The organism is Bifidobacterium longum subsp. infantis ATCC 15697 = JCM 1222 = DSM 20088, assembly GCF_000269965.1.
Taxonomy (GTDB): domain Bacteria; phylum Actinomycetota; class Actinomycetes; order Actinomycetales; family Bifidobacteriaceae; genus Bifidobacterium; species Bifidobacterium infantis.
Window position 1 is genome coordinate 1,709,635 of sequence record NC_017219.1, and the last position, 113,203, is coordinate 1,822,837.

The window sequence follows — 113,203 nt, forward strand, 5'->3', positions numbered from 1 at the left end:
CATGACCTGTTGAAGAGCATGGTCGAGTCCGGTGCCAGCGCGGATGAGGTGAAGGCGAAGCAGGCGGAATTGGCGAAGCAGTTCCTCGCCACCGCACACGACATGGGTGTTCCCGCCGATGCCGCGACACGGTTGCAGGAGATCTATGGTCTGACCCCCGAGGAGGTCACCACCCTGTTCAAAGCCGAAACGGAGCAGACCAAGACCGCTCTCACCCAATATCTGAGCAATCTGCGAGCCATCTTCCCCGGGGACGGTAACACGGCGGTGTTCCAGACCATTCTCGAAGGCATCAACAGTGGTGCCATCACGAGCATGGATCAGGTCAGCTCGAAGATGGACGAGCTACGCAAGAACGTCAGCACCGACGGTTCCGGCAAGTACACGATTGTCCTTGACGCCGATGGCACTCAGGCGATCGTCGCCACCAATATCGTCAAGAAGCATGCCGAACTGTTCAAGGCCGGTTCTGATGGTAATGGTTACACGACCAAGCTGAACGCCGACGATCTGACGAAAGCCACGTTGGATTACGTCGAAGGCAATCTCAACGCCTACGACCAGTTGGCTCCGTCCGCCGACCTGAACGCGAAGGACAATTCAGGCCCGGCAAAGGCCAGCGCCGATGCGAACGCCAGCAACTGGGATGCCCAGCATCCCACCGCGTCGTTCGACGGTGACGCGGCAGGAGCCGCAAACGCCAAGAGGTCGGCCTCAAATCAGGGCTGGCAATGGAACGGCAGCAGCTACAACGCCCAGTTCGGCGCTAGTACGGCAAGCGTATCTAGCTCCTTCTGGAGCGCCATGCAATCCGGTTGGGAATGGGCGAAGCAGAAGTTCTTTGCCGTGTTCGGCATCAAACGCCAGAACGCCGAGGGCGGCGAGGTAGCTGGTTCGAATGTCACCAAGACGGGCCGTGTGGTCGGTCAGGGCAACAATACGAGCGATTCGGTTCCGTTGAACGCCTACACGGACGTGAGCACCGGCGAATACGTGGTGCGCAAGGCCGCTGTGCAAAGCATGGAATCCCTGTACGGCAGGGGAATCATGGCCGCTATCAACGCGACCGGCAGCATTCCAAGCAAGTACATCGCGGATGCGCGGCGCACCAGCCAGATCACCATGCCCTCCGGTGGGCTGAACGGTGGTTCCAAGTCCGGAGGCTGGTCGATGCCCATCGAAACCAGTTCGGGCGACACGTACAACCAGACGTTCATCTATCCGAGCGTCACACCAATCGAGGTTCAGAAGAACAACAAGCTCGACCAGTACGCGAGTCTCGGTCTCTTGCAGTAGGAGGAAACGATGCTCTCCACCATGTCCTACAAGCTCAACGGGGTCGCATTGGATACGGAGAACTGTCTGGTCATCGTGGGCTCCACGCTCATGCCGGGCATCAGCACCCGTAGAACGGTCGCCACGGTGCCCGGCGTGAGCGGAACCTTGAACCTCGGTGTTCCGCCCGTGTTCGAGGAGCGTGAGATCACGTTGAAGGTGGACGCATTCACTCCGAAAGTGTATGAGGAGTCTTCCCGGATAATGCGATTATGCTCCATGCCGAATCTCACTCTCACTCGGGTGAAGGACGGTGTGGAGCAGTCCACGCGGGTGGAGCTCACCTCGTTGACCGCCGATGACGACAGTTCCCATCCGAACAATCTGGTGTCGTTCACCGCGAAGTTCGCCATGCCCGACGTGTGGTGGCATGAACCGGAGTATTGGGATCGTCCGTTGTCGTTGAACAAGGACGGTCTCGTGTTCCCCCGACCTGTCACCATCAACAAATTCTGGACGAGATGGTCGGGAGAAGCGAACAACAGTACCTCACTGTTGGCGGATTTCATCACCATGTGGCGCGGCGAGGTCAACAATTCCGAGAGCCTACTGTTCGAGGATGGTATCCCCGGCGACGGTTTCTGGGGCGACGCCCCGTTGACGGACATCGTGTTCCGTTTTCCCAGCACCGTCACCTCCGTCTCCCTGACCGACCCCACGTCGAACACCGGCATCAGTTGGACGGGTGCTGCGGACAGTGCGAAACCCCTCTATATCAGGCCCGACATCATGCGCGCATGGCGTTCCGACTATGCGAACTCCTGGACTCCGACCGGCACGGATGTTTCCACCGGTTTGGATTATCCGGCGGGAGGAATCCTGCAGGTATGGCCAGACGTTTCCGAACTTTACAGATTGAAGGTCACCGCCACGGGCGCGACGGGCGATGCGCTCATGCATGTGCGACGCGCATGGTGGTGACGGGAAGGCACTTATGAAGAACCTCTCCATCCGTTTGAAAGCGTACAAGCCGAACGGTGACACTCTGGGCCTGCTCCCCCAGCCGTCCTCGTTTTCCGCGAGTTTCCTGCACGATGACACGGGCGCGCTCCGATTGGAGTATTCCCGTAAGGCGTTGAATGGGTCGATTCTTGAACGCAAGCTCGAAACCGGTCTGGAAATCGCGGTCGAAGTGTCCGATGGCGGCAAATGGCTGGAACCGTTGAACGGTCGTTTCGTGCTCATCTCCCGCAGTCGTGACGCCTTGGACTCTTCGGATACGGTGACGTTCACCTGCCCCTCCTATGCATGGTTGTTGAACAAGGCGCTCATGCTCGACCTCGCTCATCTGGAGGGTGACGGGGACGATAAGGGCAAGCGTGTGTTCAAGAAGGCCTCTGCCGGTCTGGTCATGCGCACGTTCCTTGATGAGAACAAGACCCGTGGCGGTATCCCCGTCACCTGCGGTTTCGACACGGGCAGGGATTCGGCGGGCGCTGCGTGGAAGAGCGTCATGACGCTTGCCTACACGCCGGGCATCAGCAGTCTCACCGCGTTGGCGAATCTCGCCGGCAACAAGATTTGCGACTGGGCTTTCGACAAGCGGACATTGAAAATCTGGAACATGGACTCCACGGCATTATGCCGTGATCTGAGCCGCATCTCCGTCCAATTGGCGCATGACGTGCTCGAAGCCCCGGAAGAGGAAAGCATCGAGGCATTGGCCTCGCATATTCTCGTGCAGGGAGATAACAACAAGGCTTTCACGAGGGATAATCCCGCAGCGCCTTCCCCTTGGGGCAAGTGGGAGACGTATCTATCCCAGCAGGGAATCAGCGATGATGATACCGCCGCCCTCTATATGCAATCCACTCTGGATACTGCGGCACGTGTTCGAGGCCAGTATACGAGGGCCCTGCGTGTCAACGATGCTCCGAGTCTTCCTCTCATCGATTACCGTCCGGGTGACTGGATCACCGCGCCAACCGTCATGCATGGGGAGAAGGTGCGTGTCCAGCAGGTCACGTTGAGCTTGGAATCCAATCAGTTCAAAGCTTCGGTCGTGTTGAACGACAAGGTTTACGATGCGACCGTACGTCAGGCGAAACGAGTACAGGGCATCACCGGTGGCGCCATCAACGGCGGCACCGGTGGTGGCCTGCCCGCTCCGGAAAAAGACCATCGGACGCCGAAGGCCGTGACTGGTCTTGTGGTGCAGACGGACGCCTATATCTCCAGTCGTGGTACCGCGTTGGGTTTGGCTACCTTGCAGTGGGCTGCGGTCTCGCAGGCGACGGATAATACGGCCATCGATATCAGCTCGTATCGGGTCGAATACCGGAAGAATCTTGCGGGTGCGCCGTGGGTTTCCGGTGGCGTGACGGACGCGCAGCGGCTCACGTTGGGCATCGGCGGTCTGGAATGCGGGCAACGCTATGAGTTCCGCGTGCGCGCCGTGCCCACGTATTCCGACCGGTTGGGTGACTGGTCGAACGTGGTCGTGGCTTTGGTGGCGTCGGACGTGACGCCGCCGAGCATCCCGTCCAAGCCGATACTCACCTCGAAATTGGGTGTGGTGGACGTGCAGTGGGACGGCAGGAACAATGCCGGCGGCGGCATGGAGCTGGACTTCGACCACGTGGAGGTCGGCATTTCCGATTCGAACGGGAATTGGAAATACCGGGACAGCGTGGCGCGTGACGGCTACTGCCATGTGACCGGGCTTGAACTGAACAGCACATGGTGGTTCGCGCTCAGGAGCGTCGATCATTCCGGCAACAAGTCGGCGTGGAGCGCGGGTGCCAGCGTCAAGGTCGCCCCGGTGCTCACGCAGGAGGATCTGAACAAGAGCGCCGAACAGATTCTGGCGGCGGCGAAGAACGACGCGGCCCAGCAGGTCGCCGTGGTCGACAAAAAACTCACCGAGACCGGCGCGCGGATCGAGGCGAACAAGGAGGCGCAGGACAAGGCCGACGCGGCGATAAGGGCCGACGTGTCGAAGAACGCGCAGGCCATCACCGACAACAAGAACGCGCAGGCCTCAGTGGACAAGGCGCAGGACGCCGCCACCAAGAAGGTGTCGGACGACCTCGCGGCGGCGAACAAGACGATCAACGCGAACAAGGCCGCCACCGACAAGGCGCTGGCCGAGGCCGAGAAGAAGGCCCAGGACGCCTACGACAACGCGGTCAACGCGCAGAAGACCGCCGACGGCATGCACTCCATCTTCAAGGGGCCCGACGACCCGCGCAACGACAAGTCGAACACGGTGAGGGCCGGCGACTTCTGGTTCGTAACCCAGAAATACTGGACCCGTTGGCTCGGCGAGGCGAACAACAGCACCTCACTGCTGGCGGACTTCTACACGTATTGGGAGGGCGCGGCGAACGACAGTGCGAGCGTGCTCGTGCCGTTGAGCTCGCGCGTCACCGCCGTGAGACAGTTCGACGGCACGCAGTGGAACGAGTTCAACCTCGTCGCCAGCAACATCATCGCCACCGGCTCGATCACCGCGCAGCTTGTGGACGCGGAGTTCTTCCACGGCCGCACCATCGTCGGCGGCACGTACCGCACCGAGGGCGGCAACGTGACCATCACCGACTCGGGCATCATATTCAGCTACCGCAACCGGCACCTGCTGAGCTTCGCCAGCGATTCGAGCGGCAAATGGCAGCTGACCATGGACGCGCCGATCGTGTCGGACGCGAGCATGAGCGCGCCGACCATCACGGGCGGCACGATCACCAGCGCCGTCTACAGGACCGCGAACGGCAGGCTGACCATCAACGACGCGGGAATCGTTCTGAAGAACGCCTCCGGCACCAGCACGCTGGCGGCGGACTCGGCCACCGGCAGCGTGACCCTCGTCGGCACCGTGAAGGCCAGCCAGGTCACCGGTTCGACGATCACGACCACGAACGGGCGCATGCTGTGGAACGATGCCGGCCTCGTGCTGAAGGACGCCAACGGGAGCATAACCCTGTACGCGAGTTCGATGGACGGCAGCGTGACCATGAAGGGCTCGCTGACCAGCGGCAGCACGCTCTCCGGCGTGACCGTCACCGGCTCGATCATACAGACCACGGGCGCCGCGAACAGGGGCGTCAAGCTCACCAGCGGCGGACTCGTCGGCTACGATTCCTCGGGCAACGCGAAATTCGCGCTGGACACCAACGGCAACCTGAAGATGGACGGCGGCATACTCGCCAACGGCACCCTGACCGCGCCCACCGTCAACGCGGGAGTCATGACCAGCACCGTCATCAACGCGCCGGTCGTCCAGTCCAGCACTGCGGATAACACGGGTTGGAAGCTGCGGGGCAACGCGCTGGACATGTGGGACTCGAAGCGGAACCACACCGTGCATCTGGACGGCGAGGGCGCGAGCAACCTGCTGACCGGCACGTTCCAGACCGGCCTCACCGGCTGTCGAGTCGTAATATCACCGACGTTCCGACAGTCGACGATCAACAGCGATGAAAAGACCGAAGGCTCAGGCATCGAATTCAGGCACGGGCGCGACGGTCACGACGCCTACATCGCGTCGGAATCCCGGACCAACTATAAGGGCGAGGTCTCCGCCATCGTAATCAACGGAGGCCGGTTGAACGACACCGATCCGGGGTCGTTCATGCGTGTGGGCGAATACAAGGCTACGGACAACGCCACCAAAACCGGCGAAGTCTTCCTAGCCGCTTACCGTGATTATTCCAAAGGCAGCAAGAGCGGTAAAGCGCAACTGTTATTGCAGGCCGACCCGACGTCCAAATACCATACATCAGCCGAACTCTCAGCGAGGGACCCGAACGGCAGTGTCGGCGTGGAGGCGGACATCAACTCCGGGTATCTGTACCTCGGCGGGTTCCTCGGCCTGTTTGGCGCGGGGCGCGGAACGTTCAGGACGGCCTATTTTCGTAACGGGATAATGAGCGGCGAAGGGTGGCTGACGCAGACGTACACGTATGCCTCCCCGGCCAAATACGGCTTATACCATGCGCATGTCTCCGCCGACGCAATGGGGTCGGTCATGGTCGGTTCGAACAATGATTCGGCGAGCGGCTGCGGCCTGTGGGCGCGTGGCGTCGGCAACGGCGTCAACATCCCATACGGCACTCAGCTACTCGCCATCCTGGCCGAACAGTAGGAGGTGCCAATGGAAACGGAAATCAACGGCGACGTGTTGACCGTGACCGGTGACGACGGGACGGGTCATCTCATCCCGTTGGACGCGATCGCCTCGTGGGGCGAGCTCCTCGGCTGCGACACGGACATGGAAGCGGTCGCGGCGATCATACGGGTCCGGACGAACAGGTCAGACCCGGGCGTCATCGACCCGGCCACCGGACGCAACGCTTGGACCAGCGCCTACGAGCAGTTGGAGCATGACGCGCTCGTCGACCTGAATCAGGTGCGCGCCGCATCACTGCACCGCGCGTTCACGCCCACCGGGGCGCTGGCCGCCGACGGGCGTGCGGAGACCCGCCGGCTGTTGGGCTTGGATGCCACGACCATAGTGGACTCGTACGAGGCGGACGCGGCTCTCGCCGCCGCGCGGGCGTTGGACGAACCGAACGCCGGCGAGCCGGTGGAGCCGTCGATACGGTTGCCCGCCGGCGTGGACGCCACGAGCCTCGCCACCCTGCTCGCCGAACACGCGACGGAAATCGACCGGGCGCGAACCAGATTTCTGAACGACGTCACACCAACCATCACCGATAGGAGATAACCAATGACAGACACAACCGAAAGCCTCGTGCAGGCGGACATCAACGACGTGCTCGACAACATGAGCGCCCGTAACGCCACCCTGACCCGCGAACTCGCCATCAGCCAAGCACAGGCAACCGCACTGCAACGCAGGGTCAAGGAGCTCGAGGCCAAGCAGGCCGAAAACAAGTAATCAGCCAAACCATTTTCCCGAAAGCCACCCCACGGGGTGGCTTTTCTCATACCCGAAAACAGAAAGGGGCCGGAATGACGTATCTGCGCAACCTCACGTATCCGCGAATGATGCTCGGCAACCCCACCAACAGCACGGTCTCCATGATCGCCGGCAACCAGAAGGGCGTCACCATAACCGCCCAGGAAGGCCGACAGGACTGCTTCACCCAAATGTGGTTCAACACGCCACGGGACACGAGCCTCGTGTTCCAGACGGACATCTGGAACGTGGTCGGAGACCAGTCCACCGTGCGCAACGGCTACGTCCTCATCGCCGAGATAGACCCCTGGAATTCACTGTGCTCCGCCGCGTCTGCAGGCAGAACATCCCTCAAGTTCACGCCGACCAGAGACTTCATTATCCGGCTCGCCTGCCCCGATTCGGGCAGCGCCAACTTCACACAGCCCCTGCTCATGACGGAAGCCGACTGGAACCAGATGCGCGCACTCGGCGAAGGCTACTTCGACGGCGACCTCATGCCATTAACCAATGGGGGGTGTTCCTATGTTTTTGTCAACTCCTTGGGGAGTTGACGTGTCGGGATTCCGGTTGGCTGTCGTGGGCGCGCTTCGCCCTGCCGGTGGCGTCCGGCGTCCTTTCCCGTGTGGCCCGGTTCAGGCTACGAGGGCTGGTTCCTGGTAGAGGGTTCCGTTTTTGAGCATGCTGTAGATCACGTCGCAGCGCCGACGCGCGAGGCAGATGATGGCGGCGTTGTGGTGTTTGCCCTGTTCGCGTTTGCGCTTGTAATAGGCCACGGAGGGCGGGTGTTTGGTGGATGCGACGAACGCGGTCTGCCACAGCGCGTTCTTGAGGCGTTTGTTGCCCCGCCTGGAGGGCCGTTCGCCTTTGATGCTGGTGCCGGATTGGCCGGTGACGGGCGATATGCCCGCGTAGGCGGCCAGATGGGCGGACGATTTGAAGTTGGCGATGTCGCCGCCGATGCCGAGCAGGATGTTGCTTGCGGTCCTGACGCCTATCCCGGGCATCGACGCCGGGACCGTGAGAAGAGGGTGGTCCTCCAGGAGCTTCTCGACCTGGCGGCCGACCTCGCGCCGCCGGTCCCTGATCGTCTTGATGTCGCGGGCGATGGAGGGGATGATGGTCTCGGCCATGAGGGTGCCGGGCACGGTGACGGTCTGCTCGCCGATCGCCTTGAACATGTCGTCGATGATGCGGCCGGCGCGAAGCCCGTTGGACTTGGCCCAGTCCTTCACGTCCTCGATCCCGGCCCGTTTCACGCCCATGGGCCCGCCGTATCGTTCGAGCAGCGCGAGCGTCGCGTCGCGCGTGATTCTCTCGCCCTTGAGCGCGCGTTCGAACGCGGGGTGGGTCTGCAGCAGCAGGCTCCGCAGGCGGTTGACGTGGCGGGTGGATTCGTGGGCGAGGTCCTCGTCGTGGCCGGCGAGCAGCTTCAGGGCGGCGAGGGTCTCGTCATCCGGGCCCGCGTCCCTGAGCGTCTCGGGCAGCTTGAGCGCGGCCCACGCGATCACATGCGCGTCCCTGCGGTCGGTCTTCGCGTCCCCGGGCAGCAGCTGCGCGGTCCTGCGCATGGCCGTGCCGGGAAGGTAGGCAACCGCGATCCCCATGTTCCGCGCCACCGTCAGGGGCAGGGAGCCGATGGTGTTGGGCTGGTCCACGACCAGCAGCACACGGCCATGCTTGGAGAGCTTGCCCAGCATCGTGCGGATGGCCTTCTCGTCCTGTTTCAACGGCTTGTCGTACAGGGTGTTCCCGTCATGGTCGAGGGCGTGCGCGTGGTGCGCGCTCTTGCCCACGTCCAGGCCGACCCACACGTCGATGTCGTCCGGGGTCATCATCGTTCCTCCCGTCATGAAGGTTTTCCGGTCGCCGCGGGCTCGGAGGAGTCCGGACGCCCGCGCCGCACCCACATTACGACGAGACCTGCGCCATGCGCCCCTGAAGCGTCCGTGTAGCCGGCCTGGTTCCTATCAGCGGTCATCGGGCGTCCCCGTTCCCGGCGACAACACCCCCCGGATCATCGACGACAGGGCAGGAAAGTCATACCGGAACCGGCGACCCGGCCCCGACCATCGGGGCCTACCAAACATGGTAATGGGGTGTAACAATCCTCATCCCGTTCATGCCGCCCACCCTGATCATTGGGGGTTGGCCGCATGACGCTGATAACCAACCATTACCCCAACCCGTTGTTCAACTCGCGTGGGGCATTGCCCTCCCCGAGTGGCGGTTCCGGCACCATAACCTGCATCGACGCGCAGCGGCAACTGCGACTGCAGTCGACCGACGCTGGAGGCGTGCAGGCGGCACAGGCGTTGACCGGACTGCCGGCATCGACGCGCATGGTGTTCCAGTTCTCCTACTGGACGTCCGACAAGTCGCTGCGCAACGGATGCCTGTGCATCATCGGCCGCAACGCCTCCGGCTGGACGGAGCTGGCCCGTGGCGGCAACCCGCAGTCCAATGGCGTCCACGACACGGTGACGATCGAGTTCACCACCCCGCAGGATGCCAATGGAACCCAGATCGTGTTCGACAGTCCCCTGAAAACGGGCGCGGTGACGGTGTTCGACCGGCCCACGCTCATGACCAAAACCGACTGGGACTGGTGGCAGAGGAACAATCACGGCAGGCTGCTCTCCGGCGATCTCATGCCACTCAGCTGACCGCTCCCCGATTGGCGGTGGCGGCATGACCTACATCACCAACCTGTACACCGACCCCTCATGCCGCAGGAACTTAAGCACGTGGTCCAACGGCAGTGGCGTGAATGTCGAGCACATCGACGGGCACTTCCGCTACACGAATACTGGCAACAATAGCTGGTCGATAATCGACTGGTATAGCTGGCGTGAATTGATGAGACTGGGCCGTGTCGTGGTCATCGCCTACACGGCCACCAGCGGGCTGAGCGTGGCAGTGGAGAGCGGCATGACACTCGTCTCCGGCACGACCCCATCGGGTGCCGCATGGACGGCGGCGAAGATCAACAGGGACGGCAACCGCAGCATCTACTGCCGTGGCAGTGGCAGTTTGACGTTGGAGGCCATGGCCGTGTACGAGGGCGACGATTGGCCGACCGTCCAACAACTCCTCCCCCGGTTCCCGTGGTTCGACGGAGGCTCGATGCCCCTCCGGAACAATTAGCGAAAGGAAAGAAGGTCATGACCTAGATGACCGAGACGATACCCGTATGGGCAACGATCCTGGTCTCCGTGATCACCACGTGCGGCGGCACGGTCGCCGGATGGATACTGCGCCGCATCGACCAGGCGGGCAAACCGGACCCGGCCCTGTCGCAGAGACTCGATCAGGTGGACGCGAGCCTGACCCAGCTCGACCAGCGTCTCGACCCACTGCAGGATGGGGTGAAAACCATGCTCCTGTGCAAATTGGAGCAGATGCAGCGTGAGATGGTCGACGCTGGCGGTATCGCCGACAACGACCTCAAAACCCGCGCCGAAGGCGTCTACGCCACCTACCACGCGCTTGGTGGCAACGGGCACGGCACCCAAGTCAATCAGGACATACAGGACGCGCCGATAGCCCCGAGAAAACCACAGGCTTAGCCCCCGCCGACCCCGACGGGGGCTATTTCATGCCCACCCCACACATAGGAAGGAAAACGAATGGGCAGATTCAAAAACAGAAGCAAGCCGCTGCAGGCCCTCATCGCGGCACTGTTCGCCGTGCTGCTCGCGTGCACGCCGGCGATCGCGATGGCCGACATGGTCGGCATCGACGTGTCCGGCTGGCAGGGCTCGAACGTGACCTGCACCGCCAGCTACGACTTCGCCGTAGTCAAGGTGTCCCAGGGCGTAGGCTTCGAGAACTCCAGTTGGCGCACGCAGGCCAAGTGCGTGACAGACCGGGGCAAGAGCCTCGGCCTGTACCACTACGCCGGCGGCAACAACGCCGAGGCCGAGGCCGACTACTTCGTCGGCCGGGCGCGCGACTACATCGGCAGGGCCGTGCTCGTGCTCGACTGGGAGTCCTATCAGAACGCCCAGTGGGGCAATTCCGACTGGGTTCGCCGGTTCGTCCAGCGCGTGCACACGCTCACCGGCGTATGGCCGATGGTGTACGTGCAGGCCAGCGCGCTGGGCCAGATACCCGGCGACGTGCGCGCCAACTGCGGCCTGTGGGTCGCCCAGTACGCCAGCAACGCGCCCACCGGCTACCAGAGCCGACCGTGGAACTACGCGGTCTACGGCGAGGCCATGCGCCAGTACACCTCCAACGGCTGGATCAGCGGCTACAACGGGCCGCTCGACCTCAACTACTTCAGAGGCGACGCAAGCCAGTGGCAGGCCTACGCCAACCCCGCCGACGCAGCCAAGCCCGCAACCCCGCCGCAGACCGAGAAGCCGCCGACCCAGACCATCGACCTACAGGCACTCGCGACCGCCACCATCCGTGGCGACTACGGCAACGGCCAGCAGCGGCGCGACGCGCTCGGCGCGAACTACGACAAGGTCATGGCGATCGTCAACCAGCGCCTCGCCGGCACCGCGACCGTAGCGCCGCAGCAGGCCGCGCAGGCCAACACGACCCGCGTGGCCGTCCGCTCCGGCGACACCATGAGCGGCATCGCCTCGCGCACCGGCCTGTGGCCGCTGTCCAAGTGGAGCGTGCCCAGCGGCAACCTCAACCTGATCTACCCCGGTCAGGTCGTCACCTACAACGGCGGCGGCAGCGTCGCCACCGGCAGCAACGCCCCACCGTCCCGTACCGTGACCGTCCGCGCTGGCGACACGCTCGGCGGCATCGCGGCACGCCTCGGCATCGGCTACACGCAGCTCACCGGCTATCGCAGCGGCAACCCCAACGTGATCTACCCCGGCGAAGTGCTGCGCTACTGATAACCCGACCTACCTAGGAACCCTGCACCCGACACCGGGCGAGGTTCCTAGGTTCCAAATCACAGAATCGAGGACAATATGACCGACGAAAACACCGAACTGAAGACCGCCGGCACGGAGCCGACCGTGCCCGATTGGCTGCTGCCGAACCGAGCCTATGACGTGCTCAAATGGCTCGCGCTGATCGTGCTGCCGGCCATCGGCGTGCTCGTGCAGACCCTCGGCCCCGTATGGGGCTGGACGTGGGCCGATCAGGCCGCGACGACCATCAACGCCGTCGCCCTGGCCATCGGCGTCGTCATCGGCGCAAGCACCCTCAAGGCCAAGGCATCCAAAACCGAATAACCATAAAAACACCGCCCCTCCATCCGGCATAACGCTGGACGGAGGGGCGGTTTTCACGTTTTGGGAGTAGCTTTCCGAGGCTCATTTTTTGCCCACATTTTGCCCACATTTTTCGTAAAAACAGGTTAAAAACCGTTAAAACCGGTTAAAACGAAAAAAACCGCTCAGCCCTACTCCCGCAAGGCAAAGCGGCCATTTTCCAACCCACTCTCAGCTCAGCGCGTCCTTCAACAAACAGAAGAAGCACCATCCGCGCCAGCCGGGACATCCGAATCACAACCCGCACCCATCCAACAGCAACCATCAACCAACACCACTCGCCCAGCGCCAGACACTCCCGTCACCCCTCAGCCCACACCTCGACCGTCTCCCTCAGCCCCATCATGGGACGTGCCAAGCACCGACTCACCCTCAACTTTTCCTGACACTTTATGAGGGGAAGATGACGTTGATGTCATCTGAAACTTACATGGACATCTAAAAATAGGGCGTTTTTTGACGTTTTTCATTGATTGATGTAAGTTTTGGCGTGCCAAAACTTACATCAATCAAAATCCACGGCTTTTCTGATGACGGATAATGGCACTGGAGCTGTGTCTTCGATAAGGTCAATATCGAGCGTTTGATCGCCGCAGGATTCGGAGTCGCATACAACCCGGTACGCATGGCCGGCAAGTAGTCGCAGCGAATAAATACCACCGCCCCTCCCCCAGCAGTAACGCTGGACGGAGGGGCGGTTTTCGCGTATTTACGCTTTCATGGGCGGAAGATTGAAATACAATCGGGCGATTCGCTCAGCTTCGCGGTTCTCCCTCTCATTACCAAGCAACAGAAGCCAGATGGCATTCTTCCCCGCTAGAGGAATCGGAGCCTTTAGCTGCTTTATACAGCCCTGCTCTTGTAAAAACTTTGCACCACGGCTCAGTCGGTTTCGCGCTGTCCGCGTGCGGGCCATTGTTGTTTCTGCGGCAGTGTCTAAATCATGTTCCTTGGAGGCGATGACCATGCCCATACCCTCTATCATCTTGTCCCAACCCTCCCAATAACACCAGTAGGCACGGTCTTGATATACGACGGCGTCCACATCCTCTTTGTCGATTACCTTCGAGGCCATGTAGGTCATCATCGACAAAGCCAGTAGGTCTAGCGTCTGCTTGCCGTTTTCATCAGTCTTGGAGAATTTGCCTTGGCTTGCGAGAGCATATACGCGATCTACATTGCGGTAGCCCATCTGTTCCGTCATCTTTCCTCCACGCCCTCGACTAAACTTGGGAGTGGAACTCTTGCTAGGGTTTCGTTTTTCAACCCTGTGGAGTCTTCACCTCCATAGGGTTTTTTATTCACACTCACATGATAACAGATAGTCACACCATAATGGGAATAGTGAGTCACAGTCAACGCTGATTATTGCTCACACCGACATGTGAACATACATAAATAGATACAAAAAGGCTTACATGAATATTTATACAAAAACCGATTTTTGATTTTTCGAGCGAATCACCGTCGATTCCGCCACGCCGAAACCGTTCCGCAGCCCAACCCGAAGATTTGTTGGAGAATGTTGGAGAATGACATTCCTAGACGCCGGAAATCTTACCCGAGATACGATGAGACCCCTTGCAAACATTGTCGTTCGTAAGGGGTCTCAATGCCTAATCAGCGGGCTTTTCAGCACACCTTCCACATCCAGTTGTGCGGGTCTTCCACCTCGCCGAGCTGGATGCCGAGCAACTCGTTGCGCAGGGCGACGGTCAGCTCGCCGGAGCCACCGTCGGCGACGGTGACATCGAACTTCTCGGACTTGAAGCGACCGATCGGGGTAATGATGGCGGCGGTACCGCAAGCGAACACCTCAGTGACCTCGCCGGACTTAATGTCCTCGAGCAGCTGGTCGAGGGCGATCATGGTCTCGACCACGTCGTGGCCCTTGTCCTGAAGCAGCTGAATCAGGGAGCGACGGGTCACGCCCGGCAAAATGTTGCCGGTCAGGGACGGGGTCTCCACGTGGCCATCCTTGTGCACGGCCATCATGTTCATGCCGCCAAGCTCTTCAAGGTAGGTCTTGGTGGCGGCGTCCACAAAGCAGACCTGCTCGCAGCCGTTCTCGATACCCTTATACTCACCGAGCAGGGAGGCAGCGTAGTTGCCACCGCACTTGGCGAAACCAGTGCCGCCGGGGCCGGTGCGGAACCACTTGTCTTCAACCCAGATGCTCACCGGCTTGACGCCGCCCGGGAAGTACGGGCCGGACGGAGAGGCGATCACGCAGTAGTCGACTTCCTGCGGAGCGCGCACGCCGAGGAACGGCTCGGAGGCGAACATGAACGGACGCATGTACAGTGTGTACTCACGGCGTGACGGCACCCAGTTGGCGTCGCGCTTGACCAGCGCGGCCACGGAGCCGAGGAAGTCGTCAACCGGCAGCTCGGGCAGGTATAGACGCTTGGCGGAATTCTGGAAACGCTCGGCGTTCGCATCCGGGCGGAACAGCCAGGTGGAGCCGTCAGCGTGACGATAAGCCTTCAGACCCTCGAAACACTCCTGTGCATAGTGCAGCACAGAGGCACCCGGGTCCATCTTGAGCGGCGCGTACGGCTCGACGCGGCGGTCGGACCAGCCTTCGCCTTTGGTCCAAGTCATGTGAGTCATGTTGTCAGAGAACACCTGGCCGAAAGCCGGCTTGTCGATGAGGGACTGACGCTTCTCATCGGATGCGGGGTTGTCGTTCGGCAGTACGGTGAACGGTTCGGTGAGCTGGTCGAGCGCTGCCGGATCGTGGTGCGTATTTTCAGTCATTACTAGCTACTTCTTCTTGACTTTGGCAGCCCGAAAGCCACCATATGGGGTGTGTGCTGTGCGCTTGTGGCGCGAGCTCTGTTGCATACTTTTGCACACCCATGTGTTACTCGTGTGGCAGAGTTCACATGGTGAAAAAACGAAGAAGCCCGCACCGTTCTCAACGGCTGCGGGCTTCCACGTTTCAGTTATGTTCTGAATTGTTCGCTATCGAAGCGACCGACTCACTTGGCGTCGGCAGCCGGAGCAGCGGCGGCGTCAGCCGGGGCGGCAGCAGCTTCCGGAGCGGTGGTGGACTCGGTGGCATCCTCCGGCACCTCGACGGTGACGACGGACTCTTCCGGATCCTCGATGTCCAGCTCGACGCCCTCAGGCAGGACGACATCCTTGGCGAACACCTTGGTGCCGTCGGTCAGGCCTTCGACGCTGACCACGATCTTCTCGGGCAGGTTGGTGACGTCGGCGCGGACCTTGAGCTCCTGAATGTCGACGAACGCCACGGCAGCACCCTTCGGGGTGCCTTCCACAAACACCGGCACCTCGACGTCGATCTTCTCGCCGGCCTTGACCTCGAGGAAGTCGATGTGCTCGATGATGCGCTTGACCGGGTTCTTCTGCACGTCCTTGACGACGGCCATCTTGGTGTTGCCGTCGAAGGCGATGGTGAACAGGGCGTTGGTGTGACGCAGGGCCAGGGTGGTCTCGCGCATCGGCAAGGTAACGAAGGCGGGCTCTTCGCCGCCGGCGTAGATGGTGGCCGGAATCTTGTTGGCAACGCGCAGACGACGAGCAACGCCCTTGCCGAACTCGGAACGGGCCTCGCCCTCAAGCTTAATGGTGGTAGCCATAATGGATACTCCTTGTAGTTTCGTTTCGTACTGTCTCGCTCAGACGCCACGACGCGCCGAAAGACACCCTACAAAGAGTGAAATACGCCGAGTCGATAACGGAAGCTGTGTCATGTGTCAGCACGCACACTTCCCTCGCCAAAGCAACAATTGTCAATTATACGCCAACTCCGGACTTTGCGTGGTGATGTTTCGATGACGCTGCATCCCGGCCGTCCCAGCCACGTCAACGCACGGTTTCCGCGAAATAATCCCTAGCTTTGTGAAGAACGTACGCTTACCCGTTCTCATCATACGGTTTTCACGAAATCGTCCGCCATTTCGTGAAAACCGTACGCTCAGCGACACTCAGTGTACGGTCTTTCACGAAGTTGGGGATGATTTCGAAAAATAACGTACGATGGTGAGTACCGTATCGGGAGGTTGATATGACTCGTTCGGACGACGTCATCAATGAGGATGACCATGACGTCATCGCCGCACACACTCGCGTTGTCAGGGGTATGGCTGCGGCACTTGCCGCGATAGCCGCCACCGGAGCCGGCGTCACAGCCGCGGCCGCCAACGTCATGTTCACGTTCGCGCTGGACACCAAGGCCAAACGTTCGATGTTCAACATGCCGCACGAGGAGACGCCGAAAGGCATCGAATTCGACATGTCCGAGCAGCTTGAGGCCACCCGGTGGTTCGAGGAGGCCAAGCAATCGGTCACGCTGCGCAGCCATGATGGATTGAAACTCCACGGCTGGCTGTTGGACCCGGATTGTTCCGACCCACAGCCGCATCTATACGCGATCTGCTGCCATGGCTATACCGGAGAGCCCGCGGAAATGGCCAAATGGGCGCATCGCTATGCGCAACTCGGTTTTACGGTCCTGCTACCCGCGCAGCGCGCCCATGAGTTGAGCGAAGGGCGTTACGTGGGTATGGGATTGCTGGAAAGCGACGATCTGTTGGGCTGGGTTTCGCTGATCACCGCAGCTGATCCGGATGCACGCATTCTGTTGCATGGCAATTCGATGGGCGCCGCCACGGTGATGATGGCGGCCGGCGATGCGCGACTCCCCCGCAACGTCGTCGCCGCGATTTCCGATTGCGGATACAGTTCCGTGGTCTCACAGTTTACGGATAATGCCGAGGCGATGTTCCATTTGCCGCACTCGTTGGCCGTGCTGCTGGTCAAAGTGGCCAGTCATGTGTCTAGACGCAAAGCTGGATACCGGTTTGAGGACGCCTCCTGTGTGAAGGCATTACGGCACGCGACTATTCCGATGATGTTCATTCATGGCGGAGCGGATACTTTTGTCAATCCGAAGTATCTGGACATCAATTACAACGCCTGCGCCAGCATCGACCGCGAGAAGCTGCTGATTCCCGGCGCCGACCACACGATGAGCGCCAGCACCGATCCGGACCGCTATTGGCGTCGCGTTAACAGCTTTGTTAAGCGGGTGTTTGGACTGTAGTAGATATAGAGCTTGGCTCCCCTCACAGAGGGGAGCCAAGAATGGTTACGCGAGCAGTTCCTTGACGGCGGCGATGACGGCCTGCAGGCTCTTCTTTGCATCGCCGAACAGCATCTGGGTGTTGTTCTCGAAGTAGAGCTCGTTCTGGATGCCGGCATAGCCCATACCACGGCCACGCTTCATGACCACGACGTTCTGGGACTTGTCGACGTCGAGAATCGGCATGCCGGAGACCGGGGTGCCGGGGCGACGAGCGGCCGGGTTGGTCACGTCGTTGGCGCCGACGACCAGAGCCACGTTGGCCTGTGGGAACTGCGGGTTGATCTCATCGAGATCCACGAGTTCCTCGTAGGGTACGTTGGCCTCGGCCAGCAGCACGTTCATGTGACCAGGCATACGGCCTGCGACCGGGTGAATGGCGTAGGAGACTTCCACGCCGTGGCCCTTGAGCAGTTCGCCGAGGTCAGCGAGCTCGCGCTGGGCCTGAGCCTGAGCCAGACCGAAGCCGGGCACGAAGATGACCTTCTGCGCGTAGACGAGCTGAACGGCCAGATCGTCCGGCGTGGTCTCCTTCATGGTGCCTTCCAGACCGTCGCCAGCAGCGGCGGCGTCAGCACCACCGCCGAAGCCACCGGCCAAGACGGAGAGCAGCGGACGGTTCATGGCCTGAGCCATGAGGATGGACAGGGTCACACCTGCGGAACCGACGAGTGCGCCGGCCACGATCAGGGCAACGTTGTCAATCGCCAGACCGGACATAGCCACAGCCGTACCGGTGCAGGCGTTGAGCACAGAGATGACGACGGGCATATCGGCGCCGCCGATTGGAATCACGAAGACCAAGCCGTAGCACAGGGCGAACACGGTGGTCAGAATCGACCACAGCAGACGCTGTTCGGGCTGGACGCACAGCATGACCAGCGAGGCGACAGACAGCACGGCGAACAGAATGTTCCATACGCCCTTGCCCGGCAGGTTCAGCTTCTTGACCCACTTGATGCCCTGTAGCTTGCCGGCAGCGATGAGCGAGCCGGTGAAGGTCACAGAACCGATGAGAATACCGAGACCAGCGGTGATGAGCACCACGATGTCCGGGGTGCCTTCCTTGGTCAGGATGTCGTTCAGGGCCACGAGTGCGGCGGCGCCACCACCCACGGTATTGAACACGGAGACCAGCTGCGGCATATCGGTCATCTTCACCTTCTTGGCGGAGACGACACCGGCCACGGCACCGATCAGGATGCCGACGACCAGCACCACCACGGCGACAATGTTCACGAAGCCCTTGGCGAAGAGCACGATGAACGCCATGAGCACGGCCACGACCATGCCGAACGCAGAGATCTGGTTACCTTTGCGGGCGGTCTTCGGCGAATTCATGAAATGCAGACCGACCACAAACAGGACGGCAGAGAACAGGTAGGCGAACCAAGCGACGATGTCGATGGCGCCAACGGTTGCGGAGGTCATTACTTCGACTCCCCCTTCTTCTCGTTCTTGCTGGACTTGAACATCTCAAGCATGCGGTCGGTGACCACGTAGCCACCAACGACGTTCATGGTGCCCAGCACAGCGGCCAAGAAGATGAACACGTAGGCCAGCGGGCTATTGGCTTCGGCTGCCACGATCACAACGCCGACGATGACGATGCCGTGGATGGAGTTCGCGCCGGACATAAGCGGCGTGTGCAGGGTGGCGGGCACCTTGCCGATGACCTCGATGCCGATGAGCAGCGCGAGGACGAACAGGGTAATGGAAACGACGAGAGTAGGCACGGTATTCCTTCTTCCTTACTTCTCGGACTTCTCGGCATCGGCAGCAGCTGCCGGGGCGGCGGCGCGGCCGGCAACCACCAGCGCGTCGTCAAGTTCTTCGGCGAGATCCTGGCCGAGCTTGCCGTCACGCACGAAGTGCACGAGGATGTCGGCCACATTGCGCGAAAGCAGATTGGACGCAGTGGTGGCGACGCCGGAGGCCAGATAAGGGGCACCGATCAGCTTGACGCCGCCCTCGGTGACCTGCTCGCCGACGGCGGAGCCCTCGACGTTGCCGCCGAGGTCGGATGCTGCGCAGTCCACGATCACGGCACCACGCTTGAGACCCTTGACACCGGCTGCGGTGAGCAGCACCGGAGGCTTGCGGCCCGGGACCTTGGCGGTGGTGATGATGATGTCAAAGCCGGCGGCCTTCTCGTCGACGGCAGCCTGCTGCTGAGCCTGCTCCTCGGCGGTCAGCGCACGGGCGTAACCGCCCTCACCCTGGCCCTTGGAGAAGTCAAGTCCCAGATCAAGGAACTTCGCGCCGAGGGACTCGACCTCGCCCTGGGAGGCGGGACGCACGTCGTACGCGGTGACGACCGCGCCTAGACGCTTCAGCGTACCAATGGCCTGCAGGCCGGCGATGCCGGCACCGAGCACCAGCGCCTTAGCCGGGCGAATCGTGCCGGCGGCGGTGGTCATCATCGGCAGGAAGGAACCGTAAGCATCGGCGGCGGTGATGGCTGCCTTGTAGCCCATCACGGAGTTCTGAGAGGTCATCTCATCCATGGACTGGGCGCTGGAAAGCTTACGGGGCAGCTTTTCGATGGCGATGCCCACCAGACCGGCCTTCTCGAGCGCGGCCATGTAATCGGCATCGGTGAAGGAACCGAGCATGCCAATGACCCACTGGCCGGCCCTGAGCTTGGCCACGGTCTCGGCGGACGGTCGGTCCACAAAACCGAGCGCGTCGGCTTCGGCGAGCACCTCGTCACGGCTGGTCACCTTCGCACCGGCCTTTTCGTAATCCTCATCGGTGTAGTCGGCAGCAATGCCGGCACCTGCTTCAATCAGTGAAGAGACACCGCTCCTCTTCAGCCGGGTGACGATATCCGGCGTCAGCGCGACGCGGGATTCCGTTTCGGACGTTTCGTTCAAAACGCCGAACACCACGGTGGCTTCTGGGTTTTGCGCCATGAGAGCCCTTTCTTGTTCTACTTCAAAATGGACATGGTTATCCGCATAGAAAGTGTAGTCGGAAGGTAAAGGCCATGACTTGAGATTCCGCCAATCGAAACAGAAACGAACCCGAAATTAGTGAGAAATACGAATGTGTCCATGCGCATTGCGGATGAATTGCTCGGAAGTCGTCCAACAATCACCCGGCATCGATTAGCAACCAACCGCTCAGTAATTATCGACAATCACCGTTTCGTAGCTCACGGTTACTCAACAATATCGGGACCTGTGCAATATTTTGCCACGCACTCCCCTAACCCGCCAGAATCCTACGGTTGCGTAAGGTGACGAGTTCGGTTTGGGCGATTACAATTTGAACTTTGAGAAGCGTTCGCCTCATGGCTGGACGACACTGAAAGGTTTACAGGAGCAAGACTTGTCGGTTATCAATTCCTTCACGCAGCACACGATCGATCTCACCCGCAAGGCGCTCAGGTTGGGATCCGACTTCGTCCACCCGGTCCACGATGACACCCCGGACGAGCCCGATTACCTGTCCAACGCCGACGTGCCGGTCGAGACCAACATCGCTTTGCCTCACAGCGACGATTGGGACGACGGCCACCTGACCGTCACCGACATCGACCCCGCCACCGGCCTGCTCACCACCTCCACCGAAGGCAATCCGCCGCTGGACGAAGGTACGTCCATCTACGACCTGTATGCGGACCGCGCCGAACGTATGGGCGATGAGCCGCTGTACACCTACAAGTCCGGCAACGATTGGGTGACCGTCACCGCCAACGAGTTCCTGGCTGACGTGCGTGCCGTGGCCAAGGGCCTGATTCATTACGGCCTGAAGAAGGGCGATGCCGTGGCATTCATGTGCCGAACTTCCTACGACTGGGACCTGACCGACGCGGCGATCATGGCGTGCGGCGGCGTGCTCGCCACCATCTACGACACCGATTCCGCCGAGCAGATTCGCAATATCGTCAACAACTCCGATGCCCGACTGCTGATCGTGCAGGACACGGACATGCGTAAGAAGGCGGATGGGTCCGTCGAAGAGTGCCCGTCCCTGGAGCACATCATCACCATCGAGACCGGTGGCTTGGACGAAATCAAGGCCTACGGCACCACGGTCTCGGACGAGGAGCTGGACGAGCGCATCGATTCGGTCAAGAAGACCGACCTGTGCTCCATCGTGTACACCTCCGGTTCCACGGCCGCGCCGAAAGGCGTGGAGATGACCCACGAGCACTACTGCCAAACCGCGCTGAATCTGCCGGCCTACATGCCCGATCTGCTGCACGACAAGAGGAACACCATCCTGCTGTTCCTGCCGCAGGCCCATTCCTTCGCCCGCGCCATCAACTACATCGTCGTCTCCTCGAACGTCCGCATCTACATCGCCACCGGCATCAAGACGCTGATCAGCGATCTGCAGGTGGCCAAGCCCACTCTCATGATCGTGGTGCCGCGCGTGCTGGAGAAGGTGTACAACGCCGCGTCCCAGAAGGCCGGCCACGGCCCCAAGGGCGTGGTGTTCGCCTCCGCCGTGGTGGCTGCGCAGAACTATATGAAGGAAGTCTCCGCCAATGGCAAGGCAGGTGCACTGACCCGCACTCGCCGCGCTGCCTTCGATCCGATTGTCTACTCTTCGCTGCGCGAAGTGCTCGGCGGTCGTGCCAAGTGGATTGTGGCCGGCGGTGCCCCGCTTGACCCGGAACTGCTGGCTTTCTTCCGTGGCGCGGGTGTGCCTGTATACGAGGGCTATGGTCTGACCGAAACCACCGCGCCGTGCGCGTTCAACCCGCTGGGTACGCCGTTCCACGCTGGTTCCGTGGGCATCGCATTCCCCGGATTCTCCCTGCGCATCGCCGAGGACGGCGAAATTCAGGTCAAGGGTCGTGCCGTGTTCCCGCGCTATCACAAGAACGACGAGGCCACTGAGCTGTCGTTCACCGAAGATGGCTGGTATGCCACCGGCGATCTGGGCCGCATCGACAACGACGGGTTCCTGTACATCACCGGGCGCAAGAAGGATCTGATCATCACCGCCGGCGGCAAGAACGTCTCCCCCGGCCCGATCGAGGAGGTCATCCAGCGTTGCGAGATCGTCTCCCAGGCGTTGGTGCTGGGCGACAAACGCCCGTTCATCTCCGCCCTGGTGACGTTGGACGAGAAGTCGTTGCGCCCGTGGCTCGCCGCCAAGGGGCTTGACGAGAACATGTCCCTCGAGGACGCGGCAAGGAACGCCGCCGTGCGCGCCGAAGTGCAGCAGTGGGTCGATCGGGCCAACGAGGGCGTCTCCCGCGCCGAATCCGTACGCAAGTTCATCATCCTGCCCGAGGAGTTCACCCAGGAGAACGGTCTGATGACCGCTTCCATGAAGGTGATTCGCCCCAAGGTCATCAAGCGCTACTCCACCCTCCTCAACACCCAGATGTACACCAAGCGGAAGTAAACCGTATAGCAAAAGCTCCCTCTGACGAGGGAGCTTTTTCGTCTATACGCCCTAGAAGCCTAGGCGCTCCAGCTGCTTGGGGTCGGACTGCCAGCCTTTGGCTACCTTGACGTGGAGGTCGAGCTTGGCTTTTTGGCCGACAATGCGGTTGACCGGGGTGCGCAGCTTCTTCTTGACGTAGGTGAGGTTCGAGGCGCCCTTGCCGATGATGATCGGCTTCTGGGAGTCACGCTCCACGTAAATGGACACGTTGACCTGCGCCTTGCCGTCATAGCCCTGACCGGTCTCGTTGTCTTCCGGATAGTCGATGGAATCGACCACCACGGCCAGCGAATGCGGCAGCTCGTCGTCCAGGGTCTCAAGGAACGCACCGCGCACGAGTTCGGCGATGGTGTCTTCCGGACGCTCCTCGCTGATCTGATCGTCCGGGTACATCTGCGGGCCCTCGGGCGTGTGCTCAATGAGCACGTTCTTCACTTCAGCCAGATTGTCGTGCTTCAGGGCGCTCACCGGCACGATGTCCGAGAAATCGGCGAAATCGTTGATTTCGATGAGCTTGTTGATGAGTTGCTGACGGCCAAGCTCGTCGATCTTGGTGACGATGGCAATCAGCGGGATGCGCCACTTGAACGTACCGTCCTCACGCTTGGTGGCGAAGTCGGTACGCAGTCGGGAAAGAATACGCTTGTCGCCGGGGCCGATTTCCTGGTCGGCGGGCAGCAGGAAGGCCACCACGTCCACATCGGCCAAGGATTCGTCGACCACGTCGTTCAGACGCTGGCCAAGCAACGTACGCGGGCGGTGGATACCGGGCGTGTCCACGAGCACGAGCTGCGCGTGGTCGGCGGTCAGGATGCCGCGAATCGCCTTACGGGTGGTTTCCGGGCGAGAGGATGCGATGGCGATCTGCTTGCCGATCAACGTGTTGATCAACGTGGATTTGCCGACGTTCGGGCGGCCCACCACGGCCACGAATCCGGAGCGATACGGCACGTCCTGCTTGGTCACATTCTCCGTTTCACCGGTCGCGTCGACTTCGGCAACGCCGGCAACATCGGAAGCATCGGTGACGTCAATGTCATCGACGTCGTTCGTGCTGTTGTTCTGGTCGGTCATATCACTCCTTGCTGGCGGTATCATCGCCTTCGACGGGCTCGCCGTCAGTTTCCTCATGGGTCCTGCTATTTTCCTCGCCGCCCTCGACGTGCGCCGGTTCGACGACGATGGTGGACACCTTCTTGCGGCGTCCGGCGGAGTCCACGGCGGTCAGTCGCAGACCGCGTGTCACGGCCGAAGCACCGACAATCGGCACGCGGCCCAGAATCTTGGTCAGCAGGCCGTACACGGTATCGACATCGTCCTCATCAATGTCGATCTCGAAGATCTCCTCCAGATCGGCAATCGGCGTACGGGCGGGCATCTTCCACTTGTTGTCGCCGATTTTCTCCGGCTCGGTACGCTGGGTGCGGTCGTGCTCGTCTTCCAGCTCGCCGACGATCTGTTCGATGGCATCCTCGATAGTCACCATGCCGGCGATGCCGCCATACTCATCGACCACCACGGCCACATGTTGGCGGGAACGCTGCATCTCATGGAACAGGTCGTCCACCGGCTTGGATTCGGGAACAAGCAGCGGCTGCCGGACGATGGATTCGACCGTGCGCTCCATGGCCGCCGGGTTGAAGGCGGTGGCGCGCACGGCGTCCTTCAAATAGGCCACGCCGATCAGGTCATCCACATCCTCACCGATCACCGGCACGCGGGAGAAACCGGAGCGGGAGAACAGTTTCAGCGCGGAAGACAGTGTGGAGTCGCGCTCCATGCAGATCATATCGGTGCGCGGCACCATGATCTCGCGAGTCAACGTATCAGACAGGGTGAGCACGTTGCGCAACATTTCGGAGACTTCCGGATCGAAGTCGTTGGACTCCACCAGTCGGTCGATGGCGGCCTTGCCCTGCTCGAGCTGAATCTTCTCAAGCTCCTCGTCATCGGACAGATCGGAGTCCTTGGAGCGGCGGCCCGGCCCCTTGGAACCGGACTTGTCGCCACCGATGCGTGCGAACGGCGTGAGCTTGGTGGCCAACGACACGATGCGCGAGTTGGAAATCATGATGTCGACCGGCTTGGTCATGCCGGCGGTGCGCGGGCGGACCAGTACGGAGACCACGGCTACGATAATCGCGAACAGGAATCCAGCGAGCAGTTCAACCCACAGTTCCGCACCCCACAGGGATGCGATGGAAGACACCAGTACGCCGTCGAGCACATTGCAGGCGATGCGGAAGAACGCACAGCTGCCGGCGGTGGCGTAACGGTCGGCGATGAGCCGTTGCACGCGATGAATCTTGTCGATCTTCTTCATCTTGAGGAACTGGCTTGCTTCGGAGTCGGTCTGCACCTCGAGGATGAGATTGTTGAGGCTGGCTCGCGTTACGCGGGCCACGGCACCTTCAGCGGCGGCCATGGTCAGCGAAAGCCAGACGAACAGGGCCGCCACAAGTACGAGAATGACGGTGACGGCGATCAGCGTGGTACTGGAATACTCCATAATGATTTTTCGGTGTCCTTGAATGTCCTTGAACGGTAGAGAATAATCCGAATTTGGTGTGATTGATTTGGAAGTTTATTTGGAATCGAGGTCGCGGCCAGCACCGTGCGCGGCGTCGTACAGGGCCAGCGCGTCGGGTGTGCCGGCGGGCAGCGTGGCCTGCACGTTGGCATCGTGGCGCAGGGCGAAGAAGGTGAGCAGCAGCTGTCGCTGCAGGCCGAACATCTGGCGCTCCTGCTCGGGGGTCACGTGGTCGTAGCCGAGCAGGTGCAGGATGCCGTGGATGGTGAGCAATAGCATCTCCTGCATGGTGCTGTGCCCGGCTGCGGCAGCCTGTTGGGCAGCGACCCACGGGCAGATGACGATGTCGCCGAGCACTCCTTCCATCACGGTTTTGCCGTCGCCTGGGCGCAGCTCGTCCATCGGGAAGCTCATCACGTCGGTCGGACCTTCGAGGTTCATCCAACGCATGTGCAATTCGGCGATGGGATTGGGATCCACGAACATGATGGTCAGGTCGGACTGGGTGCTCACGCGCATCTGGTCGAGTACCCAAATACCCAAATCGGAGAAGACCTTGGGGTCGATGACCCACTGGGTTTCATTGGTGACGTCAACGCTCATCGTCTGTCTCACTTTGGTTGGTTGAATCCGCTTGCTGGCGGGCATCGAAGTCGGTATGGTTGCGGCGGCCCTTGCGTTCGATGTCGCGGTGGTCGCCGGCGATGGCGGAGTGACGGTCGTAGGCGGCCACGATCTGGCCGACCAGCTGGTGACGTACCACGTCCTCGGTTTTGAGATGCACGAATGCGATGTCGTTGATGCCGCCCAGGATGCGTTCGATGGTGGCCAGTCCCGAGCGCGGCACGGTAAGGTCCACCTGCGAGATATCGCCGGTGATGACCATCGTGGTGTTGAAGCCCAGACGGGTCAGGAACATCTTCATCTGCTGTTCGGTGGTGTTCTGAGCCTCGTCGAGGATCACGAACGCGTCGTTCAGCGTACGACCGCGCATGTAAGCGAGCGGCGCCACTTCGATGGAGCCGTCGTCCATGTACCGCTTGAGCTGGTCGGCGCCGAGCATGTCGCCAAGCGCGTCGTACAGCGGGCGCAGATACGGGTCAACCTTGTCGTTCAGCGTGCCGGGCAGAAAGCCGAGGCTTTCGCCGGCCTCCACGGCCGGGCGCGTAAGGATGATGCGGCGAATCTGCTTGTCCTGGAAGGCACGCACAGCCTTGGCCACGGCCAGATACGTCTTGCCGGTGCCTGCGGGACCAATGCCGAAGGTGATGGTGTGCGATTCGATGGCGTTCACGTAGGCCACTTGTCCGGCGGTTTTCGCACGGACCGGCACGCCGGCGGCAAAGGTGATGACGCCGGGAACCGTGGGCTTGCGGTACGTCGGGTCGTGGGAGCCGGCAGAACGTGCATGGGCGCGTTCGTTTGAGGTCGATTGCGCCAGTTTGTCATGCACCGGGCCGTGACCTGGATGTTCGAGGCGCACGTGGTTCTTGAGCACGTTCTGGTCGAGCATGCGACGCACGGTGTCGGCGTCCATAGGCGCGGTGTAGGCGGCTTGGATGATGGTGTTGACCAAATCCTCGGCCTGTGCGGCCTGGGCTTCGGTCTGCTTGGAGCGGGAGACGATCGCCACGCGGTTGCCGCGCACGATAATCGTCAGGTCCGGAAAGGCGCGCTCCACCTCGCGAATGACCTCGTCAACCGGGCCGAGCACGGCGACGGGGTCAAGTTGGGGCGGGATGGTGATGGTACGTGTAGTCGTTGCCACGAAGCGGATATTCCCCTACTACTCGTCGAGCTTTTCGCCGGTCATCACGTGCGCGTGCACGTGGAAGACGGTCTGGCCGGCGTCGAGACCGGTGTTGAACACCAGTCGGTAGGCGCCGTGAAATTCCTTGTCGGCGATGTTCTGCGCGATGGAGACGATGTGGGCCAGCTCGGTCGGGTCGTCGGCGGCAAGTTCGGCGACGTTGGCGTAGTGCTTCTTGGGCACCACGAGCACGTGGACCTTGGCCTTGGGGTTGATGTCGTTGAATGCGTAGGTCGTCTCGTCCTCGTAGACCTTGCTGCTGGGAATCTGCCCTGCGATGATCTTGCAGAACAGGCAATCGTCGGATTCGCTCATCATGCTCCTTGGTTTGATGTTGCTACGCACCAGCTTAGCGCGTGGGCGTTACTCGTAACGTCCCAACACCCGAGACAACAGCGACAACGCTACAGGACCGGCCGTCGCGGCTCTCAGAATATTGTGCCCCAGTACGCAGCTCACCGCTCCGGCCTTGACGAAATCAGCTACCTCCTGCTCACTGATGCCGCCCTCAGGCCCGACCACCACACTGACAGTCCGCGGCCGACCGTCCTGGAGCGTGCGTTCCACCAACTGCGCAACCTTCTCCTCCACGCCGGACCACGTATCGGTAGCATCCTGATGCAGCACAATCACCACATCGCCATGCACGCAGGCCCTGCGGCAGATGGCCACGACCTCTTTGCTGGACGCGCACGCCTCCAATTGCGGCTTAAAGGCGCGCCGCGACTGCTCGGTGGCGGCATCCAGTACCGAATTCCACTTCTTGTCTGTACGGCCGACCTTCCACTTGGCAATGGATCGGTCCGCCTGCCATGGCACCACTTGGTCGACGCCGATCTGCGTAGCCATATCGATGGCCTGCTCATCATGGCCGGTTTTCGCCAATGCCTGAATCAGCGCCAAACGGGTGAGCTGCTCGGGTTCGCGCCCCACTTCCACGACTTCAGCCAGTCCGGCTTCAGGATCGGCCATCACTGCCTGGATTCTCAAGCCGTTGCCGTCGGAAAGTTGCAGGCTGTCCCCTGCCTTGAGTCGCATGGCCTGCACGGCATGGCGCTTGATGTGAGCAGGCAGGGTTAGCTTCCAGCCGGCGTGGAGTTCGTCGCTGTTCACCGGGACGTCGTCGACCTGCGGGTCGAAAAGAAAAAGGGCATCAGTCATGACTTCAAGGCTACACGCGACACGCCGGGCACACGCGCGAATTGCATCCCTGTAATTTCATGCTAAGCTATTTACTCGTTGTCCAAACGACACCTGCCCGGGTGGCGGAATGGTAGACGCGCTAGCTTGAGGTGCTAGTGCCTATTTTATACGGGCGTACGGGTTCAAGTCCCGTCTCGGGCACAGATAAACCCCTTGCATTGCAAGGGGTTTTTCGTTATCTGCACACACGAAAGGCCACCAATGCAGTTCATCACGCTGGACACCGTTGACGACCCGCGCGTCGAAGCGTATGTGAGCCTCACCGAAATGCAGTTGCGCAATCGCTTGGAACCAGCCAAGGGCGTGTTCATCGCCGAGTCCCCCAAAGTCATCGACCGCGCGCTGGCCGCTGACCGCGAACCGCTGTCACTGCTGGTCGAGGAACCTTGGCTGGAGGGCATGAAAGACACCTTCGACTTCATCGACGGGCGCTGGGGCGCGGATATTCCCGTCTACGTGGCCTCACCTGAGCAGCTCAAGCGTCTGACCGGCTACCGTTTGCATCGCGGCGCCCTATGCGCGATGCGACGCTGGCTGCTGCCCTCCGTAGCCGAGGTCTGCAGGAGCGCCCGCCGCGTGGCAGTAATGGAAAACATCGTGGACCACACCAATGTGGGCGCACTGATGCGTTCGGCGGCCGCGCTCGATGTGGATGCCGTGCTGGTCACGCCCTCCTGCGGTGATCCGCTGTACCGACGAGCCGCTCGTGTGTCGATGGGCACCGTATTCCAGATTCCGTGGACCCGTATCACCGGGTTCAACGACGACGGTACCGAAAACAAGCATTACTGGCCGTTCCAGGGCATCGACGAGTTGAAGTCGCTGGGCTTCACCACTGTGGCCATGGCATTGGAGGATCGTTCGATTTCGTTGGACGAACTGACACGCCGTCTGCACGCGCCTGACGAAGATCCGACGCATATCGACAAGCTCGCGCTGATCTTCGGCACCGAGGGCGACGGCCTGTCCCACCATACGATTGCCCGCGCCGATTTGACCGTGAAGATTCCGATGAGCCACGGCGTGGATAGTCTGAACGTGGCGGCATCCAGCGCAGTGGCGTTCTACGCGACACGCTAAGGAATCGCACGCGCCCCTAAAAGGCCGAATCCTTAACAAATCTACGAAACTGTTCATCGCAAGTTCACGGCACGCGGGTGGCAAAAGCCTTGCATGTTCGATTTTTTCTGCAATTATTAACTATGTAAACCGAATGCAAGGAAGCATCCGGCCCAGTAGTGCGGTGTCGAAAGACGCTCAGTAACAGAGAGGACAGTTACGATGGCCAAGAATCCCAAGATTCTGTCGATTGTGCTTGCAGGTGGTGAGGGGACCCGCCTGATGCCGTTAACCCGCGATCGCGCGAAGCCCGCCGTTCCCTTCGGTGGTGTGTATCGTCTGATCGATTTCCCGTTGAGCAATCTGGTGAACTCCGGGTACCGTCAGGTCGTGGTGCTCACCCAGTACAAGTCTCACTCGCTTGACCGCCACATCTCCCAGGTCTGGCGTTTCTCCCCGCTGCTTGGTTCGTACGTCTCCCCTGTGCCCGCGCAGCAGCGTCTCGGCAAGCATTGGTATCTCGGCTCCGCCGACGCCATCTACCAGACCATCAACATCATCGAGGATGTCCAGCCGGACATCGTGGTGATTGTGGGTGCCGACCACGTCTACCGCATGGACTTCGAACAGATGGTTCAGCAGCACATCGAGTCCGGTGCTGAGTTCACCGTGGCCGGTATCCGCCAGCCCATCGAGGAATCGAACCAGTTCGGTGTGATTGAGGTCGATCACGATCACCCGAACATGATCAAGAACTTCCAAGAGAAGCCGGCCAACACCACCGGTCTGCCGGACAATCCGAACCAGATTCTGGCTTCCATGGGTAACTACGTTGCCAACACCAAGGCCCTGTTTGAGGCTCTGTCTCTCGATGAGAAGGCTGCCGACACCAAGCACGACATGGGCGGCGACATCGCCCCGTACTTCGCTTCTCGCAACGAGGCCGGCGTCTACGACTTCAACTCGAACGAGATTCCAGGCTCCACGGCCACTGATCACGCTTACTGGCGCGACGTCGGTACGATTAAGCAGTTCTACGATGCACACATGGATCTGATCGCCTATGTGCCCGAGTTCAACCTATACAACCAGGATTGGCCGATTTACACGATGTCCGGCAACCTGCCGCCAGCCAAGTTCGTGCACGCGGGCCGCGACCGTCTGGGCCACGCCACCGATTCAATCGTCTCCCCCGGTGTGATCGTCTCCGGCGGTGAAGTGCACCACTCCGTGCTCTCCCCCAATGTGCGTATCCACTCGTGGGCACAGATTGTCGATTCCGTGCTGTTCGACGGTGTGATCATCAACCGCCGTGCCCGCGTGTACAAGGCAATTCTTGACAAGAATGTGGTGCTCACCGAAAACTCCACTGTCGGCATCGATACCGAGCACGATCTGGCCCGCGGCTTCACTGTCACGCCAGACGGCATCACGGTTGTCCCGAAGAACACCATCGTCGATGACTGATTGACCAGTCCAGACATGGAAAAGCCCCGTATCATGCGGGGCTTTTCTCGTATAGAGCTCCCTCATCAGAGGGAGCTTACTAAGCGCTATCAGTACTTTGGCATGTTGTCGAAGTTGAAGCCTAGGGCGGCGAGCTGGTCGCGGCCTTCGGGTGTGATGCGCTCCATGGTCCAGCGCGGGTCCCACGTCCAGTCGATGCGGAACTCCTCGACCAGACCGGCCAGTGTGGAGGCGCATTCGTCCTCGATAAGGTCGGTCAGCGGGCAGGCCGGCGTGGTCAGCGTCATCGTAATAATGGCGCGGCCTAGCTCATCGATCTCAATGCCGTAGACCAGACCCAAATCGATCACGTCGATGCCAAGCTCCGGATCAATCACCTGATGCAGTGCCTCGCGCACGTCTTCGGCAGTGGCGCGGCCGATATCGTCAATCGCCTTGATCGGAATCTCGCTGCCATCGGACTGTTCGTCATCCCGGCAACCGCATTTGCCATGGTGACCGCCACACGCACAGGTGTCATCGCCGGACGCAGCAGAGTGCTCGATCGGGCGTCCGTTCGGGAAGCCCTTGGCCAAGGCCGGGTTGGCCATCACGCGGCGAGCGGCCTCCTCGTCCTGCAGGACGCCGTTGACGGCATCGAAAACGGATGGCTGTGGTTCGGGAACCAAATTATCGTTGGACATATTTCCTCAGTTCTTTGCAGCGAGGGCTTTGGCGATGGAGTCCTTCAGCCCTTCCCAGCCTAGCAGAGCGCATTTGATGCGCATAGGGTATTTCGACACGCCTTGGAATACCACGGCGTCGCCGAGCTTTTCTTCCAGGTTCTCGTCGTCCAGACCGGCACCGCGCGATTCCATCAGCTTGTGGAATGTCTGTTCCAGATCCATGGCCTCGTCCACGGTTTTGCCGCCCACCAGATCGACCATCACCGACAGGCTGGCCTGCGAAATGGAGCAGCCGTGGCCGTCCCACACCAATCGCTTGATGGTGTGCGGTTCGTCATCGGAGACTTCGACATGGATGGTCGCCTCGTCGCCGCAGGTCGGGTTGAACTGGTGCGATTCACCGGGCGTGCAGTATTCGTGGCTGGCTTGCACGGTGACATTGGCCGCCGCGTCCGCGGACTGTTCGACCGCCGCGTTGGGCGCAAAGGATTCCTTGCCATGCGGATGTTTTGACGCCTCGAGGATGACCTCTTGGTACATCTGTTCGAGGTCATCCCCGCTCATACCGAATTCGTTCATGGTGATCTGTTTTACTCCACTCCAAAGAACTTACGGATACCCTTGGCCGCTTCGACCAATGCTTGGGCATCTTCGACCGAATTGTAGACACCGGAGGAGGCACGGTTGGATGCGTATAGGCCGAAGTGGCGGTGTACCGGCTGGGCGCAGTGGTGCCCCACGCGAATCGCGATGCCCTGGGCGTCGATGAACTGGCCCACATCGTGCGGGTGCACGCCGGCCACGTCGAACGCCACGGTGCCGATGCGGTCCACGTTTTCGCGCGGTCCGAGGATACGAATGCCATCGATGTCGCCGAGCTTCAGCAGTTCGGCGGCGATGGTCTTCTCATGGGCTTCGATGTTCTCAAGACCGATATTCATCATCCATTCGGCGGCGACGCCTGCGGCCACCACTTGGGCGACCGGCTGGGTGCCGGCCTCGAAACGGGCCGGAGGGGCCATGTATTGGGCCTCGTGGTCCATGTAGGCGAGCTCGACCATGGAGCCGCCGAAGTTGGCCGGCGGCAGGGCTTCGAGCAGTTCGCGCTTACCGTACAGGAAACCGACGCCGGTAGGACCGTACATCTTGTGCGCGCTCCAGGCAGCGAAGTCCACATCAAGCGCATGGAAATCGACTTTGAGGTGCGGTACGGACTGGCAAGCGTCCAAGATGAAGATCGAACCTACTTCATGCGCACGCTTGATGATAGGGGCGATGTTGGTGATGGCACCCGTGGTGTTGCCCACGTGGGTGACAGCCACGACCTTGGTACGCTCGGTGATGACTTCGTCGAGGTTGTCCGTACGCACACGGCCGTCCTCGGTCAGGTCGATCCACTTGAAGGTGGCACCGGTACGGTAGGCCAGCTCCTGGAACGGCAGCAGCACCGAATGATGTTCCGCGCGCGAGACGACGATCTCATCGCCCGGCTTCAGGGCAAAACGCTTGGCGGCTTCTCCCCCACGGCCCAGCGACGCATTGCCGAACGCGGTGGCGAGCAGGTTCAGTCCGGCCGTGGCACCACCGGTGACGACGATCTCTTCTTCGCCTTCCGCTGCATTCGCGCCGACCAGCTTGGCGACCTTGGCACGGGCCTCTTCGAAAGCCATGGTACTACGGGCCGCCAGCTCGTGGGCACCGCGGTGCACGCCGGCGTTGATCGTACGGTAGAAGTTCGCCTCGGCGTCGATCACCGCATTCGGCTTCTGCGAGGTGGCCGCAGAATCCAGGTACACGAGCGGGTGCCCGTGAATCTCCTGATTCAGAATCGGGAACTCGCCCCGAATCTCCTTAAAATCAACCATTATGTTCCCCTACTTACGTAACAATTGTACGAAACGAGTGGGAGTCGGACATGGCCTGTTCGCGACCGTAAAGACTTGGCCTGAGCGGCCCGGAACGTGTCGAGAATAGGGCATGTCAGACTCCCACGGTCACGGTCTCAGGCCAGCGCGGACTCGGAATCAGCACCCTCGGGCAGGTACTGGTCGTAGCCGTTCTCTTCGAGTTCGTCGGCCAGCTCAGGGCCGCCGGTCTTGACGAAGTGGCCGTCGGCGAACACGTGCACGATGTCCGGCTTGATGTACTTCAAGATACGGGTGTAGTGCGTGACCATGAGGATGCCGAACTGGTTGGCTTCCTTGGCACGGTTCACGCCTTCGGACACGATGCGCAGGGCGTCCACGTCCAAGCCGGAGTCGGTTTCGTCAAGGATGGCAAACTTCGGCTTCAGCAGTTCGAGCTGCAGCACTTCGGCGCGCTTCTTTTCACCGCCGGAGAAGCCTTCGTTCACGGAACGGGAGGCGAACTTCGGGTCCATCTTGAGGCGCTTCATGGCTGCGGACAGGTCTTTGGCCCACTGGCGAATACCGGGAGCCTCGCCGTCGATTTCGGTCTTGGCGGTGCGCAAGAAGTTGGTCATGGACACGCCCGGTACTTCGACCGGGTATTGCATGGCCAGGAACAGGCCGGCCTTGGCGCGCTCGTCCGGAGTCATCTTGAGGATGTCCTTGCCGTCGAGGAGGGCCTCGCCGGAGTCGACCACGTACTTGGGGTGGCCGGCCAACGTGTAGGCGAGAGTGGACTTGCCGGAACCGTTGGGGCCCATGATGGCGTGGGTTTCGCCGGAGTGGACGGTCAGGGTGGCACCCTTCAGGATCGGCTTGATGCCTTCCTTGGTTTCGACGTGGACGTGCAGGTCCTTGATTTCGAGTGTTGACATTGTTGTGCTCCTAAAAATGCTGTTCTTACTTGTCTTCGAGGACCTGTGCCATGGCGTCGTTTTCGCCACGGGCCAGTCGGCGGTCAATCACGGTCATCAGATGTTCGGAGATGGCAGGAATGCCGATCTCCTCGACGAGTTCGCCGAAGAAGCCACGCACCACGAGCTTGCGGGCGTCGGTTTCGGGGATGCCGCGGGATTCGAGGTAGAACAGTTCCTCGTCGTCGAAGCGGCCCACCGAAGAGGCGTGACCGGCACCGATGATGTTGCCGTTTTCGATTTCGAGGTTCGGCTCGGAATCGGCGATGGCACCCGGGGTCAGGACCAGGTTGCGGTTGAGCTCGTAGGAGTCGGTGCCGGGGGCGGTGGGCTGGATGAGCGCGTTGCCCACCCAAGTGGAGTGCGCGCCCTTGCCGTCAAGCGCGCCCTTGTAGACCACGCGGGACTTGCAGTCGGGGTGGTTGTGTACCACCATCGTGCGGTGTTCGATGTGCTCGCCGGGGTCCACGAAGTAGATGCCGAGCATGTTGAGGTCGCCTTGTTCGCCGCCGAAGTCCTGATCCATGCGGATGCGGACGATGTCGCCGCCCAAGGTCACGACGGAGTGGCGCAGGGATGCGCCTTCGCCGACGTGGATGCGGTGGTTGGCCACATGCTTGGCGGTTTTGGCCCATTCCTGAACGAACGTGGTGGAGACGTGCGAGTCCTTGCCGGTGGTGATTTCCACGCCTTCGGCCAGTCGTGCGTCACCGTTGTGTTCCACGACGACGTCCGCATGAGCCTTGTCGGCGGCGGCGATCACCAGATGGAAAGCGTCGAGGTCCTCCCCCGCGCCGTGCACCTTGACGAGCACGGGCTGGGCGATCTCACCGGACAGTTCCAGAATGGTTGCGGTGTGGCCGGATTCCCATTCGACTGCGGAGACGCGGTCGTTGGGCTTGGACACAGTGCCGGACAGGCCCTCACCGAGCTTGATCTGGCTGAGCTTCACGCCTTCGGCCAACGGCGAGCCGTCAATCATGGAGACTTCGATCTGCGTTTCGCCGGAAGGCTTGAACACGGTGAAGAACTCGTTGATGCGCTCGATAGGCGTGTAGCGCCATTCGTCCTGCTTGCGGCTGGGCTCCGGGTAGTCGCCTGCGTTGAACGAACGCACGGCATGGTCCACGGAGGACGGCATGGCGGCCGGAATCGCGTACGGGTCGTTGGGGTCGGCGACCGGAATCTTGATTTCCTTGACGGGTGTTGTGTTGTCGGTCATCGGAATCAGCCCACCGATCCTTCCATCTGAAGTTCCACAAGTCTGTTGAGTTCAAGCGCGTATTCCATCGGCAGCTCGCGGCTGATCGGTTCGACGAAGCCGCGCACGATCATGCCTCGCGCCTCTTCCTCCGTGAGTCCTCGGCTCATCAGGTAGAAGAGCTGGTCTTCGGAAATCTTGGAAACGGTGGCTTCGTGGGCCATCGAAACGTCGTCTTCGCGAACGTCGACGTGCGGGTAGGTATCGGAGCGGGAGAAGTCGTCGACCAGCAGGGCATCGCACACGGTCGAGTTGGACGAACCGTACGCGCCCTTGACGATTTTGACCAGACCGCGGTAGGCGGAGCGGCCGCCGCCGCGCGAGATGGACTTGGCGACGATGGTGGAGCTGGTGTGCGGTGCCAAGTGAATCATCTTCGCGCCCGTGTCCTGGTACTGGCCCTTGCCGGCAAAGCCGAGGGACATGGTGGATGCCTTGGCGTACGGTTCGGCGAGGATGCAGGCCGGGTACTTCATGGTGGCCTTGGAACCGATGTTGCCGTCCACCCACTCCATCGTGCCGCCCTCACGCACGTAGGCACGCTGGGTGACGAGGTTGTAGACGTTGTTCGACCAGTTCTGCACGGTGGTGTAGCGCACGCGGGCGTGCTTCTCGACGATGATCTCGACGATGGCGGCGTGCAGCGAGTCCTCGGACCAGATCGGGGCGGTGCAGCCTTCCACGTAGTGCACGTAGGAGCCTTCGTCCGCGATAATCAGCGTACGTTCGAACTGACCCATGGCCGGGGTGTTGATGCGGAAGTATGCCTGCAACGGGATGTCCACGTGCACGCCCTTCGGCACGTATACGAACGAGCCGCCGGACCATGCCGCGGTGTTGAGGGCGCCGAACTTGTTGTCCTCCGGGGGCACGACGGTGCCGAAGTACTTCTTGACGAGTTCAGGGTATTCGCGCACAGCGGTGTCCGTGTCGACGAAGATCACACCCTGCTTCTTCAGGTCCTCACGAATGGAGTTGTAGATTACCTCGGACTCGTACTGGGCAGCCACGCCGGAGACGAGGCGGTTCTTCTCCGCCTCCGGGATGCCAAGGCGATCGTAGGTGTTGCGGATATCGTCCGGCAGCTCCTCCCACGACTTCGCCTGCTTCTCGATCGGCTTGACGTAGTACTTGAAGTCGTCGGCGTTGAAGCCGGAGAGATCCACACCCCAATCGGGCATGGGCTTTTCGAGGAACGCCTTGAATCCACGCAGACGCATGTCGAGCATCCACTGCGGCTCGCCTTTGTCGGCGCTGATCGCGCGTACGACGTTCTCATCAATGCCTCGTTTTGCGGCTTCGCCGGCGGCATCAGAATCATGCCAACCATAGTTGTAGTCGCCGAACTGGCTGATGATCTCGTCATCCTTCTTGATCTTGTCCTCGTTGACGCGGGTACGATCAGCCACATACTGGCTCATCTCCACGTCAGCGGCGGCGTTTGGCGCTGTGTTTTCGGTCACCATCCTGCCTTCCTTGTATCACACTTAACCCTATGAAAACCTAGCAGAACCCAAGTGCAAACACTAGCTGCCCTGACGCATATTGGCTGTGGGCTTGATTACATGCGGGCGCCATCGGGCCATGCGGCATCACGGATGGCGCCAAACGGCGAAGGCGTGGCGGCGAAGCATCCTGAGATGCCGTGCCGTCACGCCTTCATCGTGCGCGGACCGACCGCGCGGGATCCACGGTCAGCGGGCCGCCTGATGGCCGAGCGCCGCCTTGACCAGACCGGCGAACAGCGGATGTGGCTTGGTCGGGCGGGACTTGAACTCCGGGTGAGCCTGGGTGGCCACATAGAACGGGTGCACGTCCTGCGGCAGTTCCACGAACTCGGTGAGCTCGCCATCCGGGCTCTGGCCAGAGATGCGCAGGCCGCCTTCGCGCAGACGATCCTTGTACGCCACGTTGACTTCGTAACGGTGGCGGTGACGCTCGGTGACATGCGTGGTGCCGTACAGTTCGGCGACCAGCGAGCCTTCCTCCAGCTCAGCCGGGTAGGAGCCAAGACGCATGGTGTGGCCCATGTCGCCCTTGCCGGCCACGATGTCCTTCTGCTCTTCCATGGTGGCGATCACCGGGTTGGCGCAATCGGGCTCGAACTCGGAAGAGTTCGCGTCTTCAATGCCCAGCACGTGGCGGGAGTATTCGATGACCATGGACTGCAGGCCCAGGCACAGGCCAAGGGCGGGCAGCTTGGTTTCACGGGCGAACTTCAGGGCGCCGATCTTGCCATCGATGCCGCGGATGCCAAAGCCGCCGGGGATCACGATGCCGTCGACGTTGTCGAGAGCGGCGGCCGCACCTTCGGTGGTTTCGCAACGGTCGGCCGCAACCCACTTGACGTTGACCTTGGCCCAGTTGGCAAAGCCTCCGGCCTTGATGGCCTCGGTGACAGACAGGTAGGCGTCCGGCAAATCGATGTACTTGCCGACGATGGCGATGTTGACCTCGTGCTTGGGGTGGTGGACGCGCTCAAGCAGGTCTGCCCATTCATCCCAATCGACATCGTGGAACGGCAGGCCGAGCTCACGCACCACGTAAGCATCAAGGCCCTCTTCGAACAGGATCTTCGGTACATCGTAGATGCTCGGCGCATCCACGCAGTTGACCACGCCTTCGGCATCGACGTCGCACATCAGGGAGATCTTGTCTTTGATGGACTGGTTGAGCGGGCGGTCGGAACGCAACACGAGGGCGTCCGGGGAGATGCCGAGTTGACGCAGCATCATCACGGAGTGCTGGGTGGGCTTGGTCTTGAGCTCGTGGGCGGCGGAAATGTACGGCACCAGGGAAACGTGCACGAACATGCAGTTGTCCGGGCCGAGATCGCGGCGCACTTCGCGGGCGGCCTCAAGGAAGGGCTGGGACTCGATGTCGCCGACAGTACCACCGATCTCGGTGATGATCACATCCACGTCATCGGAAGCCTGGGCGCGCATACGAGACTTGATTTCGTTGGTGATGTGAGGGATGACCTGCACGCACTGGCCGAGGTATTCGCCGGCGCGCTCCTTGCGCAGCACTTCCTGATAGATCTGACCGGTGGTGACGTTGGCCTTCTGGCTCAGGAAGACGTCGAGGAAACGCTCGTAGTGGCCGATGTCGAGATCGGTTTCAGCACCGTCTTCGGTCACGTAGACCTCACCATGCTGGAACGGGTTCATGGTGCCCGGGTCGACGTTGATGTACGGATCGAGCTTTTGCTGCAGAACATGGATGCCGCGGCTGCGCAGCAAACGACCGAGCGAAGATGCGGTCAGGCCCTTGCCGAGAGAGGAAACAACGCCGCCAGTGACGAAAATATGCTTGGTGACGTGCTCTTGAGAATTACCATGTGTTCTTCTAACCATGGAATTCCACTCTATCATCCGTGTATGACCCGGCGTGTTCATGACGTGGCCGGTGTAGTCGCGCGTAGGCGGCCCGTCTCGTCCTGCCTTGGCCAGCATATGGTCGAATACACGGCGCACTTCAGGCCCATAGGGCGCACCAGGACGAGGATTCTGGTCCGATTCGTCGGAACAGGAATCCCGGGCTCAACGTCGACTGATACCCGGGATTGGCTGGAGGGCTTGGTTCTATTCGCTCAGCAAGTGCGCCACAGCATCGAGCGCGAGCTTGTAGCCGTAGAAACCCATGCCGGTGATGGTGCCGGTGGCCACAGGGCTGATTACGGAACGCTTGCGGAACTCGTCGCGGGCGGACGGGTTGGAAATATGGACTTCCATAAGTGGCAGGTTCTCATCAATGACCATGTGCGCGGCGTCGGCGAGAGCATACGAATAGTGCGTGAAGGCGGCGGGGTTCATGACCACCGGGGTTTTCTCGTCGGCGGCTTGGTGCATCCAGCGCACCATTTCGGCTTCGTCGTCGGTCTGACGCACCTCGACTTCGAGGCCGAGGTCCTTGCCCCATTCGGCGCAGAGCTTGCGCAGGGTGTCGAGGTCTTGACGACCGTAGACGTCGGGCTGGCGGACGCCGAGACGTCCGAGGTTAGGGCCATTGACAACGATGACTTTGGTCATCGGGACTCCTTTTGTTTGTGCTTCTCTCCCTCCGCCCCTTCGGGGCACCTCCCTCATCAGAGGGAGGAAGAAGGTAGATCCGACTCCGGGGCACCTCCGTTAGAGGGGAGCCAAGTACTTTTTTCTGAGGGGATGGCGAACGGCACGGCCTGTGGCCGTTCAATTATTGCTGGATACGATGGAAGGCTTCTTCTACGGCGTCGGCGGGCGGGTTGTCGAGGTGTACGACGTGACCAATCTCGTCAAGGACCACGAAACGCAGTTCGTTGCCACGGGCTTTCTTGTCGCGATGCATCAATGCGAGCACGTCGTCGAACGAGCCGCCATGCCACGACGTCGGCAGACCCAGCGAAGCGAGCAACGAGCGGTGATAGTCAACCAGATCCTGATCGATGTAACCGATCAGATGGGCCAGCTCGGCGGCATACACCATACCGACGGCCACCGCATTGCCATGCCTCCAGCGGAAGTGCTCGAGCTTTTCGATGGCATGGCCCATCGTGTGCCCGTAGTTGAGGAATTCACGAAGACCCTTCTCCTTCAAATCGGAGGAGACGTGATAGACCTTGACCTTTACCGTGCGCTCAATGAGCTCGGCAACCACGTCTTCGAGCGGCGAGCCAAGGAATGTAGAGCCGACGAAAGCGCGCAGTTCAGCTGCGTGGTCTTCGAGGATATGAAGGATTTCGGGATCGCGGATGAAACCGGATTTGGCGACTTCGCCGAGACCCTCGATGAAGATGTCATTGGGTAGCGTAGCCAGCGTCTTGGTGTCGGCCAGCACACCGGCAGGCGTGTAGAACGAGCCGACGAGGTTCTTGCCCTGCGGGGTGTTGATGCCGGTTTTGCCACCGGTGGAGGCATCGACCATGGCCAGCAGCGAGGTCGGGCAGTTCACATAGCGCACGCCACGCATCCACGTGGCGGCCACGAAACCGGCCAAATCGGTTGCGGCACCGCCGCCAAGCCCCACCACGGCATCGGATCGGGTGAAACCTTCGTTGCCAAGGCGTTCCCAAATGCCGTTGGCCACGGTAATGGTCTTGCCGGGTTCGGCATCCGGAATCACGATGTCGGAAACCTCATAGCCGCCCTGACGCAACAGAGCGCGGGCACGATCGGAGTGTCGCTGCACCGACTGAGTGTGGATAAGCGCGATTTTGGCGGGTTTGGGTCCCAGCACATCGGCCAGATGGTTCATGGCACCTTCGCCAATGACCACATCATACGGCTCAATTGCCGCTCCGGTAACATGCACTGCTCGCTCAGATACCATATCAATCACTTTCTTCGCTGCGCCCTGAGGCGTAAGCCCCCGGGTATGGACATGAACGTTGGCGACCTCGCGGAATACTGGGTCACGCTGCTTGAACAGTTTTTTCCAACGGGAGTTGGCGTTGCCATTGAGCATGGGCCGGCCTCCCCCACGGTTCGCGCGTTCCATGGCTTCCGCCGGATCGGCATCAAGGTAGACCACACGACCGCCATGGTCGATGTAGGAGGCGAGGGCATGCTGGGTGGAGGACGTCATGGGAGCGCCACCGCCCAGCGAAAAGATACCGTCGAAATCCTCAAGCATATCGGCGATGAGATCGGCCTCGACCTCGCGGAATGCCGGCTCACCGTATTCCTCGAAGTAGGAGGGAATCTTCATGCCCACTTCACGTTCGATCTCCACATCGGCATCGGCGAACGGCAGACGCAACATATGCGCCACTTCCTTACCGACACGTGTTTTGCCGGCTCCCATCATGCCGATGATGACGGCGCGGGGGCGTGCGGTCATAATCTACGAATCCTCTCGACGATTGGTGGGTACAGTTGCTGATGGTTCCGTGGCAGTCGTCACGAAACCATACGCCCTTCGTTCAGCGCATGTGCTCCGGCCACGAGGCGAGATACGACTCAAGGTTGCGCCGTGTTTCGGCAACACTGTCTCCACCGAACTTATCCAGCGCGTACTTCGCCAAAGTCAGACGCACCATGGCCTCGGCCACCACGGATGCCGCAGGCACGGCGGTGCTGTCGGAACGCTGGTTGATGGCTTGTGCGGATTCGCCGGTCAGCACGTCGACCGTACGCAGGGCCTTGGGGATGGACGGAATCGGCTTCATGGCACCGCGTACGCGAATCACCTGGCCATTGGACATACCGCCTTCAATGCCGCCTGCGCGGTTGGACAGACGGTCGATGCGGCCGTCGGCGTTGACCACGATCTCATCGTGCGCCTGCGAACCGGGGCGGGAGGCTGCCAGGAAGCCGTCGCCGATCTCCACACCCTTGAACGCCTGAATGCCCATAATCGCGGAGGCCAGAGCCGCGTCCAGTCGGCGGTCGGACTCCACATACGTGCCGATGCCGGCAGGCACACCGTAAGCCAGCACTTCAATCACGCCGCCCAACGTATCGGCGGCCTTCTTGGCTTCATTGATGCGTTCGATGATACGGACCTCGGCCTCTTTATCCAACGTACGCACGGGAGAGGCATCCAACGCTTCCAGATCGTCAGGTGTGGGCAACGGCAAATCAGGGTTGGTCTGCACGCCACCGAGCGCCACCACGTGGGCTACGGTGCGGATGCCGAACGCCTGATCCAGGAACTGCTTGGCCACCTCGCCCAAAGCCACACGGGAGGCGGTCTCACGGGCGCTGGAGCGCTCCAGTACCGGTCGGGCGTCGTCAAAACCATACTTGCGCATGCCGGTCAGATCGGCGTGGCCCGGGCGCGGGCGGCTCAGCGGCGCATTGCGGCCTTCGCGCGGCAGGTCATGGTCGAGTGCATCGGCGCTCATGACCTCGGTCCACTTCGGCCATTCGGTGTTGGCGATTTCGATGGCCACCGGCGAGCCGAGGGTCAGGCCGTGGCGTACACCGGTCAGCAGACGGACCTTGTCTTGCTCGAACTTCATGCGGGCACCGCGACCATATCCAAGTCGACGGCGTGCCAGTGCGGAAACGATATCGTCCGTGCTAATACGCACGCCGGCCGGCAACCCTTCAATCATGGCCACCAATGCTTCTCCGTGCGACTCCCCTGCCGTCTGCCAACGCAGCATAACTTCCCTCGTTTCATGTGTGTACGTCTATGAGTACGTCTAACTAGGGGTTAATGTTAAGCTATGCCATACCTGTTCACGCTACCCGGTCTGCTATGTGGGCTTACACTGTCCATTGAGGATGTTCGTCATCGGCGGGTGCCGATCGCATGGGTGGCCGTGGGCGCGTTAATCCAGTTGGCCGCCGATTTCGCGTATGGAGTGGTGGCGAACGACCTGTTCGTGCTGTTGCAGGCACTGTTGTTCACCGTGCTATGTTGCCTGATCCAGTTCGCGTTGGCGTTGCTGGTGCCGCGGTCATTGGGATTCGGCGATGTGACCGCCTTGATACCTATGGGATTGTCTGTCGGACTGTTTGGCCTGTTGCCTGTGGTGGTCTGGTGGCTGGCGATGGGCGTTGCCGGCATCACATGGATTGCCTTGTGGACGCGATTCGACCCACAACGCACATCACCGGCACATGCGGGCAAGGTGCCGTATGTGCCGGTGATATTGGCGGGCGCGATTGTGGCGGTGGTGGTTGGGGTGTTGTCCTAGATTTCTCCTCCATCCGCTTTGCGGGAGCCCCGGGCTTAAGTCGAGCGTTACATTCCCCGCAGTGCTCCCCTCAGTCCGCTTTGCGGACAGCTCCCCTCGGCGAGGGAGCCAATGAAGAGACTAATGTCCGATCAGCTTCCCCAAGCGAAGGGAGCTAACGGGATGACTACTGGTTTTCGGCTTGCCACTTGCGTAGTTCGGCCACGTTCTGGTCATGTTCATCGGCGGTTGCGGCGAACTTGGTTTCGCCGGTGTCCAGATTGACCGTGCAGAAGTACAGCCAATTGCCGCTTTCGGGGTGCAGTGCCGCTTGAATGGCACTATCGCCGGGATTGCTGATCGGCGTAGGCGGCAGGCCGGAGATCTTGTACGTGTTGTACGGGTTGGACTCGTCCTGGGTCATCTCGGTGGTCACCTGCGCGGGCTTGACGTTATTGCCATAGGCCACGGTGGAATCCATGCCCAACGACATGCCCTGCTCCAAACGGTTCTCGATGACTCGCGTCACTTTGCCGTAGTAATCGGCTTTGTTGACCTCGGCCTCGGCGATAGAGGCGATGATCATCACCCGTTCGCGGTCACTGCCGGTCGGCACGCCCAATTCATCCAACTTGGCGATACGCTTATCGACCATGGCCTTGAGGATTTCCGAAGCGCTCTTCATGCTCTTGACGTTGTAGGTTCCCGGCTCCAGCCATCCCTCAAAGCTACCGCCCGCTTCATTGGGCAGAATATCCTTACCCTTGTTCTTGATAATCGTGTCGAATTCGCTTTGGGCAATGCCGGAAAGCTTCGCGGCGTCGGCGAACACATCGGTGGCACGTTCACCGGGACGAACCTCAAGGAAGCCCGATGCCTGGTTGGTGTCGGAGAGAACGGCGATCACATCGGATGCGGCCATATGCTTCTTCAATGTGAACGTTCCCGGATAGAGTGTCGCGCTATTGGCGTTGACCACGCTGGTGAACGCGGCAGTAGACTTGATGACTTCGGCCTTGAGCAGCTTATCGGCGATCTCCGCCGCACCTTGGCCCTCGCTCACGGTGAATTCGACCTCGCCATAGCCCGGTCCCGGATAGTCCGCGATGGCCGTCGACTGGTTGCTCCGGCTGTCGCGCCATGCGATGAGCTTGGTTACGCCGAAATAGCCGCCGCCGATAAGCAGGGCGACGATGGCGATAGCGATGATAATGCCACTGATACGCTTGCGCTTGCGATGTGCACGTCGCTTGCGCATCTCCTTGCGGGATTTCGGCGGTTCTGGCGGCTTGGCCCCGCGCATTGGTTCTGACCCCTGTTCGACCCAATGCGTGTTGTCATCAAAGAACTCGTTAAAATCATCGGTCATAACCGATACCTCACTACTCCCGGGTACGGTCGAGTGCCGTCTGCAAAATCACCACTGCCGACTGCTGGTCAACCACCGGCCTGTGCTTGTTCGAAGCTTTATGGGCCTCGAACAGTTGACGATGCGCACTGACTGTTGTTAATCTCTCATCTATCAATGACACCTGCGGAATCTGATACTCCGTAGAATCACTGTCTTCACTCTCTGCTTGCAGCCTCTTCTCCAGATTGGCCGCCCACCTGCGCGCTTTTTTGGCGCTTTTGCCTTCTGTACCGTCCATCTGCAGGGGCAATCCGACGATTACATGGTCCACATGTTCGTCTTCGATGACGTTCAGGACCTCGTCAATAGCAAAGAAATAGTCGCCGGCAACATGAATGTTGCCAGCAGGGTGTGCAAAGGTAAGCTCCGGGTCGGACAGTGCCAGTCCGACCCGGGCATTACCCAAATCAACGCCTAACCACACCACTGGCGGAATCAGGCTTTCTGCGCCTCGTGCTTGAGCGCTTCGAGGGCCTCGCCGATCTTGGAGGCATCGACACCGCCACCCTGGGCGAAGTCCGGCTTGCCGCCGCCACCACCGCCGAGGACCTTGGCTGCGCCACGTACCAGATCACCGGCCTTGATGCCGGCCTTGCGGGCGGCCTCGTTGGTGGCCACGGCGACCATCGGCTTGTCATCCTCGTTCACGCCGGCGAGGGCCACCACCACGGGGGCGTCTTCACCGAGTTGTGCGCGCACGTCGAGCACGGTCTTGCGCAGGGCGTCGACCGCGCCGAAGTGGCCCACGTTCTTGACAGCCACCTTGACCGGGGCCGCGGAGTCCTTGGTGTCAGCAACCAGCGCCGGAACCGAGGCGGCCAGCTGGGACTCGTACATGGAGGCCAAGCGACGATCGGATTCCTTGAGCTTGGCGAGCAGGGCGTTCACACGCTCGGCGAGCTCGTCCGGGCGAGCGTTGAGCTTGTCGGACAGCTGGGAGACCAGCGCGTGCTCACGAGCGTTGAAGTCATAGGCACCCTGGCCCACGACGGCGTCGACACGACGCACGCCGGAGCCGATGGAGGCTTCGGACAGGATGTTGACCATGCCGATCTTGCCAACGTGGTCCACGTGGGTACCACCACACAGCTCGCGGCTCCAGCCGTCTTCGCCGATGGAGACCACGCGTACGATGTCGCCGTACTTCTCGCCGAACAGGTGCATGGCACCGAGTGCGATGGCGTCGTCGAACTTCATTTCCTTGGTGGTCACAGCGAGGTTGTCGCGCAGCTTGTCGTTGACGCGCTCCTCGACTGCGGAGATCACGGACTTGGCCGGGGCCTTGGACCACTGGAAGTCGAAGCGCAGACGGTTCGGGGCGTCTTCGGAGCCGCGCTGGGTGGCCTGCGGGCCAAGCTCCTCACGCAGCGCCTTGTGCACCATGTGCGTGGCGGTGTGAGAGCGGGCGATGGCGCCACGGCGGGCCAGGTCGATGTTGGCGTTGACTTCGGCGCCGACGACCAGAGTGCCTTCGGTCAGACGGCACTGGTGGACGATGAGGTCCTTGATGGGCTTCTGCACATCGTCGACTTCGAGCACGGCGCCGTCGTCGGACAGGATCTCGCCCTGATCGGCAAGCTGACCGCCGGCCTCCGCGTAGAACGGGGTGCGGTCGAGAATGACCTCGACGTTGGCCGGGCCGGTCACGGCGGGCACGGAGCCCTTGCCTTCCTGCATGATGCCGATGACCTTGGCACGGGCGGACATGTCCGTGTAGCCGAGGAAGTCGATCGGCTTGGCGAGCGTCTTCTTGAAGTCGTCATAGACCGACAGGTCCACGTTGTGGCGCTTCTTGAGGGCGTCGGCGCGGGCGCGGGACTTCTGCTCGGCCATGAGTTCGCGGAACTTGGCCTCGTCGACTTTCACGCCTTGGTCGGCGGCCATTTCGAGAGTCAACTCGATCGGGAAGCCGTAGGTGTCGTGCAGAGTGAACGCATCAGAGCCGGAGACCACCGGGTCGGCGGTCTTCTTGGCCTTCTTGACGGCCACGTCGAGAATCTCGATGCCGTTCTCCAGCGTACGACGGAATGCATCTTCCTCGCCGTAGGCCGCTTCGGAGACATCGTGGAAGGTGTCGTTGAGCTCCGGGTAGCTGGCGACCATGGCCTCCTTGGAGACGGGCAGCAGCTCGGGAATCACCGGATCGGTCACGCCAAGCACGCGCATGGCCTGCACGGTGCGACGCAGCAGGCGACGCAGCACGTAGCCGCGGCCGACGTTGCTCGGACGCACGCCATCGGACATAATCATCAGCGCGGAACGCACGTGGTCGGCCACGACACGGAACTTGACATCCGCGGCCTCGTCCTCGCCGTACTTGCGGCCGGACAGGCGCTCGGCGGCCTCGATGACCGGGAAGACCTCATCGGTCTCGTAGATGTTCTGCTTGCCCTGCATCAGGTAGGCCAAGCGTTCCAGACCGGCGCCGGTATCGATGTTCTTCTGGGCAAGCTCGCCGACGATGTGCAGGTCGGTCTTGGACTTGACGTTGTCGACCTCGTAGTTCTCGAACACGAGGTCCCAGATCTCGATGAAGCGCGTCTCATCGGCCGCGGGACCGCCATCACGGCCGTATTCGGGGCCGCGGTCCACGTAGATCTCGGAGCAGGGGCCGCCAGGGCCAGGGCCACCGGTGGTCCAGAAGTTGTCTTCCATGCCGAAAATCTGCATGTGCTCGGGATCGAAGCCCTCGTTCTTCCAGATGGAACGGGCCTCTTCATCGTCGGTAAAGGTGGTGACCCACAGCTTTTCCGGGTCAAAGCCGTAACCGCCCTGGTCCTGCGGGGTGGTCAGCAGCTCCCAGGCGTAGTGGATGGCCTCTTCCTTGAAGTAGTCGCCGATGGAGAAGTTGCCAAGCATCTGGAAGAAGGTGCCATGGCGGGTGGTCTTGCCGACCTCGTCGATGTCGAGCGTGCGCACGCACTTCTGGTTCGATGTCATGCGGCGCTTCGGCGGGGTCTGCTCACCAAGAAGGTAGGGAATGAACGGCACCATGCCGGCGATGGTGAACAGCGTGGTGGGGTTCGGGGAAATCAGGGATGCCGAAGGCATGACGAGATGATCATGTTTGGCAAAGTAATCGAGGTATCGCTTTGCGATGTCCGCAGTGCGCATGAGCGGATGAACTCCTTGTTTGGGTAATGGGCGCAGTTGCGCCTGGTATTGGTGGAAAAAGACTGGATTATGAGGACTAGTTTGTTCTAGCTGGTTCAGTGACTAGATGGCAAGGCGGCATGCGCGTGTCAGTTGGCGCGCTCGATGTACTGACGGTTGAGCTCAGCCTCGCGGGCTCGACGGGTGGCATTGAACTCGTTGATCAACCCTTCGAGTGTTTTCATCGGCACATTGTCCTGATCGGGGCCAAGCAGGAACTGGCGTGCCGCATCAGGCGTATTGGCCTTGACATAGGCCTGTGCCTTGGTGACGGCAACGATTCCGATGGCCACGCCGACGCCGACCCAGAAGATGCGTTTGAACATCACTCCCCCTTCTCGGCGGTGTCGTTGACGGTGGTTTTCGCGGCGTTCTTCGCAAGGAAGGACTGCCCCGTGGTTTTCAGCGCGTAGAAGGTGGAAGCAATCTTGATGATGGGCTTACCGAGGAAGGAGCCATACAGATCGGTCAACGCACCAACGTTGTTGGCGGTGGTGGAAGCCGCGGCGGAAATCTTGTTCACGTCTTCAAGCGACTTGTTGACCTGCTTGACGGTGGTCACGCCTTCGTCCAGCGCGGGGATGGCGTGTTCACCGGACTCCCGGACCGTCTGCGATATCTGATCAAACATCTTGCCCAGCCTGATCAGCGGATAGATCATGAAACCGGCCAATACTGCGAACGCGATGGCCGCGATCAGGCCAGCGATCTCTCCGACTTCCATTGTTGCCTCCTTGAGGTCACACTTACTCGGATAAGGGTAGCACTCCTCCCCTATTTACCCGTGCAACTGACGATAAAATACGCTATTTGCCGTATGAGACGATGGTCACGGCCTGCGAAAACGGTTTGGTCGTGTCGAAGTCGAGTACGGTTACCGAGCCGTTGGCCGGTCGTTCGCTAAGGTCAAGATCGGGGCCTCCGAAACGGTGGCCGAGGCTGAGCAGCGTGTTACCGTGCGAAATCTGAAGCACATCATCGCCATCCTTGAGATTGGGGTTGCTGGCGATGAGCTGGAATGCTCCTTCGACGCGCGTCCAGTATTCTTCATCGGATTCCGCGTCATGGAAGGGGTCGGCCTCTTTCAGGAAATCACGGGAGGCGGCCAGACCAAATTTGGCTACGATGTCGTTGTAGTCCTTCGCGCCGTGAGGTCCACCCGCAGCGGTCCAAGCCAGCGACATGTCCTGACCCTCGAAGTATCCGTAGCATTGTTCGCGGAAATGCATATCGGCCGTGAGTTCTGGCCGTGCATGTCCGGCAGCCTCATTGATATCGAGAATTCGCTTCGCTGTGATTTCGGCGCGAGAAGTATCGGAACAATATGCCGCCGCAAAATCATAGCCCTTAAGTTTGTGCCCGGCCCTGTCGGCATCGGCAAGTCCGGATGCGGTGAGCGGCGCATTGCACCATCCCTGAAGACGGTTGTATTTATTGAACGTGGTTTGCCCATGACGAACCAGATGCAAATGCAGAATCAGGGTTCCCATGCTACCGCAGTCCGCTAAAACGCAGGCCCGTCGCCCCCTCCATGGCACGCGAACCGCAGGAGACCGTCGACGAAACCGACAACAGGCCCATGCGAGTGCTCGGCTAGCGCACCCCCGCCGAGGCATTCGCCGACGAACTACTAGAACCAGCCGCGAACAAGGATGTTGCACTTACAAATAGATAACAGGCCCCAGCTGACATGACTGATTTGAGGTATGATATACGTATGTCATACCACTGTTATAAGGAGTAATGATGGCTATCAAGGAGAAGACCACAATCAGTCTGGATGCGCAGACCAAGCGTGACGGCATCGCCATACTTGACGCCATGGGGTTGAACCTGAGCACGTTTGCCGAAATGTCTCTCAGACAATTGGTACGCGACGGGCGTCTGCCATTCACGCCAAGCGTCCGCCCTTCATTCGAAAAAGACAACGAGGGATATCCCCTGTTCAAAGCGAACATGGATGATCCCCGCATCGTGACGCCCCAGATACGTGATGGTGCCGTGATCCTGCCGGAGGGTTGGGACGATGATGAAGACTGATCCGCGCCAGTTCGAGATATGGTGGGTGCCGTTCGCTTTTCCCGACAAGCCAGGCAAAGCGAAGAACCGTCCCAGCGTGATCCTCCAATGGGACGACGGCACCCGCATCGCCTTGGTGACCAAGGTCACCGGCAACACCTGGCGCGACGAACCGGGCTATGTGGTGCTGCGTGACTGGCAGGACGCGGGACTGAGCAAGCCCAGCGCCGTGCGATGCTCGCAACTGCTGCGGCTGCCAAGCAATCTTTTCCTCGATGACGGCCCGACAGGAAGACTTTCGGCATATGATGCCGGCCGCGTCGCCTGGGCGATCAACGAACTCTATCCGGGCCTACTAGCCTGAGAGCAACCGATACCGTCACCATCCCTGTCGAGGTGCTTGCCGCAGCACGGGTCACCGACGTCACTCTTGTCAAGTTTGGCGTGATGGGCTGTTGTCGCGGGCGAATCGTTCCCCGCTAACCGCTAATGCAGTCCGAAACAGCCGCTGCCTCCTGCCTCCCGATAAAAATGAATTCGTCAAATTCTTTCGGGCAGCGAATGCAGATACATGTATAGAGCATCTGTACTATTTTCAAGAATGCTCATTGTCTGCGGCAACGGTTCGGCATACACAGTTTTATAATCCACCTCATCGTACTCTTTCCGAATGGGGAAAGCCAAACGTTCATCGTCAACAGAAAAGTCTGCTTGTATACCCTCTTTATTCCCTCTTGCATCTACACGAATCCATCGGTCAATGGATCTCAGATAAATGGCATTCAAGGCATGGATGCAGTATCCGCTTTCAGGCGTACTGCCTAACGTAAGCCTTTGATAGCATATTCCGGCAGGAATGCCATTTGCTCTTAATAGGGCGGCCAATAAATTAGATTTTGCCCAACAAATACCGACGCCCTCTCTTAATGCGTCTGAGGCTGTTGCCGTGACTCTTTTGTCTTGGACATCCCATGAATGCTTGATTTCATCTCTAACAAAATAGTAGGCGGCTTTTGCCAGTTCGATTTCGCCTTCAGTGGAGTCTTTTAGTTCCTTGGCTTTTCTTTGCACACTCGGTTCATTCCAATCGATATAGTGCGAAAAGGCAAGGTAGCTACTGATATCATCTTGAATATCCAACATATAACACCTCCGAGAATCCCGATTCGTCGCTCTCTTACTTTTTACCCCGTTGCGAGGTTGGTTGTTTCAGCAAGTCCGACATAGCGGCTTCTCACCAAGCTATCTCATTTTCGTGCAGACCGATCTGCCACAACAACGACGACCAGATTGGCCAGCACCATGACAACAAGCGTGGCCACCAACGCAATCAATGCCTCCGATGCCATGTTATTGAAGCTCTTCTCCATGGCCCCGCCAATGATGATTTCAAGGGCGATGAGGAACAGGGCACATGCATCAACGAGGAATATCGGAGCGTACTGCTTGTGAATCCGATTCCATGTGTCTTCGGATGACATTGTTGCCGGCGTTTTGATGCCTACCGAATTCTGCAAAGGCAACGTTCCGTTCTTTGCATCACGATAGACCCCGACCAAAAACACGCCGACGACCACGGCCACAACTACTTCGACGATAAGCATGCGTCAAGGATATTTCTCTCCCCCCCCTAGACTAGTAATGGTTTGAATCCCGCCTGCCCACCGATGGCAGGTCGATTACGCGAGGTGACCATATGGCTCCAGTGGAGCGTCATATCGAGGAAGCGCTGTATCGCAGTGCCGTGGAACTGATCGAGCGAAGGTATCCGACAGGATGGGGAGGCGCGGCGGCGATGCGACTCGCCGGCAAAGACAACGGTAAACATGACGGAAGCAACGGCTCGGAGGCACTTATCGTCACGAGCGTGGCGATTGAGACACCCAATGCCGCCGCTTCGCTATGCATCGAGGTCGGAGCGATGTGCGAGGCGATGAAGCTTGATCGCCGTGTCACCCACACCATCTGCGTCGTACGCGATGACGAACACGCCCCGTTCACCGTGTTGTCTCCATGCGGCATCTGTCAGGAACGGCTGCGCTATTGGGGCGACGACGTGATGTGCGCCGTTTCAGACAACAATCAGGGAGAGCATCCGTTGTTCGTGCCGCTGCGCGACCTGCAGCCGCACCATTGAACTCAGATGTACCCACTCGCCGAATTGGAACACTACGAGCGATAAGCCGCCCTCGATTGAAATCCCTACCTCCCTAAGCTATGCAGTAGGCTCCGCCCGCAAGTCACACTGGTACAATTTTCAGGTTTGAGACTGTAGCAAGTTGAGTCGCTTTATCAGTAAGTCTGTATTTGGAGGTATCGATGGCCCATCGTCCGCTTATCGGCGTGGTCCCGTTGTGGGACGACAAATTGAATAGCCTGTGGATGCTGCCCGGCTATTTCGACGGCATCATCGAAGCCGGCGGTATCCCGGTGATGCTGCCGCTGACCGACGACGAGACCACAATCGGACAGTTGGTCGGCCAATGCGACGGATTCCTGGTCACCGGCGGCCACGACGTGGATCCGAAACGGTATGGCGAAACGGCCGGCCCCAAGACGGTCAAACTGTGCAAGGCCCGCGACCGGATGGAGGAGCGTCTGATTCCCTCCGTCATCGCGGCGGACAAGCCATTGCTGGGCATCTGCCGCGGCATCCAGAGCCTCAACGTCGCCTTGGGTGGCACGCTGTGGCAGGATCTGCCGGACGAACATCCCAGCCCGGTCGTGCATCATGGCGACAAGCCGCCGTATGACCCGGTGGTCCACGAAGTGTCGATCGCGCCCGATTCGCCGTTGGCCCGTGCGTTGTGGCCGCTGGGAGACAACGGCCCGAGTGAGGCGGAGGCCGATGAGGTCGATTCCTTCGGCAGGCCGTATCATCCGCGCGCCTATACGCTGGGCGTCAACAGCTATCACCATCAGGCGATTCGCACGCTGGGCCAGGGACTGGAACCGATGGCCACCGCGCCGGACGGCATCGTGGAGGCGGTCTGGATGCCGGCCAAACGTTTCGTCTGGGCCGTCCAATGGCATCCTGAGTTCTCCCACCGCGCCGATAGCAACCAACGTCGCATCCTCAGCGCCTTCATCGACGCCTGCTGACGCAAGCTCCCGCCAATCTCGACGAAACGCCTTCCAGGAAGCAGAACGGCGTGATTCCGTTCATCCAGTCTCCGGGAAAACGCCCGCGCCCCGGAACGCGAGAACCCCGCGTCCCTTGCGGGAGCGGGGTCCAAGCGGTATGTCCTTGATTCTGATATTTCAGATAAGGGGGCCCGAATCAGCGGGCGTAGAATTCGACCACGTACTGGATGTTGACCTGCACCGGGATCTCTTCGACCTCCGGCTTACGGGTCACAGTGGCCTTCAGGGACGGCAGGTTCACGTCGAGGTAGCCGGGGACCGCAGGCAGCACGTCACGGTGCACGCCTTCGGCGGCGATCTGGAACGGAACCATGGTCTGGCTCTTGGCCTTCACCTGAATGGTCTGGCCGGGCTTGACGCGGTAGGACGGGCGGTCCACGATGTTGCCGTCAACGAGGATGTGACGGTGCACCACGAACTGACGGGCCTGGGCGGTGGTGCGGGCGAAGCCGGCACGCAGCACCAGGTTGTCGAGACGGGTCTCGAGGTCGGTCAGCATGGCGTTACCGGTCTGGCCGGCAGTACGGGTGGCCTTCTCGTAAGCGGCGCGAAGCTGCTTCTCGGAGATGCCGTACTGAGCGCGCAGACGCTGCTTTTCGCGCATACGCACCGCGTAATCGGACTCGGTGCGGCGGCGGTCACGGCCGTGCTCGCCAGGAGCGTACGGACGCTTTTCGAAGATGCGCTGAGCCTTGGGGGTCAGTGCGATGCCGAGGGCGCGAGACAGACGCACCTGACGGCGAGAACGCTGAACGTTCGTCATTGGATTAATCCTTCTGTCGTTATCTGAACGGAACGCTTGCCTTGCATATGCCTGGCAAGCGCTGAGCCGGGCCTCCCCAGCGCTTCGTCGTGAACGAACACGAACGGGTTGGTTTTCTTGCGATCACCTACCGCCGACCCGCTGATGGGCTATGACTCCAGACGGTATCTACCTGCTGGCAGACACCAGCAGACCATATTACACCGAGGCTATGGACAGCACTCCGGCGTCCATGCGATACACCCGGTCTGCGTATTCGAGTGCATCGGGATCATGGGTGACCATGAGAATCGCCGTGCCGTTGTTGGCTTGGTCTCTGAGCAGACGCATTACGATGTCGGTGCTCTCCTGGTCAAGGTCGCCGGTCGGCTCGTCGGCGATGAGCAGGCTCGGCTGGTTCATCAGCGCGCGGGCGATGGAGACGCGCCGCATTTCACCGCCGGACAGCTCGCGCGGGTAGCTGTCTGCCAGATCGGCGACACCAAGCTGGGTGAGCAGCATGCGAGCTCGGGTGGCGAACAGGTCCGGACGGCTCGCAGCCGTGTTTGACGGCGTGTTTTCCCGGTCTGTGATTGGCGCAATGACATCCGGCATGAACAGGTCGGCGGCTGCTTCATCATTGGTGGCAGCGGCTTGTGCCACGGCATCGGTCGACGCAACAGCGTCCACCTGAGCAACGGCATCCGTTGCTTCTGCGTTTTGGGCGAACGGCAGCGGCTCCGGAAACATCGTTGCGGGCAGAATCACGTTGTCGAGCACGGTCAGGTTGCCGAGCAGGGTCTGGCTTTGGGTCACGAATCCGATGGTGCGATTCCTCAGCACGGACAGTGCTTTATCGCCCAAGTCGGCCACATTGCGTCCAGCCACGCTCACGGTTCCCGAGGTCGGGCGAATCAGCCCGGCGACCATGTTGATCAGCGTGCTTTTGCCGTTGCCCGACCGGCCGACGATGGCGATGAATTCGCCGGCATCGACGGTGAGGTTCACGTGGCTGACGGCGTCGAACGGCGTGCCGCGGCGGACGAACTGGCGGGTCAGGTCCGTCAAGGTCAACAGATGGTCCGGGGAGGGCGTCTCGGTTACGTGCGGCGAATCCGACGCAGTCGGCGCGTTCGGCTGAGCTGGCGTGGTCGGCGGGAGATTGGTCGGCCCAACCGTGGTCGGCTGAAGCGGCGTAGTTGTCTCAGTCATATCACTCCCCCTCTCGCAGGGTCAGGTAGGCTTCGGGCCGGCCGAGACGCCACATGGTGGCCAGCGAACCGATGATGCCGATGCTCGTAGAGCACACAACGGTCACGGCAATGAATCCGATCACCGCAACCGGGCTGGCTTGCAGATACGGCAATTGAAGCTGTTTGCCGATCAGCGAACTGAATGGGAAAATCACCAGGCTGGCCGCGCCGACGCCGATTACGCCACCGATCAGACCGATGATGGCGGATTCCTTCAGAATGATGGCATTCAACATGCCGCGCGTGGCGCCCATGATGCGCAGGGACGCGAATTCGCGTTTGCGTTCGTTCACCGACGAGGCGAATACGGCGAGCAGCACAATCACGCCCATTACCCAGATCACCGCCACGAAAATCTTGAGGTAGGTGACAAGCGCGGTCAGCGAAGTTCTGGTGTTGGCGGTGATGCCGCCGGGGTATACGTACCCCAAATCGGCGAACCGGGAGTCAAGACGCTTGATGTTCTCAGCCACGGTCTGCGCTTCGTAACCCCGCTGCGTCTTGATCATCACGGTGGAGACGGCTTCGCCTGCATATTCGGCGGGCATGACCTGCTTGGAGACCTTGGCCGAGGCGGCGACCATATCAGGCACGGTGTTTTGGCTGATGAACACCGAATTGTCGAGGCTGGTGCCGGTGTTGGCGAGCTGGGCGACGACCGGCCACTTATGGCCGTAGAGTTCGATGGTGCCGTCGGTGGACACGTTGACGTTTGCGCCGGCAATCATCTGACCGTCTTCAAGGGGGCCTTCGAACTGGGATGCGACCCATGGTTCGATGACGAAGTCAGTGTCCGGGTCGTAACCGATGATCTGCAGCTTTTCGGCACAGCAGGCGGCGGCCAGCGACGATATATAGGTCTGTTCGGTGGCCTGTGCGATGCCGTCGGCCTGCATGACCTCGTCGGCGATGTCTTTGGTGAAATAGAAAGTGCTGGGATTGCCGCTGGTGAGCAGCGCTTCAGCCTTCTGCGCGGTGTTTTGCGGCACGACCATAAGGTCGGCGCCCAGGCGCTTCTCCATACTGGTCATGCCGGTGTTGAGGTTCATGGTCAGCATGGTGCCGCCGAAGAACGTCAGCGCGAGGATGGTGACGACGGCGAGCAGTGCGCCGGTGCGGAACGGCTTGCGTTTGAGGTTTTCAATCGGAAGGCCGCGCAATGCGATATGGGATGGCACGATGAGTCCTTATGTTGCTTATAGTGCGGTTGCAATAAGCGAGACCGGAGTCCAGCGTTCGGAATGGCTGGGCTCCGGCCGTCTGCTCGATCAGTTGCGCTTGGCGGCGCGAGAGTCGAGCCAGATGGCGATGGCCGCGAACACGATGGTGAGCACGCCGAGCACGATGAGCGTGGGCAGCATAACCATGCGGCAGTGCATCATCGCGCCCTTGCAGATGCCGATCAGGAAGGTGGGTACGGCGAGTAGTAGCAGGGCGTTGGCTGCGGCGGCGATATTGAGGCCGATGCGAATCTGCGGGGCGACGAACAAAGCCACGACGCCAAACACGAGGATGACGACGCCGATGCCGGTGGCCGCCTGCTGCGAGTAGTGGCAGGCACCCGGCATGTCATGGCCGGTGCAGGCGTGCGCAAAGGTCTGGGGCGCGATGGTGATCAGCGCGCCGAACAGAATATTGGGCACGGATGCAAACAGCTTGTTCTTCATAACTACTTTTTCCTCTCCCCTGTTCCCAGGGCTCGTAGGCGCAACCTCCGCATTATGCCCAGATAGTGATGAAGAACACAAGTCTTGTTTTTTGTGAATTTATTTGGTATATAGCTCAGCCCCTCGTCAGAGGGGCCAATCTATCTACAACTTCTCAATAGGTGCTACGCGGAGCATGAGGCGTTTGACGCCGGCGGAGCCGAAGTCCACGGTGATTACCGAATTGCGACCCTTGTCTTGCGCGTCGGTGACCTTGCCGAGACCGTACTGATCATGGCTGATCATGTCGCCCACGGCGAAGTCGGCGATATTCAGGCCATTGTCCTTGGTGAGCTTCGAGCTGGGCACGGCAGAGCCGGTCGAACCGGATTTCGGTGTGGTGCGGCGCGTGGTGACCTTGCCGCCACGGGTACCGCCATATGAACCGGACGAAGAACCGGAACGGGAACGCGGCCCGTAAGACGACCCCGAACGGGAGCGAGACCCGTAGGAGGACGAGCCGGAGCGGGAATCATATGATGATGAACGGGAACCGTACGAAGAACCTGAACGGGAACCATACGACGAGGAGCCGGAACCCGAGCCATACGACGACCCATACCGCGACCGCGACCCATAGGACGAACCCGAACCGGACGAACCACGCGAGCCGAACGTCGACGACCCGCCAAACGTGGCACCGCCGAAATCGTCATCATCCCAGCCGCCCAAATCGTCGGCGAATCCATCGGTCTCCCAGTTGGCGCGCATACGCTCCACGCCGGCTTCACGGCGTTTCCAATCAATCAGCGAATCCGGAATCTCGTCGAGGAATTGGCTGGGCATCATATCGGCGGCCTGGCCCCACTGGGAGCGGACGGCGGCGCGCGTGACATACAGTCTCTGCTTGGCACGCGTGATGCCCACATAGGCGAGTCGGCGTTCCTCCTGCAGTTCAGTGGTGTCTTCCATCGAACGCGAATGCGGGAAGGTGCCCTGTTCCATGCCGGTCAGGAACACCACCGGGTATTCGAGGCCCTTGGCGGTGTGCAAGGTCATGAGCGTCACCTTGCCGGAGTCCTCCGCCTCACCGGGCAGCTGGTCGGAGTCGGCCACGAGCGCAGTGGTCTCCAGGAATGCGGACAACGTGGCGTCAGGCGTGTTCTGTTCGAATTCGGCTGCGGTGGACTGCAGCTGGGAGAGGTTCTCCAGACGGGAGGCGTCCTGCGGATCCACGGATTTCTCAAGTTCGGCCCTTAAGCCCGACTTCTCCAATACTTCGGCCACGATCTCGCTGGGCTTGGAGTCGTGCGCGTGCGTGAACTGCGAGAGCGCGCCCATCAGATCGCGGAATGCTCGTAGCGAGGTAGCGGTGCGGGTCGGCACCTCGATCTCATCCAAGTGCATGAGTGCGTAGAAGAAGCTGGTGCCATGCTCGCGCGCGTAGGCGAGCAGCACGCCTTCGGCGCGGTCGCCAAGCCCGCGCTTGGGCACGTTGAGAATACGACGTAGATTCACATCGTCGTCCGGATTGACGAGCGCCTGCAAATAGGCCAGCGCATCCTTGATTTCGCGACGTTCGTAGAACTTGGTGCCGCCGACGAGCTGATACGGCTGATTCGTGTTGATCAGCGCCTCTTCGAGCGAGCGAGATTGGGCGTTGGCGCGGTACATGATCGCCATGTCGGAGTAGGCGATGCCCTCTTCGGCGTGCAGGCGCGCGATTTCGGTGGCTACCCACTGGGCCTCCTGCTGGGCGTTGTCCGCCGCGTAGCCGACAATCGGCTCGCCCTTGCCGAGCGCGGTCCACAGTTTCTTGGGCTTGCGGCCCTCGTTGTTGCTGATCACCGCGTTGGCCGCATCCAGAATGGTCTGCGTCGAACGATAGTTCTGTTCGAGCATGATGGTCTTGGCGTTCGGGAAGTCCTGCTCGAAGTCCTGGATGTTGCGGATGTCGGCGCCACGGAACGCGTAGATGGACTGGTCGGAATCGCCCACCACGGTGATCCAGGCGGGGCCGGACTTGCCGGCGTTCGGCGCGCCCGGGATGGCCTTCTCCCCCGTGTCCACACCGGCCAGCTCGCGCACAAGCACGTACTGGGCGTGGTTGGTGTCCTGATACTCGTCGACGAGAATGTAACGGAAGCGGTGATGGTAGTACTCGGCGACGGCCGGGTCGGTGCGCAGCAACTCGACCGTGCGGCCGATCAGATCGTCGAAGTCGACGGCGTTGGCCAGGGCCAAGCGATGCTCGTATTCGGCGTAGATCACCGCATAGATGGCTTCAAGGTCGCCCACCGTGCCGAACTGGTAGCCGCGCTGGCCAGGCGTGAAGTCGGGCGCGTGAACGGCGAGGTTTTCCTTCCAACCGGTCAGATTGTTCTTGAGGTCGGAGATATGGCCGAGGATCGAGCGTGGAGTGTAGCGCTTGATGTCGAGGTTGAATTCGGTGGCGATGATTTTGACGAGTCGCTCGGAGTCGGCGGAATCATAAATGGAGAAGCCGGACTTGAGCCCGATGGACTTGCCGTCGCGCCTCAGAATGCGCACGCAGGCGGAATGGAAGGTGGAGACCCACATGCGCTGGGCCACCGGGCCGATCAGCGAACCGAGTCGTTCGCGCATTTCGGCGGCGGCCTTGTTGGTGAAGGTGATGGCCAGAATCTGGCTCGGCCATGCGCCGAACTGGCTCAAGATCCAGGCGATGCGGCGGGTCAGCACGCGGGTTTTGCCGGAGCCGGCACCGGCGCCGATCAGCAGCGCCTGACCGCGATATTGCACGGCTTCCGCCTGCTGCGGGTTCAGATCGCCTACAAGTTCCTGCGCGCTGCGTGCAATGACTTCCGGCTCGTCGTACACTGTTGCCTCCCTTTGAATCGCGACATTCATGTTTACCACATGCACGGGTCAGCGTAGGACAACGTACACTTACGAGTATCCATATCACTCACTGACATACAGCAATGGGAGGTCTAATGCAGGAACTTGAGGAGCGAATCCAAAGCGAGGGAACGGTGAAGGAGGGTGATGTGCTCAAGGTGGACGCGTTTCTGAACCACCAGTGCGACGTGCGTCTGTTCGACCGCATGGGTTCGGCATGGGCCGCTCATTTCGCCGGCAAGCACATCACCAAGATTCTGACCATCGAGGCGTCCGGCATCGGCATTGCGTGTGTGGCGGCCCAGCATTTCGGCAATGTGCCGGTGGTGTTCGCCAAGAAGGCGCAGTCCATCAACCTTGACGGCGACCAGTACACCACCACGGTCTATTCCTTCACCAAGCAGAAGGAGTTCCCGGTGATCGTGGCCAAGAAGTATCTGAACGCCGGCGACCATGTGCTGCTTATTGACGATTTTCTGGCCAACGGCAAGGCGTTGCGCGGTCTGATTAACCTGTGCGAGGCGGCCGGTGCCACGGTCGAGGGCATTGGCATCGCCGTGGAGAAGGGCTTCCAGGGCGGCGGTGACACGCTGCGCGCTGAAGGCTACGATGTGGATTCGCTGGCCATCGTCGAGTCCATGAATCCCGAGACCGGCGAAATCACATTTAGGCACTAAGCACATTGCCTGCTCCCGCCGGCGGGAGCAACAGAGAGAAGAAGAGAATCATGTCAGAGAAGAAAACCAAGAATTCCGTATCCTTTGAGGCGCTGTCTTCGCTGGACGCGCCAGTATCCTTCTGGAAGGGCATTCCGTTCGGCCTGCAGCATGTGATGGCCATGTTCGTGGCGAACCTCGCCCCGATCTTCATCGTCGCCTCGGCCGCGAAAATGACCCCGGCCCAATCGGCCACCATCATCCAGGCCGGCCTTCTGGTTGCGGGCCTAGGCACCTGCCTGCAACTGTACGGCGCGTGGCTCATCGGCTCGCGTCTGCCGATGGTCACCGGCATCTCCTTCACCTACGTGGCGGCCGCCGTGGCGATCTGCGCGGACAAGGGCTATGGCGCAGTGGTCGGCGCGGTAATGGTCGGCGGTCTGCTGGAACTCGTGCTGGGTTTGACGGCCAAGTATTGGCGTCGGTTCGTGCCGCCCATCGTCTCCGCCATCGTGGTCACGTCGATCGGCTTCTCGCTGCTCAACGTGGGTGCCACGAGCTTCGGCGGCGGCAGCGGAGCCAAGGACTTCGGTTCCTGGCAAAACCTAACGCTCGGGCTTATATCTTTGGTCGCCTGCCTGGCGTTCCAGCTGTTGATGAAGGGCACGGCCAAGCAGCTGTCCGTGCTGTTCGGCCTGGTAGTCGGCTATGTGGCGGCCATCTGCATGGGCAAGGTCGATTTCTCCGGTTTCCAGAACCTCGCCATCGTGTCCGTGCCGCAGTTCATGCCGTTCAAGCCTGAGTTCGACTGGGGTTCGATCATCTCCATCGGCCTGCTCTACGTCGTCTCCTCGGTCGAGGTGCTGGGTGACACCGCCGCGCTGACCAAGGTGGGCCTGAACCGTACTCCCACCGAACGCGAGACCGCGGGCGCCATCGCCGGCGACGGCCTGATCTCCACCGTATCCGGCCTGTTCGGATGCCTGCCGCTGACCTCGTTCGCGCAGAACATCGGATTGGTGGCCATGACCAAGGTCGTCAACCGCAAGGTGATTCTCTCCGGCGGACTGATTCTGGTGCTGGCGAGCTTCGTGCCGGCCATCGCCGAGGTGTTCAACTCGCTGCCACAGGCGGTGCTCGGCGGCTGCACGATCATGATGTTCGGCAACATCATTCTTTCGGGCTTCCAGATGATCGCCGAAGCGGGCTTCACGCAGCGCAACATCACGCTTGCGGCGCTTTCGCTGACCATCGGCATCGGCTTCACCCAGGTGAGCGACATCTTCGCGCAGTTCCCGACACTGTTCCAACAAATCTTCGCCTCGAACTGCATCGCCGTGGCGTTCGTGGTGGCCGTGATCCTGAACGCCGTGCTGCCCAGCGAGGAGCACTTCCTCTCCGCGCCCAAGGAGGCACCGGCCGCGGACGCCGAGTGATAACAACGCGACATATCAGCTGCGCATAATCACATGATGATGCCCTATCGTCTTGCAGGATGATAGGGCATCATTGATTTTGAGAGAGACTACAAGTTGAACCATGAGTTCGAGCCGGTGGCGTGTCGATCAATCGACATCTTCCCATTCGAGGATGTCTCCGGGTTGACAGTCGAGCGCCTTGCAGATGGCGTCCAACGTGGTGAAGCGGACGGCTTTGGCACGTCCGTTCTTCAGAATGGACACGTTGGCGGGCGTGATGCCAATTTGTTCGGCGAGCTCGCCGACGCCAATCTTGCGTTTGGCCATCATGACGTCGAGATTGATGCGAATCGTCATCTCAAATCACCTGCTCGAGTTCGCTCCCGAGCCGGACAAGGAGAACAGTTTCCATACGGCCACGAACGCCGCTTCGATGCAGAGCAGGAACAGCACGCCCATAATGAGATATGGCCAGTGCATCGACGTCTGGCTCGGGCAGAGGCCAGCCAGCGCGCCGCTCATCGCCGTTCTGGAGCTGTCGCTACTCGGCCATCAGCCCCTCGAAACGGAAGTGGATGTCTCGGAACGAGCAAATCAGCCCCTTGAAACGCAAATAGACGATTGCGAATCGGCTTATCAGCCGCGTCAACCTTGCAATACAGATGTCGGCGTATCATTCCCCGGTCTGATTGCGCGGATGTCATGAAGCGTGAAGAATTGTCACGAAGTCGCGTGATGGCGCAGCCGCCGTTCAGGTGGATATGCCACGCTGTCATGATGACGGCCGAGCCGGAACACGGCAAATCCCGCATGCTGCATAGGCCAGCCGGTCACGGTCAGCCATGACACCGAAATATTGGAGGCGCAATGGGACAACAGGTGCGGTACGGCAGACGCCGCTCCCATGGCGCGGGCGCGCTGATTGCAGCCGTCATACTTGTTGTTGCGGTGCTGATCGCGGCATGGACGCTGCTGCCACGGCTATTCACGCCTCACGAGACCGCGCGCACGGCCGAGGAAGCATATTGCGCGGCGGTGTCGCCCGACGGAGCCCGCCGCACCTTGACGCCTGATCAGGCGCAGAACGCGGCGCTGATTGCGAACATCGCCGTCACGCGCGGACTGCCGGATCACGCGGCGACGGTGGCCATCGCCACGGCCATGCAGGAGTCGAGGCTGACGAATCTGGACTACGGCGACTTGGATTCGCTCGGCCTGTTCCAACAGCGGCCCAGCCAAGGCTGGGGCACGGCGGAGCAGGTGTCCGACATGACCTATGCGACAAACATCTTCTACGACCATCTGCTGCAGGTGCCGGATTGGGAGACGATTCCGGTGGAGGACGCCGCGCAGGAGGTGCAGCGCTCAGGCTACCCGGAACTATATGCCACATGGGATGCGATGGCACGCGCCTGGGCCTCGGGGCTGACCGGTGAACGGTCGGCGGACGTCACGTGCGCGTTGGAGCCAGCAATCTCCTCGGACGCGGACGGGTTGGTTGCCAACATAGGCGGTACACTGCCGAATGTCAATGTCTCGGTTGCGCCCCCAAATGGCAAAACCGGCACGAACAACGGCGCTGCGACCAATACGGCCAGCACAACGTTGACGATCACGCTGCCGGACGGCCTGTCCGCCGACAACCGCACTCGACTTTGCTGGCAGACGGCAGGCTGGCTGGTCACGCAGGCGCATCAATACGGCATTGACGCACTGCACGCGGACGGCATGGATTGGAACCGCAGAGCCGGCACATGGACCGGCACCGAAACCGCCGAGCAGACCGTCACCGTCACGCTTGCGTGATGTGACCTATACCGCCGTTGCGACCACAAATCCGACTGGCTGGAGCCTACGCCGTCGATGCTGCCTGAGGCACGACACGGATATGTTTTTTACTCGTTCGAATGAGCCCAATCCACGACGGCTTCGATGTTATTGCCATCCGGGTCCAGCACGAATGCGGAGTAATAGCCGGGATGGTACGGGCGCGGACCGGGAGCGCCGTTGTCTCGGCCGCCGGCGGCGAGCGCGGCTGCATGGAACGCCTGCACGGCTTGCTGGCTGTCAGCCAGGAACGCGATGTGTGTGACCGGCGTGACCGGCGAAGCCTCCGCCTCCGGCCCGTCAATCGGTGACACGTAGAAATCGGAGTGCAGGGTTCCATCATCCACGCCGAATCCGAGCGTGGGCTCATGATGCGCCTTGACGATATAGCCGAGCGGTGCGAGCGCCTGTTTGTAGAATGTGATGCTACGGTCGATGTCTTTCACGTGCAACGTCAGATGGTCCAGCATAGTCTTGGTCGCCCTCCCCTGGTTCTTGTATTCGATTGCTGCTTGCAGTGTAAGCCCGAACGTTTCCCCACAGGGCCGCGCATGGCTATGATGAGAGCAATCGCACGTCGAGTTCGAGACAATATTCAAAACGAATCCAAGGCAATAGGGGGAATGACGATGACCAAGGCACTGATTGTGGTGGATGTGCAGCCGACGTTCTGTGAAGGCGGCGAACTGGGAGTCGAAGGCGGCAACGCGGTCGCCGAGCGGATCGCCGATTATGTGAACGCGCATCGCAGCGAGTACGCGTATATCGCAACCACGCAGGACTGGCATATCGAGCCGGGCGCGCACTGGTCGGCGGAACCGGATTTCGTGGACACGTGGCCGAAGCATGGTGCGGCCGGCACGCCGAACGCCGAATTGCATACGGCGATCAAGGCGCTGAATATCCAGCATCATTTCAAGAAGGGCCAGTATTCGGCGGCATATTCCGGTTTTGAGGGCATCGAGGACAATACCGACCGTATCCAGACCCGCGAGGAGGTCACGGCCGAGCAATCCGCCGGCAAGACGCTGGCCAATGCGCTGAAGGCCGCCGGCGTGAGTCGCGTGGATGTGGTGGGCATCGCCGAATCGCATTGCGTCAAGGACACCGCGCTCGATGCCGGGAAGCTTGGTTTCGAGGTCACCGTGTTCGAGGGCCTGACCGTACCGGTCAGCGAGGAGCTCGGTGTCGCTGCCCGCAAACAGATGACGGCGGCCAGCATCACATTGGCCGAGTCCCGCTGATCAGGCCGGATATACCCAGAGCGAACGCACGAACACTTCCGTATATTCAAGCCCGACACTGCCGCATAGTCGCCTAGTCGATATGTGAAGAAGGCTTTTATGGTTACGATGCTGCTGACTTCGATATTCCGCAACGCCTCGTCCGCCGTGCATGAAGTCGAACCGCATCCGCAAGGCAAGCGGGTCGCGTTCATCCCGACGGCGAGCGCCGTGGAACCGTGGGGGCCAGTTCACTCGGCGTTGAGCAAACGCGCGCTGCAACGCCTCGGTTTCGAGGTGGAGCAACTGGATGTGGAAGATGTGCCGAGCGGGTCCGCCGAACGCGTCACGCGTAGCATCGCCGAGGCCGACTACATCTATGTGGGCGGCGGCAACACGTTCTTCCTCCTGCAGGAGTTGCGCCGCACCGGCGCCGACCGGGCCATCATCGAGCAGGTGCGCGCCGGCATGCCGTACATCGGCGAGTCCGCGGGCTCGGTCATCACGGCACCTGACATCGGCTATATCAAGCTCATGGACCGCACGGACAAAGCCCCCGATCTCACCGATTACGCAGGATTGGGCTTGGCTGATTTCTGCGTGGTCCCCCACCATCATGCAGCGGCCATGGGCCACGCCGCACAACGCATTCTCGACCGGTATGGCGCCGATCTCAGTCTCAAGCCCCTCACCAACCGGCAGGCCCTGCTCGTCAAGGATGGCAAAACCCGGTTGCTGCGATGATGCGGGTCGTCGGCCCGTCGCCCATTCGGCATCGCCGTGGTGTGTCCGGCCTGACATGCCTATCGAGCGGCATCAATCACACAGCAATGTGGTTGGGAACCTCGCCGAACGTCAACACCTGCGTACATCAGCACGGCAAAATCTGCCGAAAGACGCCCGGCGCACGAGATGCCAGCCGGCCCCATCCGTCACCTCAGTGCCGTACCGGGCCAGGCATGGCCTTGAGCAACGGGATGAATCCGGCGCACAGTACCAGGGCCACGACGGCGAGTATCTGCCAGTGGGCGGAGCCGAGCCAGCCGCCCCACGTGCCGACGGCACCGCCGATCGCATACGCGAACCTGGCACGGCCGCTGAATTTGGCCAGGTCACCACCGCTCAGCAGCAGTTGTCGCGATACGATCACGCCATGCGCCAGCAGGCCATAGCCGAGGTTGTTGATGAGCCATCCGACGCACACCGCGGCAAACTCGGGAACCAGTACGGCGGCAAGGGAAATCGCCGTGGCGATTGCCCCGATGGCGGACACGGCGCGCATGCCGAGTTTTGCGGAGAGCCGCATGTAGACAAACGATCCGATGATGCTGCCCACGCCGCCGAATGCGTAGACCACGGTCAGCATATCGCTGCCGTACCGGGAGCCGATGCCCAGTAACGCATAGCTTGCCCACAGCGACGGAATCAGCGCAAGCAGCAGCGATGCGACCAGCAGTCTGACCCGGGTCAAGCGGGTGACCGGAGTGCGCTGCGGCGCGTGTGACGTGTCGGCCGCCGTGGATTCGTCGGCGGAGCCGTCGCCGTCACCGCCGCCCGCACCATCGTTGCCGAATCCCGGCATGAACTCGCGGGTGCGGAATCGCGTCAGCGCGCAGGCAAATGACAGTGCCGACGAGGTGAGCAGCATGGCCATGATGGAGGCGTTGGCCAAGGCCGATCCGGCAACCTGGCCCAGCAACGTACCGGCCACGCTGGCAATCACGGCGACGTAGCCGCTGTACTTGACGAGCATGTCATCGTCGTCGCCGGCCGCATCCACCTCGAACACTTCGGAGGCCACGTCGATGACCTGCCCGGTCATCAGCAGCAGGCATGACAGGGCCAGCAGCAGCCACTTCCAATACGTCCAACCGTTGGGCACCAGCGCGACCGCCAGGCACAGTACGCCTTCCACGCCCTCCGTGGTCGCAAGCGAACGGAACGAGCCGAACCGCTGCACGATCCATGCGGATATCGGAGAAGCGAAGTCGATGACCAGATTGAACGTCTTGCGGAACGCGATCACCCATGCCGGCAGTCCGACGATCAGAATCGAAGGAATCACCGACCCCTCGAAAATCGCGTTGGACAGCATCGAAAACGTCATACCCACCAACGCCCATCGCAACGCCCTGCTCAATACCGATAATCCTCGCATACCTTAGTTCCTTGTCCTTGCCAGTGTAACGGAATTATGACTTCTCAATCGTCCCCCCGCTGTCTAAATGAAAGTGCAACACCCTTTCACTGGTTATCTGGACAATCTCCAATCTAAAGGGTGTTGCACTTTCATTTAGACAGCGCCCCCCATATCCGCATGTCACTGCTGCCATCATAATGAGCCAGTAGACGCCTTTAAGCGTTCTGACAACCATGGAATCGAAAATCGCTATGCACATCATAGAACAGCACTGCCAAGGCAAGAGGTCTGACCAGTCGCTCAATGAGAACGGGCTGATCATCACCGATGGTTTCGCGGCAGTGGTGGATGGAGCGACCAGCAAAAGCGTGCACCACCCTGCCGGCCTTGTTCTTGGCCGCGTCCAGCACCGGCGCGAGGCCGGCGGCCCATTCGCGCACCGAACGGCCGGCGAGCATGTCGTTGCCGCCCACGCACACGATCAGCACATCCGGCCGGTCGTTGATATCGCCGATCATCCGGTAGCGCACGCGCCGGGCGGTCGCGCCGAGCTTGCCGACCGTACGCCAGGCCACCGGCCGACCGGTACGCTTGCGACGCGCGCGGCAAGCAGCGGCATAATGCCTTTCGACTGGTCGTCCACGCCACATCCGGCCACCAATGAATCGCCGACCATGACGGCACGAATCGGCTTCACGCCGTTCGCGCCTTTCCAATCGGGGCCGATCGGCGCCTCGATATCCACCCCGCGACCCTTGGCATCGAACAAACCGAACCGCTTGCCCTTCGGCTCGGACGCCAACTTCCCCGGCCCTTGGCCCACATACTCTCAATCGGAGCAACGGCAGCATCAATCACACGCAAGATTCCCACGGCCCCCAACATAGTCCGCCCTCCTCGACCTCGTTAGCGGCCAGTATCAACCCATATTCAAAAACTCGATAACCATCGTCAATTCGCATAATTTGAACGTTTTAGGTGTTTTGGTCGCTTTGGACGTTTTATACTGTGATAGATAAAAAGGAGGTCACCATGGCAGAATCCGACAAACTCACCATTCCACGAACAATCCTTCCATCCATCAACATTGACGACATGACGACATTGGAGGCATTCACCGCACGATTTCTTGATGAGCAGATCTTCATCAAAGATGCCAGCGGCGTGGAGACTCCCCTACCTTCGCAGCTTTGCGACGCCGTTAGGCAGACGGCCATCCTTCTCGCCGAAGGCAAAAGTGTAATGATCAGTGCCACCGAACAAGATCTGACTACCGAACAGGCGGCGGCAATGCTCGGCATTTCGCGGCAAACACTGATAAGACTGCTTGATAAAGGACTTATTCCTTTTTCACGTCCGTCCAATCACCGTCGCATCCGGCTGGAAGACCTGCTTGAATACAAGCGAGCCTCGAAACACACCAAGGATTGCGCCCTGAGCCAAATGATCGGCGTCGGGGAAGACGCCGAATTGTACGACCTGCCCGAGCCGACCCCGCAGGAAGCCATGCATGCGGTATCGGAGGTAAGGAGAGTACGGGCCGATGCTGTCGGTGTTTCTTGATGCCAATGTCATCTATTCCATCACCTTGACCGATGTTCTGCTCACCTTGGCCGAGCATGACCTTTTTCTTCCCCTGTGGTCGCCTAACGTATTACAAGAAGCACAGGAAGCCGCCTCCCGAACACTGCCTGACGCCGCACAACAAGCCTTCCGAAAAAGACTGATAATGATGGACCAGGCATTCCCCGAATCCTCCATACATGTTGAGGAATCGGAATGGAGCCAATTCGATCTGCCTGACCCGGATGATCGTCACGTACTTGCGGCTGCGGCACAGGGAAAAGCAGACGCACTGGCCACGCGCAATATCAAGGATTTTCCCCAGAAACTGCTTGACTCTTTCTCCATTCAGGTCATCACGCCAGATGATTTGCTCTGTGTATTACTTAGACGAAATCCGGAAGCCACAGCTAGCGCCATACGTGAGCTTATCGATTCTCGACATCGGCCACCGATAAACATTCCCGACTTTGCTAAAAGACTTGAACGCTCTGGCGCAACACAGTTTGCAGCCGCTATTGCGCATATACGACAGCCTCTCGGCAATCATTCGTACTTTGACCAGTAACCCATGAATTCTGGATGAATTGGGGTGAACCGGCGGGGCTGGAGGCGAGCGGGCGGCGGATTATGGGGCACAATGGTGTCAAGGAGGCCGCCATGGTCGATGACTATACTGCCAAAATGACTGAGCTGATCGAACTCATGCGTCTGATCGGCAACGATACGCAGCAGTGCGAGGTCAAGGAATGCAAGCGCAAGATCTCCTCGACCATCACCGATACGCTGTCCGCGTTCTCCAACGGCTCCGGCGGCTGGATCATCCTTGGCCTGTCCGAAAAGAACGGGTTCACGCCGGTCGAGGGATTCGACGCGCGCGCCATGCAGGAGGCGCTGAGCCAGGCGTGCGAGAAGATGACGCCGGTGGTGCGGCCCGTGATCGTCACCTGCCCGTTCGAAGGCACGAATCTGGTGTTCGCGCGCATCGACGAGATGCTGCCGCGCGACAAGCCCTGCTTCACCACCGCGCTCGGACCGCACGGCGGCTCGTTCATCCGCACCGGCGACGGCGACCGGCGCATGACCTCCTATGAGGTCGACCGGCTCATCGAGGAGCATCTGCAGCCCACGTACGATCTGGATATCGTGCCCGGCGCCACGACCGATGACCTCGACCCGCAGCTTGTTGCCGGATTGTTGGCGCGCGTGCGCGAGCAGCATCCGCGCGTGTTCGCCGACCGGGACGGCATCGACGTGCTGCTGGATCTGCAGGTGTTGCGCCATGATGATTCCGACGAGTCGGAGGTCGGCGGAATACTGCGTCCCACCTTGGCCGGACTGCTGGCGTTGGGCCGCTATCCGCAGAAGTTCTATCCGCGGCTCGGCATTTCGATAGCCGTGTTTCCGGGGACGAGCCGGGACGATGTGTTCCGGGGCGACGAGCGATTGGTCGCCTCGAAGTCGGTGGTCGGTTCGATTCCGGTGATGATCGACGATGCGGTCGACTCGTTGATGCGTTGGATTGGCGCGAAGAAGCCCGATTATCCGCCGCTCGTGTTGCGCGAGGCGATTGCGAACGCGCTCACCCACCGTGATTATTCGCCCGATGCGCGCGGCACGCAGGTGCATATCAGCGTGTTCACCAATCGCATCGAGATCACCAATCCGGGCGGTCTGTATGGCATGGTGACACATGATGTGCTGGCGAGTCCGCATCCGGTGACGGGTGCACCGTTCGTCTCCACCCGAAACCAGTTCCTGTTCACGCTGCTGGAGTCCACGCCGTATCCGGGCGGCGGGTTTGTGAACCCAGAAGGCGGCGACGGCTACCAGCGCATCGCCGCCGCGTTGCGTGAGGCCGGCATCGAGCCGGCGACCACGCGCAACGACATCAACACGTTCACGATGACCATCACCAAGCAGCGCACGATGGCGAACAGTTCGCCGGGCGACGTGGTCAAGGCGATTATGACCGTACTGGAGCGGCATTCGGCGATGAGCGTCAAGGAGATCATGCGCGAACTGCAGTTGACGCCGCTGGCCGCCACATCCGGTATGCGCGAGCTGATGAAGGAAGGGCGGGTCGCCCGAGTCAAGTTCGCCGATGACCCGGTGCAGCGGTATCGGTTGAAAGGCTGATTTCTCACTCGGCCAGCTGCGTGGTGGCGGGCGCGGCCAGGGCGGGGCGGGAGCGGCGGAACCGGCCGGCGGCCAGACCGATACAGATGAACATCACGCCGAACAGTGCGACCAATCCCAGCGAGCCGGCCCAGCCGGCGACGCTTATGCCGGTTTCCTCCGCCGTGCCGGAGCCGAGCGCGTTGTCGATCGCGGTGCAATACCACCAGCCGGGCAGGAACTTGGCTATGGTCACCATCACGCCGGGCATCATGTCAACCGGCAACGCAACTCCCGACGTGAACATGATGAGCAGGCCGAAGATATTGGCGAATCCGTTGGCAGCCGCCTCCGAAAACCCGAATTCGCTGAGCATGAATCCACAGGCGACGGTCATCAGCGCATATACGCAGGTTGCGCAGAACGTCATCAGCACTCCTTCGGCGCTCAATGTCAACGGATCAAGTCCTGCCGCGACCATCAGACCGACAGCCAGCACCAGATAACCGACGCATACGACGAGCGCGAATCCGCTGAGCGTCAGCAACCGCTGGAGTCCCATCGACGACATGCGTTGTGGGGATGCGGTGAGACGACGGCGAACTTCCCCGGTGGTGAATGTGCCCAGAATCATTGATCCGCAGACGGTCATCGCCAAAAACAGCGGATGCAGCGCGGTTTTCATGGTGTTGCCGAATCCGCTGGCCGCCATGTCCGAAGCACTTTCCGCGTCCGCGCTTGCCGTGTCGATCACAGCGACCTTATGGTTCGCGTCCATGTCACTCGCCGATGCGGCAGCCGCTTTCGATGCCTCGAACAGATCGCCGACGCTGGGTTTCTCAATCTGACCGGCCGGCAGCCTATCAAGCATGTCCTGATTCGAGAATTCACCAAACCCGCCCATGCCATCTTCAGACGAATCACCCGCAGTGTCTCCAATGTCGATGCCGGCCATAGCTGCGAGCGCCGCACTATCGACCGTCGTATGCGAGCCAATCAGTGCCGTACGCGTGAGTGAAAGGAACCCGATGACGTTCATCCGGGCCATCGAGCCTGCGCCGGACGTATAGCTGGTGACCGTGTCCACGCTTGGTGGATTCTCGCCTGTCGCCGCGGCATCAATGAAATCGTCGGCGAAACCATCGGGGATGATGACGATCAGATCCACCCAGTTCGAGGCGACGGCTTGTTGCAGAGTTTCACTAGCATCGTCAACGTTCACCAGTTCGCTGGAATCCGACAGGTATGTGCGCATCGATGACGCGATGCCGCCCCTGTCCGAGTCTCGATCGATGACGGCGACACGCATTTTGGCCGGCTCGAATGCCGCGGCTGCGGAATCGGATGTGCCAGACAGCATCGACCAGCTGATAGACAGCATCATGATGCCCACGAACACGAGGTAAATCAACAGGTAGGCCCTGTGCGAGAACAGTACACGCAATGTGGCTTTACAGGTGTTCATAGCGTTGCCTCCTCAGCATTGCGATGCCAGCCAAGAGGAATACCGCGCTCATCGCCAGCAAAATGGCACAAGTGGTGATGAACGGCTGGTAGCTGTCGTAGTACAAAATGTCGTAAAACAGGTTCGTCACCTGTTGCGCGGGGTTGATGGTGCCGAGGATGGGCGCGTTGCGTGCTATCCAGTCACTGATCTGCATGGCGAAGCCGCCGTACAGTCCGGTGAACAGCGACAATATGCAGGCGATTCCGCTCGACAAACCGTATTTCGTGTCGTAGGAAAGCTTCGGTACCGCGCCGAGCAGGGTGCCTGCTGAGCTGGTCATGAACGAGGCGATGATGACCGCGAAAATCGCTGCCGGTTCGCGTCCGCCGAGCGAGACGTTGCAGGCGAGCCGGATATAGGCCAATGCGATGGACAGGGCGACCGACGAGCACAGCCAGCAGGAGAGGAAGCCCGCGACGAGCTGTTTGGCCCGGCTCAGCGGCGCTACGGTCCGCCGTATGCCCAGCGCGGACAGGTTCGCCTGTGCGGCGGCGACTGTGCTGATGGAGTATCCCATGGCCATCATGCAGGACATGGCCAGCAGCGCGTAATAGTATCGGGCGATCGCGTCAGGCTGGAAATGCGTGAGCGTCGTCTCATGGGTCATGTCGACGTTCTGCCCGACGCTGTTCCAGAAGTTCCGGCTGAGCGCGGCCTGTGGATTGTCGGCGATGGTCTGCCGGGTGACGGCGTCGGTGCGGTTGTACAGGTCGATGACGCCGCGCAGGGCCGCGAGGCTAATGTCCAGTCCGCTGTTTTGCGTGGAGTCTTTGGCTGTGACGGCGGTTTCCCGGCTCACGGTCATCGCCAATCGGCCGTTATTGTCGGCGGTCAGATAGCCGTTGGCAGTGCCGTCGGCGAGCCGTTGTTCGGCCTCCTTCACGGTGCCGACTGTGGTGATGGTCAGCAGCTTTTGGTCGATTCCGGCGTAGGTCGTGTCGTCTGAGGCCGATTCCGTTTCCCCGGCCAGCGCGTCTACGAAGGTGCGGGCACCGTCCGCCTGCTGCCAACGGGTGTCTTCGATGACGGCCATCGGCACCGGCTTGAGTTCATATGCTTCGGCCAGCCCGCCGAACAGTCCGTTGAACATGGTCGCCAGCACGATCGGGAACACGGTCATCCAGAACAACGCCAACCGGTTGCGCAAGTTCGCTTTCAATGCGACCAGAAATGTGGTCCACATGATGTCTCCTTACCTGCTCCCGCTGACGGGAGCTGTCGGCGAAGCCGACTGAGGGTGGTTGTTGCAAGGCCACCCCCACTCGCTTCGCGGGAGCCCCGCTAGCGGGGGCAAGATTGTTAGTCCCTTAGCGCCTTGCCGGTGAGTTCCAGGAATACGTCATTGAGGGTGGGCGGGCGACTGGTCAGGTGGCCGATGTTGGCGCCGGAGCGTTTCACCGCGTCGAGCACGTCGGTCAGGTTGTGTTCGCCGCGCCGGCATCGCACGTCGAGTTCCTTGCCGTCGTAGGTGGCTTCGATTACGCACGGCAGCGCACGGACCTCAGCCATCGCCGAATCCGCCAGATCGAGCGTTTCGATGGTGATGCGCTCGCCCGTGTCGATCATGTTCTTGAGCTCGTCGGCGGTTCCGAGCGCCAGGTGCCGGCCGTGGTCCATGATGAGGATGCGGTCGCAGATCTGCTCGACCTCCTCCATGTAGTGGCTGGTGTAGATCACCGTGGCGCCGGCCTGGTTGAGCCGCTGGATGCCTTCCAGAATCGAATTGCGGCTTTGCGGGTCGACGGCGACCGTGGGTTCGTCGAAGAAGATCAGGTCAGGCTTGTGCGCGATGCCGCAGGCGATGTTCAGGCGTCGCAGCAGACCGCCGGACAGTTTGCCGGGCCGGAACTTGCGGAAGTCCTGGAGACCGACGAATTCGATGGCCTCCTCGACCAGCGGCGCACGGTCAGTTTTCTTCGGCACGTACAGCGAGCAGAAGTAGTCGATGTTTTCGGTGACGGTCAGTTCGTTGAACACGGCCACATTCTGCGGCACGATGCCGATACGGCGCTTCAGCGCGTATGAGGTCGGCGTCATCGGCTGGCCGAATACGCGAATCGTGCCCGAATCGTAGGTGAGCAATGCGAGGATGCAGTTGATCGCAGTGGTTTTGCCGGACCCGTTCGGCCCAAGCAGGCCGAAAATCTCGCCCTGGTTCACGTCAAGGTCAAAGTAGTCGAGCGCCACCATGTCGCCGTAGCGTTTGACCAGTTGGCTGACGTGCACGGCCAGAGCCGGGTTGGTTGTCGAGTCGTGTTCGGAAGCTCTGTTGTCGGTTGCCATAGCCACTCCCTTCCTTGGTGATTCCATCATCCCAAGAAGGGGCCGGACGCCGCCACAAGCAAACGTCACGACTTGGCCGTACAGGCGTGACATTTGTCATTACGGCCCTTCGGCGTCGGTCTGCATGGCCTTGTACACCTTATCGACCGGCATCAGGCTGATCTCGTCCATCGCATAGTTGGACGCCCTGTGGCTTTGCGCAATCATCGGTATCATCCCTTTACGGTTGTGTCGACAACATCCGACGCTTGTGCCTCATCTATTCGGGAAGTGTAGACCCGTTGTCTTGGACCGTCATGCGAATAATTCCGCACGCCCGTCAAGTTCGTTGTGTTCCGCACACCGCTAGACTGGTGGTGGAAGAGCGTCGAGCCGGGGAGGTGCCATGCGCGTGTTGGCCGAGAAGGGCTTGCTGCTCGTGCTGGGCCTGGCTTTGGCCTGGCTTGTCGGGGTGCGGCTCGATGGCGTGTTCATCGCCGGCCTGCTGTTGGCCGTTTCCGTCGCCGGATTGGTGGAATGGCTGCGCCCCGCTGCACAATGGTCTTGGGTATTGTGCGCGGCGTTTCTCGCCATCGCCGTGGCGGTGCCTTCATGGTGTGCGTTCATGCCGCTCATCGCCTACGATACTGCACAGCTGCCGGCCCTTGCCTCGGCCGGAGCCCGAACTGGGGCACGGACTGCGGCAAGCGGCCGCTCCCCCAGTGTCTCGCGGACCGCGGCCTCTCGCCGTTCCCTTGCCGATGCAATACGTTCGGCCCCGCGGTTTTCGGTCGCCGCGCGCTGGATATGGGTGTTGCCGCCAATCGCGCTCTGGTTCGCCCGTGGCACCGACCGTCTCCAGACGCTGGTGATGACGATGGTCGCCCTGCTTGGATTCGTTCTGGGCCGGGCCCGCGCCTCCTCGGACGAGGCGCGGCGCGCGTTGCTGCACGCGCAGGACAGGGCGCGCGAATCCTCGCGGGCCACTCGTTCGCGCATCGCTGACATCGATGAGGAACGCGCCCAGTCGATTCGCATGGCGACCCTCGGCGAGCGCACGCGTATCGCCCGGGAGATCCACGACAATGTGGGCCATCTGCTGACCCGCGCGATCATGCAGGCGCAGGCCGGCAGGACGGTGGCCGAGGCGACGAACGATACGGTCGCCGCGCAAGGGTTCGCCACGTTGGGTGCGACGTTGGATGATGCGATGACGATGGTGCGCCGTTCGGTGCATGATCTTGAGGATGACGGCACTGATTTCGCCGCGCAGATCGATGATGCCGTCACGTCGTTCGACGGCATCTCCCCCGGTTTCGCCGTGACGCTGGCCAACGATATCGCCAAGGCGCCCGCGCCGGTCTCGCGCTGTTTCACGACCGTGATTCGCGAGGCATTGTCGAACGTGGTGCATCATAGTGCGGCGCACGAGGCGAGCGTAACGTTGCGCGGCTTCCCCGCGTTCTGGCAGTTGGTCATTCAGGATCCGGGGCCGGCCGTGTCCGAGTCCGATGGGTCCCGGACGGCCGCTGCCCGCCCGCGTGCGATGCGTGCCACGCGCGTCGGCTCGCGACTCGCCGCCGACAGTGTTGCCGATATGTGCGGTTCGGCCGATGAGCTGATGCGCGGCATGGGTTTGGCGGATATCGAATCGCGCGTACGCGCCCTTGGCGGCACTGCGGTTTGCGGGCCGTATGAGGGCGGCTGGCGTGTGTTCGTATCCGTGCCGAAGAAGCGTTGGACCATGGAATCGAGGGATTGATGAGAATCGCAATCGTGGATGATGATCCGATCGTCTGCCAGTCGTTGGAGACGATTCTGACGGCCACCGGCACGGCCGAGGTGCTATGGACGGCAAATGACGGCGATACCGCCGTGCGCCGTTATTTCGAGACGCCGGCGAGCCGACCGGACGTGCTGCTGATCGATATTCAGATGCCCGGCACCAGCGGTTTGGATGCCGCGCGCGATATTCTGGCCACGGACCCGGCCGCGCGCATACTGTTCCTGACCACGTTTGCGGACCAGTCGTATATCGCGCAGGCGATGGGGCTTGGCGCCAAGGGCTATCTCATCAAACAGGATGTGGCGGCGGTCGGGCCTGCGCTGCAGGCGGTGATGGCAGGTCAGGTGGTGCTCGGCGCGGAAGTGCTCGGCAAGCTCACCGAACGGACTCCGGATCCTGCCGATTCCGACGATTCCGGAGATACCGCCGATTCCATCGAAGGCCTGCTTGGCGAGCGTGAGCGTGAGATCACCGCGCTGGTCGCCGAGGGCCTCGATAACCGCGACATCGCCGCCAGACTGTTCCTGAGCGAAGGCACGGTCCGCAATCGCATCAGCGCGATACTGGACAAGCTCGGTCTGACCAATCGCACCCAACTCGCCATCCTCTGGCTCAACGCCCATCGGTGAGGGGCCTTTGGTCGAGTAGGTCTCTCCCTCCGTCATCGCTTCGCGATGCCACCTCGAACGCGATTCAGGACAGCTTGCAGCTGACCTCTTATTCGCTCGTTCTCACTCACCCTCGCCTAAAAACACCTCCGGCGTTTTCTTCACGGCTCGGCTCATCAGAGGGAGGTTGTGAAAAACCAACCTCAGCTGTTTTTCATGACGATACTGTCGATGGTGTTGGCCACGCGCTCGCAGTCGTCGGAGCACTGTTCGAGGTGACGGTACACGTCATGCCAGGCGAACACCTGCAGCGGATCGGTGCAGGTGGTGTGCAGCGTGCGCATCGACTCGATGAACAGGTGGTCGGCGTCCGTTTCGATCGTGTTGATGGCGAACACCAGTTCGCGCAACGTCTTGGAATGCCGGAATCGCGGCAGTTCGTTGACCAGCTCGCAGATGCTTTCCGTGGCGCGCACCACCATATCCGACATCTGGACCGCATCGTCGCGCATGTCGGTCACATTGTCGTAGTACATGCGGTTGAGTACGCCTTCGATGCTGTCGGTCACATCGTCGAGCACGTGGCCAAGCTCGTCGATGTCCTCGCGGTCGAACGGCGTGATGAACGCGGTCACCAGTTCGTCCATCATGTCGTGGCGCACCTCGTCCGCCGACTTCTCAATCGCGTGCATGCTGTCCATGCGTTCGCGCAGCTGGTCCGGATTGAAGTCGTGCATGACCTCGGACAGCAGCTTCGCGGCCTGGCATGCGTAGTCCGCGCTGCGGCGGAATCCGTCGAAGTAGAACACGTCTTTTTGTCTCGCCATGATGGGTGGATTCCTTTCTAGAACACGACCATGAACAGTTTGGCCATTACGAAGCTGATGAGACCGCAACCGGGGAAGGTGAACACCCAGGTGAGCATCATGTCGCGCACCACGCCGAAGTTGATGGCGGAGAGGCGGCGTACCGCGCCCACGCCCATGATGGCGCTGGTCTTGGTGTGCGTTGTGGAGACGGGGATGCCGAGCACGGTCATGACGAGCAGGCACAGCGCGCTTGACAGATCGGCCGAGAAGCCTTGGTATTTCTCGAGTTTCACCATGTCCTGGCCCACGGATTTGATGATGCGTTCACCGCCGACGGACGTGCCTACGCCCATGATGGTGCTGCACAGAATCATGAGCCAGACCGGAATCATCACACCGGTCACGCTGGGTTGGCCGTTGCAGAACGCCATGCCGAGGAACAGCACGCCGATGAACTTCTGGCCGTCCTGCGCGCCATGCATGAAGCTCATGGCCGCCGCGCCCACGATCTGCGCGTAGGTGAAGAACCCGTTGGTGCGGCGGCGGTCCATGCCAGCGCAAATCAGGGTCACGGCCTTGCATACCAACCAGCCGACGGCGAAGCCGAACAGGAGGCTTGCGACCAGACCGTAGAGCACCTTGACCCATTCGCCCATGTTGATGCCGCCGATGCCGCCTTGGATGGCGATGGCCGCTCCGGACAGGCCGGCGATCAGGCTGTGGCTTTCGGAGGTGGGTATGCCGAGCAGCGAGGCGCCCACGCTGTATACGACGATGGAGAACAGCGCCGCGCATAGGGCGATGAGCGCTGCGTTCGTGTCGCCGCCGAAATCGACCATGTTGCTGATGGTGGAGGCCACGGAAGCGTTGAGCTGCGTCATGATGAAGACGCCGAGGAAGTTGAAGATGGCCGCCATGATGACGGCGGAGCGTACGCGCATGCATCGCGTGGTCACGCAGGTGGCGATGGCGTTGGGTGCGTCGGTCCAGCCGTTGACGAAGATGACTCCCAGCGTCAGCAACGTTGTGACGGTCAGAGCCGGGTTGGAAAGCACTTGTTGGAGGAAATGCGCCAGTGAGACGTCCAAGGGGAATCAACACCTTCTTCTTCGGGGGCGGAAGCCGTCACACTGATTGTAACGGAAGAATGGCTACGTAGTTCCCATGGCGCGCGGGTTTTATGGTGTTGTTATGTTGCGCGCCGCGCATCCTTTCGTGAAAACAGAGCGGGACAGTCGTATGCTTCGATTCGGCGCCTGCATCGACAACTCTCGTCATCTACCGAGGATTCGGTCATGCGTGTGCGAAAATGGACACGGTGTCAATCAGGAGGTGCACAGTGGTTGTAAGCACGGATTCGAGCCGCACAATGCCCGATTGGGTGAAGTACGGGGTGTTCTGGCACGTGTATCCGCTGGGCTTCTGCGGTGCCGATATCAGGCCCGCCGGCCCGCGCCAGTTCCATGGCCGCGGCCTTGACGCGATGATCCCTTGGCTGGAGTACGTGCGCGATCTAGGCGCGTCCGGCCTGCTGCTGGGTCCGGTGTTCGAGTCGGCGACGCATGGATACGACACGCTTGACCATATGCACATCGATGTGCGATTGGGCGGGGATGCCGCGTTCGACCAGCTGATTGCGGCCTGCCGGGACATGGGATTGCAGGTGGTGCTGGATGGCGTGTTCAATCATGTGAGCCGCGATCATCCGGCCGTCCGGGCGGCGCTTGACGAGACCACCGGACGCTTGAATCCGGCCGACAACCCGTGGCATGGTCTGGTCCGCGCGCATGTCGGCGATAATGACGAACCCGCTTTGGATGTGTTCGAGGGGCACGGGGATCTGGTGGCGCTGGACCATTCGGCTGACGAGACCGTTGACTATGTGGTCCATGTGATGAGCCATTGGCTGGATCGCGGAGCCGCCGGCTGGCGCCTCGACGCCGCGTATGCCGTGCCGAGCCCGTTCTGGGCGCGCGTGTTGCCGCAGGTCAAAGCCGCACACCCGTATTCGTGGATTTTCGGTGAGGTGATCCATGGCGATTACCCGCGCATCATCGAGGAATCCACGATGGATTCGATCACGCAATACGAGCTATGGAAGTCGATCCAGCATGCGCTGGAGACGGAGAACTTCTTCGAGCTGGATTGGAATCTCAAGCGGCACAACGCGTTCCTGAATTCCTTCGTGCCGCAGACGTTCATCGGCAACCATGACGTGACGCGTATCGCATCGCAGATTGGCCCGGCCAAGGCGGCGTTGGCATTGGCGGTGCTCATGACGGTCGGCGGCGTGCCAAGCATCTATTACGGCGACGAGCAGGGCTATGTGGGCGTCAAGCAGGAGCGTTTCGGCGGCGATGACGACGTACGTCCGAAGTTCCCCGACTCCCCTGCCGAACTGTCCACGCTGGGAGAGCCGACATACCGACTGCACCAGGCGCTGATCGCGCTGCGCCGTCGCAACCCATGGCTGATGGATGCGCGTACCGAGGCCGTGAAGCTGGAAAACAAGCACTTCGTCTATCGTTCGACGAGCGCCGACGCCCAGCATTCCCTGACCGTGGACCTCAACATCGAGCAATCCCCCACTTTCACCATCCGCAACGCCGACGGCAGTACAGCGTATCAATACTGAGCTACCTCATCAGAGGGAGCTCATCATTTACCGCCGAATGCCTCGGATCAGCAGGTCGAGCAGGTACCCGTACGACCGGTCGACCCGTTCGCGGCCGCGTGTGCGGGGTTGTGCGGAACGCAGTTCGAATTGGATGAACCCGTGTATGGACACCCAGATGGAGGATGCAATCAGGTGAGGGTCATCGTCGCGGATGCGACCGAGTCATCCAGCAATCTGCGCAGGGTGCCCGGCAGGGAGCCGGAAATGGATTCTGCAGCCATCACGGATTCCTTGGATGCGCCAAGGATGTCCTGGGGCAGGTAGGATCCTCGCAGCGCGTCCGTCAGGCCGGTGGTGTACGTGCCGGCCTGCAGCGACCCCATGATGCCGACGCCGAGCGTGCCACTGAGTTCGCGGATCGTGTCGTTGACGGCACTGCCCATGCCTTCCTCGCTGACCGGCACGGCCGTCATCAGTGTGTCGGTGGCGGTCCCTGGACGAGGGCGATGCCTGCGGCCATGACGGCCGCGAACGGCAGTGTGGCAATCGCCATCTCGAGCGCCAAATACCCACGCAGCGCCTGGAACCATTAGGTCGTGAGGAAGATGAAACCGAACAGGCACAGGAAGGCGGCGCAAATGGCCAACGTGCCGATGACGTCGCACACCCAGAACACGCTATCCCATGCGAACCGTTGCAGCAGGATGCCGCCGATGACCGGGCCGAGCGCTATGCCCACCCCGGATGTGCCGACCCGCAGTCCGACGACCAGCCCACGCATAGGCGATCCGTCGAACAACCCGATGATGGATGGCAGCGTGGCTCCCATCAAGTTGTGTATTAATATAACATATTTATGAAACAATGATACACATCATGTCGGGAACAGGCATCCGCATCGAAAACACCGACCTACAACACAATCAGGCCCGGCGACCATCAAAGGTCGTCGGGCCTGATTCATACGCGCTGTCGGACTAACGGCGTCCGGACTTCATACGGAATGGCGCATTGTTGCGATTCTTCTTGGAATGGCGGCGGTTTGGGCCTTCCATGTTGCCGTATTTGGCGATCATGCGGCGTTCGTGACGCTTGGCACCTTCTGAACGCTCGTCGCGTACGATGCGGTTCTCGTTCTTGCGATGGATGCGCTTGCCGCCTTCGCCCTGACGGGTGTTGCGCATGGACTGCCTGCGGCCGTCATGGGAACGCTCGTCATAGGAGAAGCCGTAGCCCTCGTGGCTGCGCTCATTGCGGCGCGGCTTACGCGGACGCTCGAAATCGCGGGGATCAGTACGATCGAAGCGACGGCTTGATCCATGCTTACGGCCGCTGAAATCATCGTTGCGGCCGTATTCGGCCCCGTCGCGCTTGTCGAATTTTCCGCCCTTGCCGTACCGATCATTGCGACGGCTGCGACCAGAATCGCGGCCTTCGAACTTGCCGCCACGACGATCGTCGTACCGGTTCTTGCCGTACTCGTTGCGGCCATCATCCTGACGCTCGCCGTAACGGTTCTTGCCGTATCCGTCGCGACGGCCGCCCTTACGGCGGTCATCGCCATGCTCGAACAGATAGTCGCGGCGCTCGGCCTCGGGGTTGCTCATGCCGACGCGGCGTTCCGCACGGTTGCGGTTCTTCTTCACGGCCTTCTTGCTGGCCTTGTCGCCGTGCTTGCGCTGCGGCTCGCCTTCGGCAACAAACTCGCCGCCTTCGTTCTCGTGCTGGAATTCGGTCTCGGCAACGTTCTGCTCGTCGCGATTGCGATTGCGATTGCCGCCGCGGCCGGACTCGTCGCCCGCCGCGTTCTTGGCACCCTTGTTCTTGCCCTTGCGCGGGTTGCCCACGGGCTGCGACTTGTCGAGGCTCCAGCCATCCACGCGCTCGGCGCGGTCGCCCACAAGCTCAAGCACTTCGGGCGAATCGTGGGTCACTTCAATCATCTTGGTCTTGATGCCGGCCTGGTTCAGCAAGCGGCGCGTCTCGCGGCGCTGCTCGGGCAGCACGAGGGTGACCACGTCGCCCGCCTTGCCGGCGCGGGCGGTACGACCGGAGCGGTGTACAAAGGACTTCGGGTCGGCCGGCGGCTCGACCTGCACCACGAGCTCCACGCCGCCGACGTCTATGCCACGGGCGGCCACGTCAGTGGCCACCATGACGCGCACATCGCCGGAATCAAATGCGGCGAGGTTGCGATCGCGCTGGTTCTGGTTCAGGTTGCCGTGCAGCTCGGCGGCCGGAATGCCGTTCTGCGTCAGATTCTTGGCGAGCTTCTTGGCCTGGAACTTGGTGCGGGTGAACAGGATGCGGCGGCCTTCGCCCGAGGCGAGTGTACGCACGAGTTCGTGCTTGTCGCCGCGCGTGGTCTCGAACACGTGGTGGGTCATCAGATCAGGTTCGGTGGTGGCCGAATCGACCTCGTGCACCTTGGGATCATGCAGGAAGGTGTTCACCACTTCATCCACGCCGTGATCGAGCGTGGCGGAGAACAGCATGTGCTGGGCGTCGGGCGAAATCTGCTCAAGCAGTCGCTTGACCGGCGGCAGGAAGCCCATATCGGCCATTTCATCGGCCTCATCGATGACCACGACTTCGACGGACGAGAGCGTGAGCGCCTGCTGGCGCAGCAGGTCCTCAAGGCGGCCCGGGCAAGCGACCACGATATCGGCGCCGGCCTTCAGATCGCGGATCTGGTGGATGTACTTGACGCCACCGTACACCGTGGTGGTGTTCATGCCAAACGTGTGGGCCAGCGGCATCAGCACGTCGTTGATCTGGTTCGCGAGCTCGCGGGTGGGGGCCAGCACCAGGCCGCGAGGGTGCGGCAGGAAGTCGTCGGCGCGGCGCTCTTCCAGGCTGGCCTTCTTGCGGCGCTTGATTTCGTTGCGGAACTCCTCCATCGCGATTTCGCCAAGCGAATCATAGGAGCCCAGCCGGGTGACCAGCGGAATGGAGAAGGCGAGGGTTTTGCCGGAGCCGGTGCGCCCTCGGCCGAGAATGTCGCGGCCGGCCAGTGAATCGGGCAGGGTGTCGGCCTGAATGGGGAATGCGGTCTTCTTGTCATCTGCCGCAAGCACGCGCACCAGCGGTCCGGGTACGCCAAGTTCGCCAAAGGTAAGGGGGCGGGATTCCGCGCTGTCGTTCATCTGGAAATCAGCGGAATCGTCACGATCATCGAAATTATTACGGGGCACAGTGGCCTTTCATGTCAAAGGTTATGCAAATTACGCAAGCTTTCTGAGCCTAGCGTAAGCCCCCTACTTTACTTGGTGCTCGCCACGCTGTCATCCCACTCTTTACTTATGACCCCATGGGGCGGTAATTGGCCCATGAGGCGGTAACTTGCCCATGAGGCGGTTTGAAGAAATTGTGAAACCGCAGAATAAAGCCATTTTCACCTACCGCCCCATGAGGGTTTTACCGCCCCATGGGATGTTTGCCGCCCCATGGGCCAATTACCGCCCCATGGGTTCTACCACCATGTAAGGCGAGCACCGCTCCATGGAACACGCAAATGGCCCCTACCAGTGAAGGTAGGAGCCATTGTGCAAAAAGGCTGAACCACAATACGGCCCAGTAGCACTAAAACACACTACAAAATATCCGGATCGTCTTTGGCAATAGTGCCGGTTGCCTTGCCAATGGCCTTCAGGCCGTGGTAGGCCACAAGAATCACCATCGTGCCGATGGCGATGCCGTTGAAGGAGACGCCGCCGATAGCGAAGGCGAACTGGCCGATGGCAATAATCATGGTGATAGCTGCCACCATGATGTTCAGCGGCTTGTCGAAGTTGACCTTGTTTTCCACCCAGATGCGGATGCCGATCATGCCGATCATGCCGTACAGCAGCGTGGTCACGCCGCCGAGCACGCCGGCGGGGATCGTGTTGATCACGGCGCCGAACTTCGGGCACAGGCTCAGGATCAGGGCGAAGGCGGCTGCGCACCAGTAGGCGGCGGTGGAGTACACCTTGGTGGCAGCCATCACGCCGATGTTCTCGCCGTAGGTGGTGGTGCCGGAGCCGCCGCCGAAGCCGGCGAGCGTGGTGCCCAGGCCGTCGGCCATGAGGGCGGTGCCGATCTGGTTGTCGTAGTCGCGGCCGGTCATCTGGGCCACGGACTTGACATGGCCGACGTTCTCAGCCACAAGCACGAGCACAACAGGGATGAACATGGGAAGGATGGAAAAATCGGCCTGCGGCAGGTGGAACTTCGGGAAGCCGATCCATGCGGCGTCACCGATGGCGGAGAAGTCGACCTGGCCACGGATGCAGGCATATACATAGCCGATAATTACGCCGACCAAAATGTTGAGGCGACCCAGCAAGCCCTTGAACAGCACGGCCACGAGCAGCACGGCCAGCAGGGTAACCAGTGCGGTGTCCGGCGCGGCTTGGAAGTTGGTCCACACGGAAGGTGCCAGATTGAAACCGATGATGGCCACAATCGCGCCGTTGACCACGGGCGGCATGATGATGTCGATCCATGTGGAGCCGGCGTAGTGCACGAGCACGCCAATCAGGGCCAGCAGAATACCGGTGACCATGATGCCGAAGCTGGCGACCGCAATGCCCTTGTTGGCGGTGGTGACCGCGGTGATCGGTGCGATGAAGCCGAAGGACGAGCCCAAATAGCTCGGCAGCACGTTCCTGTTGATCAGCAGGAACAGTGCGGTGGACATAGCCGTGAAAAACAGGGTGGTGGACGGGTCGAAGCCCGTCAGAATCGGCACCAGAAAGGTGGCACCGAACATGGCGATGACGTGCTGTGCGCCGATACCGGCGGTGCGCACCCAAGTCAGACGTTCATCGGGCTCGACGACCTCGCCGGGCGCCAGCGTCTTGCCGTCGCCATGCAGCCGCCATTGGAAGATATTGGACATGGACATTGCTCACTTTCCTCGCTCTTGCTTGGTGGTGCGGCACACAAGACCGGCCGCGCCACGCGTCATTCTAGCGTACGGGGATCGTGCGGCGTCCATCCGTCGGAACGCTCACTTGCCGTAATACTCCAGCAGGTGGGGGTCGACGGCCTGCACCACATCGACCAGATCGCCGTTGGACAGGTACGGGCGCTTGAATTCGCGCCACGGCTCCACTTTGACCTCCCAGCGTCCGCTCGCCTCATCAAGCACGGGCCGGGCGGTCTGCTCCCAACGCACACGCTTGGACGTGCGACCGGTTTCGGGGTCTCGGCGCGTGTAATGCAGGCACGTGCAGTTGGTGATCTTCCAGTCGTCCGAATCGGCGCGATGCAGGAACTCCTCGTCGGCCAGATCCTCGATGGTGAGCATCAGGGCAAGCATGAAGTCGCCGTGCGTGACCATGACCACGGACTCCGAGTCGGATTTGCGGCTCAACGAGGTCAGGATGTTATGCACGCGGTCCTCGGCCACGTCGGCGATGGATTCGCCTGCCGGCGGCCGCCAGTACAACGGGTCGGTGTTCTTGAAGTTCCAGTTGCGGGCGTAGTTAGTTTTGAACTCGTCCTTGGTGATGGTGTTGATCTCGCCCCAGGAGCGTTCGCGCAGCACACGGTTCTCCTCCCACTTGGCTTTGGGCAAGGCCATGGTGGCCGCGGTCTCGCGGGTGCGCACATACGGCGAAACCATGTAGCGGTCGAACAGCTGCTGCTGGCTGACGAGCCAGCGTCCGATGCAGTCGGCCTGCTTGCGACCGGTGGCGGTGAGCCGCCATGAGCGGTCGGGCACGGTGACGTTGTCCTGCGTGTACAGGGAGTTGTCGCCCTGCTCGCCCGCCTGGACGATGACGTTCGCTTCGGATTCGCCATGTCGGATTACATATAGATCGAGCGGCATGCTCATCTGCGCTCCTCCTTCGTTGTCGGTGACGTCGCGTTGTTCCGCGCCGTCCGCTATTTCACCCGCGTTATGGTGTCCCCTTTGACCATGAACGCGCGACGGGCCATATCGATCATCGGCTGGTCGAACTTCGAGTCGGTGTAGAACTCGTCGACGACGGCGTCCGGACCGTACAGCTCGCGGAATCGCCTGGCCTTGTTGGTGTTGAAGTTGAGATACGTAACCCTCATCGTCTCCAAATCGACCTTGCTGGCCACGAGGTTCCGCACGCCGAGCCTGCGGCAGGCCTCCCCCACCGTCAAATCGAAGGATGCGGTGAGGATCACGTCATCCGGTTCGGGCTGGTACCAGGGCTTGATGCGCGGGTAGTTCCGATCCCAGAAATCGTTCACGAGCTGTTCGACGCTCGCCACGCGTCGGGAACGGTTCAGTTCCGTAAGATAGCCTTCGGCCATTCTGCCCACGCCGTATTCCATCTGCTCAAGCGTGGCCCGCCCGAGTTTGTATTTGACCGCGTACCGCAGCACGGGTGCGATGAAACGGAACACCTTCGGGTCGTGTCGGGCGGAATACAGGTACAGGTCGAACAGGCTTTCGCCGTCGTAGATGGTTCCGTCAAAATCGAATACGCGCATACCTTCTGCTTCTACTCTGCTGTTCCTTGTTCAAGGCTAATCATGGCGGACCGGCAAAAGCGCGAATATGCGGTGAATTTCACATGAACACTGTTTTTGGAGGGTCGCAACCAACTTCCCCGGCGGTCATCGTCCCCGGTCCGGCACCGTTCCGGCACGCCTGCGCGTCTGGCCGAACAGGTAGATGCCGATGGGCAAGGTCAGCACACCGCCGATGACGAACACCAGCGAAATCGGAATCATGTCGGCCAGAGGCGCGAAGACCAGCATGCCCAGCGGCATGCCCAGCGTGCTGAGCGTGGTGTCGAGACCAAAGACGCGGCCGACCACATTCTCATCGGACTCGGTTTGCATGATGGTACGCATCGGACCCACGCAGATGGCGGAGGCGACGCCATTCGCCACGTCGACAAACAGGTACGCCAGCAGATTGGGCGCGACCCCGAGACCCACCACGGTCACGCCGACCAAAGTGACGCCGAGCGCGACCATGCGCATGTTGTCGCGCACGACCTTGGCCCCGACGGTGGACATGAACGCGCCGCCAAGCAACATGCCGATGCTCCATCCCAGCTCATTGGCCGCGAGTTTGTCGGAGGCGGTGGTCAGGTTGATGAATCCCAGATTCAGATCGATTCCCTCGTATTCGCGGGTCATGAGCAGCAGGGTCAGATTCATCGGGGCAACGGCGATGAAACAGGTCAGCGCGTCGCCCAACACCACGTTGCGCAGATTCGGCCGACGCCACGTGTAGTCGAATCCCACCTTGAGATCGGCGAAGACACGGCGGACGCCGGCGAGCGGCGAGCGTCCCTCCCCTTCGGACACGGCGTGCGCGGCACGCTCCGCCGTCGCGCGTCTCTTCGGCACCTTGATCAACGCCACGAACCCGACGCCGATGACCGCCGTGGTCACGTCGATCAGCAGGATCGACCACAACGGCACCATGTTGATGAGCACGGCGGCCACAGCCGGTGCCACTATCATGTTCGCCGAGTTGATCACACCGTATACCGAATTGACGCGCAGCAGTTTGCCGGAGGGCACGACGTCCGGGATGAACGACTGCACGGCCGGCGTCTGGATGCCGCCGCCCGCCGAACGGATGAGCAGCACCACGAAGATCGTGGCCAGTCCGGCCCATCCCATCGCGAAACCCAACGACAACACGACGGTGACGGCGGCGATCACCATGTCCGGCAGCATGATCAGCAGTTTGCGATTATGGCGGTCCGCCCATGAGCCGCCGAAGATCGAGACCACGGCCTGCGGCACCACGCCGAACAGGGTGGCCAGCAGCATCGCCGAACCGGTTCTGGTCTGCAATACGATCCACCACCAGATGGCGTACTGCACGATGCTGGAGCCCAACAGCGAAAACGCCTGACCGACGAGCAGCAACGCCACACGCCGGATCCACGCGGCATCGGCCTCCTCGCTCGCCATGGCCTCGGCATACGCGCCGGGCCCGCCCACCCCATCGGACGTCACGGGCATGGTCGCTCCAATCTACTCGTCTACTCGGCGCTTCAAGGCGCATGGGCCTGGTCCCGGCCCCGCTTCACCTCACACCAGTACCATAGAATGGAGGTCTGATATACCATCCGGCATCTTCCGGGACACGGTCGAGCGTAAGGAACCCGCTATGAGAATAATCGGCATCCCGTTCGGCATCCAGTCGTTCAAGATGGCCAAACTCACGCTCTGGCCGTTCGGGGCGAACGTCCGCGGGCTGTAGGTCATCGCGGCACGTGCGGCACAGGCCCGGACTTCACGACCTTCCAGGGCGCCGCCCTTTCCATTCGCATCGTCTGCCGTCTATCATGGAATGCGGATGCACAACGCACCGAACGCATGAAAGGACAGATCATGATCAACCATGTGACCGTCAAGGTGAAGGATTTCGACAAGGAAGAAGCGTTCTACGAGGCCGCCCTGGCACCGCTGGGCTACGGCAAGGGCCCCGCTTTCCCGGGCGTTCAGGCATTCGTGGCGGAGGACGGTTCGTCGGTGTGGGTTTCCACCGCCGCTGAAGGCGATGCCGTCGCGCCGGCCCACGTGGCGTTCGAAGCCGCCGACGACGACGCCGTGAAGGCGTTCCACGAGGCGGGTCTGGCCAACGGCGGCACCGACAACGGCCAGCCCGGCCCGCGTCCGGACTACGGTCCGACCTACTATGCCGCGTTCGTGCATGATCCGGAGGGCAACAACATCGAAGCCATGCACAACTGATCGATCATCGACCGGTCGAGCGGGAATCCCGTCGGACGGAACACGCCTTCCATCCGACGGGATCGTCATAATTCCCCCACCCACGCCCACGCATCACCGCACTGCCGCGACTGTTCAGCATGCCCCAGCAGCCAGGACCATCACAGGTAAGTGTTCCAGCCAAGCTTGACGGCGAGGATAATGCCGGTCAACACGGCGGCGGCCCGCATGATGTTCTCCGGAATACGCCGGGTGATGGGAGGCGCGATCGCGCTGCCGATGGTGCAGCCGACGCACATCATGATGGCGAACGGCCAGCAGACGGAACCACGGATTACGAACATGACCGCGGCGGAGATATTCGCGCCGAAGCCGATCACGGTTTTCAATGCGTTGATCTGATGGAACGGGCCGATCCTGCCCAAATCGAGAATCGCCAGGGCAAGCGTACCGGCGGCCGCTCCGAAATAGCCGGAATAGACGCCGACGAAGCTCACGCCGGCCCACAGCCACCACGGATCGTCGCGCAATGCGCCGTTCACCGTCGCACCGGCGATCCGCGCGGCGCGCTCCGCCTGATACGATTGCGGCAGCGCCCGTGCCACGGCATCGCGCGCGGCCGCTTTCCTCCGTGGATTGAGCGCGATGATGAGCGCACTGAACAGAATCAACGGCGGTACCGCGAATTCAAAGACCTTCGCGGGCAATTCAAGCAGCAACAGACCTCCGATGACGCCGCCGACCAGACCGATGCAGGCATAGACGACCACACGCCGGCCCTGTCCCGCGAGCTCCTTGCGAGCGGAGAGCAGCCCGCCGATGCCGGTACCACACACGCCCACCGTGTTCGTGGTGTTGGACAGCACGGGCGGAATGCCGAATGCCAGCAACGCCGGATAGGAAACCAATGAGGATGCGCCGACCGCGTATCCAACGAATCCGGCGGCGACGCCGGCTACAAGCACCGACAGCAACGTGGTGACGGACATTCCTGCAATCATGGGGCCCTCCCCCTTCTCATTCCGGTCTGTGTGGCAACGGGAGTCAAGCGTAATGGTTCGGCTCCCGCGCATCGCATCATCGCCCGTAACGTGGCCAAACACCGACGACGCCACCCGCATTCATGACCGCGCCGAGGAGGGCGCCCTGAACGGGCATCCCGCGCAGACCAGCGAGGCGGGGTCCGGTCGGCATGCCGTCCCGTCGCACAGGGATCGCGGTGCGCGGTCCATCAATGTGACCAGTCCACGCTCCTGTGCACGCATGACCGCCATATCCACGAAATCGGAGGGCAGACGCCGATAGTCGGCGATCTGCGGAACCGTCATCCCGGTTTTAAGATCGGCGGCGATGTCGGCAACGATATCGGCCGGCTGTTCGTCGGCCGCCTGCCCGTTTCGCCAGCCGACCGCGCGAAACGGGCGACGCCAGTCGCGTGAGAGCGAGGACCGTCGTATCATGCGCGCCATGCGGATCACCACACCAAACGCAGTGTCTGGAAGGCGATGACGGCGATCGCATACGCCACCGCCAGACTCAGCATGACGGATTGCGCCGCGACTTTCGTGCCGAATTGCCGCCGCATCTCGGCGACCGTGGCCAGACATGGCGTGTAGGCGAGCGTGAACAGCAGGAACGCGATCGCCGCGGCCCTGCCGTGCCCGTGCGAGGACCGGTCGAACGAGGCCCGCAGCTTCTGCCCCAGCGTGCCTTCCGTGCCCTGCTGCGCGGCCGCGGCATCAGGTTCGTCGGCATGATAGGACTGCGACATCGAACCGATCACGACTTCCTTGGCGACGAATCCCGTAATCAGCGCGGCCGACGCATGCCAGTCGTCGAAGCCCGCCGGAGCGAACACGGGGGCCACCGCATCGGCGAGCATGCCGTACGCGGAATCATGCACATCGTCGACATGCGCGAAACCGCCGGCACCGGCCGTCATGGGAATGCCCTGCAGCAGCCATAGCGCCATGATCATCGAGATGATGATCACACTGGCGCCGCGAACGAATCCCCATAGACGCAGCAGCACCGAACGAACCAGCTGCAGGGCGCGGGGGCACTGGTATGAGGGAAGCGCCAGCATGAGCGGCTCCGGCTCAAGCCCACGGAATATGGTGTGGCGCAGCATCACGCCGACCAGCAGGATGATCATCACCGAAACGACGTACATGAGGAACACCACGAGACCCGCATACTTCGGAAAGAACGCATGGGCGAGCACCAGGAACACCGACAGGCGCGCGGAACACGCGGCAAACGGCACCAGCATGCCGGTCAGCACCCGCTGACGGGAATCAGGCAGGGTGCGGGTGGCCGCCAAGGCCGGCAGATTGCAGCCGAAGCCGACGATGATCGGCAAAAACGCGCGGCCGTCCAATCCCAAGGCGCGCATGGCGCGATCCATCACGAATGCGGCACGGGCCATGTAGCCGGAGTCCTCCAGAATCGACAGCAACAGGAACATGATGCCCATCACGGGAATGAACGTCAGCACGGTGATCACGCCATCGAGCACGCCATCGACCAGCAGCGAACGCACCCAGCCGCCGTGCCAGGCCACGCCGAACAGCCCAAGCAACCAGTCGAGGCCGGATGTGCACCAGCCGCGGAACGTCACATCGATCCAATCCTGCATCGGACTGGCCAGCGTCGTCGTGGCTTGGAACACCGTGAACAGAACCGCGAGAAAAACGATGACGCCGACCACGGGGTGCAGCAGCATGCCGTCGATGCGGTCGGATAAGGTGACGCGACCGTCGTCGTGAACGTCAAGGCGACGCAATACGCCGGCGGTCCAGTCGAGACGGGCATCGGCCCGTGATTCAGCCCAGGAGCGCAGGTCGTCGACGGTGTGCCCGTCGGCGTCGGCCGTGATGGCGGACCATGCGGTCAGCCCAGAGGGAATGGGGGTTCCCCGGAAACCCACGGCGATGGCATCGGCCAACGCCTCGCCGCCGTCTCCGGTACGCCCGTCGACCGCGATGACCGGCATGCCATCCAGCAGACGGGATAACCGTTGCGCATCGACGCCATGGCCATTGCGCAATGCGAGATCGTTCATGGTGAGCGCGATGACGGTCGGCAGTCCAAGCTCCGTCACCGTCGACAGCAGGTAGAGAGAGCGGGACAGCGCCGTGGCGTCCAACACCACGACGGCGAGATCGGGAGCGGGCATGCCCGACGCACCTATCAGCGCGTCGACGGCGACCTGTTCATCGGGGCTCATCGGCAGCAGTGAATACGTGCCGGGAGTGTCCACGAACTGCCAGAGTTGCGTGTGCGGCGCATCGTTCGCGCTCTTGTACCGGTACTGCCCGCAAGTGATGGACACGGTGGTGCCCGGAGCGTTCATCGTGCGTGTCCTCGCGCCAAGCAGCGCATTGAACATGGAGGATTTGCCGACGTTCGGATTGCCGACGAATACGACGCGCTTCATTGACGCCGCACGACCGGCATCGCAGGTGTCGCCGCGAGCGCCGTCACGCACGGCGCCATTCGCGGACGTCTCCGCATGGCGATTGCAACGCCGGCAGCAATCGTCCTGCGAGCTGCAGCAGTCGCCACCTCTCAGGTCCCGTAGATTCATCATTCGCGCATATTCTCGTTCTCTTCGCGTTACGCAACGTCGCCTTGCGTATGTTCGTCCTGCGTGAACCGTACGCGGACGGCCCGCGCGGTGGCGCCATCCACCGCGACGCGTTCGTCTCCGAAGGCGATGACCCGCCCGCCGAAAGCGCCACGCTGCACGACCCGCAGGCCCGCGCCCGGAGCCAGGCCGATCTCGCAGAGGCGGAACCGGTGCCGTTCATCCAGGTCGATGCCGTCCACGACGACGCGCATGGCGCGCGGGCAGTCGCGCAGCGTCATGGTGGTGCCGCGCTCCCCCGTCCGACGCCGCACCGTGCCATCGAAGCGGCGAGCATGCGTATTATCCATGTTTTCACACATAGCAGGAAACGAAGCAAAGCACAAGAGTGTTTTCCACGGAAGGGAAGCCTCATGTTCCATTCATTCTATTCAGCGATGATGGCGCCTAATCACCGATCATCCTTTGGGAACAGCGCATCGAAGGCATGTTCCATCACGGACTTACGGCGGATCACACCGACGAGTCTGCCATCACCATCCACCACCGGCAGTTTCTTGAACTGCTTCTTGGCGAGGATTCGGGCCACCTCTCCGACATGCTGGTCGGGCGTGGCGGCAACGACCTTGCGCGTGGCGATGTCCATCACCTTCTTGCCGGAGAGCGCCTGCACCTTGGAGGTCACGGTTTCGTCGTCGAACACCACCATCGTCGAACCGGTGCCGGTGGAAACCGTACGGGATTCATAGGTGGCAATCGATTTCATGACATCGCCGTCGCTGACGAAGCCGACGAGCCTGCCATCGCCGTTCACCACGGGAAGGCTGGAGACGTTGAGGCGGATGAACTCGCGCACCACATGCGTGATGTCATCGCTGTCCAGGCAGCTGTAGGGCTGATCGTCCATGATTCCGCCGATGGACTGTTCCTGGGCCTGCTTGAACAGGGAGGCGGCGGGGGCCACGTATGCGCCGGCGTAGTGATGCTCGGCGGGCTGGCCTTCAGTGGTTTCGGCCGCGACTTCGGCGGAGGCTTGCGCCTCGGAGGCCTTGGCGTTGCGTGCGGCCTTCTCCTTGGCACGGCTGGTGACGGTGAAGATGCAGATGATCAGGGCGACCAGCGAGATGGCGGCGCACAGCAGGTAGGAGAACGCGATGCCGCTGGCCGTGGCGGACTTCACACCCTGGGACATGTGCGAGGCGGTCATGGATGTTTCTGCGGTGACCAGAAGCGAGGTCGCAATGGCTGCCGCGATCTGGCGGCCTGTGTTGGCGATGGCGTTTCCATGGGCGATCATGTCGTTCGGCAAAGCGTTGACGCCCCAAGTGTTGATCGGCATGTTGGCGATAGCCTGACCGGATGCCTGCAATGCGCAGAACACGGCGACAAACAGCACTGATGTCCTGGTGTTGATGGTGCCGAGAAGACCAAGAGAGATGGTCATGAGCGCAAGGCCGCCGATGCCCACGCCGCGAGGGCCGAATTTGTCGAATGCGGCGCCGGCGACCGGACTCAGGATGATGCCGACCGCCGCGGCGGGCAGCATGACCATGCCGGTGACGGTGGCGGATTGGCCGAGCACATTCTGGATGAAGATAGGCAACGTCACGTTGGTTGCGGCGACTGCGGCGTTGATCAGAGTGACCAGAATCACGGAGTTGCGGAAGTTGCGGGTGGCAAGGGTATCAACGCGCAACAATGGCTCATCGAGCTTGACTTGCTTGTATACGAATGCGACGAAGGCCACAAGACCAACGACGATTGAGATAATGACGACCGGACTGCTCCATACCATCGTGGAAGCGGACGAGAAGCCATAAAGCAGGCCACCGAACGCGATGGTCGAAAGGATCACGGACAGGATGTTGAGCTTTGGGTTCTTCAACTCGCTGACGTTCTTGAGCATCATCGTGCCTCCGACAAGGATGACCAGTGCCACGACTGCGATGCCAATGAACATCGGGCGCCATCCGAAACTGTCAATCACCAGACCACCGACAACCGGGCCGATAGCCGGGCCGGCGGCCATGACGATACCGGCCAGTCCCATGGCGGTGCCGCGCTTATCCGGCGGATAGACGAGCATCGGCACTACGGCGACCAATGGCAACAGCACGCCGGAGCCGGCGGATTGCAGTATGCGCCCGACGAGCAACAGCATGAAATTCGGCGCGACGGCACACAGCAGTGTGCCGACCATGAAAGTGGCAAGAGCTCCGGCGAAGAGCTTTCGGGTGGAGAATTTATCAATCAGATAGCCTGAAATCGGCACCATGATGCCCGAGACCAGCATGTAGACGCTGGTCACCCACTGCACGGTGCCGGTGGTGATATTGAAATCACGCATCAGTGCCGGCAAGGCCGGTGACATGACGGTCTGGTTGAGCAGCGCGATGAACGAGCCGACGACGATCACGCCCACGACGATGAATCGGGTGTGCGGATCAATAGGCTTTACGGAACTGGTGGCGGACCCGAGTTCCGCGTTTTTCTGTGAGGTCACAGCATTTCCTTCTGTTGGTAACGTCATGTGTGGCGATCCGGCCCCATGCTTGTGTCAAGACGCGAGGACACCGATGAGTCCGGACGTAAAGGAAAAGCCGCCATCCGTTCCGCATTCATATACGGCAAACGATTCGCGGCTTTGCGTAAGTTGATGGCTATGGTGAGCGATTCATGCGACGTCGACTGCGGATGGGCCATCGGTACATCCCGGCATAAGGCGTGTCCCCGCTACACCAGCATCGAGAATAGGGCCATTCGTGGATTGGCAAACAGAACATTGCCGACGAACGACCCACGGCAGGCGCGTGCGATGAACATCGCGTAGCGATACAGGTTCATGGCATCTCCTTGATGGGGTCTTCGTACGGCAGACATCGAGAAGCCTATCATCATTCAAATCGACGGTGAAACCCACGCATGCCTGACAATACACAAAATCTTCACAAAAGGATTGGGCTTACCGCATACGCTCCGCCTGAATAACGGTCCGGGGATGAATCAGGGGCGAGCTAAGGGTTGCATCTCGTGTTTCCGTCATGATTTCTGGCAAAATGTGAAGCTAATCATGCGAGGCATCGACCGGAATCGGAAAGGGGCAAATCATGCGAGTTCTCGGCAATATCCTGTGGATCATTCTTGGTGGGTTGGCCATCGCAATCGGATGGGCATTGGTGGGACTGATTCTGTGCATCTCCATCATCGGCATCCCGTTCGGCATTCAAGCGTTCAAGATGGCCAAGCTTGCGCTCTGGCCGTTCGGCGCGGAAATCGTCAACCTGTAGATTCCAAATACTACAAAGCCGCCAAAGCAACCCTTGACGAGGCGGCCACCGACGTCAACAATTGGATTGACCAGCAAGCCGCCAAGGCCGAATAATAAAACACACATTATGCTGCTGCAGCAGCCAGCCCTTGCAGAACAATGTCATGACAAAGGCCTGAGAAGACGACTTCTCAGGCCTTATCCGCGCCGCTCCTCAATCGCTTGTAGCGACAGCTCCCCTCAAAGAGGGGAGCCAGAGAAACACTTACTTCGAGATGTTGAACTTGAACTCCACGATGAAAACGAAAACCCAATGATTCCAACGGTTCACGGACGCCGCGAACGGCCCGGGCACTCTAAGGGCACTCTATTCTGTTGTCGCGAATCATCATACAGCACCCCGGAAACGCGAAAAGCGCCCCGCTCCCCCGCGGCGCAGGCGGGTGGAGCGGGGCGCTGTGATGCGATGATGCAGGCTATTCCTGCGTCATGCGTCGGGCTTTAATCTGCTGGCGCCGATGAGTGCGCCGACGAGGGTGCCCAGTGCGGTCAGGATGGTGACGGTCAGGTCGGTGCCAGTCCATCCCGCGGCGGTGCCGATAGTCTGCACGCACACGGCCAACGCCGGCAGCGCGATAAGGCCCACCCATTTCAGCACGTCGTACACGCGGTCGGGAATGAGATAGCCCGCGGTCTCTTCGTCGTCCATGAATTGCTCTCCTTACGAATATGGGGCCCGCACCCGTGGCGGATGCGGGCCATGATGGGCTAGTAGTAGAGGACCTCGCCCGGATAGATGAGCGACGGGTTGCCGGAACGGTATCCGGTGAGCTGTGTCCAGCTGATGCCGAGCCGCGCGGCGATGCCAGACAGGTAGTCGCCGGACTGCACGACGTACGTGCGCGACCCGCCGTTGGCGGTGGTGTCGCCGTTGTGGCAGACCACGTCGCCCGGGTGCACGCGGTTCGGGTCACCGGACGGGACGGTCACGTTCCACCAGTCGCTCCAGAACTGGCTGACGGTCTGTCCGCTCTGGATGGTCACGCAGGAGCTGCCGCAGCCGCCCGTACTACCGGCGTCCGGCGTCGTGGCGGCTCCGCCCGTATTGCCGGAGGGTGTGATGTCCACGGCGCTGCCGTCGGGCTGCGCCGGGTTCCCGCCGGCGTAGGCGGCCCATGTGGTCGCGTCCCCGTAGAACGTGTTCGCGTCCAACGGGCCGATGCCGCCACCGTACGCGGAGCTGGTGTACTGCCAGACCGCGGCGAACGGCCACTGGCCCGTGCTCCACGTCGGCGACCCGGCCTCGCGGATGGTCTCGGCCGCGTACCCGTTCGGGTAGGCTGCGAGCCACAGGCCGTAGTCGGCGGCGACCACCGCACTCCAGTCGTTCGACGTCACGACGGATCCCGACATGTAGATGAGCGGCTTGACGCCCCACACCTCATGCACGCGGTCCAGCCAGCGCTTCGCCCACCACGTCCAGCCGTTGTAGGCCCCGCCCGGCTCCCAGCCCAGGATCGGCAGCACGTGCTGCGCACGGTAGCCGACCGTCTGGCTCAGGAACCAGTCGGCCTCGGCCTCCGGCGAATTGCCGAGGTCGGGGCGGGCGAAATGGTAGGCGCCCGTGTACATGCCCGCGTCGATGGCCGCCTGGATGTTGCAGTCACCGACCGGATCCGTGTACCCGTTGCCCTCCGTGACCTTCGCGATCAGGAAGTCCGCGCCGTCCGCCTTCAACGCGGCCGCGTTCACGCACCCCTGCCAGTTGCTCACGTCCACGCCCGCATCCGCCAGAGCGGTCGTGGGCGAGACGCCGAGCAGCAGGGCGATGACGACCGCGAGGATTCGCGTTACCAGGCTCGGCTTGCTCTTGTTCTTGATGTCCAATTCCTCTCCTTACTGTTGATGGATATGGAAAAGCCCCACCCGATCGGGTGGGGCGAAATTTCTGATTGGCTGGCTGTTACCAGCGGTCGTCGCCGCCGCGCACGAACATCAACACGACGGTTACGGCGACTATCATCACGATGACGATCATCGATGCCTCCTCAGTTCGCGGATGTCCTCGCGCAACTCCAGGTGCTCGCGTTCGGCGTTGGCGACGCGTTCGTTCACCGTCTTGAACTCGCCGTTCATGTCATCGCGCAGCGCGTCGATCGCGTCCATGACCTTCTCGTGCTTCTCGTCCATGTCCACGCGCAACGGCGCCTGATGGTCGTTCGTGATCTCCCACTTCGTGGCCGACTGCTGGTCGCGCAGCCCGCGGATCTGCCTCGACTGGATCACCGCCACTATGACCATGGCCAGACTCGGCACCACCGCGATCAGGATCACCGCCCACAACGGGGTACCGGCCGGCGGATTCATAGGCTGTCCTTTCGACGTATATGCTCGGGGTATGGGCAACAGGTTCTGCAGGATTTGCGGCGAACACAAGCCGTTGACGCTCGAGCATATCCCTCCCCGGTCCACGGGCAACGACCATGTGGTGGTCGTGCATCGTGGGGATGAGGCGGTGATGCACTCGTTGTTCGACATGGAGGTCCGGGACGACGACGGGTACAGGCAGTCACACGGGATGACGTTCAAGACGCTGTGCGAGGACTGCAACGAGTATCTCGGCGCCAACTATGTGGAAACGTTCAAAGGCCTGTACCTGGATTTCGCCCATGAATCCGGCGACATCCTCGACGGGCTCGACCGTGACCGGAACGAGTCCGAGACCGACGGTGTGGAGCGATACTGCGAATTTGACTTAGGCGAGGGGTTCCGTCCCCTGGCCTTCGTCAAGCAGGTGGTGTCGAACTTCTGCGCCACGACGGCGCCGGGCAGCATGCTCGACTGCAAGGACTTCCTGCTCGACCGGGGGAACATTTCGTTGCCCGCGCGTTACCGGCTGCATATGGCCGTCCTTCCGAAGCTTGACGGGGAGAGCGTGTTCTCCGGGTGGATGCGGGTCCTGTTCGACGACGGGACGTTCTGCGACATGGCGTTCATCCGCATGCCGCCGTTCGGGTTCGTGCTCTACGACACGGAATCCAGCACCTATCTGCCCGACCGCGCGGGTGACATCACGCCCATGTCACGCATGGGCTGGGACGAGACAGGGAAAATCACCCTCGTCCTCCCGACGGTCACGGGAAGGAACGCGTCGAGACCTTACCTGTGGGGCCGGTACCAGAACGCCGTGTGACGGGACACGCCCCGTCTACCGGTCGGGTTCGTCGAGCGGGACGATGCCCATGAGCTGGATCCATCCCTCGTTGTATCGTATGGCGCCGGGGTCGATGGCGATCCTCCCGTACGCGTCGATCTTCCAGCACCGGTCGACGCGATCCATGATCTTCGCGGTCACGTCGCCGGTGACGCTCTGGTTGTACTCGTGGTAGGACATCGGGTATCGTCCCATGCCCAGCACCGAGGCGTACCGGCGGTCGACCTGGAGTGCGTTGACGTACGAGATGCCCTGATAGTCGGGTTCCTGGCGACGAGACTGACGTTGACGCGAAGCAGTCCTCCGTCCACGGTGATGATCCCGGGGTTCACGTACGCGTCCGGGTCGATCGCGAGCAGGTCGTCGTGCACGCTGACGGGCACGCGGAAGTAGGGTTCCCATTCCTGCCCGTCGAGCCATGCGGCGAGCCTGGCGGCCCACACGTGCTGCCCGGTCTCGCCCATGTGCCTGGCGCCGGGGTCGTTGCCGACCGTGAACGTCTTGCCCATCTGCCGGCAGATGCTCATGACCACGCCGCCCACACCAGCCGCGTACGCGCCGTCGGAGCGCTTGGCGAGCATGAGCTGGCCTATGCCCTCCTGCCACCGGTCGAACCGGATGCCGAGCCGGCCCGTAATGGTGCGGACCTTGCCGAACCCGGTGGAGACGATTCCGGTGGGGATGGCCAGATACCGGGCGGCCTCAGACAGTGCCGGGGTCGAAGGATTCGTCCCTCGCGTCATCGGCCCTCACTCCCTCCGCAAGCGGATCCGCCCGCGCCTCCTCCTCCAACGCGTTGATCTCCTTGCCGACCGCGAGCATCTGCTTGGTCAACGCGGCGATGGCCTGGGCCGGGGTGTCCGGATCCTGCACCGCCCGACGCAGCGCGTCAAGACTGACGCGCAGCAGGTCGGCGTATGAGACTTCCGTATCGTCGCCGCCCGCGCCAGCCGGAGGCGACGATACGGTGGCGGCGCCCCACCGTCGCTTGGACGCGAGCTTCCTGCAATTGTCGGAGCAGTAACGGCGCTTGCCGCTACTGTTCTTCGGCAACGCTCCCCCACACAACGCGCACCGTCGCATAGGCATAATCTCCTCCTCGAAAAGGCGACGCTCAACAACACCGGGGAGAGATATCGGCCCTGCACCCGAGGTGGCCGTTTCGGGGCCTGCCGGGGTATCCTCCCCAGGTCACCAGTCGCTCAACTCGAACGGTATGCTCGTGGCCTTGGGCTGCGCGGCGGCACCTCCCAGATGGGAGCGGGCGTACGCATCCGTTTTGTCGCTCTTGATCCGGTTGCACCGCCGGTGCGTGAGCCGGCAGTTATTGAAGCTCAACGGGTCGCCGCCACGGCTTACGGGTATGAGCTCGTCCACCTCCGCACTCATGGGATGCGGGGATCTCAACGTCTTGTCTACGGGCCGGCCGCAGATGGCGCACACATCGTAGGCGGCGAGCACGCGCCTGCGCAGTATGTCCCGCCGATGCCCGTTGGCCCTGCGCGGGTTACTCCTGGCATTCATCGTCGAACACCTTGCGGAACGCTATGCATCCCTTGTCGAGCAATTGTTCGAATCGTTCGGCGTCGAACATGGCGCACTCGCCAGGCTCCCCTGACAACGGGACGGGCACGCTCATCACGGCGAGCCGCCGGTCCGCGTTGTCGGTGATCTTGAGCGTGATGGTGGGCGGCATCATGCACCTCCCCCTAGATATGCGAAAGCCCCGCACCAAAGGTGGGGCTGAACTTATGAGATACGTTTCTTTCGTAATTCTCCATACGCACTTGTCGTTATCTTCAGTACCCGATATATGCAGAACGCTAAATGAGTCATTAGCCATACAACAATCGCTGAAACTACTTTTTTCCCTATATCAGGTAATTGACCATATATCCCAAGGGAAGACCCCATAGAGGTCAATATAGTTATTCCGAGAGCAAGAGCCGACGAGTATACGACGCTGAAGAACATGTCATCCACGAGTCGTGTAAGTTTTAAATTCTCAGCTTGAATTTCTCCATTTTTCACGCGTTCTCGCAAATTTTGATTATATGTCATTCTAAGTTCAAATACGAAGATAGCGTGTGCGAACAATAAACCTCCGAGGACACCTAAAGCCGATACGATAATATCGGCGTTTACCGCAAACCGTCCAAAACAAAAATCCAATATTGCGACAATCGTCGGACACAATAATTCCCGCAATACGTATTTCCACGCAATATTTCGACCATCGTCCGATTCACGAATCTTCGGAGCCAATGTATCCATGTAGTGATAGAGGATGCCGTTATGATTCAAGTTCATATCTATCACCATTTTGCGGATTTACCTGTTCAAATAATGTATTCCAGTCAATAACTTCTGAGTCCGGTATCTCTTCATGCATCTCTCCACTGTCCCATCCAGTTTCAAGACGAATCTGTTCATCATGATATTTGCTAAAGATAGAATCAGAAAGCACACGCCTTAGTTGTCCGTTATCCAAACGTGGCTCACCGTCTCCGGTAATAACCTCACGAATTTTCGGACTCTTCTCATTGCCGATTGTGAACGTCTTTTTGCGACCATCGATTCCCGCAGCCTCGACCAGGACTCCTTGTTTGGGAATGGATTCATTATTCAATGACGGAATTGTCAGCATCCCTTCCCTTCCCATATTCTTTTTCCTCAGCGCCCGCCAGAATCTCGGATTAAGCACAGAGACACCCTTCGGAGGCAGAACAACCAATGCCATGCGGCCATACATCGTTTCCTTGGGATCATCGTCCAATCCGTTATCGACTGTCAGCTGTTGGTCGGTGCTGCTAATGGGAATTTTCATCGAAATAAGGCTACTTGAATCCAGCCACGCTTCCTTTTCGAGAATCCCATCGATTTTCGCGACCAATCCCGGGATAAAAGCACGTAAGCACTTCGCGAAATAGTCAATCACAAATTTTCCGTTAATGGAATTCATGTGTTCGACGGCAAAGATCGCCATCTTCACATCATCGCCTCTAGGGCAGCAAAAAACTATTCTGACTGTTTTCACGGCGGCTTCGTCGGGATTGATGTCTCTAACAACGTTGCCACGAAGTATGTCCAGCAATTGGCCACTTTCACCGTACTGACCGGACAACACATCAATCAGCACAAGCCGTCCATGGACTTCGTAATCGCTTACGGAATATATTCGTTCCCGTCTCTCATCTTTGAGAATGGTACCCTTGACGTGTTCTAAATAGGAACATAGATATGCTAAGACACTGTATCCGCCCCCGACATCCAGAACGTCGCGAGGAATATCTGGATTCTTTTTCCGCGTTTTTACAGTAAAGGCGTAGTAGTCAACAGTACTTCTGACCATCCATGCTCCCCAGCTTGAACGACATCGGTGTAGTTTGCGGTTGTTACCACAGATTCTACACGCGTTTGGGGGATCATGGCGCTTCCCCGGGTTCTAAATAGAAGTGCAACACCTTGTCTAGGGTTGGAAGTGTTCGAAGTTTCTAACTTAAGAAGGTGTTGCACTCATGGGTCAACAGTATTCGCACCTGTCGTCCGAGGAGAGGATCCTGATCGAGAAGCTGCATTGCGAACAGCATCCGGGCATCCGTCGGACCGCGGAGAGGATCGGCCGGGACAAGTCCACCGTGAGCCGCGAGCTGAGGCGCGGCCTGTGGTTCGCGTCCAACGAGAACGGGTCGTATCGCCCCTACCGGCCGAAACGGCTGAAGACCGGGCCGTGGACCTCGGGTCCGTTCTATTCGGCGCTGGCCGCGCAGAGGAAGGCGGACCTGCGTCGGCGCGAGTCCAGGAAGCCGCGTCGCATGGACTCGGGCCCGTTGCGCGCCTGGGTGCTGGACTCGCTGCGCAGGGGGTGGAGCCCGGAACTGATCGAGGGACGGTTGAAGGCCCAGTGCGCCGGCGACCCGTCGATGCGGATCAGCCACGAGTGCCTCTACCAGTGGATCTACGCCAAGCCGCAGCGGGCGCTGGACCTGCGCCAGTACCTGGCGCGCGGCAGGAAACGCCGGACGAGGAAAAAGGGCAGGAAGGCGAAAGGGCCGCGCATCCCGATGCGCGTGCCCATCGCGGACCGGCCCGAGGCGGTCGGATCCAGGAAGGGGTTCGGCCATTTCGAGTCGGACACGGTGGTCGGCGCCGCGCCGTCGAGGCGCTGCGTGAACACGCAGGTGGAGCGCAGGAGCCGCAGGCTGTTCGCCCGGCTCGTCGACGACAAGAGCGCGTCCGCCACGGCCAGGGCCGAGTACGAGATCTTCAAGGACATGCCGCCGGCCGCGCGCGTCGACCGCACGTGGGACAACGGCACGGAGGCGAGCCTGCACATGCTGGTGGACGAGGCGCTGGGCATGCTCACGTACTTCGCCGACCCGTACAGTTCCTGGCAGCGTGGCAGCAACGAGAACAGGAACGGCAGGATCCGCCGCTACCTGCCCAAGGGAACCAGTTTCGAGGATCTCACGCAGGACGAGCTCGACGCGATCGTCGGGGAGATCAACGACACCCCCATGAAGCTCCTCGGCTACAAAACGCCCAACGAGGTATGGGACGAGGAGATGGCCAAGCTACAATCAAAGGCAACCAACACGAAGACGGGCGTTGCACTTACAAATTGAATCCGGGGGATTGAGGAATTGATAGTTGCTATGGTAAAATCCAACTAAATTTGATGGAACACCTGACATGCCAAGGTGGTTCCGAAGCAGGAAGGCCTTAGAGCATTGGTGATTTGAGCAGTGGCGGATTGCATGAGGAGAGATTCCGCGTGTTCTGCGCATTATCGCGCGTATCTGCCATTGTACCAATCGCAATGCCTGATTCGATGAAGTTCTCGTTAGCATAGCGACTTTCAGTGCCGTCACGAGGACTGCTTTCTGAATACAGCTTGGCAATAAATGGCACAGTCCGCCACTTTTCGATAGTCACAGTTTGATTAATGCGCCTTATCGAAAGAGGCTTCCATGAGTCAGATATTGACACTAACCGATATTTCCTACTGCTATCCGGGCGCGCCGGAACCATTGTTCGAACATCTGTCCGCGACATTCGCGGCCGGCTGGGCCGCAGTGCTGGGAGACAATGGCATTGGCAAGACCACACTGGCCAAACTCGCCTGCGGCATGCTTTCCCCCGATTCGGGGATAGTCTCGCCGAACCCGTGCAAGATGGCAGTCGCCTACTGTCCGCAACGTACTGATGAAACGCCTACGAATCTGGATGATTTCGTGGCGGATTGGACGGGCGAGACCATCGCCATCCGCGACGCGCTGAACATCGGCGACGATTGGGCATACCGATACGAGACTCTCTCTGGAGGCGAAGCCAAGCGGCTGCAAATCGCTTGTGCGCTGGCCGGCGATCCCGACGTGCTGGTGTTGGACGAGCCAACCAATCATGTGGACGGCAGGACGCGCCAAGCCATCACGCAGGCGATGCGTCGGTTCGATGGCATAGGCATCGTGATCTCCCATGATGTCGAACTGATCGACGCGACGTGTTCGCGCTGCGTGATGCTGGAGCGCCGACATGCGCGTGGGCGTAACATCACGGCGGCGAACACCTATCAGGGTGGATATACCCAGGCCGCGCAGCAGATGCGCGACAATCAACGTGCCGATACGGCCGCCATACAGTCCACTCGAAAGGAGCTGCAACGCATGCAGCGCATCAAGCGGGAGCGGGCGCAGCGTGCGCGCGAACTGGATATGCGGAAGAATCAGGGAATGCGCATCGATATCAAGGACATCGACGCTCGCAAAGCCCTGAAAAATCTGAAACCGGCTATCGGCACCACTGTCGCACAGACAAGCGCGCAATTCGACGGGCGTATCGCCGCCGCCACCGACAGACTTGCTCACCTCAGCGAAGCGGCCAAACGCTACGACGGCACCATCTGGATGAACGTCATGCCGAGCTCACGCAGGGAATTGACGCGCATCCCCAACGACCACGCCATCGCGGACCAACCCGATATGCTGAGCATCGGCCCGCGCGACCGCATCGGCATCAGCGGTCCAAATGGCAGCGGTAAAACCGCATTGATACGACGATTGATCGAAGCGCTGGAGCGTGATGAAGCGCAGCGGCATTCGGAGAGAATGCCATATCTCTATATTCCCCAAAATTCCAGCGACATGGATACCGCCAACGCAATGAACCGCTTGCATGCTTTGACGGACGAGCAACGCGCCATTGTGCTCAGCGCCTACGCCCAACTTAACGCCGACCCCGACAGACTGCTCGCCGGCGGCAATCCCTCGCCAGGCGAACTACGCAAACTTCTGTTGTGCCTCGGCATGATTGAACAGCCACAGCTCATCATCATGGATGAGCCGACCAACCACCTCGACCTGCACTCCAAACAGGCACTTGCTAATACGCTATCCTCCTATGCGGGCGCATTGGTCGCAGTCAGCCATGACGAATGGTTTCTGAATGCCGTCACATCGATTCGATGGCGATGCGCGTCATGACGCTATCTATGAGTTTACGTTCCTTCGTAAGACTTGGATATCGGCAAGACGCATTCCTTTTCGTATGAAGCTGTATCGATGGCAATGACCGAGCAAGAGGACACCAGTATGACACGACCGATTATGCCGCGAGCACATGGCAAAAAACTTCACATGGAGGCGAACATGGCTCATGTTCCTTCGGCCATCGCAATCACGGCGATGCGACCGGAGGAATATCCGTTGCTCGTCGAGTTCCTGTATCAGGCGATTCATGTATCGCCGGGAACCCCGGCACCGGACAGGAGCGTTGTCGAGCTGCCGGAATTGCGGCGATATATCGAGGGATTCGGACGGCCCGACGATGCCTGCATGGTTGCTCGCGCCGGACTACCGAACGGTCCGCAAATCGTGGGTGCCGCATGGGCCAGAATCTTCCCGAACAACTCCGCAGGCTACGGTACCATCGACACGGCAACGCCGGAAGTCTCCATATCCTTGCTTCCCGACTGGCGGAACCGAGGCATAGGGCACCGCCTGATGACGGCGTTACTGGACCGACTGCGAACCGATGGTCACGCCGCAGCCAGCCTCTCGGTCCAGCGCACCAACGCCAACGCCCTCCATCTCTACGAGTCGCTTGGCTTCACCATCATTAGCGAACACGACGGTGAACTGGTCATGCGCGTGGCTCTCGCGGATTGAGGCAGTGTTCCACACATCATCCGCATGGAGCCAGTGCGTAAGCCACCCACTGTGATATGTGCGGCTGCAAGTCCCGCATTCATACAAGCAAACAATCTGACATACAGATGCAGTCTATTCCTTATTATGTTTTCGGCTTTGCTCTTGATAAGAGCCAGCACCACCATCCATCCTCGATGAATGTGGGCAGGCTTTCGCAATGTGCCACATGACGCAACGTGTAGTCGGCGTGGACCGCACCACCGCGCAGGTGTTCACGCATGAAGCTCACGAATGATACGACCTCGAAAAGCTTTTTGGGAGGCTCGTTCCCAATCTTGTCCTCAGTGTGCAGCCTGTCAGTCTGAAGTCAGCTTTCAACTGGCAAATGTTCAAAGAGACGGGCTAGCGCAGTGGATAGATCCGCTCCTTCGAAAGCAAAAGTCGCAGCAGCACGTGTCTGCTTGTCCGCGTTGAAGGCAAGCGAGACACCGACGGCTTTGAACAGCGGTAGGTCAGAACGACTGTCACCAATAGCGATGCAATTCGAAGCTTCAACTCCCAAGCATTCACATTGCTGCCTCATGAATGTTACTTTGGTTTGTTCATCGGCATATGCCGCTGTTTTACCAATAAACACGCCATCCTTGACAGCAAGTTCTGGACCGCACCATGCTTCAAATCCAAATCTCTGCGCAAGGCTCTCGGAAACGACTGTCCAAGCGCAGGATGCGAGGACTGGCTTGATTCCCCTCGACTTGCATTCCGCAACGGACTGTGCGATTCCTTGCACAAGCGGGAGATCGTTCAACCATCCGTGAATTTCACTTACCCGATGGCCAGTGTATCCACGAGCATCAATATCGCATACCGTGTCATTTCCGATCTCACCGCGTGCGTATCGATCCTCTGCATCTCGCATCCTGTCGCCGGTACCCAACCGGTCCGCAATAAATGCGCCAGAGCTAATGCCGTATGTGAGCGTTCCGTCGATATCAAAAAATGCAATTCCCGCCATTCATCCCTCTTCATTTACTGGTTCAGCCCGAACCTCCAGCCGGTAACTAAGCCAATAGCGTATCAAAAGGCACACATATCAGAAAAGAAAGGCAGATAGTCCCATTAAACCGTTTCATGCGATTGCAGTTGTCCGCCGCTGGCTACGGCTGGCAGGGGGAAGCTGGGAAAGGCGTCCCGGCGGAAGGCCCGCCGGTGCGTTCTTCTTCCAGGGACAAGGAAGGATGCGGGCGGCCGTGAATGGTCGCCCGCATTTTCCGTATCCGTGTGAAACGGGAGGGAGCGCATCATGGGGCGCTTCCGACTGAAAGGACGGATACGTATGTCAGGTGGGAAGAAGAGCAGGCGCACGATGCTGATGGCTGCCCTGACCGCAGGGGCGTTGGCCTTGGGATATCTGGCGCCAGCCGCGTTCGCCGAGGGCGGTGGTGGCGGTTCCGGCGAGGGCGGTGGCGGTTCCGGCGGGCAGGTTCCATCGCAGACCGCCGACGTGCATTGGATCTACAAGGATTCCTGGCCCGCCACTCTGGAGGGCATGAAGCAGGCGATACGTGATTCGGGCACCACCCTGTCTTCCGATTTGGAGGATGGGTCGAATCAGTTCGTGGATATGAATGCCATCCTTGCCGACGCGATCTCGGAGTGCAAGGCCTCATACACCGGGGAGGGTGACGCGGAATGCCGGATGGTCGCTGTCGGCTACGCGCGCCTCGGCAACGGCGTGTTCAGCGGTTCCTATGTCAGTTCGAACGCGCGTCAGCGTTGGGAGTCCCAATGGGCCGCCGAAGGGCGCGGCACCTACCAGTACCAAGGCCAGTCGTACACGACCGGCACCACGTGGACCGATCGGCTTGGCGTGCGTTCGGTGGATAGCCTGGTGCAGGATTCCATCAACGCCAATCCCGATGCCTCGTTCCGTGTGGTCATGCTGGCCAAGAACCAGCCGCCCGTCGATTATCCGTTGACCGTCACCACCTCGCACCGCCAGCAGACCGACATACAGGTCGGCTCGACCACGCCGGTCGGCGACACCATCCACGCGAACAACGGCGGCTCGTCGATCAAGGAGACCCTGCACGGCACCGCGATCGTGCACTACGATGGCGGCCCCTACACGCCGACGGGCAGCGTAAGCAAGCCGATCAGCTTCGCCAACAGCGGCGACACCGTGATCGACAACCTGGCCTCGCCGGGTGATTTCGGCATGGATTCCTGGGCCGAGGGCACATATTGGATCGACATCCAAGTGCCCAGGCAGGGAAGCATGCAGGCGGCCGTGGACACCACGGACCGGGATCCGGCGGAGACCTGGAAGGTCAGCGCCGTGCCGCCGGCCGATCCGGTCAAAAGCATCGAGGAAGGCGTCAGCGCCGACCGAATGACCAACCGCACCACCATCACGTATGGGACCGGCCGGGGCGGTTACGAGCTGAGTTTCAGGGACGTGATCGAACCCAACGGCGTCGATTACACGGTGGACGGCTTCACGCTCGTGGACGCCACCGACAACAATCGCGATGTCTCCAACGAGTTCGAGATCGGTTGGGACCGCGCATCGAACACGGTCAGCGCGGTCCGTTCGGCCGACAAGGGCATGATGCCGTTCGACCACGAGTATGTGTTCGGCTTCGATGTGACCGTCAGCCTGCCATCCGATTACCAGAACATCAGCGACCATGCGTGGGGCAAGTGGAACCAGCTGCCCGAGGCCGACGCGGGAGAACGCGAGTTCGACACCTGGCGTCCCAATCCCGACAAAAGCTGGATCATGCTCGACACTAATGGCAAGTGGCAGGCCGTGATCGACCCCGACCGCACCAACCAGACCGGCGGCGACGGCAAGGTGTTCCTCGACGGAGACCGCGTGGCCTCCGTGGTCAACGGCACCGTGCCGGCGAACCTGATCCAGGCTCCGCAGACGCTCACCTTGGTCGATGATTGGACAGCCGCCGATTACCTGTTCGACGCCGATGAAGCGGCGAACGTCCGAGTGTACGAGGCGGACGCGGGCACCGATCGTGCCAGCAGCGTGAGCGACATCGCCAACCGTGGCCGTGACATCACCGACCAGTGGGACATCACGATCGATGGCACCGTGGTCACCGCCACGGCCAAGGCCTCCTACCTGACCGGACTGAAGGGCTTGGCGAAGGCCAGGCAGATCACGATGCTCGTGCCCGGCCGCGCGAACTACGCCAACGGGGCCGGGGCGGGCCAGGTGCGCGATGACTTCGGCACCGAAGCGGACGACGAGATCACGTTCTGCACCGCCGGCAAGAACGGCGCGGAGTTGACCAACGCCGGCTCGCAGACCATCAACACCCACACGGTCGAAACCAACGAGCCGAAGGTCTGCGGTTACGTGCCGTCCGTGGTCAAGGATGTGGTCGGGGAATCCTCCCAAGGCGGCGCCCAGGACAGCGTGGACGGCAAGATCGTCTTCCCCGGCCAGCGTCTCGAATACCGTCTGGAAACCCAGCCGCACCTGCCCGACAGTCTCGCCTACACTATCGTCGAGGTGGCGGTCACCGACACGTATGACGAGCACTTCCAGCCGGACAAGCAGACCCTGGAGGTCACCGACCTGACCACCGGCAAGTTCATCCCCAAGAGCCAGTACCGCAGCGAGTGGAACGACGCGAACCATGCCGTGCGTCTCGTGTTCGCCGACGACTATGTGCGGGCGAACTGGCTGGCGGGCGCGAATCCCAGGATCATCATCAGGTTCGAGGGCGTCGTGGCCGAGGATGCCCCGGCTGACACCGTGGTTGACAACCGGTGGGCATTGACCTTGAACAACTCGGTCACGCCAAGCAACAAGGTATGGAACGATCCGCCCGACTTCCAGCCGGGCAAGGAGGACACCCAGGCCGACCCGTCCATTTCGATCGACGGCAAGACCGCGTTGCTCAGAGACCGCATCTACTATCGGATCAATCTCGACGCCAAGCAGACGAACCATGCCTACAAGGTGTGGCGGCTGGGCATGGTCGATGACTGGGACGACGAATACCTCGAACTCGACGAGAACCATATCACCGTGACCGACAAGGCCAACGGCAGGGGTATGACCGACCGGTTCAACATCCAAGCCATCGACGGCGTGGCATACGTGTTCGCCAAAACCGTTGACACCGAGGTTCCGGCGACGGGAGAGACCATCAAGGGCGACCCCCAGCCAGCCGATCTCAAGATCTACGCCGCGCTTGGCGACAAGGACCACGACCCGTTGAAGGACCCGGCCATCGACCAGTCGCTTCTGGGCACCTCGTATGAGGTCACGCTGCCGATGACCGTCATCAAGGTCACCGACGATTACGTGGTCACGAACACGGCCACCCAGCTGGTCAACGACGTGCGCAAGGACACCAACCAGGTTTCCAACCCCTTGAAGCCGATCAACCCGGCCAAGGATGTCGTGGTCAAGGTGGACGGGCAGAGCGTGGATGGCAAGAGCATCTATCTCAACAGCCTGTTCCTCTACCGGCTCGACAGCTCCACGCTGCCGCCCGACCGCGCCTATCCGCAGGTCTCCGACTGGTCCATCAGCGACCCGCTCGACACCCGGTACGACAAGTTCACCGGTCAATGGGCCGTCTACGCCGCCCGCGACCTCATCAAGGACGGCGAGACCTTGGCCGAGCGGGGCGAACGCATCGCCGGCTCCGACTTCGACGCCAGCCGTTTCGGCGGAGAACTCTTCGAGCTCGCCACCGACGAGCACGGCGTGGTCACCGTGCGCGCCACGGAGCTGATGCTTGGACTCGTGTCGGCCGACACCGAGCATGAGCAGGCGTGGACCACGTTCATCCAATGCCAGCGCATCGCCGTGGGCGGTCCCGTGGCCAACCGGTTCACCGAGACCATCAACGGGGTCGAACGGCCCTCGAACACCGTCACCACGCACACGCCCGACATGACGCCCCGGCTCACCATCGAGAAATGGGACGAGCACTCCGGCTGGCCCGACGGCGACCGTGACACCGTTGACGAGGCGCTGAACATGAACGGGAGCGATGCTCGCATCGTGTTCACCATCACCAACGCATCGCCCACCGACCCCGACACCGGCGAAGGCCCCTGGTTCAAGGCAAGCGAGCTGAACCTTACCGACCAGCTCGTCGCCGGCGACGGCCAAATCGGCGAGTTCGAGTATCCCGACGACTGGCAGACGCTGATCCTCAAGCCTGGCGACAGCGTGGAGGTCAAGGCCACCCTCAGTGATGTGAACGAGCATCACACCGACCGCGCCATCGTCACCGGCACGCCGCTCGTCCAATGCATCGTCTCCGACCCCGACCCCTTCGACGGCAAGGACGAGGAGAAGCTGCCCGAGGACGCGGTGGAGATCGACGGGCGAACCCTGTGCGCGGACACCACCGTGACCAGCAACACCGACGACTGGAACGGCTACCAGCCCAAGGACAACCTGGCGACCACCGGTACCAACATCGCCGGCCTCATCGCCGTCATCCTCGTCCTCGCACTCCTCGGCACCGGTGCAACCGCCGCGATCCGCCTCACCCGCGCCAACGGCCGCCACACCGGGCACGAGAACGACGCGAATGATGATGGCGCTGGCCGTGATGGCAGTCCCGATGGAGATGGCCCCGAGCCGGACTTCGCCCAACTCGTCACCACTATCAATCCCAAGGAGCCGCCCATGAACTAATAACAACTACCCATCTGCTGCTTAGAGCCAACTTTCGTATTCCAGTTGGCAGTTAGACGGTGATACCATGCAACTGTCCCGGCAAAACGGGGCAGTGCATACTAGGCCCGCAGGCGTAGTCCTGCGGGCCTATTTCGTCTGTTCCCCATCGGCTTTAGCCAACGTTCCCCCATGACAGCGGACTATGATTCGCTGCTTTAAGCACTGGCAAGTGAAACTCGATGCCAGGTTTCTCTCCCCACGGCACTCTAGCTAAATCGGTTATGTTGCCTGGCCATTCAGGCACCTTATTACTAGAACTGAGATCAAACAAAGTGAAAGCGAATGGCGGTATCCTGATACATGCCATTTTGCAGCACGTGTAATCCGCAAATATGGGAACCATCCATCCGGTGAACAGCTTTTGTTCACGCAGGTTATCGACTATAAACATATGGAGTCTGTATCGCTGGGAAAACAGTGCTCTCTCTATCCAAGAGATAGTCCTTACAGTCATGCATATCACCAGCTGATACACAGAAGTTCGACATCACCTGCTTCACAAATGCAAGAGGCATGAGCCTATCTGTCTTGAAATGAATGGATTTATCCCCTTCCTGAAAGTCAGAGACAAGGATTTGCTGTCCAGTTGCACGATAGAACTCACTGAATGGCTTGACGTAGTTTTGACCAAGATAACTATTGCATGAGCTGCAAATCGTCTTGAATCCTTGACCTCTTTGCAATTGCCGATACTTCAGGCCTTCCATGTCATCCTGCCCGGTCAAGCTGCTCTTCACGGCGTCAACGCCTGAATAGAGCTTCACCGTGTGATCATTACCCACAGATTGAGGAGGGATGTGTTCAAAGCTCAGCGGCCCTTCTTTACCGCAAATTCGGCAAATGTCATCTGCCATTTCACGTCATCTCCAAACGTTATTGCCACAGGCCGAGGAATGCTGCGGCAATGAAATCGAGAAGCGCAGCACCGACCAGAATCAATGCATATAGGTTGAAATAACTGCGCATCAATTTAAGTTTTGCAACATGAAGTTTCTCGTTTGTTGATTCAAAGTATTCCATCGATCCCGACACGACTTTTTCTATCGCAGGAAAGACCGCGCCAATGATGGCGAGCGACGAAGTCACGAGTGTAGCCTTTGCGCCGTCTTGCAGAATGGTGAATGAGAGAATCCCCACACCAATAGCTAATCCGATGGCGATGATTGCGTACCATGCTGCTGCTTTCCGAAGGGAGACTCGATCGGCTTCGTCTAGTTCTTCCCAGTTTGAAGCAGCGCCGAGAGATTGCTTAATCCAAAGATCATTCTGCTGCTGGTCGTTATTTTGCATTCTTTTCCCTTTCCCGGGCATCTTTTGGCGAATACTATAGCGTCTTGATTTACCTATTTCTGTAAGTATGCTGAACGAATGCTGTGTGAATTTGTCCGCCGCTGATTCCACGGGACTGCACGAGGATGGCCGTAT

General features: G+C 60.8%; 109 protein-coding genes, 1 tRNA gene and 4 pseudogenes (1 of these 114 cut by a window edge). 41 read left to right on the forward strand and 73 right to left on the reverse strand.

Going from position 1 to position 113,203, the window contains the following annotated elements; translation table 11 throughout:
• The 6 genes from BLIJ_RS15040 to BLIJ_RS08125 all read left to right on the forward strand — a co-directional run.
• Positions 1-1,296: the end of a coiled-coil domain-containing protein gene (locus tag BLIJ_RS15040; protein ID WP_012577878.1), read on the forward strand. It extends 3,543 nt beyond the left edge of the window; 1,296 of the gene's 4,839 nt are visible here — the last part of the coding sequence; its start codon lies beyond the left edge, outside the window; the stop codon is at positions 1,294-1,296.
• A 9-nt stretch (positions 1,297-1,305) separates the two neighbouring features.
• Positions 1,306-2,256 (forward strand): hypothetical protein, encoded by a 951-nt coding sequence (locus BLIJ_RS08110; RefSeq protein WP_012577879.1) that lies wholly within the window; start codon positions 1,306-1,308, stop codon positions 2,254-2,256.
• A 13-nt stretch (positions 2,257-2,269) separates the two neighbouring features.
• Complete coding sequence (locus BLIJ_RS08115) at positions 2,270-6,418, forward strand: hypothetical protein (protein ID WP_012577880.1); 4,149 nt, start codon at positions 2,270-2,272, stop codon at positions 6,416-6,418.
• Between the two features lie 9 nt (positions 6,419-6,427).
• Positions 6,428-7,000: a hypothetical protein gene (locus BLIJ_RS08120; protein ID WP_012577881.1), complete on the forward strand. Its 573-nt coding sequence runs from the start codon at positions 6,428-6,430 to the stop codon at positions 6,998-7,000.
• Between the two features lie 3 nt (positions 7,001-7,003).
• Complete coding sequence (locus BLIJ_RS14795; protein WP_012577882.1) at positions 7,004-7,174, forward strand: hypothetical protein; 171 nt, start codon at positions 7,004-7,006, stop codon at positions 7,172-7,174.
• 74 nt (positions 7,175-7,248) lie between these two features.
• On the forward strand, positions 7,249-7,749 hold the full coding sequence (locus tag BLIJ_RS08125; protein ID WP_014484973.1) for a hypothetical protein: 501 nt from the start codon (positions 7,249-7,251) through the stop codon (positions 7,747-7,749).
• Positions 7,750-7,830: 81 nt separating this feature from the next.
• Here the strand turns inward: BLIJ_RS08125 and BLIJ_RS08130 are convergent, their stop codons facing one another.
• On the reverse strand, positions 7,831-9,033 hold the full coding sequence (locus BLIJ_RS08130) for an IS110 family RNA-guided transposase (RefSeq protein WP_012577884.1): 1,203 nt from the start codon (positions 9,031-9,033) through the stop codon (positions 7,831-7,833).
• Positions 9,034-9,351: 318 nt separating this feature from the next.
• On the opposite strand from BLIJ_RS08130, the gene BLIJ_RS08135 reads away from it, so the two are divergent.
• From BLIJ_RS08135 to BLIJ_RS08155, 5 genes are all read left to right on the forward strand, one after another.
• Positions 9,352-9,861, forward strand: coding sequence for a hypothetical protein (locus BLIJ_RS08135; protein ID WP_012577885.1), 510 nt, complete (start codon positions 9,352-9,354; stop codon positions 9,859-9,861).
• Positions 9,862-9,886: 25 nt separating this feature from the next.
• On the forward strand, positions 9,887-10,342 hold the full coding sequence (locus BLIJ_RS08140; RefSeq protein WP_012577886.1) for a hypothetical protein: 456 nt from the start codon (positions 9,887-9,889) through the stop codon (positions 10,340-10,342).
• A gap of 26 nt (positions 10,343-10,368) precedes the next feature.
• Positions 10,369-10,764 carry a hypothetical protein gene (locus tag BLIJ_RS08145; protein WP_012577887.1) on the forward strand — a complete coding sequence of 132 codons (396 nt, stop codon included), beginning with the start codon at positions 10,369-10,371 and terminating at the stop codon, positions 10,762-10,764.
• Positions 10,765-10,824: 60 nt separating this feature from the next.
• Positions 10,825-12,057 (forward strand): GH25 family lysozyme, encoded by a 1,233-nt coding sequence (locus tag BLIJ_RS08150; protein ID WP_012577888.1) that lies wholly within the window; start codon positions 10,825-10,827, stop codon positions 12,055-12,057.
• A 78-nt stretch (positions 12,058-12,135) separates the two neighbouring features.
• Positions 12,136-12,402, forward strand: a complete 267-nt coding sequence (locus BLIJ_RS08155) for a phage holin (protein WP_012577889.1) — start codon at positions 12,136-12,138, stop codon at positions 12,400-12,402.
• Between the two features lie 748 nt (positions 12,403-13,150).
• On the opposite strand, the gene BLIJ_RS08160 is transcribed toward BLIJ_RS08155, so the two are convergent.
• The 3 genes from BLIJ_RS08160 to BLIJ_RS08170 form a co-directional block, all read right to left on the reverse strand.
• Positions 13,151-13,645 carry a hypothetical protein gene (locus BLIJ_RS08160; protein ID WP_012577890.1) on the reverse strand — a complete coding sequence of 165 codons (495 nt, stop codon included), beginning with the start codon at positions 13,643-13,645 and terminating at the stop codon, positions 13,151-13,153.
• Between the two features lie 428 nt (positions 13,646-14,073).
• Positions 14,074-15,201: a branched-chain amino acid aminotransferase gene (locus BLIJ_RS08165; RefSeq protein WP_012577891.1), complete on the reverse strand. Its 1,128-nt coding sequence runs from the start codon at positions 15,199-15,201 to the stop codon at positions 14,074-14,076.
• Positions 15,202-15,425: 224 nt separating this feature from the next.
• Entirely contained in the window at positions 15,426-16,049 is a 624-nt protein-coding gene (locus BLIJ_RS08170; protein ID WP_012577892.1) for a 50S ribosomal protein L25/general stress protein Ctc, read from the reverse strand.
• A 428-nt stretch (positions 16,050-16,477) separates the two neighbouring features.
• Between BLIJ_RS08170 and BLIJ_RS08175 the strand changes: the two genes are divergently transcribed.
• Positions 16,478-17,515, forward strand: coding sequence for an alpha/beta hydrolase (locus tag BLIJ_RS08175; protein WP_012577893.1), 1,038 nt, complete (start codon positions 16,478-16,480; stop codon positions 17,513-17,515).
• Between the two features lie 45 nt (positions 17,516-17,560).
• On the opposite strand, the gene BLIJ_RS08180 is transcribed toward BLIJ_RS08175, so the two are convergent.
• The 3 genes from BLIJ_RS08180 to BLIJ_RS08190 are packed head-to-tail and all read right to left on the reverse strand — an operon-like array spanning position 17,561 to position 20,469.
• Positions 17,561-18,985, reverse strand: coding sequence for an NAD(P)(+) transhydrogenase (Re/Si-specific) subunit beta (locus tag BLIJ_RS08180; protein ID WP_012577894.1), 1,425 nt, complete (start codon positions 18,983-18,985; stop codon positions 17,561-17,563).
• Positions 18,985-19,290, reverse strand: a complete 306-nt coding sequence (locus BLIJ_RS08185; RefSeq protein WP_007053366.1) for an NAD(P) transhydrogenase subunit alpha part 2 — start codon at positions 19,288-19,290, stop codon at positions 18,985-18,987. The genes BLIJ_RS08180 and BLIJ_RS08185 overlap by 1 nt, the downstream gene beginning before the upstream one ends.
• A gap of 15 nt (positions 19,291-19,305) precedes the next feature.
• Positions 19,306-20,469: an NAD(P) transhydrogenase subunit alpha gene (locus BLIJ_RS08190; RefSeq protein WP_012577895.1), complete on the reverse strand. Its 1,164-nt coding sequence runs from the start codon at positions 20,467-20,469 to the stop codon at positions 19,306-19,308.
• Between the two features lie 418 nt (positions 20,470-20,887).
• On the opposite strand from BLIJ_RS08190, the gene BLIJ_RS08195 reads away from it, so the two are divergent.
• Complete coding sequence (locus tag BLIJ_RS08195; protein ID WP_012577896.1) at positions 20,888-22,921, forward strand: AMP-dependent synthetase/ligase; 2,034 nt, start codon at positions 20,888-20,890, stop codon at positions 22,919-22,921.
• Between the two features lie 51 nt (positions 22,922-22,972).
• Here the strand turns inward: BLIJ_RS08195 and era are convergent, their stop codons facing one another.
• The 6 genes from era to BLIJ_RS08225 form a co-directional block, all read right to left on the reverse strand.
• Positions 22,973-24,037, reverse strand: coding sequence for a GTPase Era (era, locus tag BLIJ_RS08200; protein WP_012577897.1), 1,065 nt, complete (start codon positions 24,035-24,037; stop codon positions 22,973-22,975).
• Between the two features lies 1 nt (position 24,038).
• Complete coding sequence (locus BLIJ_RS08205) at positions 24,039-25,472, reverse strand: hemolysin family protein (protein WP_012577898.1); 1,434 nt, start codon at positions 25,470-25,472, stop codon at positions 24,039-24,041.
• A 75-nt stretch (positions 25,473-25,547) separates the two neighbouring features.
• Positions 25,548-26,096: an rRNA maturation RNase YbeY gene (ybeY, locus tag BLIJ_RS08210; protein ID WP_012577899.1), complete on the reverse strand. Its 549-nt coding sequence runs from the start codon at positions 26,094-26,096 to the stop codon at positions 25,548-25,550.
• The gene (locus BLIJ_RS08215; protein ID WP_012577900.1) at positions 26,086-27,261 is read right to left on the reverse strand and encodes a PhoH family protein; all 1,176 of its coding nucleotides are present in this window, start codon (positions 27,259-27,261) and stop codon (positions 26,086-26,088) included. The genes ybeY and BLIJ_RS08215 overlap by 11 nt, the downstream gene beginning before the upstream one ends.
• Before the next feature lie 18 nt (positions 27,262-27,279).
• A complete protein-coding gene (locus BLIJ_RS08220) occupies positions 27,280-27,618 on the reverse strand; it encodes a histidine triad nucleotide-binding protein (protein ID WP_007055091.1) in 339 nt (112 codons plus the stop codon).
• Positions 27,619-27,666: 48 nt separating this feature from the next.
• Positions 27,667-28,464, reverse strand: coding sequence for a 16S rRNA (uracil(1498)-N(3))-methyltransferase (locus BLIJ_RS08225; protein ID WP_012577901.1), 798 nt, complete (start codon positions 28,462-28,464; stop codon positions 27,667-27,669).
• A 95-nt stretch (positions 28,465-28,559) separates the two neighbouring features.
• Here BLIJ_RS08225 and BLIJ_RS08230 point away from each other — a divergent pair.
• The 3 genes from BLIJ_RS08230 to glgC all read left to right on the forward strand — a co-directional run bounded on the left by BLIJ_RS08230 (position 28,560) and on the right by glgC (position 31,032).
• Positions 28,560-28,647: transfer RNA gene (locus BLIJ_RS08230), tRNA-Leu, on the forward strand.
• A 60-nt stretch (positions 28,648-28,707) separates the two neighbouring features.
• On the forward strand, positions 28,708-29,586 hold the full coding sequence (locus BLIJ_RS08235) for a TrmH family RNA methyltransferase (protein ID WP_012577902.1): 879 nt from the start codon (positions 28,708-28,710) through the stop codon (positions 29,584-29,586).
• A 201-nt stretch (positions 29,587-29,787) separates the two neighbouring features.
• The gene (gene glgC, locus BLIJ_RS08240; protein WP_012577903.1) at positions 29,788-31,032 is read left to right on the forward strand and encodes a glucose-1-phosphate adenylyltransferase; all 1,245 of its coding nucleotides are present in this window, start codon (positions 29,788-29,790) and stop codon (positions 31,030-31,032) included.
• Positions 31,033-31,121: 89 nt separating this feature from the next.
• On the opposite strand, the gene BLIJ_RS08245 is transcribed toward glgC, so the two are convergent.
• From BLIJ_RS08245 to aroC, 10 genes are all read right to left on the reverse strand, one after another.
• Complete coding sequence (locus BLIJ_RS08245) at positions 31,122-31,715, reverse strand: metal-sulfur cluster assembly factor (RefSeq protein ID WP_012577904.1); 594 nt, start codon at positions 31,713-31,715, stop codon at positions 31,122-31,124.
• Between the two features lie 6 nt (positions 31,716-31,721).
• Complete coding sequence (gene sufU, locus BLIJ_RS08250; protein ID WP_012577905.1) at positions 31,722-32,276, reverse strand: Fe-S cluster assembly sulfur transfer protein SufU; 555 nt, start codon at positions 32,274-32,276, stop codon at positions 31,722-31,724.
• A gap of 11 nt (positions 32,277-32,287) precedes the next feature.
• Entirely contained in the window at positions 32,288-33,562 is a 1,275-nt protein-coding gene (locus BLIJ_RS08255; protein WP_012577906.1) for a cysteine desulfurase, read from the reverse strand.
• A 137-nt stretch (positions 33,563-33,699) separates the two neighbouring features.
• Positions 33,700-34,479, reverse strand: coding sequence for a Fe-S cluster assembly ATPase SufC (gene sufC, locus BLIJ_RS08260; RefSeq protein ID WP_012577907.1), 780 nt, complete (start codon positions 34,477-34,479; stop codon positions 33,700-33,702).
• A 25-nt stretch (positions 34,480-34,504) separates the two neighbouring features.
• Positions 34,505-35,740, reverse strand: coding sequence for a Fe-S cluster assembly protein SufD (gene sufD, locus BLIJ_RS08265; protein WP_012577908.1), 1,236 nt, complete (start codon positions 35,738-35,740; stop codon positions 34,505-34,507).
• 5 nt (positions 35,741-35,745) lie between these two features.
• On the reverse strand, positions 35,746-37,245 hold the full coding sequence (gene sufB / locus BLIJ_RS08270; protein ID WP_012577909.1) for a Fe-S cluster assembly protein SufB: 1,500 nt from the start codon (positions 37,243-37,245) through the stop codon (positions 35,746-35,748).
• Between the two features lie 228 nt (positions 37,246-37,473).
• Positions 37,474-39,135: a CTP synthase gene (pyrG, locus tag BLIJ_RS08275; RefSeq protein WP_014484975.1), complete on the reverse strand. Its 1,662-nt coding sequence runs from the start codon at positions 39,133-39,135 to the stop codon at positions 37,474-37,476.
• A 228-nt stretch (positions 39,136-39,363) separates the two neighbouring features.
• Complete coding sequence (gene aroQ, locus BLIJ_RS08280) at positions 39,364-39,810, reverse strand: type II 3-dehydroquinate dehydratase (RefSeq protein ID WP_012577911.1); 447 nt, start codon at positions 39,808-39,810, stop codon at positions 39,364-39,366.
• Between the two features lie 163 nt (positions 39,811-39,973).
• Complete coding sequence (locus tag BLIJ_RS08285) at positions 39,974-41,596, reverse strand: bifunctional shikimate kinase/3-dehydroquinate synthase (RefSeq protein ID WP_012577912.1); 1,623 nt, start codon at positions 41,594-41,596, stop codon at positions 39,974-39,976.
• Positions 41,597-41,678: 82 nt separating this feature from the next.
• Entirely contained in the window at positions 41,679-42,866 is a 1,188-nt protein-coding gene (gene aroC, locus BLIJ_RS08290; RefSeq protein ID WP_012577913.1) for a chorismate synthase, read from the reverse strand.
• Between the two features lie 63 nt (positions 42,867-42,929).
• Between aroC and BLIJ_RS08295 the strand changes: the two genes are divergently transcribed.
• Positions 42,930-43,403, forward strand: a complete 474-nt coding sequence (locus BLIJ_RS08295; RefSeq protein WP_012577914.1) for a prepilin peptidase — start codon at positions 42,930-42,932, stop codon at positions 43,401-43,403.
• Positions 43,404-43,569: 166 nt separating this feature from the next.
• On the opposite strand, the gene mltG is transcribed toward BLIJ_RS08295, so the two are convergent.
• From mltG to BLIJ_RS08325, 6 genes are all read right to left on the reverse strand, one after another.
• Positions 43,570-44,751, reverse strand: a complete 1,182-nt coding sequence (gene mltG, locus BLIJ_RS08300) for an endolytic transglycosylase MltG (RefSeq protein ID WP_012577915.1) — start codon at positions 44,749-44,751, stop codon at positions 43,570-43,572.
• 13 nt (positions 44,752-44,764) lie between these two features.
• A complete protein-coding gene (ruvX, locus tag BLIJ_RS08305) occupies positions 44,765-45,220 on the reverse strand; it encodes a Holliday junction resolvase RuvX (protein ID WP_012577916.1) in 456 nt (151 codons plus the stop codon).
• Between the two features lie 8 nt (positions 45,221-45,228).
• Positions 45,229-47,907: an alanine--tRNA ligase gene (gene alaS, locus BLIJ_RS08310; protein WP_012577917.1), complete on the reverse strand. Its 2,679-nt coding sequence runs from the start codon at positions 47,905-47,907 to the stop codon at positions 45,229-45,231.
• Between the two features lie 128 nt (positions 47,908-48,035).
• On the reverse strand, positions 48,036-48,272 hold the full coding sequence (locus BLIJ_RS14710) for a hypothetical protein (RefSeq protein WP_012577918.1): 237 nt from the start codon (positions 48,270-48,272) through the stop codon (positions 48,036-48,038).
• Complete coding sequence (locus tag BLIJ_RS08320; protein WP_012577919.1) at positions 48,272-48,670, reverse strand: DUF948 domain-containing protein; 399 nt, start codon at positions 48,668-48,670, stop codon at positions 48,272-48,274. The genes BLIJ_RS14710 and BLIJ_RS08320 overlap by 1 nt, the downstream gene beginning before the upstream one ends.
• An 82-nt stretch (positions 48,671-48,752) precedes the next feature.
• Positions 48,753-49,436 (reverse strand): histidine phosphatase family protein, encoded by a 684-nt coding sequence (locus BLIJ_RS08325; protein WP_012577920.1) that lies wholly within the window; start codon positions 49,434-49,436, stop codon positions 48,753-48,755.
• A gap of 35 nt (positions 49,437-49,471) precedes the next feature.
• On the opposite strand from BLIJ_RS08325, the pseudogene BLIJ_RS15380 reads away from it, so the two are divergent.
• The 3 genes and pseudogenes from BLIJ_RS15380 to BLIJ_RS08335 all read left to right on the forward strand — a co-directional run.
• A pseudogene (locus tag BLIJ_RS15380) lies at positions 49,472-49,617 on the forward strand (IS30 family transposase); the annotation flags it as partial.
• A gap of 72 nt (positions 49,618-49,689) precedes the next feature.
• Positions 49,690-49,986, forward strand: a complete 297-nt coding sequence (locus BLIJ_RS08330; protein WP_003829235.1) for a type II toxin-antitoxin system RelB/DinJ family antitoxin — start codon at positions 49,690-49,692, stop codon at positions 49,984-49,986.
• A complete protein-coding gene (locus tag BLIJ_RS08335; protein WP_014484977.1) occupies positions 49,973-50,329 on the forward strand; it encodes a type II toxin-antitoxin system PemK/MazF family toxin in 357 nt (118 codons plus the stop codon). The genes BLIJ_RS08330 and BLIJ_RS08335 overlap by 14 nt, the downstream gene beginning before the upstream one ends.
• Positions 50,330-50,505: 176 nt before the next feature.
• Here BLIJ_RS08335 and BLIJ_RS08340 read toward each other — a convergent pair whose 3' ends face one another.
• Both BLIJ_RS08340 and BLIJ_RS08345 read right to left on the reverse strand, forming a co-directional pair.
• Positions 50,506-51,108, reverse strand: a complete 603-nt coding sequence (locus BLIJ_RS08340) for a transglutaminase-like domain-containing protein (RefSeq protein ID WP_012577923.1) — start codon at positions 51,106-51,108, stop codon at positions 50,506-50,508.
• A gap of 104 nt (positions 51,109-51,212) precedes the next feature.
• Entirely contained in the window at positions 51,213-51,569 is a 357-nt protein-coding gene (locus BLIJ_RS08345; protein WP_012577924.1) for an SdpI family protein, read from the reverse strand.
• 92 nt (positions 51,570-51,661) lie between these two features.
• Here BLIJ_RS08345 and BLIJ_RS08350 point away from each other — a divergent pair, with 92 nt between their 5' ends.
• Both BLIJ_RS08350 and BLIJ_RS08355 read left to right on the forward strand, forming a co-directional pair.
• A complete protein-coding gene (locus BLIJ_RS08350; protein WP_012577925.1) occupies positions 51,662-52,102 on the forward strand; it encodes a cytidine deaminase in 441 nt (146 codons plus the stop codon).
• Positions 52,103-52,284: 182 nt separating this feature from the next.
• On the forward strand, positions 52,285-53,067 hold the full coding sequence (locus BLIJ_RS08355; RefSeq protein ID WP_012577926.1) for a gamma-glutamyl-gamma-aminobutyrate hydrolase family protein: 783 nt from the start codon (positions 52,285-52,287) through the stop codon (positions 53,065-53,067).
• Between the two features lie 178 nt (positions 53,068-53,245).
• On the opposite strand, the gene rpsD is transcribed toward BLIJ_RS08355, so the two are convergent.
• The 5 genes from rpsD to BLIJ_RS08380 form a co-directional block, all read right to left on the reverse strand.
• Positions 53,246-53,872 carry a 30S ribosomal protein S4 gene (gene rpsD / locus BLIJ_RS08360; protein ID WP_007052130.1) on the reverse strand — a complete coding sequence of 209 codons (627 nt, stop codon included), beginning with the start codon at positions 53,870-53,872 and terminating at the stop codon, positions 53,246-53,248.
• A gap of 198 nt (positions 53,873-54,070) precedes the next feature.
• Positions 54,071-55,063: an ABC transporter ATP-binding protein gene (locus BLIJ_RS08365; RefSeq protein WP_012577927.1), complete on the reverse strand. Its 993-nt coding sequence runs from the start codon at positions 55,061-55,063 to the stop codon at positions 54,071-54,073.
• 1 nt (position 55,064) lies between these two features.
• Complete coding sequence (locus BLIJ_RS08370; RefSeq protein ID WP_012577928.1) at positions 55,065-56,282, reverse strand: ABC transporter permease; 1,218 nt, start codon at positions 56,280-56,282, stop codon at positions 55,065-55,067.
• Between the two features lie 90 nt (positions 56,283-56,372).
• Positions 56,373-56,771, reverse strand: coding sequence for a DUF4418 family protein (locus BLIJ_RS08375; protein WP_012577929.1), 399 nt, complete (start codon positions 56,769-56,771; stop codon positions 56,373-56,375).
• A gap of 144 nt (positions 56,772-56,915) precedes the next feature.
• Complete coding sequence (locus BLIJ_RS08380; protein WP_012577930.1) at positions 56,916-59,609, reverse strand: ATP-dependent helicase; 2,694 nt, start codon at positions 59,607-59,609, stop codon at positions 56,916-56,918.
• Between the two features lie 116 nt (positions 59,610-59,725).
• Here BLIJ_RS08380 and BLIJ_RS08385 point away from each other — a divergent pair, with 116 nt between their 5' ends.
• Together BLIJ_RS08385 and BLIJ_RS08390 are read left to right on the forward strand one after the other, a co-directional pair.
• Positions 59,726-60,307, forward strand: coding sequence for a xanthine phosphoribosyltransferase (locus BLIJ_RS08385; protein WP_012577931.1), 582 nt, complete (start codon positions 59,726-59,728; stop codon positions 60,305-60,307).
• Positions 60,308-60,357: 50 nt separating this feature from the next.
• The gene (locus tag BLIJ_RS08390; RefSeq protein ID WP_012577932.1) at positions 60,358-61,722 is read left to right on the forward strand and encodes a nucleobase:cation symporter-2 family protein; all 1,365 of its coding nucleotides are present in this window, start codon (positions 60,358-60,360) and stop codon (positions 61,720-61,722) included.
• Positions 61,723-61,851: 129 nt separating this feature from the next.
• Here the strand turns inward: BLIJ_RS08390 and BLIJ_RS08395 are convergent, their stop codons facing one another.
• Together BLIJ_RS08395 and BLIJ_RS14400 are read right to left on the reverse strand one after the other, a co-directional pair.
• The gene (locus tag BLIJ_RS08395; protein WP_007053395.1) at positions 61,852-62,061 is read right to left on the reverse strand and encodes a helix-turn-helix domain-containing protein; all 210 of its coding nucleotides are present in this window, start codon (positions 62,059-62,061) and stop codon (positions 61,852-61,854) included.
• 6 nt (positions 62,062-62,067) lie between these two features.
• A pseudogene (locus tag BLIJ_RS14400) lies at positions 62,068-62,226 on the reverse strand (DUF2975 domain-containing protein); the annotation flags it as partial.
• 345 nt (positions 62,227-62,571) lie between these two features.
• On the opposite strand from BLIJ_RS14400, the gene BLIJ_RS08405 reads away from it, so the two are divergent.
• Entirely contained in the window at positions 62,572-63,510 is a 939-nt protein-coding gene (locus BLIJ_RS08405; protein ID WP_012577933.1) for a cobalt transporter, read from the forward strand.
• A gap of 89 nt (positions 63,511-63,599) precedes the next feature.
• Here the strand turns inward: BLIJ_RS08405 and BLIJ_RS08410 are convergent, their stop codons facing one another.
• The gene (locus BLIJ_RS08410; protein ID WP_012577934.1) at positions 63,600-64,001 is read right to left on the reverse strand and encodes a VOC family protein; all 402 of its coding nucleotides are present in this window, start codon (positions 63,999-64,001) and stop codon (positions 63,600-63,602) included.
• Positions 64,002-64,160: 159 nt separating this feature from the next.
• Between BLIJ_RS08410 and BLIJ_RS08415 the strand changes: the two genes are divergently transcribed.
• Both BLIJ_RS08415 and BLIJ_RS08420 read left to right on the forward strand, forming a co-directional pair.
• Positions 64,161-64,775, forward strand: coding sequence for an isochorismatase family protein (locus BLIJ_RS08415; protein ID WP_041982029.1), 615 nt, complete (start codon positions 64,161-64,163; stop codon positions 64,773-64,775).
• A 99-nt stretch (positions 64,776-64,874) separates the two neighbouring features.
• Complete coding sequence (locus BLIJ_RS08420) at positions 64,875-65,498, forward strand: Type 1 glutamine amidotransferase-like domain-containing protein (RefSeq protein WP_012577936.1); 624 nt, start codon at positions 64,875-64,877, stop codon at positions 65,496-65,498.
• A gap of 193 nt (positions 65,499-65,691) precedes the next feature.
• Here the strand turns inward: BLIJ_RS08420 and BLIJ_RS08425 are convergent, their stop codons facing one another.
• The 3 genes from BLIJ_RS08425 to BLIJ_RS15050 all read right to left on the reverse strand — a co-directional run bounded on the left by BLIJ_RS08425 (position 65,692) and on the right by BLIJ_RS15050 (position 67,696).
• Positions 65,692-66,912: an MFS transporter gene (locus tag BLIJ_RS08425; protein ID WP_014484980.1), complete on the reverse strand. Its 1,221-nt coding sequence runs from the start codon at positions 66,910-66,912 to the stop codon at positions 65,692-65,694.
• A 197-nt stretch (positions 66,913-67,109) separates the two neighbouring features.
• Positions 67,110-67,469, reverse strand: coding sequence for an SGNH/GDSL hydrolase family protein (locus tag BLIJ_RS15045; protein WP_231837823.1), 360 nt, complete (start codon positions 67,467-67,469; stop codon positions 67,110-67,112).
• Entirely contained in the window at positions 67,409-67,696 is a 288-nt protein-coding gene (locus tag BLIJ_RS15050; protein ID WP_014484982.1) for a hypothetical protein, read from the reverse strand. Before BLIJ_RS15050 ends, BLIJ_RS15045 begins: the two co-directional genes overlap by 61 nt.
• 230 nt (positions 67,697-67,926) lie before the next feature.
• Here BLIJ_RS15050 and BLIJ_RS08440 point away from each other — a divergent pair, with 230 nt between their 5' ends.
• The 3 genes from BLIJ_RS08440 to BLIJ_RS08450 all read left to right on the forward strand — a co-directional run bounded on the left by BLIJ_RS08440 (position 67,927) and on the right by BLIJ_RS08450 (position 70,596).
• On the forward strand, positions 67,927-68,457 hold the full coding sequence (locus tag BLIJ_RS08440; RefSeq protein ID WP_012577939.1) for a helix-turn-helix domain-containing protein: 531 nt from the start codon (positions 67,927-67,929) through the stop codon (positions 68,455-68,457).
• Complete coding sequence (locus BLIJ_RS08445) at positions 68,438-69,025, forward strand: VapC50 family PIN domain-containing toxin (RefSeq protein ID WP_012577940.1); 588 nt, start codon at positions 68,438-68,440, stop codon at positions 69,023-69,025. Before BLIJ_RS08440 ends, BLIJ_RS08445 begins: the two co-directional genes overlap by 20 nt.
• Before the next feature lie 92 nt (positions 69,026-69,117).
• Positions 69,118-70,596: an ATP-binding protein gene (locus BLIJ_RS08450; protein ID WP_012577941.1), complete on the forward strand. Its 1,479-nt coding sequence runs from the start codon at positions 69,118-69,120 to the stop codon at positions 70,594-70,596.
• 4 nt (positions 70,597-70,600) lie between these two features.
• Here BLIJ_RS08450 and BLIJ_RS08455 read toward each other — a convergent pair whose 3' ends face one another.
• From BLIJ_RS08455 to BLIJ_RS08465, 3 genes are all read right to left on the reverse strand, one after another.
• Positions 70,601-72,040 (reverse strand): ABC transporter permease, encoded by a 1,440-nt coding sequence (locus tag BLIJ_RS08455; protein ID WP_012577942.1) that lies wholly within the window; start codon positions 72,038-72,040, stop codon positions 70,601-70,603.
• Complete coding sequence (locus tag BLIJ_RS08460; RefSeq protein ID WP_012577943.1) at positions 72,027-73,265, reverse strand: ABC transporter permease; 1,239 nt, start codon at positions 73,263-73,265, stop codon at positions 72,027-72,029. Before BLIJ_RS08460 ends, BLIJ_RS08455 begins: the two co-directional genes overlap by 14 nt.
• 116 nt (positions 73,266-73,381) lie before the next feature.
• Entirely contained in the window at positions 73,382-74,365 is a 984-nt protein-coding gene (locus BLIJ_RS08465; RefSeq protein WP_012577944.1) for an ABC transporter ATP-binding protein, read from the reverse strand.
• A gap of 385 nt (positions 74,366-74,750) precedes the next feature.
• Here BLIJ_RS08465 and BLIJ_RS08470 point away from each other — a divergent pair, with 385 nt between their 5' ends.
• Together BLIJ_RS08470 and BLIJ_RS08475 are read left to right on the forward strand one after the other, a co-directional pair.
• Positions 74,751-76,106: a sensor histidine kinase gene (locus BLIJ_RS08470; RefSeq protein WP_012577945.1), complete on the forward strand. Its 1,356-nt coding sequence runs from the start codon at positions 74,751-74,753 to the stop codon at positions 76,104-76,106.
• A complete protein-coding gene (locus tag BLIJ_RS08475) occupies positions 76,106-76,759 on the forward strand; it encodes a response regulator transcription factor (protein WP_012577946.1) in 654 nt (217 codons plus the stop codon). The genes BLIJ_RS08470 and BLIJ_RS08475 overlap by 1 nt, the downstream gene beginning before the upstream one ends.
• Before the next feature lie 182 nt (positions 76,760-76,941).
• On the opposite strand, the gene BLIJ_RS08480 is transcribed toward BLIJ_RS08475, so the two are convergent.
• Complete coding sequence (locus tag BLIJ_RS08480; protein WP_012577947.1) at positions 76,942-77,565, reverse strand: DUF47 domain-containing protein; 624 nt, start codon at positions 77,563-77,565, stop codon at positions 76,942-76,944.
• 17 nt (positions 77,566-77,582) lie between these two features.
• Entirely contained in the window at positions 77,583-78,635 is a 1,053-nt protein-coding gene (locus BLIJ_RS08485; RefSeq protein WP_003829169.1) for an inorganic phosphate transporter, read from the reverse strand.
• A gap of 281 nt (positions 78,636-78,916) precedes the next feature.
• Between BLIJ_RS08485 and BLIJ_RS08490 the strand changes: the two genes are divergently transcribed.
• Complete coding sequence (locus tag BLIJ_RS08490) at positions 78,917-80,182, forward strand: alpha-amylase family protein (protein ID WP_070104402.1); 1,266 nt, start codon at positions 78,917-78,919, stop codon at positions 80,180-80,182.
• Between the two features lie 170 nt (positions 80,183-80,352).
• On the opposite strand, the gene BLIJ_RS14620 is transcribed toward BLIJ_RS08490, so the two are convergent.
• The 7 genes from BLIJ_RS14620 to BLIJ_RS08525 form a co-directional block, all read right to left on the reverse strand.
• A complete protein-coding gene (locus tag BLIJ_RS14620) occupies positions 80,353-80,637 on the reverse strand; it encodes a hypothetical protein (protein ID WP_014484984.1) in 285 nt (94 codons plus the stop codon).
• Between the two features lie 116 nt (positions 80,638-80,753).
• Positions 80,754-80,945: a hypothetical protein gene (locus BLIJ_RS14625; protein ID WP_014484985.1), complete on the reverse strand. Its 192-nt coding sequence runs from the start codon at positions 80,943-80,945 to the stop codon at positions 80,754-80,756.
• A gap of 196 nt (positions 80,946-81,141) precedes the next feature.
• Positions 81,142-83,358 (reverse strand): DEAD/DEAH box helicase, encoded by a 2,217-nt coding sequence (locus BLIJ_RS08505; RefSeq protein ID WP_014484986.1) that lies wholly within the window; start codon positions 83,356-83,358, stop codon positions 81,142-81,144.
• Positions 83,359-83,756: 398 nt separating this feature from the next.
• Positions 83,757-85,046, reverse strand: a complete 1,290-nt coding sequence (locus BLIJ_RS08510) for a uracil-xanthine permease family protein (RefSeq protein WP_041982031.1) — start codon at positions 85,044-85,046, stop codon at positions 83,757-83,759.
• Between the two features lie 111 nt (positions 85,047-85,157).
• Entirely contained in the window at positions 85,158-85,988 is an 831-nt protein-coding gene (locus BLIJ_RS08515; RefSeq protein ID WP_012577951.1) for a histidine phosphatase family protein, read from the reverse strand.
• A gap of 50 nt (positions 85,989-86,038) precedes the next feature.
• Positions 86,039-86,620 carry a haloacid dehalogenase-like hydrolase gene (locus BLIJ_RS08520; protein WP_012577952.1) on the reverse strand — a complete coding sequence of 194 codons (582 nt, stop codon included), beginning with the start codon at positions 86,618-86,620 and terminating at the stop codon, positions 86,039-86,041.
• A 126-nt stretch (positions 86,621-86,746) separates the two neighbouring features.
• Positions 86,747-88,117: an MFS transporter gene (locus BLIJ_RS08525; RefSeq protein ID WP_012577953.1), complete on the reverse strand. Its 1,371-nt coding sequence runs from the start codon at positions 88,115-88,117 to the stop codon at positions 86,747-86,749.
• 154 nt (positions 88,118-88,271) lie between these two features.
• Here BLIJ_RS08525 and BLIJ_RS15055 point away from each other — a divergent pair.
• Positions 88,272-88,358, forward strand: a pseudogene (locus tag BLIJ_RS15055) (YccF domain-containing protein); the annotation flags it as partial.
• Between the two features lie 131 nt (positions 88,359-88,489).
• Positions 88,490-88,852: a VOC family protein gene (locus tag BLIJ_RS08530; protein WP_012577954.1), complete on the forward strand. Its 363-nt coding sequence runs from the start codon at positions 88,490-88,492 to the stop codon at positions 88,850-88,852.
• Between the two features lie 140 nt (positions 88,853-88,992).
• Here the strand turns inward: BLIJ_RS08530 and BLIJ_RS08535 are convergent, their stop codons facing one another.
• The 5 genes from BLIJ_RS08535 to BLIJ_RS08555 all read right to left on the reverse strand — a co-directional run bounded on the left by BLIJ_RS08535 (position 88,993) and on the right by BLIJ_RS08555 (position 94,923).
• Positions 88,993-89,832, reverse strand: a complete 840-nt coding sequence (locus BLIJ_RS08535) for a sulfite exporter TauE/SafE family protein (protein WP_012577955.1) — start codon at positions 89,830-89,832, stop codon at positions 88,993-88,995.
• 120 nt (positions 89,833-89,952) lie between these two features.
• On the reverse strand, positions 89,953-90,300 hold the full coding sequence (locus tag BLIJ_RS08540) for a hypothetical protein (RefSeq protein WP_012577956.1): 348 nt from the start codon (positions 90,298-90,300) through the stop codon (positions 89,953-89,955).
• 5 nt (positions 90,301-90,305) lie between these two features.
• The gene (gene feoB / locus BLIJ_RS08545) at positions 90,306-92,270 is read right to left on the reverse strand and encodes a ferrous iron transport protein B (RefSeq protein ID WP_012577957.1); all 1,965 of its coding nucleotides are present in this window, start codon (positions 92,268-92,270) and stop codon (positions 90,306-90,308) included.
• A 179-nt stretch (positions 92,271-92,449) separates the two neighbouring features.
• Positions 92,450-92,770: a FeoA family protein gene (locus BLIJ_RS08550; RefSeq protein ID WP_012577958.1), complete on the reverse strand. Its 321-nt coding sequence runs from the start codon at positions 92,768-92,770 to the stop codon at positions 92,450-92,452.
• Between the two features lie 101 nt (positions 92,771-92,871).
• Entirely contained in the window at positions 92,872-94,923 is a 2,052-nt protein-coding gene (locus tag BLIJ_RS08555; protein ID WP_012577959.1) for an MDR family MFS transporter, read from the reverse strand.
• Positions 94,924-95,527: 604 nt separating this feature from the next.
• On the opposite strand from BLIJ_RS08555, the pseudogene BLIJ_RS08565 reads away from it, so the two are divergent.
• Positions 95,528-95,695, forward strand: a pseudogene (locus BLIJ_RS08565) (YccF domain-containing protein); the annotation flags it as partial.
• Between the two features lie 480 nt (positions 95,696-96,175).
• On the opposite strand, the gene BLIJ_RS08570 reads toward BLIJ_RS08565, so the two are convergent.
• From BLIJ_RS08570 to BLIJ_RS08580, 3 genes are all read right to left on the reverse strand, one after another.
• Positions 96,176-96,397, reverse strand: coding sequence for a phage holin (locus BLIJ_RS08570; protein ID WP_012577961.1), 222 nt, complete (start codon positions 96,395-96,397; stop codon positions 96,176-96,178).
• A gap of 59 nt (positions 96,398-96,456) precedes the next feature.
• Positions 96,457-97,575 (reverse strand): GH25 family lysozyme, encoded by a 1,119-nt coding sequence (locus BLIJ_RS08575; protein WP_012577962.1) that lies wholly within the window; start codon positions 97,573-97,575, stop codon positions 96,457-96,459.
• 147 nt (positions 97,576-97,722) lie between these two features.
• On the reverse strand, positions 97,723-98,055 hold the full coding sequence (locus tag BLIJ_RS08580) for a hypothetical protein (protein WP_014484990.1): 333 nt from the start codon (positions 98,053-98,055) through the stop codon (positions 97,723-97,725).
• Positions 98,056-98,086: 31 nt separating this feature from the next.
• Between BLIJ_RS08580 and BLIJ_RS08585 the strand changes: the two genes are divergently transcribed.
• Positions 98,087-98,881 carry a hypothetical protein gene (locus BLIJ_RS08585; RefSeq protein ID WP_014484991.1) on the forward strand — a complete coding sequence of 265 codons (795 nt, stop codon included), beginning with the start codon at positions 98,087-98,089 and terminating at the stop codon, positions 98,879-98,881.
• A 15-nt stretch (positions 98,882-98,896) separates the two neighbouring features.
• Here the strand turns inward: BLIJ_RS08585 and BLIJ_RS08590 are convergent, their stop codons facing one another.
• From BLIJ_RS08590 to BLIJ_RS08615, 7 genes are all read right to left on the reverse strand, one after another.
• Positions 98,897-99,082 carry a hypothetical protein gene (locus BLIJ_RS08590; protein WP_014484992.1) on the reverse strand — a complete coding sequence of 62 codons (186 nt, stop codon included), beginning with the start codon at positions 99,080-99,082 and terminating at the stop codon, positions 98,897-98,899.
• The gene (locus BLIJ_RS08595) at positions 99,040-99,645 is read right to left on the reverse strand and encodes a hypothetical protein (RefSeq protein WP_012577964.1); all 606 of its coding nucleotides are present in this window, start codon (positions 99,643-99,645) and stop codon (positions 99,040-99,042) included. Before BLIJ_RS08595 ends, BLIJ_RS08590 begins: the two co-directional genes overlap by 43 nt.
• Positions 99,605-99,991 carry a hypothetical protein gene (locus tag BLIJ_RS08600; RefSeq protein ID WP_012577965.1) on the reverse strand — a complete coding sequence of 129 codons (387 nt, stop codon included), beginning with the start codon at positions 99,989-99,991 and terminating at the stop codon, positions 99,605-99,607. The genes BLIJ_RS08595 and BLIJ_RS08600 overlap by 41 nt, the downstream gene beginning before the upstream one ends.
• Positions 99,992-100,093: 102 nt before the next feature.
• Complete coding sequence (locus tag BLIJ_RS08605) at positions 100,094-100,426, reverse strand: HNH endonuclease (RefSeq protein ID WP_012577966.1); 333 nt, start codon at positions 100,424-100,426, stop codon at positions 100,094-100,096.
• Positions 100,410-100,601 carry a hypothetical protein gene (locus BLIJ_RS08610; RefSeq protein WP_012577967.1) on the reverse strand — a complete coding sequence of 64 codons (192 nt, stop codon included), beginning with the start codon at positions 100,599-100,601 and terminating at the stop codon, positions 100,410-100,412. Before BLIJ_RS08610 ends, BLIJ_RS08605 begins: the two co-directional genes overlap by 17 nt.
• A gap of 50 nt (positions 100,602-100,651) precedes the next feature.
• Positions 100,652-101,212 carry a hypothetical protein gene (locus BLIJ_RS14415; RefSeq protein ID WP_126386327.1) on the reverse strand — a complete coding sequence of 187 codons (561 nt, stop codon included), beginning with the start codon at positions 101,210-101,212 and terminating at the stop codon, positions 100,652-100,654.
• A complete protein-coding gene (locus BLIJ_RS08615) occupies positions 101,196-102,254 on the reverse strand; it encodes a hypothetical protein (protein WP_012577969.1) in 1,059 nt (352 codons plus the stop codon). Before BLIJ_RS08615 ends, BLIJ_RS14415 begins: the two co-directional genes overlap by 17 nt.
• Positions 102,255-102,420: 166 nt before the next feature.
• Here BLIJ_RS08615 and BLIJ_RS08620 point away from each other — a divergent pair, with 166 nt between their 5' ends.
• A complete protein-coding gene (locus BLIJ_RS08620) occupies positions 102,421-103,527 on the forward strand; it encodes an IS30 family transposase (RefSeq protein WP_012577970.1) in 1,107 nt (368 codons plus the stop codon).
• A gap of 97 nt (positions 103,528-103,624) precedes the next feature.
• On the opposite strand, the gene BLIJ_RS14420 is transcribed toward BLIJ_RS08620, so the two are convergent.
• Positions 103,625-103,837: a hypothetical protein gene (locus tag BLIJ_RS14420; RefSeq protein WP_126386329.1), complete on the reverse strand. Its 213-nt coding sequence runs from the start codon at positions 103,835-103,837 to the stop codon at positions 103,625-103,627.
• Between the two features lie 35 nt (positions 103,838-103,872).
• Between BLIJ_RS14420 and BLIJ_RS08625 the strand changes: the two genes are divergently transcribed.
• Positions 103,873-105,384, forward strand: a complete 1,512-nt coding sequence (locus BLIJ_RS08625) for an ATP-binding cassette domain-containing protein (RefSeq protein ID WP_012577971.1) — start codon at positions 103,873-103,875, stop codon at positions 105,382-105,384.
• Between the two features lie 165 nt (positions 105,385-105,549).
• Positions 105,550-106,068 (forward strand): GNAT family N-acetyltransferase, encoded by a 519-nt coding sequence (locus BLIJ_RS08630; RefSeq protein WP_012577972.1) that lies wholly within the window; start codon positions 105,550-105,552, stop codon positions 106,066-106,068.
• Positions 106,069-106,417: 349 nt separating this feature from the next.
• On the opposite strand, the gene BLIJ_RS08635 is transcribed toward BLIJ_RS08630, so the two are convergent.
• The gene (locus BLIJ_RS08635; protein ID WP_003832791.1) at positions 106,418-107,065 is read right to left on the reverse strand and encodes an HAD family hydrolase; all 648 of its coding nucleotides are present in this window, start codon (positions 107,063-107,065) and stop codon (positions 106,418-106,420) included.
• Between the two features lie 321 nt (positions 107,066-107,386).
• On the opposite strand from BLIJ_RS08635, the gene BLIJ_RS08640 reads away from it, so the two are divergent.
• A complete protein-coding gene (locus BLIJ_RS08640) occupies positions 107,387-111,736 on the forward strand; it encodes an LPXTG cell wall anchor domain-containing protein (protein ID WP_041982004.1) in 4,350 nt (1,449 codons plus the stop codon).
• Positions 111,737-112,152: 416 nt separating this feature from the next.
• Here the strand turns inward: BLIJ_RS08640 and BLIJ_RS08645 are convergent, their stop codons facing one another.
• Positions 112,153-112,632 (reverse strand): hypothetical protein, encoded by a 480-nt coding sequence (locus BLIJ_RS08645; RefSeq protein WP_012577974.1) that lies wholly within the window; start codon positions 112,630-112,632, stop codon positions 112,153-112,155.
• Between the two features lie 19 nt (positions 112,633-112,651).
• The gene (locus tag BLIJ_RS08650; protein WP_014484997.1) at positions 112,652-113,068 is read right to left on the reverse strand and encodes a hypothetical protein; all 417 of its coding nucleotides are present in this window, start codon (positions 113,066-113,068) and stop codon (positions 112,652-112,654) included.
• Positions 113,069-113,203: the final 135 nt, after the last annotated feature.

Bases quoted from the DNA above. Each gene is read 5' to 3' on its own strand.
- BLIJ_RS08135 (WP_012577885.1), top strand. From the start codon at position 9,352: ATGACGCTGATAACCAACCATTACCCCAACCCGTTGTTCAACTCGCGT.
- BLIJ_RS08510 (WP_041982031.1), bottom strand. From the start codon at position 85,046: ATGTCCAATATCTTCCAATGGCGGCTGCATGGCGACGGCAAGACGCTG.
- BLIJ_RS08225 (WP_012577901.1), bottom strand. From the start codon at position 28,464: ATGACTGATGCCCTTTTTCTTTTCGACCCGCAGGTCGACGACGTCCCG.
- BLIJ_RS08190 (WP_012577895.1), bottom strand. From the start codon at position 20,469: ATGGCGCAAAACCCAGAAGCCACCGTGGTGTTCGGCGTTTTGAACGAA.
- BLIJ_RS08110 (WP_012577879.1), top strand. From the start codon at position 1,306: ATGCTCTCCACCATGTCCTACAAGCTCAACGGGGTCGCATTGGATACG.
- mltG (WP_012577915.1), bottom strand. From the start codon at position 44,751: ATGACCGATGATTTTAACGAGTTCTTTGATGACAACACGCATTGGGTC.
- sufU (WP_012577905.1), bottom strand. From the start codon at position 32,276: ATGAACGAATTCGGTATGAGCGGGGATGACCTCGAACAGATGTACCAA.
- BLIJ_RS08115 (WP_012577880.1), top strand. From the start codon at position 2,270: ATGAAGAACCTCTCCATCCGTTTGAAAGCGTACAAGCCGAACGGTGAC.
- BLIJ_RS08375 (WP_012577929.1), bottom strand. From the start codon at position 56,771: ATGAAGAACAAGCTGTTTGCATCCGTGCCCAATATTCTGTTCGGCGCG.
- glgC (WP_012577903.1), top strand. From the start codon at position 29,788: ATGGCCAAGAATCCCAAGATTCTGTCGATTGTGCTTGCAGGTGGTGAG.
- BLIJ_RS08390 (WP_012577932.1), top strand. From the start codon at position 60,358: ATGTCAGAGAAGAAAACCAAGAATTCCGTATCCTTTGAGGCGCTGTCT.
- rpsD (WP_007052130.1), bottom strand. From the start codon at position 53,872: ATGACGAACGTTCAGCGTTCTCGCCGTCAGGTGCGTCTGTCTCGCGCC.
- BLIJ_RS08600 (WP_012577965.1), bottom strand. From the start codon at position 99,991: ATGCCTATGCGACGGTGCGCGTTGTGTGGGGGAGCGTTGCCGAAGAAC.
- BLIJ_RS08535 (WP_012577955.1), bottom strand. From the start codon at position 89,832: ATGATTGCAGGAATGTCCGTCACCACGTTGCTGTCGGTGCTTGTAGCC.
- BLIJ_RS08320 (WP_012577919.1), bottom strand. From the start codon at position 48,670: ATGGAAGTCGGAGAGATCGCTGGCCTGATCGCGGCCATCGCGTTCGCA.
- BLIJ_RS08350 (WP_012577925.1), top strand. From the start codon at position 51,662: ATGGCTCCAGTGGAGCGTCATATCGAGGAAGCGCTGTATCGCAGTGCC.
- aroQ (WP_012577911.1), bottom strand. From the start codon at position 39,810: ATGACCAAAGTCATCGTTGTCAATGGCCCTAACCTCGGACGTCTCGGC.
- BLIJ_RS08180 (WP_012577894.1), bottom strand. From the start codon at position 18,985: ATGACCTCCGCAACCGTTGGCGCCATCGACATCGTCGCTTGGTTCGCC.
- BLIJ_RS08385 (WP_012577931.1), top strand. From the start codon at position 59,726: ATGCAGGAACTTGAGGAGCGAATCCAAAGCGAGGGAACGGTGAAGGAG.
- BLIJ_RS14625 (WP_014484985.1), bottom strand. From the start codon at position 80,945: ATGCGTGGGCTGGTCGTCGGACTGCGGGTCGGCACATCCGGGGTGGGC.
- BLIJ_RS08415 (WP_041982029.1), top strand. From the start codon at position 64,161: ATGACCAAGGCACTGATTGTGGTGGATGTGCAGCCGACGTTCTGTGAA.
- BLIJ_RS08175 (WP_012577893.1), top strand. From the start codon at position 16,478: ATGACTCGTTCGGACGACGTCATCAATGAGGATGACCATGACGTCATC.
- BLIJ_RS08620 (WP_012577970.1), top strand. From the start codon at position 102,421: ATGGGTCAACAGTATTCGCACCTGTCGTCCGAGGAGAGGATCCTGATC.
- BLIJ_RS08525 (WP_012577953.1), bottom strand. From the start codon at position 88,117: ATGCCCGTGACGTCCGATGGGGTGGGCGGGCCCGGCGCGTATGCCGAG.
- BLIJ_RS08480 (WP_012577947.1), bottom strand. From the start codon at position 77,565: ATGGCGAGACAAAAAGACGTGTTCTACTTCGACGGATTCCGCCGCAGC.
- BLIJ_RS08490 (WP_070104402.1), top strand. From the start codon at position 78,917: ATGCCCGATTGGGTGAAGTACGGGGTGTTCTGGCACGTGTATCCGCTG.
- BLIJ_RS08585 (WP_014484991.1), top strand. From the start codon at position 98,087: ATGGGCAACAGGTTCTGCAGGATTTGCGGCGAACACAAGCCGTTGACG.
- BLIJ_RS08425 (WP_014484980.1), bottom strand. From the start codon at position 66,912: ATGCGAGGATTATCGGTATTGAGCAGGGCGTTGCGATGGGCGTTGGTG.
- BLIJ_RS08650 (WP_014484997.1), bottom strand. From the start codon at position 113,068: ATGCAAAATAACGACCAGCAGCAGAATGATCTTTGGATTAAGCAATCT.
- BLIJ_RS08540 (WP_012577956.1), bottom strand. From the start codon at position 90,300: ATGGCGCGCATGATACGACGGTCCTCGCTCTCACGCGACTGGCGTCGC.
- BLIJ_RS08635 (WP_003832791.1), bottom strand. From the start codon at position 107,065: ATGGCGGGAATTGCATTTTTTGATATCGACGGAACGCTCACATACGGC.
- pyrG (WP_014484975.1), bottom strand. From the start codon at position 39,135: ATGGTTAGAAGAACACATGGTAATTCTCAAGAGCACGTCACCAAGCAT.
- BLIJ_RS14415 (WP_126386327.1), bottom strand. From the start codon at position 101,212: ATGAACTTGAATCATAACGGCATCCTCTATCACTACATGGATACATTG.
- BLIJ_RS08325 (WP_012577920.1), bottom strand. From the start codon at position 49,436: ATGGGAACCCTGATTCTGCATTTGCATCTGGTTCGTCATGGGCAAACC.
- BLIJ_RS08615 (WP_012577969.1), bottom strand. From the start codon at position 102,254: ATGGTCAGAAGTACTGTTGACTACTACGCCTTTACTGTAAAAACGCGG.
- BLIJ_RS08645 (WP_012577974.1), bottom strand. From the start codon at position 112,632: ATGGCAGATGACATTTGCCGAATTTGCGGTAAAGAAGGGCCGCTGAGC.
- BLIJ_RS08335 (WP_014484977.1), top strand. From the start codon at position 49,973: ATGATGAAGACTGATCCGCGCCAGTTCGAGATATGGTGGGTGCCGTTC.
- BLIJ_RS08420 (WP_012577936.1), top strand. From the start codon at position 64,875: ATGGTTACGATGCTGCTGACTTCGATATTCCGCAACGCCTCGTCCGCC.
- sufD (WP_012577908.1), bottom strand. From the start codon at position 35,740: ATGACCGACAACACAACACCCGTCAAGGAAATCAAGATTCCGGTCGCC.
- BLIJ_RS08125 (WP_014484973.1), top strand. From the start codon at position 7,249: ATGACGTATCTGCGCAACCTCACGTATCCGCGAATGATGCTCGGCAAC.
- BLIJ_RS08160 (WP_012577890.1), bottom strand. From the start codon at position 13,645: ATGACGGAACAGATGGGCTACCGCAATGTAGATCGCGTATATGCTCTC.
- BLIJ_RS08170 (WP_012577892.1), bottom strand. From the start codon at position 16,049: ATGGCTACCACCATTAAGCTTGAGGGCGAGGCCCGTTCCGAGTTCGGC.
- BLIJ_RS08550 (WP_012577958.1), bottom strand. From the start codon at position 92,770: ATGGATAATACGCATGCTCGCCGCTTCGATGGCACGGTGCGGCGTCGG.
- BLIJ_RS08340 (WP_012577923.1), bottom strand. From the start codon at position 51,108: ATGTTGGATATTCAAGATGATATCAGTAGCTACCTTGCCTTTTCGCAC.
- era (WP_012577897.1), bottom strand. From the start codon at position 24,037: ATGACCGACCAGAACAACAGCACGAACGACGTCGATGACATTGACGTC.
- BLIJ_RS08440 (WP_012577939.1), top strand. From the start codon at position 67,927: ATGGCAGAATCCGACAAACTCACCATTCCACGAACAATCCTTCCATCC.
- BLIJ_RS08235 (WP_012577902.1), top strand. From the start codon at position 28,708: ATGCAGTTCATCACGCTGGACACCGTTGACGACCCGCGCGTCGAAGCG.
- BLIJ_RS08625 (WP_012577971.1), top strand. From the start codon at position 103,873: ATGAGTCAGATATTGACACTAACCGATATTTCCTACTGCTATCCGGGC.
- BLIJ_RS08355 (WP_012577926.1), top strand. From the start codon at position 52,285: ATGGCCCATCGTCCGCTTATCGGCGTGGTCCCGTTGTGGGACGACAAA.
- BLIJ_RS08220 (WP_007055091.1), bottom strand. From the start codon at position 27,618: ATGAGCGAATCCGACGATTGCCTGTTCTGCAAGATCATCGCAGGGCAG.
- BLIJ_RS08120 (WP_012577881.1), top strand. From the start codon at position 6,428: ATGGAAACGGAAATCAACGGCGACGTGTTGACCGTGACCGGTGACGAC.
- BLIJ_RS08450 (WP_012577941.1), top strand. From the start codon at position 69,118: ATGGTCGATGACTATACTGCCAAAATGACTGAGCTGATCGAACTCATG.
- BLIJ_RS08605 (WP_012577966.1), bottom strand. From the start codon at position 100,426: ATGAATGCCAGGAGTAACCCGCGCAGGGCCAACGGGCATCGGCGGGAC.
- BLIJ_RS08515 (WP_012577951.1), bottom strand. From the start codon at position 85,988: ATGAGCATGCCGCTCGATCTATATGTAATCCGACATGGCGAATCCGAA.
- BLIJ_RS08155 (WP_012577889.1), top strand. From the start codon at position 12,136: ATGACCGACGAAAACACCGAACTGAAGACCGCCGGCACGGAGCCGACC.
- BLIJ_RS14710 (WP_012577918.1), bottom strand. From the start codon at position 48,272: ATGTTCAAACGCATCTTCTGGGTCGGCGTCGGCGTGGCCATCGGAATC.
- BLIJ_RS08570 (WP_012577961.1), bottom strand. From the start codon at position 96,397: ATGGACGACGAAGAGACCGCGGGCTATCTCATTCCCGACCGCGTGTAC.
- BLIJ_RS08205 (WP_012577898.1), bottom strand. From the start codon at position 25,472: ATGGAGTATTCCAGTACCACGCTGATCGCCGTCACCGTCATTCTCGTA.
- BLIJ_RS08295 (WP_012577914.1), top strand. From the start codon at position 42,930: ATGCCATACCTGTTCACGCTACCCGGTCTGCTATGTGGGCTTACACTG.
- BLIJ_RS08640 (WP_041982004.1), top strand. From the start codon at position 107,387: ATGTCAGGTGGGAAGAAGAGCAGGCGCACGATGCTGATGGCTGCCCTG.
- BLIJ_RS08530 (WP_012577954.1), top strand. From the start codon at position 88,490: ATGATCAACCATGTGACCGTCAAGGTGAAGGATTTCGACAAGGAAGAA.
- sufC (WP_012577907.1), bottom strand. From the start codon at position 34,479: ATGTCAACACTCGAAATCAAGGACCTGCACGTCCACGTCGAAACCAAG.
- BLIJ_RS08345 (WP_012577924.1), bottom strand. From the start codon at position 51,569: ATGCTTATCGTCGAAGTAGTTGTGGCCGTGGTCGTCGGCGTGTTTTTG.
- BLIJ_RS08365 (WP_012577927.1), bottom strand. From the start codon at position 55,063: ATGACTGAGACAACTACGCCGCTTCAGCCGACCACGGTTGGGCCGACC.
- ybeY (WP_012577899.1), bottom strand. From the start codon at position 26,096: ATGAGCGTTGACGTCACCAATGAAACCCAGTGGGTCATCGACCCCAAG.
- BLIJ_RS08285 (WP_012577912.1), bottom strand. From the start codon at position 41,596: ATGACCGCACGCCCCCGCGCCGTCATCATCGGCATGATGGGAGCCGGC.
- BLIJ_RS08610 (WP_012577967.1), bottom strand. From the start codon at position 100,601: ATGATGCCGCCCACCATCACGCTCAAGATCACCGACAACGCGGACCGG.
- BLIJ_RS08140 (WP_012577886.1), top strand. From the start codon at position 9,887: ATGACCTACATCACCAACCTGTACACCGACCCCTCATGCCGCAGGAAC.
- BLIJ_RS08410 (WP_012577934.1), bottom strand. From the start codon at position 64,001: ATGCTGGACCATCTGACGTTGCACGTGAAAGACATCGACCGTAGCATC.
- BLIJ_RS08255 (WP_012577906.1), bottom strand. From the start codon at position 33,562: ATGGTTGATTTTAAGGAGATTCGGGGCGAGTTCCCGATTCTGAATCAG.
- BLIJ_RS08455 (WP_012577942.1), bottom strand. From the start codon at position 72,040: ATGAACACCTGTAAAGCCACATTGCGTGTACTGTTCTCGCACAGGGCC.
- BLIJ_RS08475 (WP_012577946.1), top strand. From the start codon at position 76,106: ATGAGAATCGCAATCGTGGATGATGATCCGATCGTCTGCCAGTCGTTG.
- BLIJ_RS08580 (WP_014484990.1), bottom strand. From the start codon at position 98,055: ATGAATCCGCCGGCCGGTACCCCGTTGTGGGCGGTGATCCTGATCGCG.
- BLIJ_RS08245 (WP_012577904.1), bottom strand. From the start codon at position 31,715: ATGTCCAACGATAATTTGGTTCCCGAACCACAGCCATCCGTTTTCGAT.
- BLIJ_RS08465 (WP_012577944.1), bottom strand. From the start codon at position 74,365: ATGGCAACCGACAACAGAGCTTCCGAACACGACTCGACAACCAACCCG.
- alaS (WP_012577917.1), bottom strand. From the start codon at position 47,907: ATGCGCACTGCGGACATCGCAAAGCGATACCTCGATTACTTTGCCAAA.
- BLIJ_RS08130 (WP_012577884.1), bottom strand. From the start codon at position 9,033: ATGATGACCCCGGACGACATCGACGTGTGGGTCGGCCTGGACGTGGGC.
- BLIJ_RS08445 (WP_012577940.1), top strand. From the start codon at position 68,438: ATGCTGTCGGTGTTTCTTGATGCCAATGTCATCTATTCCATCACCTTG.
- BLIJ_RS08595 (WP_012577964.1), bottom strand. From the start codon at position 99,645: ATGACGCGAGGGACGAATCCTTCGACCCCGGCACTGTCTGAGGCCGCC.
- BLIJ_RS08405 (WP_012577933.1), top strand. From the start codon at position 62,572: ATGGGACAACAGGTGCGGTACGGCAGACGCCGCTCCCATGGCGCGGGC.
- BLIJ_RS08165 (WP_012577891.1), bottom strand. From the start codon at position 15,201: ATGACTGAAAATACGCACCACGATCCGGCAGCGCTCGACCAGCTCACC.
- BLIJ_RS08145 (WP_012577887.1), top strand. From the start codon at position 10,369: ATGACCGAGACGATACCCGTATGGGCAACGATCCTGGTCTCCGTGATC.
- BLIJ_RS08395 (WP_007053395.1), bottom strand. From the start codon at position 62,061: ATGACGATTCGCATCAATCTCGACGTCATGATGGCCAAACGCAAGATT.
- BLIJ_RS14620 (WP_014484984.1), bottom strand. From the start codon at position 80,637: ATGACGGCCGTGCCGGTCAGCGAGGAAGGCATGGGCAGTGCCGTCAAC.
- BLIJ_RS08150 (WP_012577888.1), top strand. From the start codon at position 10,825: ATGGGCAGATTCAAAAACAGAAGCAAGCCGCTGCAGGCCCTCATCGCG.
- BLIJ_RS08520 (WP_012577952.1), bottom strand. From the start codon at position 86,620: ATGCGCGTATTCGATTTTGACGGAACCATCTACGACGGCGAAAGCCTG.
- BLIJ_RS08330 (WP_003829235.1), top strand. From the start codon at position 49,690: ATGATGGCTATCAAGGAGAAGACCACAATCAGTCTGGATGCGCAGACC.
- aroC (WP_012577913.1), bottom strand. From the start codon at position 42,866: ATGCTGCGTTGGCAGACGGCAGGGGAGTCGCACGGAGAAGCATTGGTG.
- BLIJ_RS14795 (WP_012577882.1), top strand. From the start codon at position 7,004: ATGACAGACACAACCGAAAGCCTCGTGCAGGCGGACATCAACGACGTG.
- BLIJ_RS08630 (WP_012577972.1), top strand. From the start codon at position 105,550: ATGGCTCATGTTCCTTCGGCCATCGCAATCACGGCGATGCGACCGGAG.
- feoB (WP_012577957.1), bottom strand. From the start codon at position 92,270: ATGAAGCGCGTCGTATTCGTCGGCAATCCGAACGTCGGCAAATCCTCC.
- BLIJ_RS08590 (WP_014484992.1), bottom strand. From the start codon at position 99,082: ATGTCCTACCACGAGTACAACCAGAGCGTCACCGGCGACGTGACCGCG.
- BLIJ_RS08470 (WP_012577945.1), top strand. From the start codon at position 74,751: ATGCGCGTGTTGGCCGAGAAGGGCTTGCTGCTCGTGCTGGGCCTGGCT.
- sufB (WP_012577909.1), bottom strand. From the start codon at position 37,245: ATGGTGACCGAAAACACAGCGCCAAACGCCGCCGCTGACGTGGAGATG.
- BLIJ_RS08460 (WP_012577943.1), bottom strand. From the start codon at position 73,265: ATGTGGACCACATTTCTGGTCGCATTGAAAGCGAACTTGCGCAACCGG.